Source organism: Brevundimonas sp. NIBR11 (assembly GCF_027912535.1).
Lineage (GTDB): Bacteria > Pseudomonadota > Alphaproteobacteria > Caulobacterales > Caulobacteraceae > Brevundimonas.
On record NZ_CP115465.1, the window covers coordinates 2,940,102 to 3,049,629 of the forward strand.

General features: G+C 68.4%; 112 protein-coding genes (2 of these 112 only partly in view). 56 read left to right on the forward strand and 56 right to left on the reverse strand.

Translation table 11 applies throughout. The features are described 5' to 3' along the window. Window positions 1-742: the 5' portion of a UTP--glucose-1-phosphate uridylyltransferase gene (locus tag O5O43_RS14760; protein WP_271084657.1), read on the reverse strand. 137 nt of this gene lie to the left of the window's left edge; only the first 742 of its 879 coding nucleotides appear in the window; it begins with the start codon at window positions 740-742; its stop codon lies beyond the left edge, outside the window. 136 nt (window positions 743-878) lie between these two features. Here O5O43_RS14760 and O5O43_RS14765 point away from each other — a divergent pair, with 136 nt between their 5' ends. Further along, window positions 879-1,247, forward strand: a complete 369-nt coding sequence (locus O5O43_RS14765) for a hypothetical protein (RefSeq protein ID WP_271084658.1) — start codon at window positions 879-881, stop codon at window positions 1,245-1,247. Window positions 1,248-1,300: 53 nt separating this feature from the next. On the opposite strand, the gene glmS is transcribed toward O5O43_RS14765, so the two are convergent. Beyond that, complete coding sequence (gene glmS / locus O5O43_RS14770; RefSeq protein ID WP_271084659.1) at window positions 1,301-3,118, reverse strand: glutamine--fructose-6-phosphate transaminase (isomerizing); 1,818 nt, start codon at window positions 3,116-3,118, stop codon at window positions 1,301-1,303. A 123-nt stretch (window positions 3,119-3,241) separates the two neighbouring features. On the opposite strand from glmS, the gene glmM reads away from it, so the two are divergent. Then, window positions 3,242-4,591 carry a phosphoglucosamine mutase gene (gene glmM / locus O5O43_RS14775; protein ID WP_271084660.1) on the forward strand — a complete coding sequence of 450 codons (1,350 nt, stop codon included), beginning with the start codon at window positions 3,242-3,244 and terminating at the stop codon, window positions 4,589-4,591. Here glmM and O5O43_RS14780 read toward each other — a convergent pair. Further along, window positions 4,588-5,151: an ATP-dependent Clp protease proteolytic subunit gene (locus tag O5O43_RS14780; RefSeq protein ID WP_271084661.1), complete on the reverse strand. Its 564-nt coding sequence runs from the start codon at window positions 5,149-5,151 to the stop codon at window positions 4,588-4,590. The genes glmM and O5O43_RS14780 overlap by 4 nt on opposite strands. Window positions 5,152-5,283: 132 nt before the next feature. Between O5O43_RS14780 and O5O43_RS14785 the strand changes: the two genes are divergently transcribed. After that, entirely contained in the window at window positions 5,284-5,451 is a 168-nt protein-coding gene (locus tag O5O43_RS14785; RefSeq protein ID WP_271084662.1) for a hypothetical protein, read from the forward strand. Here the strand turns inward: O5O43_RS14785 and O5O43_RS14790 are convergent. Further along, on the reverse strand, window positions 5,448-5,771 hold the full coding sequence (locus O5O43_RS14790) for a metalloregulator ArsR/SmtB family transcription factor (protein WP_271084663.1): 324 nt from the start codon (window positions 5,769-5,771) through the stop codon (window positions 5,448-5,450). The genes O5O43_RS14785 and O5O43_RS14790 overlap by 4 nt on opposite strands. A gap of 50 nt (window positions 5,772-5,821) precedes the next feature. Here O5O43_RS14790 and O5O43_RS14795 point away from each other — a divergent pair, with 50 nt between their 5' ends. Further along, the gene (locus O5O43_RS14795; RefSeq protein ID WP_271084664.1) at window positions 5,822-6,301 is read left to right on the forward strand and encodes an SRPBCC domain-containing protein; all 480 of its coding nucleotides are present in this window, start codon (window positions 5,822-5,824) and stop codon (window positions 6,299-6,301) included. Here the strand turns inward: O5O43_RS14795 and O5O43_RS14800 are convergent. Beyond that, entirely contained in the window at window positions 6,273-7,592 is a 1,320-nt protein-coding gene (locus O5O43_RS14800; RefSeq protein WP_271084665.1) for an FAD/NAD(P)-binding protein, read from the reverse strand. The genes O5O43_RS14795 and O5O43_RS14800 overlap by 29 nt on opposite strands. A 60-nt stretch (window positions 7,593-7,652) precedes the next feature. Next, a complete protein-coding gene (locus tag O5O43_RS14805; RefSeq protein ID WP_271084666.1) occupies window positions 7,653-9,152 on the reverse strand; it encodes a phosphomannomutase/phosphoglucomutase in 1,500 nt (499 codons plus the stop codon). Window positions 9,153-9,279: 127 nt separating this feature from the next. Here O5O43_RS14805 and O5O43_RS14810 point away from each other — a divergent pair, with 127 nt between their 5' ends. The 5 genes from O5O43_RS14810 to O5O43_RS14830 all read left to right on the forward strand — a co-directional run bounded on the left by O5O43_RS14810 (window position 9,280) and on the right by O5O43_RS14830 (window position 14,555). After that, window positions 9,280-10,335: a serine hydrolase domain-containing protein gene (locus tag O5O43_RS14810; protein ID WP_271084667.1), complete on the forward strand. Its 1,056-nt coding sequence runs from the start codon at window positions 9,280-9,282 to the stop codon at window positions 10,333-10,335. 48 nt (window positions 10,336-10,383) lie between these two features. Beyond that, window positions 10,384-11,097: a 2,3-diphosphoglycerate-dependent phosphoglycerate mutase gene (gene gpmA, locus O5O43_RS14815; protein ID WP_271084668.1), complete on the forward strand. Its 714-nt coding sequence runs from the start codon at window positions 10,384-10,386 to the stop codon at window positions 11,095-11,097. Then, entirely contained in the window at window positions 11,094-11,714 is a 621-nt protein-coding gene (locus O5O43_RS14820) for a bifunctional diaminohydroxyphosphoribosylaminopyrimidine deaminase/5-amino-6-(5-phosphoribosylamino)uracil reductase RibD (RefSeq protein WP_271084669.1), read from the forward strand. The genes gpmA and O5O43_RS14820 overlap by 4 nt, the downstream gene beginning before the upstream one ends. A gap of 319 nt (window positions 11,715-12,033) precedes the next feature. Continuing rightward, window positions 12,034-13,305 (forward strand): pentapeptide repeat-containing protein, encoded by a 1,272-nt coding sequence (locus tag O5O43_RS14825; protein ID WP_271084670.1) that lies wholly within the window; start codon window positions 12,034-12,036, stop codon window positions 13,303-13,305. Continuing rightward, entirely contained in the window at window positions 13,302-14,555 is a 1,254-nt protein-coding gene (locus O5O43_RS14830; protein ID WP_271084671.1) for a pentapeptide repeat-containing protein, read from the forward strand. The genes O5O43_RS14825 and O5O43_RS14830 overlap by 4 nt, the downstream gene beginning before the upstream one ends. Window positions 14,556-14,612: 57 nt before the next feature. Here O5O43_RS14830 and O5O43_RS14835 read toward each other — a convergent pair whose 3' ends face one another. Beyond that, the gene (locus O5O43_RS14835) at window positions 14,613-15,074 is read right to left on the reverse strand and encodes an Hsp20 family protein (RefSeq protein ID WP_271084672.1); all 462 of its coding nucleotides are present in this window, start codon (window positions 15,072-15,074) and stop codon (window positions 14,613-14,615) included. Between the two features lie 244 nt (window positions 15,075-15,318). Here O5O43_RS14835 and O5O43_RS14840 point away from each other — a divergent pair, with 244 nt between their 5' ends. From O5O43_RS14840 to O5O43_RS14850, 3 genes are all read left to right on the forward strand, one after another. Beyond that, a complete protein-coding gene (locus O5O43_RS14840; protein ID WP_271084673.1) occupies window positions 15,319-16,149 on the forward strand; it encodes a methyltransferase in 831 nt (276 codons plus the stop codon). 143 nt (window positions 16,150-16,292) lie between these two features. After that, window positions 16,293-17,156 carry a methyltransferase gene (locus O5O43_RS14845; protein WP_271084674.1) on the forward strand — a complete coding sequence of 288 codons (864 nt, stop codon included), beginning with the start codon at window positions 16,293-16,295 and terminating at the stop codon, window positions 17,154-17,156. Continuing rightward, the gene (locus O5O43_RS14850) at window positions 17,153-18,178 is read left to right on the forward strand and encodes an alpha/beta hydrolase (RefSeq protein ID WP_271084675.1); all 1,026 of its coding nucleotides are present in this window, start codon (window positions 17,153-17,155) and stop codon (window positions 18,176-18,178) included. The genes O5O43_RS14845 and O5O43_RS14850 overlap by 4 nt, the downstream gene beginning before the upstream one ends. 21 nt (window positions 18,179-18,199) lie before the next feature. Here the strand turns inward: O5O43_RS14850 and O5O43_RS14855 are convergent, their stop codons facing one another. The 4 genes from O5O43_RS14855 to O5O43_RS14870 all read right to left on the reverse strand — a co-directional run bounded on the left by O5O43_RS14855 (window position 18,200) and on the right by O5O43_RS14870 (window position 20,753). After that, on the reverse strand, window positions 18,200-18,751 hold the full coding sequence (locus tag O5O43_RS14855; protein WP_271084676.1) for a hypothetical protein: 552 nt from the start codon (window positions 18,749-18,751) through the stop codon (window positions 18,200-18,202). Window positions 18,752-18,836: 85 nt separating this feature from the next. Beyond that, entirely contained in the window at window positions 18,837-19,475 is a 639-nt protein-coding gene (locus O5O43_RS14860) for a LysE family translocator (protein ID WP_271084677.1), read from the reverse strand. Then, window positions 19,472-20,302 carry a serine protease gene (locus O5O43_RS14865; RefSeq protein ID WP_271084678.1) on the reverse strand — a complete coding sequence of 277 codons (831 nt, stop codon included), beginning with the start codon at window positions 20,300-20,302 and terminating at the stop codon, window positions 19,472-19,474. Before O5O43_RS14865 ends, O5O43_RS14860 begins: the two co-directional genes overlap by 4 nt. Before the next feature lie 10 nt (window positions 20,303-20,312). Further along, window positions 20,313-20,753, reverse strand: coding sequence for a DUF350 domain-containing protein (locus tag O5O43_RS14870; RefSeq protein WP_271084679.1), 441 nt, complete (start codon window positions 20,751-20,753; stop codon window positions 20,313-20,315). Between the two features lie 135 nt (window positions 20,754-20,888). On the opposite strand from O5O43_RS14870, the gene O5O43_RS14875 reads away from it, so the two are divergent. From O5O43_RS14875 to O5O43_RS14885, 3 genes are read left to right on the forward strand one after another with little or no spacing between them, the layout of a single operon-like run. After that, on the forward strand, window positions 20,889-21,302 hold the full coding sequence (locus tag O5O43_RS14875; protein WP_271084680.1) for a (deoxy)nucleoside triphosphate pyrophosphohydrolase: 414 nt from the start codon (window positions 20,889-20,891) through the stop codon (window positions 21,300-21,302). A gap of 25 nt (window positions 21,303-21,327) precedes the next feature. Then, window positions 21,328-21,504: a Flp family type IVb pilin gene (locus tag O5O43_RS14880; RefSeq protein WP_271084681.1), complete on the forward strand. Its 177-nt coding sequence runs from the start codon at window positions 21,328-21,330 to the stop codon at window positions 21,502-21,504. A 54-nt stretch (window positions 21,505-21,558) separates the two neighbouring features. Further along, complete coding sequence (locus O5O43_RS14885) at window positions 21,559-23,736, forward strand: protein-disulfide reductase DsbD domain-containing protein (protein WP_271084682.1); 2,178 nt, start codon at window positions 21,559-21,561, stop codon at window positions 23,734-23,736. A 116-nt stretch (window positions 23,737-23,852) separates the two neighbouring features. Here O5O43_RS14885 and O5O43_RS14890 read toward each other — a convergent pair whose 3' ends face one another. Continuing rightward, entirely contained in the window at window positions 23,853-24,323 is a 471-nt protein-coding gene (locus O5O43_RS14890; RefSeq protein ID WP_271084683.1) for a hypothetical protein, read from the reverse strand. An 83-nt stretch (window positions 24,324-24,406) separates the two neighbouring features. Here O5O43_RS14890 and pgi point away from each other — a divergent pair, with 83 nt between their 5' ends. After that, the gene (gene pgi, locus O5O43_RS14895) at window positions 24,407-26,002 is read left to right on the forward strand and encodes a glucose-6-phosphate isomerase (RefSeq protein ID WP_271084684.1); all 1,596 of its coding nucleotides are present in this window, start codon (window positions 24,407-24,409) and stop codon (window positions 26,000-26,002) included. Window positions 26,003-26,060: 58 nt separating this feature from the next. On the opposite strand, the gene O5O43_RS14900 is transcribed toward pgi, so the two are convergent. Then, window positions 26,061-26,597, reverse strand: coding sequence for a hypothetical protein (locus O5O43_RS14900; protein ID WP_271084685.1), 537 nt, complete (start codon window positions 26,595-26,597; stop codon window positions 26,061-26,063). A 265-nt stretch (window positions 26,598-26,862) separates the two neighbouring features. On the opposite strand from O5O43_RS14900, the gene groES reads away from it, so the two are divergent. From groES to O5O43_RS14955, 11 genes are all read left to right on the forward strand, one after another. After that, window positions 26,863-27,150 (forward strand): co-chaperone GroES, encoded by a 288-nt coding sequence (groES, locus tag O5O43_RS14905; protein WP_271084686.1) that lies wholly within the window; start codon window positions 26,863-26,865, stop codon window positions 27,148-27,150. A 54-nt stretch (window positions 27,151-27,204) separates the two neighbouring features. Continuing rightward, a complete protein-coding gene (gene groL, locus O5O43_RS14910; protein WP_271084687.1) occupies window positions 27,205-28,854 on the forward strand; it encodes a chaperonin GroEL in 1,650 nt (549 codons plus the stop codon). 314 nt (window positions 28,855-29,168) lie between these two features. After that, window positions 29,169-30,293, forward strand: a complete 1,125-nt coding sequence (locus O5O43_RS14915) for an XRE family transcriptional regulator (RefSeq protein WP_271084688.1) — start codon at window positions 29,169-29,171, stop codon at window positions 30,291-30,293. 5 nt (window positions 30,294-30,298) lie between these two features. Continuing rightward, a complete protein-coding gene (locus O5O43_RS14920) occupies window positions 30,299-31,444 on the forward strand; it encodes a beta family protein (protein WP_271084689.1) in 1,146 nt (381 codons plus the stop codon). A gap of 159 nt (window positions 31,445-31,603) precedes the next feature. Further along, window positions 31,604-32,107, forward strand: coding sequence for a hypothetical protein (locus O5O43_RS14925; protein ID WP_271084690.1), 504 nt, complete (start codon window positions 31,604-31,606; stop codon window positions 32,105-32,107). A gap of 191 nt (window positions 32,108-32,298) precedes the next feature. Continuing rightward, entirely contained in the window at window positions 32,299-33,651 is a 1,353-nt protein-coding gene (locus O5O43_RS14930; protein WP_271084691.1) for a terminase family protein, read from the forward strand. Window positions 33,652-33,763: 112 nt separating this feature from the next. Further along, window positions 33,764-35,545 (forward strand): von Willebrand factor type A domain-containing protein, encoded by a 1,782-nt coding sequence (locus tag O5O43_RS14935; protein ID WP_271084692.1) that lies wholly within the window; start codon window positions 33,764-33,766, stop codon window positions 35,543-35,545. Between the two features lie 130 nt (window positions 35,546-35,675). Next, window positions 35,676-40,784: a DUF4214 domain-containing protein gene (locus O5O43_RS14940; protein ID WP_271084693.1), complete on the forward strand. Its 5,109-nt coding sequence runs from the start codon at window positions 35,676-35,678 to the stop codon at window positions 40,782-40,784. Between the two features lie 104 nt (window positions 40,785-40,888). Next, window positions 40,889-43,741 (forward strand): pitrilysin family protein, encoded by a 2,853-nt coding sequence (locus O5O43_RS14945; protein WP_271084694.1) that lies wholly within the window; start codon window positions 40,889-40,891, stop codon window positions 43,739-43,741. 134 nt (window positions 43,742-43,875) lie between these two features. Further along, window positions 43,876-44,103: a DUF3072 domain-containing protein gene (locus O5O43_RS14950; RefSeq protein ID WP_271084695.1), complete on the forward strand. Its 228-nt coding sequence runs from the start codon at window positions 43,876-43,878 to the stop codon at window positions 44,101-44,103. Window positions 44,104-44,161: 58 nt separating this feature from the next. Next, window positions 44,162-45,025: a Ku protein gene (locus O5O43_RS14955; protein ID WP_271084696.1), complete on the forward strand. Its 864-nt coding sequence runs from the start codon at window positions 44,162-44,164 to the stop codon at window positions 45,023-45,025. Here the strand turns inward: O5O43_RS14955 and O5O43_RS14960 are convergent. Next, window positions 45,022-45,429: a metallopeptidase family protein gene (locus tag O5O43_RS14960; protein ID WP_271084697.1), complete on the reverse strand. Its 408-nt coding sequence runs from the start codon at window positions 45,427-45,429 to the stop codon at window positions 45,022-45,024. The two genes, O5O43_RS14955 and O5O43_RS14960, sit on opposite strands and share 4 nt — an antisense overlap. Before the next feature lie 180 nt (window positions 45,430-45,609). Here O5O43_RS14960 and O5O43_RS14965 point away from each other — a divergent pair, with 180 nt between their 5' ends. Next, complete coding sequence (locus O5O43_RS14965; RefSeq protein ID WP_271084698.1) at window positions 45,610-47,949, forward strand: ATP-binding protein; 2,340 nt, start codon at window positions 45,610-45,612, stop codon at window positions 47,947-47,949. Between the two features lie 112 nt (window positions 47,950-48,061). Further along, window positions 48,062-48,919 carry an HAD family hydrolase gene (locus O5O43_RS14970; protein ID WP_271084699.1) on the forward strand — a complete coding sequence of 286 codons (858 nt, stop codon included), beginning with the start codon at window positions 48,062-48,064 and terminating at the stop codon, window positions 48,917-48,919. 54 nt (window positions 48,920-48,973) lie between these two features. On the opposite strand, the gene O5O43_RS14975 is transcribed toward O5O43_RS14970, so the two are convergent. Genes O5O43_RS14975 through sdhC form a run of 8 tightly spaced genes read right to left on the reverse strand, consistent with a single transcriptional unit; the run spans window position 48,974 to window position 54,301 of the window. Further along, window positions 48,974-49,306, reverse strand: a complete 333-nt coding sequence (locus O5O43_RS14975; protein ID WP_271084700.1) for a PilZ domain-containing protein — start codon at window positions 49,304-49,306, stop codon at window positions 48,974-48,976. Between the two features lie 24 nt (window positions 49,307-49,330). Then, window positions 49,331-50,131: a kinase gene (locus O5O43_RS14980; RefSeq protein ID WP_271084701.1), complete on the reverse strand. Its 801-nt coding sequence runs from the start codon at window positions 50,129-50,131 to the stop codon at window positions 49,331-49,333. Between the two features lie 2 nt (window positions 50,132-50,133). After that, window positions 50,134-50,454, reverse strand: coding sequence for a 2Fe-2S iron-sulfur cluster-binding protein (locus O5O43_RS14985; protein ID WP_271084702.1), 321 nt, complete (start codon window positions 50,452-50,454; stop codon window positions 50,134-50,136). 55 nt (window positions 50,455-50,509) lie between these two features. After that, a complete protein-coding gene (locus tag O5O43_RS14990; protein WP_271084703.1) occupies window positions 50,510-50,848 on the reverse strand; it encodes a gamma-glutamylcyclotransferase family protein in 339 nt (112 codons plus the stop codon). Window positions 50,849-50,858: 10 nt separating this feature from the next. Then, the gene (locus O5O43_RS14995) at window positions 50,859-51,656 is read right to left on the reverse strand and encodes a succinate dehydrogenase iron-sulfur subunit (protein ID WP_271084704.1); all 798 of its coding nucleotides are present in this window, start codon (window positions 51,654-51,656) and stop codon (window positions 50,859-50,861) included. Window positions 51,657-51,658: 2 nt separating this feature from the next. Beyond that, complete coding sequence (gene sdhA, locus O5O43_RS15000; RefSeq protein WP_271084705.1) at window positions 51,659-53,443, reverse strand: succinate dehydrogenase flavoprotein subunit; 1,785 nt, start codon at window positions 53,441-53,443, stop codon at window positions 51,659-51,661. A 1-nt stretch (window position 53,444) separates the two neighbouring features. Next, window positions 53,445-53,849 carry a succinate dehydrogenase gene (locus O5O43_RS15005; protein WP_271084706.1) on the reverse strand — a complete coding sequence of 135 codons (405 nt, stop codon included), beginning with the start codon at window positions 53,847-53,849 and terminating at the stop codon, window positions 53,445-53,447. After that, the gene (gene sdhC, locus O5O43_RS15010; protein ID WP_271084707.1) at window positions 53,846-54,301 is read right to left on the reverse strand and encodes a succinate dehydrogenase, cytochrome b556 subunit; all 456 of its coding nucleotides are present in this window, start codon (window positions 54,299-54,301) and stop codon (window positions 53,846-53,848) included. Before sdhC ends, O5O43_RS15005 begins: the two co-directional genes overlap by 4 nt. Before the next feature lie 211 nt (window positions 54,302-54,512). Between sdhC and O5O43_RS15015 the strand changes: the two genes are divergently transcribed. After that, window positions 54,513-55,091: a hypothetical protein gene (locus O5O43_RS15015; protein WP_271084708.1), complete on the forward strand. Its 579-nt coding sequence runs from the start codon at window positions 54,513-54,515 to the stop codon at window positions 55,089-55,091. On the opposite strand, the gene O5O43_RS15020 is transcribed toward O5O43_RS15015, so the two are convergent. After that, complete coding sequence (locus O5O43_RS15020) at window positions 55,075-55,515, reverse strand: HIT domain-containing protein (RefSeq protein WP_271084709.1); 441 nt, start codon at window positions 55,513-55,515, stop codon at window positions 55,075-55,077. The genes O5O43_RS15015 and O5O43_RS15020 overlap by 17 nt on opposite strands. Next, window positions 55,515-56,417 carry an SIMPL domain-containing protein gene (locus tag O5O43_RS15025; protein WP_271084710.1) on the reverse strand — a complete coding sequence of 301 codons (903 nt, stop codon included), beginning with the start codon at window positions 56,415-56,417 and terminating at the stop codon, window positions 55,515-55,517. Before O5O43_RS15025 ends, O5O43_RS15020 begins: the two co-directional genes overlap by 1 nt. Window positions 56,418-56,535: 118 nt before the next feature. On the opposite strand from O5O43_RS15025, the gene mdh reads away from it, so the two are divergent. Beyond that, complete coding sequence (mdh, locus tag O5O43_RS15030) at window positions 56,536-57,498, forward strand: malate dehydrogenase (protein ID WP_271084711.1); 963 nt, start codon at window positions 56,536-56,538, stop codon at window positions 57,496-57,498. Window positions 57,499-57,579: 81 nt separating this feature from the next. Here mdh and O5O43_RS15035 read toward each other — a convergent pair whose 3' ends face one another. Together O5O43_RS15035 and zapE are read right to left on the reverse strand one after the other, a co-directional pair. Then, window positions 57,580-58,131: a YbjN domain-containing protein gene (locus O5O43_RS15035; protein WP_271084712.1), complete on the reverse strand. Its 552-nt coding sequence runs from the start codon at window positions 58,129-58,131 to the stop codon at window positions 57,580-57,582. Between the two features lie 69 nt (window positions 58,132-58,200). Then, window positions 58,201-59,298, reverse strand: coding sequence for a cell division protein ZapE (gene zapE / locus O5O43_RS15040; protein ID WP_271084713.1), 1,098 nt, complete (start codon window positions 59,296-59,298; stop codon window positions 58,201-58,203). 200 nt (window positions 59,299-59,498) lie between these two features. Between zapE and O5O43_RS15045 the strand changes: the two genes are divergently transcribed. The 3 genes from O5O43_RS15045 (at window position 59,499) to O5O43_RS15055 (ending at window position 63,122) form a co-directional block, all read left to right on the forward strand. After that, window positions 59,499-60,545, forward strand: a complete 1,047-nt coding sequence (locus tag O5O43_RS15045) for an aspartate-semialdehyde dehydrogenase (RefSeq protein WP_271084714.1) — start codon at window positions 59,499-59,501, stop codon at window positions 60,543-60,545. A 185-nt stretch (window positions 60,546-60,730) separates the two neighbouring features. Beyond that, window positions 60,731-61,654, forward strand: coding sequence for an EamA family transporter RarD (gene rarD / locus O5O43_RS15050; protein WP_271084715.1), 924 nt, complete (start codon window positions 60,731-60,733; stop codon window positions 61,652-61,654). Between the two features lie 10 nt (window positions 61,655-61,664). Then, window positions 61,665-63,122 carry an MFS transporter gene (locus tag O5O43_RS15055; protein ID WP_271084716.1) on the forward strand — a complete coding sequence of 486 codons (1,458 nt, stop codon included), beginning with the start codon at window positions 61,665-61,667 and terminating at the stop codon, window positions 63,120-63,122. On the opposite strand, the gene O5O43_RS15060 is transcribed toward O5O43_RS15055, so the two are convergent. Both O5O43_RS15060 and O5O43_RS15065 read right to left on the reverse strand, forming a co-directional pair. Beyond that, complete coding sequence (locus O5O43_RS15060; RefSeq protein WP_271084717.1) at window positions 63,107-64,252, reverse strand: serine hydrolase domain-containing protein; 1,146 nt, start codon at window positions 64,250-64,252, stop codon at window positions 63,107-63,109. The genes O5O43_RS15055 and O5O43_RS15060 overlap by 16 nt on opposite strands. A 6-nt stretch (window positions 64,253-64,258) precedes the next feature. Next, a complete protein-coding gene (locus O5O43_RS15065) occupies window positions 64,259-65,485 on the reverse strand; it encodes a TIGR03862 family flavoprotein (protein ID WP_271084718.1) in 1,227 nt (408 codons plus the stop codon). A 64-nt stretch (window positions 65,486-65,549) separates the two neighbouring features. On the opposite strand from O5O43_RS15065, the gene greA reads away from it, so the two are divergent. The 3 genes from greA (at window position 65,550) to ligD (ending at window position 68,901) form a co-directional block, all read left to right on the forward strand. After that, the gene (greA, locus tag O5O43_RS15070; RefSeq protein WP_271084719.1) at window positions 65,550-66,026 is read left to right on the forward strand and encodes a transcription elongation factor GreA; all 477 of its coding nucleotides are present in this window, start codon (window positions 65,550-65,552) and stop codon (window positions 66,024-66,026) included. 94 nt (window positions 66,027-66,120) lie between these two features. Beyond that, window positions 66,121-66,288: a hypothetical protein gene (locus O5O43_RS15075; RefSeq protein ID WP_271084720.1), complete on the forward strand. Its 168-nt coding sequence runs from the start codon at window positions 66,121-66,123 to the stop codon at window positions 66,286-66,288. A 33-nt stretch (window positions 66,289-66,321) separates the two neighbouring features. Beyond that, the gene (gene ligD, locus O5O43_RS15080; protein WP_271084721.1) at window positions 66,322-68,901 is read left to right on the forward strand and encodes a DNA ligase D; all 2,580 of its coding nucleotides are present in this window, start codon (window positions 66,322-66,324) and stop codon (window positions 68,899-68,901) included. Here the strand turns inward: ligD and prfA are convergent. After that, the gene (prfA, locus tag O5O43_RS15085; protein WP_271086445.1) at window positions 68,898-69,965 is read right to left on the reverse strand and encodes a peptide chain release factor 1; all 1,068 of its coding nucleotides are present in this window, start codon (window positions 69,963-69,965) and stop codon (window positions 68,898-68,900) included. The two genes, ligD and prfA, sit on opposite strands and share 4 nt — an antisense overlap. 189 nt (window positions 69,966-70,154) lie before the next feature. Here prfA and O5O43_RS15090 point away from each other — a divergent pair, with 189 nt between their 5' ends. After that, window positions 70,155-70,799, forward strand: coding sequence for a response regulator (locus O5O43_RS15090; RefSeq protein WP_271084722.1), 645 nt, complete (start codon window positions 70,155-70,157; stop codon window positions 70,797-70,799). 89 nt (window positions 70,800-70,888) lie between these two features. Then, window positions 70,889-71,668 (forward strand): sulfite exporter TauE/SafE family protein, encoded by a 780-nt coding sequence (locus O5O43_RS15095; RefSeq protein WP_271084723.1) that lies wholly within the window; start codon window positions 70,889-70,891, stop codon window positions 71,666-71,668. 99 nt (window positions 71,669-71,767) lie between these two features. On the opposite strand, the gene ispG is transcribed toward O5O43_RS15095, so the two are convergent. From ispG to O5O43_RS15120, 5 genes are all read right to left on the reverse strand, one after another. Continuing rightward, complete coding sequence (gene ispG, locus O5O43_RS15100) at window positions 71,768-72,907, reverse strand: flavodoxin-dependent (E)-4-hydroxy-3-methylbut-2-enyl-diphosphate synthase (protein WP_271084724.1); 1,140 nt, start codon at window positions 72,905-72,907, stop codon at window positions 71,768-71,770. 85 nt (window positions 72,908-72,992) lie between these two features. Further along, window positions 72,993-74,045: a helix-turn-helix transcriptional regulator gene (locus O5O43_RS15105; protein ID WP_271084725.1), complete on the reverse strand. Its 1,053-nt coding sequence runs from the start codon at window positions 74,043-74,045 to the stop codon at window positions 72,993-72,995. 254 nt (window positions 74,046-74,299) lie between these two features. Next, window positions 74,300-76,552, reverse strand: a complete 2,253-nt coding sequence (gene ptsP / locus O5O43_RS15110; protein ID WP_271084726.1) for a phosphoenolpyruvate--protein phosphotransferase — start codon at window positions 76,550-76,552, stop codon at window positions 74,300-74,302. Window positions 76,553-76,683: 131 nt separating this feature from the next. Then, window positions 76,684-77,235 carry a hypothetical protein gene (locus O5O43_RS15115; protein WP_271084727.1) on the reverse strand — a complete coding sequence of 184 codons (552 nt, stop codon included), beginning with the start codon at window positions 77,233-77,235 and terminating at the stop codon, window positions 76,684-76,686. A 44-nt stretch (window positions 77,236-77,279) separates the two neighbouring features. Continuing rightward, window positions 77,280-78,554 (reverse strand): aspartate kinase, encoded by a 1,275-nt coding sequence (locus O5O43_RS15120; RefSeq protein ID WP_271086446.1) that lies wholly within the window; start codon window positions 78,552-78,554, stop codon window positions 77,280-77,282. Window positions 78,555-78,638: 84 nt separating this feature from the next. Between O5O43_RS15120 and ubiG the strand changes: the two genes are divergently transcribed. After that, a complete protein-coding gene (ubiG, locus tag O5O43_RS15125; protein WP_271084728.1) occupies window positions 78,639-79,415 on the forward strand; it encodes a bifunctional 2-polyprenyl-6-hydroxyphenol methylase/3-demethylubiquinol 3-O-methyltransferase UbiG in 777 nt (258 codons plus the stop codon). A 100-nt stretch (window positions 79,416-79,515) separates the two neighbouring features. Beyond that, complete coding sequence (locus O5O43_RS15130; protein ID WP_271084729.1) at window positions 79,516-79,731, forward strand: hypothetical protein; 216 nt, start codon at window positions 79,516-79,518, stop codon at window positions 79,729-79,731. On the opposite strand, the gene O5O43_RS15135 is transcribed toward O5O43_RS15130, so the two are convergent. From O5O43_RS15135 to O5O43_RS15165, 7 genes are all read right to left on the reverse strand, one after another. Continuing rightward, a complete protein-coding gene (locus tag O5O43_RS15135) occupies window positions 79,728-80,234 on the reverse strand; it encodes a GNAT family N-acetyltransferase (RefSeq protein ID WP_271084730.1) in 507 nt (168 codons plus the stop codon). The genes O5O43_RS15130 and O5O43_RS15135 overlap by 4 nt on opposite strands. Continuing rightward, a complete protein-coding gene (locus O5O43_RS15140) occupies window positions 80,219-80,677 on the reverse strand; it encodes a DUF6265 family protein (protein WP_271084731.1) in 459 nt (152 codons plus the stop codon). The genes O5O43_RS15135 and O5O43_RS15140 overlap by 16 nt, the downstream gene beginning before the upstream one ends. Before the next feature lie 42 nt (window positions 80,678-80,719). Next, window positions 80,720-81,538 carry a DUF6597 domain-containing transcriptional factor gene (locus O5O43_RS15145; protein WP_271084732.1) on the reverse strand — a complete coding sequence of 273 codons (819 nt, stop codon included), beginning with the start codon at window positions 81,536-81,538 and terminating at the stop codon, window positions 80,720-80,722. A 3-nt stretch (window positions 81,539-81,541) separates the two neighbouring features. Further along, entirely contained in the window at window positions 81,542-81,973 is a 432-nt protein-coding gene (locus O5O43_RS15150) for a DUF1178 family protein (RefSeq protein ID WP_271084733.1), read from the reverse strand. Continuing rightward, the gene (locus tag O5O43_RS15155; RefSeq protein WP_271084734.1) at window positions 81,970-82,821 is read right to left on the reverse strand and encodes a carbon-nitrogen hydrolase family protein; all 852 of its coding nucleotides are present in this window, start codon (window positions 82,819-82,821) and stop codon (window positions 81,970-81,972) included. The genes O5O43_RS15150 and O5O43_RS15155 overlap by 4 nt, the downstream gene beginning before the upstream one ends. After that, window positions 82,821-83,078, reverse strand: coding sequence for a glutaredoxin 3 (gene grxC / locus O5O43_RS15160; RefSeq protein WP_271084735.1), 258 nt, complete (start codon window positions 83,076-83,078; stop codon window positions 82,821-82,823). The genes O5O43_RS15155 and grxC overlap by 1 nt, the downstream gene beginning before the upstream one ends. A gap of 64 nt (window positions 83,079-83,142) precedes the next feature. Then, window positions 83,143-83,949 carry a ComF family protein gene (locus tag O5O43_RS15165; RefSeq protein WP_271084736.1) on the reverse strand — a complete coding sequence of 269 codons (807 nt, stop codon included), beginning with the start codon at window positions 83,947-83,949 and terminating at the stop codon, window positions 83,143-83,145. Between O5O43_RS15165 and O5O43_RS15170 the strand changes: the two genes are divergently transcribed. Then, complete coding sequence (locus O5O43_RS15170) at window positions 83,948-84,832, forward strand: methyltransferase domain-containing protein (protein WP_271084737.1); 885 nt, start codon at window positions 83,948-83,950, stop codon at window positions 84,830-84,832. The genes O5O43_RS15165 and O5O43_RS15170 overlap by 2 nt on opposite strands. Here O5O43_RS15170 and O5O43_RS15175 read toward each other — a convergent pair. Further along, entirely contained in the window at window positions 84,829-85,281 is a 453-nt protein-coding gene (locus O5O43_RS15175; protein WP_271084738.1) for an OmpA family protein, read from the reverse strand. The genes O5O43_RS15170 and O5O43_RS15175 overlap by 4 nt on opposite strands. 106 nt (window positions 85,282-85,387) lie before the next feature. Beyond that, window positions 85,388-85,738, reverse strand: coding sequence for a YMGG-like glycine zipper-containing protein (locus O5O43_RS15180; protein ID WP_271084739.1), 351 nt, complete (start codon window positions 85,736-85,738; stop codon window positions 85,388-85,390). Window positions 85,739-85,897: 159 nt separating this feature from the next. On the opposite strand from O5O43_RS15180, the gene O5O43_RS15185 reads away from it, so the two are divergent. The 4 genes from O5O43_RS15185 to O5O43_RS15200 are packed head-to-tail and all read left to right on the forward strand — an operon-like array spanning window position 85,898 to window position 88,574. Then, the gene (locus tag O5O43_RS15185) at window positions 85,898-86,254 is read left to right on the forward strand and encodes a hypothetical protein (protein ID WP_271084740.1); all 357 of its coding nucleotides are present in this window, start codon (window positions 85,898-85,900) and stop codon (window positions 86,252-86,254) included. Window positions 86,255-86,299: 45 nt separating this feature from the next. Further along, on the forward strand, window positions 86,300-87,271 hold the full coding sequence (locus O5O43_RS15190; RefSeq protein WP_271084741.1) for a diacylglycerol kinase family protein: 972 nt from the start codon (window positions 86,300-86,302) through the stop codon (window positions 87,269-87,271). Further along, window positions 87,271-88,122, forward strand: coding sequence for a metallophosphoesterase (locus O5O43_RS15195; RefSeq protein ID WP_271084742.1), 852 nt, complete (start codon window positions 87,271-87,273; stop codon window positions 88,120-88,122). The genes O5O43_RS15190 and O5O43_RS15195 overlap by 1 nt, the downstream gene beginning before the upstream one ends. Continuing rightward, on the forward strand, window positions 88,122-88,574 hold the full coding sequence (locus O5O43_RS15200) for a hypothetical protein (protein ID WP_271084743.1): 453 nt from the start codon (window positions 88,122-88,124) through the stop codon (window positions 88,572-88,574). The genes O5O43_RS15195 and O5O43_RS15200 overlap by 1 nt, the downstream gene beginning before the upstream one ends. A 152-nt stretch (window positions 88,575-88,726) precedes the next feature. Here the strand turns inward: O5O43_RS15200 and O5O43_RS15205 are convergent, their stop codons facing one another. The 3 genes from O5O43_RS15205 to O5O43_RS15215 all read right to left on the reverse strand — a co-directional run bounded on the left by O5O43_RS15205 (window position 88,727) and on the right by O5O43_RS15215 (window position 89,779). After that, on the reverse strand, window positions 88,727-88,903 hold the full coding sequence (locus tag O5O43_RS15205; protein WP_271084744.1) for a DUF1328 domain-containing protein: 177 nt from the start codon (window positions 88,901-88,903) through the stop codon (window positions 88,727-88,729). 91 nt (window positions 88,904-88,994) lie between these two features. After that, window positions 88,995-89,402, reverse strand: a complete 408-nt coding sequence (locus O5O43_RS15210; protein WP_271084745.1) for a hypothetical protein — start codon at window positions 89,400-89,402, stop codon at window positions 88,995-88,997. Beyond that, entirely contained in the window at window positions 89,402-89,779 is a 378-nt protein-coding gene (locus O5O43_RS15215; RefSeq protein ID WP_271084746.1) for a DUF883 domain-containing protein, read from the reverse strand. The genes O5O43_RS15210 and O5O43_RS15215 overlap by 1 nt, the downstream gene beginning before the upstream one ends. 196 nt (window positions 89,780-89,975) lie before the next feature. Here O5O43_RS15215 and O5O43_RS15220 point away from each other — a divergent pair, with 196 nt between their 5' ends. The 9 genes from O5O43_RS15220 (at window position 89,976) to O5O43_RS15260 (ending at window position 101,706) form a co-directional block, all read left to right on the forward strand. Beyond that, window positions 89,976-90,629, forward strand: coding sequence for a fumarylacetoacetate hydrolase family protein (locus O5O43_RS15220; protein ID WP_271084747.1), 654 nt, complete (start codon window positions 89,976-89,978; stop codon window positions 90,627-90,629). Continuing rightward, window positions 90,626-91,258 carry a maleylacetoacetate isomerase gene (maiA, locus tag O5O43_RS15225; protein ID WP_271084748.1) on the forward strand — a complete coding sequence of 211 codons (633 nt, stop codon included), beginning with the start codon at window positions 90,626-90,628 and terminating at the stop codon, window positions 91,256-91,258. The genes O5O43_RS15220 and maiA overlap by 4 nt, the downstream gene beginning before the upstream one ends. A 79-nt stretch (window positions 91,259-91,337) precedes the next feature. Next, complete coding sequence (locus tag O5O43_RS15230; RefSeq protein WP_271084749.1) at window positions 91,338-92,228, forward strand: aldo/keto reductase; 891 nt, start codon at window positions 91,338-91,340, stop codon at window positions 92,226-92,228. Between the two features lie 50 nt (window positions 92,229-92,278). Further along, window positions 92,279-94,963 carry a DNA mismatch repair protein MutS gene (gene mutS, locus O5O43_RS15235; RefSeq protein WP_271084750.1) on the forward strand — a complete coding sequence of 895 codons (2,685 nt, stop codon included), beginning with the start codon at window positions 92,279-92,281 and terminating at the stop codon, window positions 94,961-94,963. Continuing rightward, on the forward strand, window positions 94,960-97,635 hold the full coding sequence (glnD, locus tag O5O43_RS15240) for a [protein-PII] uridylyltransferase (RefSeq protein WP_271084751.1): 2,676 nt from the start codon (window positions 94,960-94,962) through the stop codon (window positions 97,633-97,635). Before mutS ends, glnD begins: the two co-directional genes overlap by 4 nt. Window positions 97,636-97,806: 171 nt before the next feature. Continuing rightward, window positions 97,807-99,384, forward strand: a complete 1,578-nt coding sequence (gene murJ, locus O5O43_RS15245) for a murein biosynthesis integral membrane protein MurJ (RefSeq protein WP_271086447.1) — start codon at window positions 97,807-97,809, stop codon at window positions 99,382-99,384. Between the two features lie 47 nt (window positions 99,385-99,431). Beyond that, window positions 99,432-100,472, forward strand: coding sequence for a tryptophan--tRNA ligase (gene trpS / locus O5O43_RS15250; RefSeq protein ID WP_271084752.1), 1,041 nt, complete (start codon window positions 99,432-99,434; stop codon window positions 100,470-100,472). Window positions 100,473-100,541: 69 nt separating this feature from the next. Next, a complete protein-coding gene (locus O5O43_RS15255) occupies window positions 100,542-101,231 on the forward strand; it encodes a GNAT family N-acetyltransferase (protein WP_271084753.1) in 690 nt (229 codons plus the stop codon). Window positions 101,232-101,241: 10 nt separating this feature from the next. Then, complete coding sequence (locus O5O43_RS15260) at window positions 101,242-101,706, forward strand: OsmC family protein (RefSeq protein WP_271084754.1); 465 nt, start codon at window positions 101,242-101,244, stop codon at window positions 101,704-101,706. Here O5O43_RS15260 and O5O43_RS15265 read toward each other — a convergent pair. The 10 genes from O5O43_RS15265 to O5O43_RS15310 all read right to left on the reverse strand — a co-directional run bounded on the left by O5O43_RS15265 (window position 101,703) and on the right by O5O43_RS15310 (window position 108,789). Then, window positions 101,703-102,449: a dienelactone hydrolase family protein gene (locus O5O43_RS15265; RefSeq protein WP_271084755.1), complete on the reverse strand. Its 747-nt coding sequence runs from the start codon at window positions 102,447-102,449 to the stop codon at window positions 101,703-101,705. The genes O5O43_RS15260 and O5O43_RS15265 overlap by 4 nt on opposite strands. Next, window positions 102,449-103,222: a dienelactone hydrolase gene (locus O5O43_RS15270; protein ID WP_271084756.1), complete on the reverse strand. Its 774-nt coding sequence runs from the start codon at window positions 103,220-103,222 to the stop codon at window positions 102,449-102,451. The genes O5O43_RS15265 and O5O43_RS15270 overlap by 1 nt, the downstream gene beginning before the upstream one ends. Window positions 103,223-103,245: 23 nt before the next feature. After that, on the reverse strand, window positions 103,246-104,850 hold the full coding sequence (gene purH / locus O5O43_RS15275; protein WP_271084757.1) for a bifunctional phosphoribosylaminoimidazolecarboxamide formyltransferase/IMP cyclohydrolase: 1,605 nt from the start codon (window positions 104,848-104,850) through the stop codon (window positions 103,246-103,248). A gap of 89 nt (window positions 104,851-104,939) precedes the next feature. Beyond that, entirely contained in the window at window positions 104,940-105,176 is a 237-nt protein-coding gene (locus tag O5O43_RS15280; RefSeq protein WP_271084758.1) for a hypothetical protein, read from the reverse strand. 96 nt (window positions 105,177-105,272) lie between these two features. After that, window positions 105,273-105,872 carry a DsbE family thiol:disulfide interchange protein gene (locus tag O5O43_RS15285; RefSeq protein ID WP_271084759.1) on the reverse strand — a complete coding sequence of 200 codons (600 nt, stop codon included), beginning with the start codon at window positions 105,870-105,872 and terminating at the stop codon, window positions 105,273-105,275. Then, window positions 105,869-106,021 carry a heme exporter protein CcmD gene (gene ccmD / locus O5O43_RS15290; protein ID WP_271084760.1) on the reverse strand — a complete coding sequence of 51 codons (153 nt, stop codon included), beginning with the start codon at window positions 106,019-106,021 and terminating at the stop codon, window positions 105,869-105,871. Before ccmD ends, O5O43_RS15285 begins: the two co-directional genes overlap by 4 nt. A 1-nt stretch (window position 106,022) precedes the next feature. After that, complete coding sequence (locus tag O5O43_RS15295; RefSeq protein ID WP_271084761.1) at window positions 106,023-106,742, reverse strand: heme ABC transporter permease; 720 nt, start codon at window positions 106,740-106,742, stop codon at window positions 106,023-106,025. A 98-nt stretch (window positions 106,743-106,840) separates the two neighbouring features. Then, window positions 106,841-107,053, reverse strand: a complete 213-nt coding sequence (locus tag O5O43_RS15300; protein ID WP_271084762.1) for a cold-shock protein — start codon at window positions 107,051-107,053, stop codon at window positions 106,841-106,843. Window positions 107,054-107,234: 181 nt separating this feature from the next. Continuing rightward, a complete protein-coding gene (locus O5O43_RS15305) occupies window positions 107,235-107,504 on the reverse strand; it encodes a hypothetical protein (protein ID WP_271084763.1) in 270 nt (89 codons plus the stop codon). A 43-nt stretch (window positions 107,505-107,547) separates the two neighbouring features. After that, a complete protein-coding gene (locus O5O43_RS15310) occupies window positions 107,548-108,789 on the reverse strand; it encodes a YihY/virulence factor BrkB family protein (protein WP_271084764.1) in 1,242 nt (413 codons plus the stop codon). Window positions 108,790-108,950: 161 nt separating this feature from the next. Here O5O43_RS15310 and prmC point away from each other — a divergent pair, with 161 nt between their 5' ends. After that, on the forward strand, window positions 108,951-109,528 hold the 5' portion of the coding sequence (gene prmC, locus O5O43_RS15315; RefSeq protein ID WP_271084765.1) for a peptide chain release factor N(5)-glutamine methyltransferase. It continues 307 nt past the right edge of the window; only the first 578 of its 885 coding nucleotides appear in the window; the start codon lies at window positions 108,951-108,953; its stop codon lies off the right edge, out of view.

Below are 109,528 nucleotides of genomic sequence, written 5' to 3' on the forward strand. Positions count from 1 at the left end.
AATCCCGGACCTTCATCAGCCGCGCCATGGCGTCGGTCAGCTGGATCTCTCCGCCCGCCCCCGTCTGCTGGTCGGCCAGCAGGGGGAAGATGTCGGGCGTCAGGACATAACGGCCAGAGATGAACAGGTTCGACGGCTCGGTCCCCAGCGGCGGCTTCTCGACCATGCCGGTCATGCGGTTAAGGCGACCCTCGCGGCCGTCGAGAGCGACGATGCCGTATTTGTGGGTCTCTCCTTCGGGCGCCGGTTCGACGACGACGACATTGCCGCCGGTCTGCTCATGGGCCTCGATGGCCTGTTTCAGGGCGGGGGTGTCCGCCATCATCAGCATGTCGGCCAAGATCACCGCGAACGGTTCGTCGCCGATCAGGTCGCGGGCGCAGAAGACGGCGTGACCGAGGCCCAGCGGCGCCATCTGGCGCACGAAGCTCATCTCGCCCGGCTTCGGCAAATCCATCACCACCGACGTCAGGATGTCGTCCTTGCCCTTGGCCTTCAGGATCGCCTCGACCTCATAGGCGTGGTCGAAATAGTCCTCGATCGAGGTCTGGCCGCGCCCGACCACGAAGATCATGTGTTCGATGCCCGAGGTCCGGGCCTCCTCGACGATGTGCGACAGGATCGGCCGGTCGAACACGTTGAGCATGTTCTTCGGCGTCGTCTTGGCGGCGGGCAGGACGCGGGTGCCCAGACCCGCGACGGGCAGGACGGCCTTGCGAACGCGGCGAGATGCGGTCGTCATGGAAGAACTCTCTCGGGTCTGAACAGCGGCCCCCGTTGTAGGCGGCGTCGATGCGGAACGCCAATGGCCGGATCGGGATGCGGCGGAACTTCGGTCGGTGAGACGCGCTGATCCGTCAGCGGAAAGAGGAAAACCCATGAAGAAGACCCTGATGATCACGGCCTGCGTCGCCGCCGGCCTGGCGCTGGCCGCCTGCGGCAAGCACGAGGAGACGCCCGCCGCCACGGATGCGGCGACCGACGCCTCGGCGACGACGGAGATGAACTCCGGTTCGGTGGCCGCCCCGGCCGACAGCGGAGCCATGGCCGGCGCGAACGGCGCGGCCCCGGCCGCCTCCGACACGATGGGATCCGGCGCCCCGACTTCGGGCGCGATGTCGTCGTCCACCGGGGCTCCCGCCAATCCGACGGGCAACACCCAGGTGCCGGGCGGGGTGGTGAACTCAAGCGACCCGGTCCCCCCGGCGCCGGGCGACTATTCGAGCAACAATCCGCGTCCGAACTGACGCTGGATGAGGTCCTGAAGCCAAACGGCCCGGGATCGATCCCGGGCCGTTTCTCATTCGACGGTGACGGACTTGGCCAGGTTTCGGGGCTGATCGACGTCGGCGCCCTTCACCACGGCCACGTGATAGGCCAAGAGCTGGATCGGCGCCGACATCACAAGCGACGAGATCAGGGGGTCCGAGGCCGGGGCCGTGACCACGACGCGCGCGCCGGCCGGGGCGTGCTTGGCGCCTTCCGGGTCGGTGATGAAGACCACCTGACCCCCGCGCGCCATGACCTCCGACATGTTCGAGGCCGATTTCTCGAACCACGAATCGAAGGGGGCCAGAATGATGATCGGCGTCGCCTCGTCCACCAGGGCGATCGGGCCGTGCTTCAGCTCGCCGGCGGCATAGCCCTCGGCGTGGATATAGCTGATCTCCTTCAGCTTCAGCGCGCCTTCCAGGGCCAGGGCCGACATCGGGCCGCGACCGAGGTAGAGGACGTCCTTGGCCTTGGCGATGTCGGCGGCGATGTCCTTCAACGCGTCTTCCAGACCGATGGCCTCGGCGATCAGGCGCGGCGCCTCCAGAAGGACGCGGACCAGTCGCTGCTCCTCGGCTTCATCGATCCGGCCGCGCGATTTCGCCGCCGCAATGGCGATGGCGATCATGACCGAGACCTGGGCAGTGAAGGCCTTGGTCGAGGCGACGCCGATTTCGGGCCCGCAGTGAATCGGCCAGACGACGTCGGCCTCGCGGGCAATGGTGGATTCCGTGGCGTTGACGACGGCCGCCGTCTTCATCCCGGCCTCGGCGCAGTGGCGGAAGGCGGCCAGGGTGTCGGCGGTCTCGCCAGACTGGGACATGGCGATGGCCAGGGCGTTGGGGCGCAGCGAGGGGTTGCGATAGCGGAACTCCGAGGCGATCTCGACGTCCACGGGCAGGTCGGCCAGATCCTCGATCAGATAGCGACCGATCATCCCGGCGATCCACGACGTGCCGCAGGCGACGATCTGGATCCGGTCGATGGCGGAAAAGTCGATGCCCTGGACCGTCGTCTTGTCCGTCAGGGTGTCGACATAGGCGGCGATGGTGCGCTGGCACCCCTCCGGCTGGTCATGGATCTCCTTTTCCATGAAGTGCCGGTAGGCGCCCTTCTCCATCAGGACGGCCGAGGCGGGCACGGTCTTGACCGGCCGCGCGACCTCGCTGCCCGACCCGTCGAAGACGCGCGCGCCGCCATGGGTGGCGATCACATAGTCGCCGTCTTCCAGATAGGTGATCTTGTTGGTGAACGGCCCCAGCGCCAGACCGTCCGAGCCGATGAACATCTCCCCGTCGCCGTGACCGACGGCCAGGGGCGGGCCGTTGCGGGCGGCGAGGATGACCTCGTCCTCGCCCGAGATCAGGACGCACAGGGCGAAGGCGCCCGACAGCCGGTCCAACGTCGCCTTGAACGCGTCGAGCGGCGACAGGCCCTTCTCGAGGTTGGTGTCGAGCAGGTGGGCCACCACCTCGGTGTCGGTCTGGGACGAGAAGACGCGGCCGGCGGAGATCAGCTCAGCCTTCAGCTCGGCGAAATTCTCGATGATGCCGTTGTGGACCACGGCCACGCGCCCGGCGATATGCGGGTGGGCGTTGGCCTCGGTCGGGGCGCCGTGGGTGGCCCAGCGGGTGTGGCCGATGCCGGTGGTGGCCTCCAGCGGATTGCCGGCCAGAACCTTTTCCAGCTCCTTCAGCTTGCCCGGCGCGCGACGGCGCTCCAGCACGCCGTCCACCTGGGCGGCGATTCCGGCCGAGTCATAGCCGCGGTACTCCAGCCGCTTCAGGCTTTCGATCAGACGGTCCGCGACGGGCTGGGTTCCGACGATGCCGATGATGCCGCACATGGGGGAAGGCTCCTGCCGCAGGGTCACGGCCAAGGATGACGGCCGGGGAAGTCTGCTCTAGGGAATCCGTAAGACCCCGGCACCTAATAAGCGGTTTCGGAAGATTTCGGCGGAGGGCCGTCCATGGGCGAGCGCAAATATTTCGGCACCGACGGCATTCGCGGCAAGGCGAACGTCAGTCCGATGACGGCCGAGATCGCGCTGCGCGTCGGTCTGGCGGCCGGAAAGCTGTTCATGTCGGGCGACGACCGGCGGCATCTGGTGGTCATCGGCAAGGACACCCGCCTGTCCGGCTACATGATCGAGCCGGCGCTGGTGGCCGGTTTCGCCTCGGTCGGGATGGACGTGCGCACCTTCGGTCCCATCCCTACGCCGGGTGTGGCCATGATGACCCGGTCGATGCGCGCCGATCTCGGCGTCATGATCTCGGCCTCGCACAACGACTACGCCGACAACGGCATCAAGCTGTTCGGCCCCGACGGCTACAAGCTGTCGGACGAGATCGAGCTGAAGATCGAGGCCATGATGGACGCCGAGCTGGATGCCGGTCTGGCGCCGTCGAACCAGCTGGGCCGGGTCAAGCGCATCGACGACGCCCCGCCCCGCTATATCGAGATCGCCAAGGCCGCCTTCCCGCGCCATCTGTCGCTGGCGGGCCTGAGGATCGCCGTCGATTGCGCCAACGGGGCAGGCTACCGCGTCGCGCCCACCACCCTGTTCGAGCTGGGCGCCGAGGTCTGCGCCGTCGGCGTCTCCCCGAATGGGACCAACATCAACGCTGAGTGCGGCTCGACCCACCCGGAAACCCTGTCAGCGGCGGTCAAACAGTACCGCGCCGACATCGGCATCGCCCTGGACGGCGACGCCGACCGGCTGATCATCTGCGATGAGAACGGCAAGGTCGTCGATGGCGACCAGATCATGGCCCTGATCGGCCGCGACTGGGCCCGACGCGGCGTGCTGAAGGGCGGCGGCGTGGTCGCCACCGTCATGTCCAACCTCGGGCTCGAACGCGTCTTGACCGGCGACGGCCTGACGCTGGAGCGGACCAGGGTCGGCGACCGGTACGTCATGGAGCGGATGCGCGAGGGCGGCTTCAACCTGGGCGGCGAACAGTCGGGCCACCTGATCCTGCACGATCACGCCACGACGGGCGACGGTCTGATGGCGGCGCTGCAGGTGCTCGCCGTGCTGGTCGAGAGCGGCAAGCCGATGAGCGAACTGGCCCGCCAGTTCGACCCCGTGCCCCAGCTGCTCCAAAACGTCCGCTTCAACGCCGGCAAGCCGCTGGAGGACGCCAAGGTCAAGGCCGCCATGGCCGAGGCCGATGCGGCGCTCGCCGGTCAGGGCCGGCTCCTGGTCCGCCCCTCCGGCACCGAGAAACTGATCCGGGTCATGGCCGAGGGCGACGACGAGGCCCTGGTCAAACGCGTCGTCGCCGACGTCGTCGCGGCGGTGAAGGCGGCGGGTTAGATGACGCCTTGAACGAGGCCGAGCTCAAGCGCCTCGTTCGCCTCGATGTACCAGTTCGACGGCGCACGTTTCAGCAGTTCGTCCATCGTCACCGACGATCCTGCAATCAGGTTCTCGAAGCCTTCGTTCTGGATCAGGATCGAATGCTCGATCTCGTGGAGCAGGGCCTTCACGGGGGCCAGCGTCGAGGTCAGCGGGCCGCTGACGGTCAGGCATTTGTCCATCTTCCGCTCATGGATCATCAGCCGCGTGCCGCGCGTCAGGTAGCGGTTCTCGCGCGCGAAGAAACTCATCAGCGTGGCCCCGGCCGAATAGACCGCCGCCTTGCCCAGGAAGACGAAACGGCGCTCGGGCTCCACCTCGGAGTGGAACACCACATCCTCGCCGATCATCCGCGCCACCTCCGGGTCGCCGCCCAGGGTGGTCAGTTCGACGACGACCAGACCGCTCTTCGGCGCGGCGTCCAGCTTTTCGCGGAACTGGTCGTAGAGACTGTAATCGACGTCTCCACACAGCAGGATGGCCGGGTCCTTGAAGGCGATGGCGGGGAGGGTGCTCATGATCAGTCCGGAATGGGCGCGCGGCCGCAAACAGCGCGGGCGGACCGCACTTTGTTCCGCTTCGTCGGCTATCGGACACCGCAAAGGCCACGCTTGATCTTGCAGCGTGGGCGGCGCTACCCACCGGCTTCCATGATCGATAACGAGCGCAAGAAATCCATCCTCAAGGCCGAACACGAGTTCGAGCGAAAGGAAAATCTGTCACGCGCCCTGGCCGACAAGGGGATCACCCTGATCGGCAAGATCACAAGCCCCGAGCCGCCGGACGCGCCGCCGCCGTCGGACGAAGACCCGTCCTAGCCTTCCAGCCGCGCCGTCAGTTCCGCCAGCTTCGACACCGCGCCCCGCGTATAGGGTGACAGCCAGCGGTCGTGGACGGCCTTGATGGGCTCGGCATTCAGGTGGTTCCAGCGCTCGCGCCCCTCGCGCCGGACGAGGATCAGATCCGCCGCCTCCAGCGCCTTCAGATGCTGCATTACGGTGCAGCGATCCAGCGTCGGCTCGGCCTCGCACAGCTGGCCCGTCGTCTTCGGCCCATCCTTCATCGCATCCAGCAGACGCCTTCGCGCGGGGTTGGCCAAGGCCTTGAACACGGCGTCCAGATCGTCGGCGTTTGACATGTTATAAGAATATAACATAGGGGAGTCTTCAGCAACTCCGGAGCAAGACCATGTCGCTGAAATTCGAGGTGTCGATGCGGCTTTCCCGACCCGTCCACGAGGTGTTCGAGGCGGTGGCCGATCCGACGAAACTGTCCGGCTATTTCACCACCGGCGGCGCGGTCGGGCGGCTGGAGACCGGCCAGACGGTCCAGTGGGATTTCGCCGACTTTCCCGGCGCCTTCCCGGTCGAGGTGGTCGAGGTCGTGCAGGACGAAAAGATCGTCTTGAGGTGGGAGGCGAACGAGGGTCCGCCCGAGAGCGGGGAGGGCGCGGCGGGCGCGAAATACATGACCACGGTGACCATGCGCTTCTCACCGCTGGACGGCGACACCCGCACCCTGGTCTGCATCGCCGAGGAGGGCTGGCGCGACACCCCGATGGGGCTCAAGGCTTCCTACGGCAACTGCATGGGCTGGTCCCAGATGCTTGCGGCCATGAAGGCGTTCGTCGAATACGGCGTCAACCTGCGCGAGGGCGCCTACCGCTGATCGCCTTGACCACGTCCTCGATCCGCTTGCGGACATCCGGCACGGCGATGGTTTCCCAGAAGGCGGCGCGCGCCGGAGGGCCGAGGACGAACAGGCTCAGGTCGGCTTTGCCGTCGGCATGCAGCACGCGGCCGGACCCGTCCAGCTCCAGCCCCAACCGAAGCGAATCCAGCCGCGCCCGACCCGAGGCCAGCAGCGGTCCCGTCACCGGGTCAGCCTCCGGCGCATGGCCCGGTCCCGTGCAGTCGATCAGCCAGGCGCCTGTCAGCGGCGGCTGGGCCTGACCCCGCCGCGTCCAATCGAGCCGCACCCCGGCGTCGTCAACCTCGATCCCCCTGACCCGTCCCGCGACGACGCTCAGCCGCCCCTCGAACAGCAGCCGGTCGATGAAGACCCCGATACGGGGCGCGATCCGGTGGCGGTGCACGTCCCACCACGGCCTCAGGTGCCGCACGATGGCGCGCCGGGTCGGCAGGTCCGCCTTCGCCCAGAGGTCGGCGGTGACGGGCCGCAGACCCTCCATCATCTCGCGCCAGCCCGCCTGACGCGCCACGGCCCGCGCCGCCTTCGTCCGTTCGGACAGCCGACCTTCCAGCATGGCCGGAGTCGGCGTTTCGGGCGGGTCGTGCCGCTCGCCGTGCGCGCGGGGCAAGAGCCCCCGCCGTGACAGGGCCTGGGCCCGACCGCGCCAGCCCTGGCCGTCCAGCGCCTGCAGCATATCGACCATGGTCAGGCCCGTGCCGACGATCAGCACGTCGTCGTCGGCGCCCACCTGTTCCAGCGCGCCGGGCGCCCAGGGGTCGGCCAGCACCCGCGCCGATCCGCCGGAGGCGGTCTTCGGCGCCGGATTGCCGGTGGTCAGGACGACGGCGTCGGCGGTGATTTTTCGCCCATCCGACAGGGCCACGCCGTCCGCGTCGACGCCGACGACCTCGCCGACGACCCGTCGGATCAATCCTCGATGAGCGGCCTCGGCCCCGGCCAGACGCCACTGGACGTAGCGGCCGAACACCTTGCGCGGCGCGAACCCCTCGGGATCGGCCAGTTCGGGCGCATTCGCTTCCAGCCAGCGGACGAAATGATCTGGCTGATCCGCCAGAGCGCTCATCCGCGACGAGCGCACGTTCAGAAGATGCCCCTCGAACGGGGTCGAATAGGCGACGCCCAGGCCGAAATCGGCCGTCCGGTTGATCAGGATGGAGCCAACGTCCGCCTCGGCCAACCGCGCCGCCAGCATGGCGCCGGAGAAGCCGCCGCCGACGACGGCCACGTTTCTGATCGATCCCGTCACGCGGTCTCCCCGTTCGCTGGCCCGGTTCTGAACCGCGTCGGGCGAGGGGTCAAACGCGCCTCAGATTTCCTGATTGTACGCGCCGACCTCGGGGTGGGCGGCCAGACGCGGCTTCACCTCGTCGCGGAACAGGGCGCGCATGTCGTCCTCGGACCGCATCGATTCCACCACCACGACCAGTTCCGGCTTGTTCGAGGAGGCCCGCACCAGGACCCACGACCCGTCCTCCAGATGGACCCGCGCGCCGTTGACCGTGATGACCTCGACGATCTTGCGGCCCAGGATCGAGCCGCCCTCGGCGCCGAGCTTCTCGTACTCGGCGACGATCTTCGCCAGGACCTCGTATTTGATCTCGTCGTCGCAATGGGGCGACATGGTCAAGGATGTCCACGCGTCCGGCAGGGCCGTCTTCAGCTGGCTCAGCGTCTTGCCCGGGTTGCGGTCCAGCATCTGCAGAACCGCCGCCGCGGCAACCAGGCCGTCGTCGTAGCCCCGGCCGATCGGGTTCGCGAGGAAGAAGTGGCCCGACTTCTCGAACCCGGCCAGGGCTCCCAGTTCAGCGGTCTTGCGCTTGATGTAGGAGTGGCCCGTCTTCCAGTAGACGGTCGTCGCGCCGTTGGCCTTCAGCACCTCGTCGGTCTTGTAGAGGCCCGTCGATTTCACATCGACGACGAAGGTCGCGTTCTCGTGCAGGGCCGACAGATCGCGCGCCAGGAGAAGGCCGATCTTGTCGGCGAAGATTTCCTCGCCCGTCTCGTCCACCACGCCGCAGCGATCGCCGTCGCCGTCGAAGCCGAGCGCCAGGTCGGCGCCCGTCTCCTTCACCCGCGCCGCCATCTGCATCAGCATGGCGTGGTCCTCGGGGTTCGGATTGTATTTCGGGAAGGTGTAGTCGAGCTCGGCGTCCATCTCGATAACCTCGCAGCCCATGCGGCGCAGGGCCTCGGGGGCGAAGGCGCCGGCCGTGCCGTTGCCGGTGGCGCAGACGACCTTGAGCTTGCGGCTCAGCCTGATGTCGCCGACCACCTCCTGGAGGTAGGTCTCGCGGAAGTTATCGACCCGCTCCAGACGGCCGCCGGGACGCGCCACGCCGGTTCCCGACAGGACGATCTCCTTCAGTCGGCCGATCTCTTCCGGGCCGAAGGTGACGGGCGGATTGGTGCCCATCTTCACGCCCGTCCAGCCGTTCTCGTTGTGCGAGGCGGTAACCATGGCGACGCAAGGGGCCTCCAGCGCGAACTGGCCGAAATAGGCCATGGGCGACAGGGCCAGACCGACGTCCAGGACCTCCATTCCCCCTTCCATCAGGCCGATGATCAGGGCGTGCTTCACCGTCGAGGAATAGGAGCGGAAGTCGTGGCCCACGACGATGCGCGGCTGGATGCCGTTCTCGTGGACATAGGTGGCGAGCGCCAGACCCAGGGCCTGGATGCCCAAAAGGTTGATCTCCTTCTCCAGGATCCAGCGGGCGTCGTATTCCCGGAAGCCGGTGGGCTTCACCAACGGAATGGTCTCGAATTCGAAAGTGTTCGGGACCAGGTCCTGGCGGGGCTTCAACATGCGATGTCCTTGAAGGAAGTGGGCTTCCGATGGTCGGGCGGTATAGCCGCAGGGTTGCAGGCGGACAACAACGCGCGATCAATGGTATCGCTGCTGCGGGAAGCGGCGATGAAGGCGGGGGTGGATCATGGGTCGAGGGTGGGGTGTCGCCCTGTCGCTGGTGCTGATGATCGGAGGGTCGGCCGTCGCCCACGGGCAGACCGCAGAGGACGGACTTGACGCCATGCGGGCGCGGCTGGCCGAGGCGCCGGGCTACACCGGCGTATTCGGTGTCGCGCGGGCGGGCGAAACGGCTGTCGGGACGACCCAGGGGCGTCGGGTCGGCGACGACCTGCGATGGGCTTCGGTCACCAAGATGGTCACCGCGATTCTGGTCCTGCAACAGGTCGACGCGGGCCGGCTTTCGCTCGACGCGCCCCTGGCGACCTACTGGCCCGAGTTTCCGGTCAACGCCGATCGGATCACCGTCAGACAACTGCTGACCCACACCTCGGGTCTGGCCAACCCCGACGCTCTGCCCGATGCAGATGCGGACGGCATGGCGGACTTCTATCAGCAGGCCGCCGACTGGCGTCCGGTCTGTTCCGCCCCCGCGATCGCCGAGCCGGGCGCCGACTTCGCCTACAACAACTGCGACTATCTGGTCCTCGGCGAGGTGCTCGAGCGCGTGACGGGTCAGGACTACAATGCCCTGGTCCGGAGCCGCCTGGTCGAGCCGCTGGGGCTGGACAGGGTGGCGGTCCCGTCTGGTCCCCGGTCCGAAGCGCAGGCCGAGGGAGGACCTGAACCCAGGATTGATCCGGCCAGCTGGGGTCCGGCGGGCGGGCTGTACGGGTCCGCGTCGGACCTGCTGAAGATCGATCGGGCGCTGATGGAAGGCTCCCTGATCTCCGAAGCGTCGCGCGAAGAGATGTGGAAGGGCGACCCCGCCGCCGGCTTCGCCGCGCTCAGCGTCTGGTCTTATTCGCCAGACCTGGGCGGATGCCTCGGCCAGACGCGTCTGGTGGAGCGCTACGGCGAGATCGGCGGGGTCCAGGTGCGGAACTTCCTGCTGCCGGATGAGGGCGTGGCGCTGACGGTCTACTCAGACGACGGCGAGACGGCCTTTGGAGAGGTCTGGCAAGGCCAGGGACTGTCGGTCGACCTGATCCGGGCGGCGGCGTGCGGCGCCCCTGGCGCTTGACCCCTTCGGCGGGCCGCCCTACCCCCAAGGGCCGACCTAGGAGAGCCCATGCCCCGCCTGATCCTGCTGCGCCACGGCCAGAGCCAGTGGAACCTCGAAAACCGCTTCACCGGCTGGGTCGACGTCGACCTGACGGCAGCGGGCGAGGCCCAGGCCCGGCGCGGCGGCGAGCTGATCGCCGAGGCCGGGTTCAAACCCGCCGTCATGTTCACCTCGGTGCTGACGCGGGCGAAACGGACGGGCGCCCTGGCCCTGGCGTCGGCCGGGCTCAAGGACGTGCCCGTGATCGAGGACTGGCGTCTGAACGAGCGCCACTACGGCGGCCTGACCGGGCTGGACAAGGCCGAGACGGCGCTCAAGCACGGCGACGATCAGGTGAAGATCTGGCGTCGCAGCTACGACATCCCGCCGCCGCCGCTGGAGACGGGCTCGGAATGGGATTTCTCCAAGGACGCCCGCTACGCCGGTCAGGACATCCCGGACACCGAAAGCCTGAAGACCACGCTGGATCGCGTCCTGCCCTACTGGAACGACGCCATCGCCCCGCGTCTGAAGGCGGGCGAGGACGTCCTGATCGCCGCCCACGGCAACTCGCTGCGCGCCATCGTCAAACACCTGTTCGCCGTGCCGGACGACCAGATCGTCGGCGTCGAGATCCCGACCGGCAATCCGCTGGAGATCGACCTCGACGCCGATCTGAAGCCGACGGCCGCTCGCTATCTCGATACGGGTCGGGCCACCGAATTGCCGGTCCTCCCATGAGCGACGACGCGGCGTTCATGCGCCGGGCCATCGATCTGGCCCTGTCGAAGATGGGCGAGACCTGGCCCAACCCGGCGGTGGGCTGCGTCATCGTCAAGGACGGCAAGGTGCTGGCCGAGGCCGCCACGGCCCCCGGGGGACGCCCCCACGCCGAGGAACAGGCCGTCCCGGCCGCTGGCCCTGAGGTCGAGGGCGCGACCGCCTATGTGACGCTGGAGCCCTGCGGCGCCCGGTCCTCGGGCCGGGCCTCTTGCGCCCAGTTCCTGGCCGAGGCGAAGATCGCCCGCGTCGTGGTGGCGGCGCTGGATCCCTCGCCCTTCGCCTCCGGGCGGGGCACCGAACGGCTGCGTCAGGCCGGGCTTCAGGTCGAGACCGGCCTGATGAAGGACGAGGCCGCCGTTCTGTCCGAAGGCTTCCTGCACAGGCTGGAGACGGGCCGGCCGATGGTCCGCATCAGCGCCGACGGCAAGGGGTTCGACGCCCGCTTCGCCGCCTCCGCCCGCGCCGACCTGGTCACCGAGCTGAAGCGCCTGGGCGAGGCCGGCTACACCCGACTGTGGACCTCGCCCGGCGAACTGGCCGACGCGCTGGCGGAGCAGGGCCTGTTGACGGCCTGAAGGAATTTATTCTTTCAAAAGTCTTGTGGAACCCTGCTAGCGAACCCATGTGATCGGCTGGGTCTTTGACAGTCCTGTTTCGGCCGGGCCCGCCCGCCGACCGCTTCGACGCCCGCGTCTTCCCGGCGGGAGCGGTCGCTGCCGTGTGCTCGGGGCCTCGGATTTGTCCGTTCCGTCACCTTTGGTCACGTTTCGTCACCCTATTTCCGGTCATGACCAAACGGACGACCCGGGGATCCGCCGCCCGCCCCGGTGCTCCGTCCCAGAAAAGACGGTTTCCGAAAACCTTCCTTAAGCGACGCCGTTCCATGATCAGATCATGTCAGCGGTCCAGGAAGGCGTCCTTCGACGTCGCATCAGCCAGCAGGAGCTCGACGCGATCTGCGCGCGTCACGACCGCCTGTGGCAGGCGCGCCCCGGCGGCGCCCGGGCCGTCTTCGCCTGGATGGACCTGTCGGGCCTCAGCCTGAAGGGCCGCAACCTCGCCGACGCCGACTTTGCGGCCGCCTCCCTGATCGGTTGCGACCTGTCGGGCTGCAAGCTCGACAACGCATCCTTCTTCGGCGCGGACATGCAGGACGCCATCCTGATCGAGACCTCCCTGCGGCGCGCCGACCTGCGCGGCGCCTGCCTGCGCGGCGCCGACCTCTCGGGGGCCGATCTGTTCGAGGCCGACCTGCGCGAAGGCACGATCGCCTCGGCCGATCGCAAGGTGGGTTTCCGCGTCATGGAGCCCAAGGGCCGCGAGATCACCCAGGCCCAGGGCGCCAGCCTTGTCGGCGCCAATCTTCAGCGGTCGCGCCTGTCGGGCATCGCGGCCCAGTCGGCGGACTTCTCCGACGCCATCATGAAGGACTGCAAGTTGGTCCGGGCCAACCTGAAACAGGCCTGTTTCAAGGGCGCGGATCTGGCCGGAGCCGATATGTCGGGAGCCGACCTGACCGGAGCCGATCTGCGCGACGCCATCCTGGTCGGGGTCAATGCGACCTCCTGGCGGACCGATGGGGCCAACCTCGACGGCGCCCTGACGGATATGGGATCGGTCGGGGAGCCCCTGGCGCAGGTCCCGGCGGCCGACATGCTGCACGAGCACGCCCGCTGGTGCGAAAGCGGCGGGGCCGAGGGCCAGCCGTCGGTGTTCGATCACGTCGACCTGCGCGGCCTCGGCTCGATCACCGGCCTGAACCTGACGGCCCTGTCGGCGCGGGGCGCGGTCTTCTATGGCCTGAACATGGAGGGGGTGCAGCTGCAGGGCGCGCACCTCGAGGGCGCCGATCTCAGGTCGGTCAACCTGCGCCGCGCCGACCTGCGCGGCGCCCGCCTGGTGGGCGCGCGCCTGAACGGCGCCGATCTGCGCGAAGCCCAGCTGGGTCCGCTCATGCTGGGGCCCGAGCGGCTCCTGCCCGCCGACCTGACCGGCGCGGTCCTGCGCTCGGCCGATCTTTCCGGGGCCGATCTGAGGCGCAGCGTCCTCGTCGGCGCGGACCTGACCCGGGCCAGTCTACACGGCGCCCAGACGCGCCTCGCCGATTTCACTGACGCGGTTCTCGCGGGGGTCCGAGGACTCCAGCGGGAGGGGGAACCGATATGACGATGGTACGACGCCGCCTGGGCCAAGGCGATTTCGAGATGTTCGCGGCCGCCCACGAGCGGTTCGTTTCCGGCAAGCCCGGAGGCCGCAAGCTGTCGCTGAAGTTCATCGACCTGACCGGCGTCTCGATGGCGCATCGCATTCTCGACGACGCCGACTTCTCCGGCTCCATCCTGGAGAACTGCAACATGGCCGGCGCCCGCCTGGAGCGCGCCGTCCTGTTCGGCTGCGACCTGCGCGGCGCCGACCTGACCCGCGCCTGCCTGAAGCGCGCCGATATTCGCGGGACCTGCCTGCAGGGCGCCGACCTCTCGGAAGCCGACCTGACCCAGGCCGACTTCCGCGAGGGCGTCATCGCCGTCCCGCATGAGACCAAGGGCCTGGCCTCCGCCCGCCACGAGACCCGGCTGGGTCAGGCCGACGGCGCGCGCTTCTCCGGCGCGACTCTCGACGGCTCGCGCTTCGACGGTGTCAGCGCCTGCAAGGCCGATTTCACCGACTGTTCGATGCGCGGCGCCCGGTTGACCGGGGCGAACCTCAAGGACGCCGACCTGTCGGGCGCCCTGCTCGAAGGCGCCGACGTCGGCGGGGCCAACCTGGCCGGCGCGCGCCTGTGCGGCGCCATCCTGACCGGCGTGGCCATGGACCGGGCCCGCCTGGACAAGACCGACACCACCGGCGCCGTTCGCGAACCCACGGCCGCCGCCATCGCCCGCGCCGAGCAACTGTACGAACTGGCCCTGGACGCCAACGCCTGGGTCGAGAGCGGCGGGGTCCTCGGCGGCCCGGCGATCCTCGACGGCGAGGACCTGCGTCCGCTCGGCGATCGCCTGAAGGGCCTGAAGCTGTCGGCGATGAGCGCCAAGGGCGCCTGCTTGGCCGGGCTGGACCTGCGCGGCGCCCAGCTCCAGGGCGCGAATTTCGAGAAGGCTGACCTGCGCGGCGCCCTTCTCGGCAAGGCCGATCTGCGCGGCGCCCGCTTCGGCGAGGCCTTGATGACCAAGGTCGACCTGACCGCGGCCGACATCAGCCCCCTGCCGCTCGGCCCGTCCCGCAATGTTCCGGCCAGCCTCGGCGGGGCCCGGATGCGCTACGCCGTCCTGCACCGCACGGTCCTGTCGAAGGCCAACATGGCCGGAACGGACCTTCTGGGCGCCGACGTCACCGGGGCGATGATGGATGAGGTGAACCTCGCTGACGCCTGCCTCGACCGGGTCACCGGAATGGCCATCCCGGCGGTCGCCGCCTGACGCGAAAAAGGGCGGCCCAATGGACCGCCCTTTCCCGTTCTGCCGAATTGATGTCGCCTAGGCGGCTTCGCCTTCGATCAAGGCCGAGGTCGACGCGCCCGTCGCGATCTCGATGCGCCGGGGCTTCAGCGCCTCGGGCAGTTCGCGCTTCAGGCTGATGGCCAGCAGGCCGTTGTCGAGCGAGGCCGTGGTGACCACGACATAATCGGCCAGTTGGAAGCGACGCTCGAAGTCGCGTTCGGCCAGACCACGATGCAGATAGGTCTTGGCGGCGTCGTCATTGGCGGTCTTCCTGCCCGTGACGGTCAGCTGGTTCTCCTTGGCCTCGATGGTCAGCTCATCGGGCTTGAAGCCGGCGACGGCGATCTCGATCCGGTACTCGTTCTCACCGGTGGTTTCGATGTTGTAGGGCGGCCAGCCGTTTTCCTGGCTGGTGCGCGCGGCGCTTTCCAGCTGCCGGGCCAGGCGGTCGAAGCCCACGGCGGAACGATAGAGAGGGGTGAAGTCGATGGTACGCATGTCGATCTCCTGATCATCAGCAAGATTGAGCCGCCCCGCGTTTTAGCCCGGGTCGGCGGTGGGGATCAGCCCGAACGGTCCCTTCTGGGCCCCGCCTGGTCTGCAAGAGCCCGGGATCGGCGCTCTCGGAATGCAAGGTGGGAAGCCGATGTGCGGCGTCAAGACCCCCTTCGTTGCGGGATCGTCACTTGCTCGCGCGCAACCGGCGCCTAAGGTGCCGCCACCTTGATTTCCGGAGTTGCCCATGCGCGCGTCAAGACTTGTCCTCGCCACCGCTCTCGGCCTGCTGACCGCCGGCGTCGCCGCCGCCCAGACCGCGCCGACCCTCGGCGAAACCCAGGCCCAGCGCGTCGCCCGCCGCGAGGCCATGCCGCCGCCCGTGCTGCAGGAGGATGAAGCTCTCCAGGCCGCGATCGGCTCTGATACGCGTCCGGCCGCCGATATCGCCCGCGACGTTTATCGCCACCCGTTCGAGACCCTGACATTCTGGGGCCTGATGCCGGGCTCGACGATCGTTGAGATCGAGCCGGGCCGCGGCGGCTGGTGGAGCGCCATCCTGCAACCCTATGCGGCGGCGACGGGCGGGACCTATGTCGCCGTCAACCGCCCGCTCGAAGGCATGGGCGTGGCCGACGGCACGGCCGATATGATCGTGGTGGCTCGCGCCTTCCATAACTGGCACCGCTCCAACCCGCAGCGCACCGGCCTCTATCTGGAGGCCTTCTTCAAGGCCCTGAAACCCGGCGGCATCCTGGCGGTGGAACAGCACCGCGCCAACGAGGGCCTGAACCCCGACCTCACCGCCCCAACCGGCTATGTGTCGGAGAGCTATGTGATCCGCGCCGCCCAGGCCGCCGGCTTCGTGCTTGAGGCCCGCAGCGAGCTGAACGCCAATCCGAAGGACGACCACGACCATCCGTTCGGCGTCTGGACCCTGCCGCCGGTGCGGACCTCGGCCCCGCGTGACGGCGTCGCCACCGACCGCCCCACGCCCCTGACCGACGCCGAACGCGCGGAGTATGACGCCATCGGCGAGAGCGATCGCATGACGCTGCGGTTCCGCAAGCCAGGCTGAGGCTTCAAGGCTTTGACGGCATTGGCGAAGCTCTCTATCCCAGAGCGTCCCGGGGCGGCGTCGCTCCCCGGACCACGGCCGGCTGGGGAGAAATGATGCGGGATCAGGCGCGGATCGGGCGGACGGGACCATCGCGTCGGGCCATGTTGGTCGGCGTCAGCTCCGTGGTGGTCTGCGGTCTCGCCGCCTGTGGGAACAAGAAAGAAAAGCCCGCCGCGCCCGAAGGCCCCGCCGGCCCGCCCGAAGGCTCGCTGGAATGGGCCATCCAGGGACCCTGGCGCGCCGCGGACCGACCTCGAGACATCTACCGCCACCCGCTGGAGACCCTCAGGTTCTTTGGCCTTCAACCTGCGATGCATGTGGTGGAGTTCTGGCCGGGCAGCGGCTGGTACACTGAAATTCTGGCCCCCTATCTGAACAAGGGCGGCGGCGAGTACTATGGCGCGGGTTTCGTGACCGGCGAGGGGGCGAACCCCGCCCAGGCCGCGCTGGTGGCGAATTTCGAACGCCGCTTCGGCGAGGACCGGCGGCTGTACGGCGATGTGAAGTTCAGCGCCTTCGGTCCCACCACGGGGCCCGTCGCGCCGGCGGGCACGGTCGACATGGCGCTGTTCATGCGCAACATCCACGCCTGGATGGCCGCGGGCATCGCCGAGAAGGCTTTCGCAGACGCCTATGCAGCGCTGAAGCCAGGCGGGATCCTGGGCGTCGAACAGCACCGGCTGGCGCCCGACGAGGATCAGGATCCGGCGGCGGCGAACGGGTATGTCCAGGAGGCCTTCGTCAAACAACTGGCGGCCGAGGCGGGCTTCGTCTTCGTCGCGGCCTCCGAGATCAACGCCAATCCCGAGGACACCAAGGATCATCCGTTCGGGGTCGAGACCCTGCCGCCGCGCCTGTTAACCGCCCCGCAAGGCGAGGCGCCCGATCCCACGTTCGACACCGCCAAATATCGCGCGATCGGTGAGAGCGATCGCATGACCCTGAAGTTCAGAAAGCCCGAATGAACCGCGCCGCCGCCTTCGCCGCCAATGCGCCCCTGATGGGGGTTCCCGGCGCCGCCGCGCCTCCGGGAGGCGTCGGCGAATGGTTCCGAGGGGCCGGGGGCCTGCGCCTGCGCGCCGCCTTCTGGACGCCCTCGGCCCTGGTGGCTCCCAAGCCGCGCGGCACCGTGGTCCTGAGCCCCGGCCGGACCGAGCCGATCGAGAAATATTTCGAGGTCATCGGAAACTTCCTCGCGCGCGGCTGGTGCGTCCTCGCCCACGACTGGCGCGGACAGGGGCTGTCGGCCCGCCTGCTGCCGGACCGGCTCAAGGGCCACGCCCGGGCGGTGGAGGAGTTTCAGGACGACTACGCCCGTCTGCTGGACGCGTTCGAGACCCGCGCGCCCAAGCCGTGGATCATGGTCGGCCACTCCATGGGAGCCGTGCTGAATCTCTTGGCCCTCGAGGCCGGAGAGAAGCGGTTCGCGGGCGCGATCCTGACCAGCCCCATGCTGCGCATCAAGACCGGCAAGCGGTCCATGTGGTCGGTCAAGCTGGCGGTGCGCTGGAATGTGCGCCACGGCAAGGCCGGGGACTTCGTGCTGGACGACCCCGACGATCCCTTCGACCACACCTTCGAGAAGGACGCCCTGACGTCCGACGAAACCCGCTACGAGCTGTGGCGTCAGCAGCTCTACGCCTGCCCCCACCTGGCGGTCGGCGGCCCGACCTGGGGCTGGCTGGCCTTCGCACTGGACGCGGGCGAGCGAGCGTTGAAGCCCAAGGCGCTCAAGTCGGTGAACATTCCCTGCACCATCGTGCAGTCGGGCGATGACGAGCGGGTTTGGAAACAGACCAACCGCTGGGCCGCGAAACGGCTGGGCCGGGGGCGCTATGTCGAGATCGACCACGCAAAGCACGAGCCCATCATGGAGACCGACGACCTGCGGGCGGTCTTCCTGAACGAGTTCGACGCGATGGCGGACTATGTCTCGCCCATCCACGACCTGGCGCCGGTGAAGGCGGAGGCCGACGCGGTCGCCTGAGGCGTCGCGTCGACCTGATCCTTACATCGGGCGGGTCACGCTGCCGCCGATGTTGGCGATGACTTCACGCGCGTCGAAGGCGTTGGCGTCGCCGGCGGGCTTGGCCCCGCGACCCATGACGATCTCGGTGGTCGCCTCGTAGCGGTCGATCTGGCGCACGTCGAAGTCGTCGCGGCCCCAGAACGGGTCGTTCCACCGGCTCCAGCCGCGCGGGCCGTAGTAGCGCCACGACGGGCCCCAGAACGGGCTGTAGCGGTTGAAGAACGGATCACCGATGGTTTGGAAGCGGGTGTCCCGGTCGGTCGCGCGGTTGACCGTGGAGAACCAGTCGTAGCCGTTCTCGGTCGTCAGTTCGGCGGCGCGGAGCAGGAGGCCCATCTCGACCTGTTCTCGCGAGGTGACCGAGTTGCCCGAGAAGCTGACGCGGTAGCGGTCGTTCTCGAGCCGCTGTTCGGCATAGCCGCCGCGCTGGCCGTTGAAGCCGGCGGGCGCGTAGGCGGTGGAGGTGGCGCAGGCCGCCAGGGTCAGGGCCGAGGCTGCGACCACCACCAGGGATTTCATGGAGAGTTTCATAGGGAGGCTCCGGATACTCGGCGGAAAATCCGTCATCTCCCCTGAACGGCGCATGAACAGCGACGTTCCACCGCTCCGCAAGTCTCTATAAACGCGACACAATCAGGACTGCGGCAATCAGAAGCAGGGAGCCGACGAAGACGCCGAAGCCGCGCCGGAATCGAGGCTCGCTCATCCGCCGCGCCAGGGCGGCGCCAGCCAGACCGTAGGCGCTCATGGTGATGACGTCCATGCCGATGACGGCCAGGGCGAAAAGGGCCAGTTGGGGCGGCATGGACCGATCCACATCGAGGAAGGGCGGCAGAACGGCGGTGAAGAACAGCACCGCCTTGGGGTTGGCGATCTGGACCAGAAAGCCGTCGACGAAGGCGGGTCGCCGCAGCTGGGTCCGGCCCTCCGTCGAGACCTCGACAGGCGCGGGGGAGAAGGCGCTCCGGATCGACGAGATGCCCAGCCAGGCGACATACACGGCGCCGGCCACCGCGATCACTTTGAACACCTGCGGGAAGGCGGCGACCATGGCGCCGAGGCCCAGGGCGGCGGCGGCGAACCAGACCAGGGTCGCGACATTCATCCCGGCCACAGCGACCAGAACCGCCCGCTTGCCCCGCTCCATGCCCGTGGCGATCGAGAACAGGTTCGCCGGTCCCGGCGTGACGGCCATCACGGCCATCACGCCCAGAAAGACCAGATAGAGGTGCGGATCGACAGGCAGACTGTTCACGTCGACAGGCACACGACCTGAGCGACGCGGAGGTCGCGACGAAGGTCGTCGGCGACCCGGCCGTAGTTGTCGACCGTGATCGGCTCGCTCAGCAGCTGCTCGTCCGGCCGCTGTTCACCCCGAATGGCGGGCCCAAGCGTATCGGGCGCGGTAGTGTACAGCCGACCCCGGCGCGGAGCCTCGGCGATGGTCAGGGCCACGACCCGGCCGCGGCGATCCAGAACCGGAGCGCCGGAAAGCCCCGCCAGCGTGCCTTCCAGGCCGGAGGTGCGGCCGACCTCGGCCCAGGCCAGAACGGGCTCGTCGCGCGCGCCGCGTCCCCGCACCTTCAGCGTTTCGCGACCCAGAAGCCGGGACGTGACCTCGCCCGGATCGCCTTGCGGGAAACCGGGGTGGAAGCCGCGCATGCCGACATTCAGGGGAGTGTTCGTCGCGACCGGCAGGGCGGGCGGTCCGCCGGCCGTGATCAGAAGAGCGATGTCGGCGCGCGGCGACAGGCGGACGTCGGCCGCCACGGCTCGACCGCCGCCGACCACCAGAGCCGGCTTGCGGCAGCCCTCCACGACATGGCGCGCCGTCAGCCAGCGACCGCGACCGGCGATGGAAAAGGCGGTGCCGGCCGAGGGCTGGAAGGGGCTGTCGGGCGCCGTCACCGTCACGGAGGGATCGAAGGGCGTGATCGGACCGAGGAGCGCGCCCTCCATCTCGTCCGGCGGCGGCGGGGCGGGCGGGGCGTCGGCGTTCTCGCGGCGGGCGAGGGAGCCCAGCACCAGGGCGAAGACCACGCTGGAATAGATCAGCCAGTCCGGCGGACGGGGAAGATGCATAGGGCCGGGCTCAGCCCGTCAGGGCGGCGGCAAGGATCAGGGCCGTGGCCAGCTTGGCCGAGACCAGCAGCACGGCCGCCGAGATCTCGCCTTCCTGGATCCGCTGCGGCAGGCCCGTCAGAACCAGATCGACGATGCGGAAGGCCAGAAGCTGGAGCACCAGGGTCGCCAGACCCCAGAGCGCGATGTCCGCCACAGAGGTCGAGACCGACATCGACACCGCCAGCGGAATGGCCAGGCCGATCAGGACACCGCCGAAGGCCACGCTGGCGGCGGCGTTGCCCTCTCGGATCAGGGCGATCTCCTTCCACGGCGTCAGCAGGGCATAGATCACAGACCCCACGGCCAGGAGGCCGAAGGTCACGACGAGGTGTACCACCAGCACCGGGAATCCGCTGGCGAAAGCCTGAACCTCGGGGCTCGACAGGGTGTCTGACAGGGACGGGGCCATGGGGGGCGGTGACGGTCTCAAAGATACGAGGGCGCACCGTGCTTGCCCGATTGTCGCCCCAATCCGCAAGGACGCGGCGGACACACTGGATGACCAATGATTGCAGACCATGGCCCCAGAACGCTAAGGCGGGCCATGTCCGAAGCCGCCCTGCCCACAGTCCTGGTTGTCGCGGTCGCCCTGATCGACGTGGACGGCCGCGTGCTCATCGCCCAGCGACCGGAAGGGAAGGCCCTGGCCGGCCTGTGGGAGTTTCCGGGCGGCAAGGTCGAACCCGGCGAACGGCCCGAACAGGCCCTGATCCGCGAACTGAACGAGGAGCTGGGCATAGACGTCAACGAGGCCTGTCTGGCCCCCTTCGTCTTCGCGAGCCACGCTTACGAATCGTTTCACCTCTTGATGCCATTGTACCTGTGCCGGCGCTGGTCCGGCGTGGTCGTCAAGCGCGAACACGCCGCCCTGGCTTGGGTGAAGCCGAACAAGCTTTCGGACTATCCCATGCCGCCCGCAGACGCTCCGCTGGTCGCCTGGTTGCGCGACCTTCTCTAGATTTCGCCTCGCAGGAGGGCCGCCGATGACGACCCTGATCCGACGGTTCCTGAAGAACGACAGCGGCGCCACCGCCATCGAATACGGGCTGATCGTGGCCATGATCTTCCTAGTCATCGTCGGCGCAGTCACCCTGTTCGCCGGCAAGGCTACGGGCACCTTCGACAAGGTCTCGACCGCCGTCAGCGCAGCTACGGCCTGACCGCGACCCACTGGAACGTGGCGGCGAGGGCTGTCGCCCGCTAAGTCTCCGTCCATGTCGCGCCTCCTCGCCCTTCTCTCCGTCCTGCTGTTCGCCACGACGCCGGTTGCGGCTCAGGCTCCGGGCGTCAGCCTCGCTCCTACGGCCGTTGCAGCCGGTCCCCAGCGCACCGAACGGATCGAGGCCGAACTGGTCTCCATGAGCCAGTGGGCCGCCCCTGGTTCGACCGCCATCGTGGCTATCCGCCAGGAGATCCAGCCCGGTTGGCACACCTACTGGCGCAATCCTGGCGATTCCGGCGGGGCGACGGCCCTGGAATGGACCTTGCCCAGCGAGGTCTCGGCCGGAGACATCGTCTGGCCCCTGCCGGAGCGGCAGCGGCTGCAGACGCTGATGAACTATGGCTATCAGGGTCAGGTCTACTTGCCGGTTCCGATCCAGATCCCCCGCGACGCCCGGCCCGGGACAACGATCCCGCTGGTGGTTACGGCCCTCTTCCTCGTCTGCAGCGACGAGATGTGCGTGCCCGACGAGCTGACGCTGCGGCTCAACCTGCCCATCCGCGACGGGGCCGCCCCGCTGGACGCGACACACGGCGCGGCGATCCAGTCGGTGGTCGAGACCGCGCCGCGTCCGGCCGGGATCGAGGCGCGGGTGGCGCTGGAGGGCGGCGTCCTTCGCCTGACCGCGACGGGCGGGCCACTCGCGGGGCTGGAGCCGGGCCGGGCCTGGTTCTTCCCTTTCGACAGCGGAACCGTCGCACATGCGGCGCCCCAGCCCGGCGAGCGGGGACCGGAGGGAGTGACTCTGGATCTCGCCCCCGGCGGACGGATCACGGCCTCGGGCCTGACAGGGCCGATCGCGGGCGTCCTCGCCACCGATGAGGGGGCCTGGGAAATCGAGGCGACGCCGGGTCCGGCTCTGTCGGGAGCCGGAGGCGGCGCGGCGCTGGATCTTTCCGAGGGCGAGGCTTCCGGGGAGGGCGTGTCCCTGATCGGCTTCCTCCAGGCGGCCCTGTTCGCCCTGTTGGGCGGGCTGATCCTGAACCTGATGCCCTGCGTCTTCCCGATCCTGGCCATGAAGGCGGCGTCTCTGGCCGGGTCGGCGCACGATCCGAAGGAGGCGCGGCGCGACGGTCTGGCCTTCCTCGGCGGTGTGCTGGCGACCTTCTTCGTTCTGGCCGGAGCGCTGCTGGCTCTGCGTGCTGGCGGGCAGGCCATCGGCTGGGGCTTCCAGCTGCAGTCGCCGGGCGTGGTGGCGGCCCTGGCCCTGCTGATGCTGGCCGTGGGGCTGAACCTGTCGAACGTCTTCCACATCGGCGCCGGTTTGCAGGCCGCAGGGTCCAGCCAGCTGTCGCGTTTGCCCGGCGGGGTGGGCGCCTTCTCCACCGGGGTGCTGGCGGTGGTGGTGGCCGCGCCCTGCACGGCGCCCTTCATGGCCTTCGCCCTGGGAGCGGCGCTGGTGATGCCCTGGCCGATGGCGCTGGTGGTGTTCCTGATGCTGGGCCTGGGTCTGGCCCTGCCCTATGTCGTCGTCAGCCTGTCGCCGCGTCTGCTCGGCCTGCTGCCGCGCCCGGGCGCGTGGATGGAACGGCTGAAGGGCGTCCTCGCCTTCCCCATGTACGGGGCGGGCCTCTGGCTGATCTGGGTCTTCGCGCGACAGGCGGGAGAGGATGCCTTGGGCGTCCTGTTCGTCGCCGCGCTGCTTCTGACGCTCGGCCTCTGGCTGGTGGGGATCAATCAGGCGCGTCGGGCCGAGGGCGGGACCGCCGTCGTCAGCGCGGTCGCGGCGGCCCTCGCCATCGTCTCGGCCATCGGCGTGAGCGGGGCGGCGGTCAGTCTGGCCCGGTCGGAGTCCAATGCGGGATCCGCCCCGGCGGGTGCGCTCGCTTCCCAGCCCTGGTCGGAGCAGGCCGTCCGCGCCGCGCAGGCGGAGGGGCGGCCGGTGCTGGTCAACTTCACGGCCGACTGGTGCGTCACCTGCAAGATCAATGAGCGCACCTCGCTGGGCTCCGCACGGGTGGCCGAGAGCCTGGCGGCGACCAATGCTGTCTATCTGATCGGAGACTGGACGCGACGGGATGACGCGATCACCGGCGAGCTGGAGCGGCGCCGTCGGTCCGGCGTTCCGCTCTATCTGGTCTACGCGCCGGGCTCGCCCGAGCCGCGCATCCTGCCCCAGCTACTGACCGAAGGGGTCGTGATCGAAGCCCTGGAGGCCGCCCGACCCTGAGTTCATCGAAGGAAGGGGCCGGCGTCAAACCGGCGAAACGCGGTCGCCCCCTCCGTCTGCTCGCGAAGGGCTCGCATCCACCTTCCCATGCTTCGCGTAGGCAGGAGAGCGTTCTGTCAGTCCGCAGCCACGCCGGACTGGGCGTCGGGGTGCGGCGGGGTCGTGATGACCTCGACGTTGTCGTTCAGCAGATAGGACAGTTCCGACAGGGCGGTGGCGCGCGAGGCGTCGTTGTCAGCGGCTTCGACGGCGGTCAGCTTGGTCGAAATGTCCTCGGAGATGCCCCGCAGGATGCATTTCAGGTCGCCGTCGGTGCCGCGCTCCTTGAGGATCAGGTGACCCTGCATGTCCAGGGCGGCCAGTTCCTCGGCGCGGGTGCGGAAGGCGGCGAAGTCGGGCGGCAGGGCGCCGTTCCAGCTGTCGACGACGGTCTTGAGGGCGCCGGCGCGGCTGACGATGTCGGCGAACAGGGGCTCGGCGGCGATGGAGATCGGGGCGCCGGCCACGGCGGCCGGTTCGGCGGCGGCAAGCGCCACGTTCGGGTCCGACAGCAGCAGGGCGGCGGCGAGGACGATGCCACAGGACATGGAAGACGACCTTTCGCGAATCGACGATTGATCCGGTCTACGCCCGACCCGTAAACGAGACCTTGCTTAACGGGATATATATGATGACCGACTGGACCGCTTTCGACGCCGCCGCCGCGCGGGACGCCGACGCCCGCATCGTGGATCAGTTCGCGGGCGACCCCGATCGGGTTGCGAGGATGTCGGTCGAGGCGGCGGGCCTGTATCTCGACCTATCGAAACAGAGCTGGACGAAGGCGGGTTTCGAGACCTGTCTGGACTTAGCCCGTTCCGCAGGGGTCGAGGCGGCCCGCGCCCGCCTGTTCGGCGGGGAGGCGATCAACTCCACCGAGGGACGGGCGGTGCTGCATCCGGCCCTGCGTGCGTTGGCAGGCGCCGCTTTCCGCGCGCTGGGGGAGCCTGTTTCCGCAGAGGTCGCCGCCGTGCGCGCCGACATGGCGGCCTACGCCGCCGCCGTCCGATCGGGCGCAGAGACCGGCGCGACCGGGAAGCCGTTCAAGGCCATCGTCCACGTCGGTATCGGCGGGTCGGACCTCGGTCCCCGCGTCGTCTGGGACGCGCTGCGCCCGCTCGACCCCGCTATCGACCTGCGCTTCGTCGCCAACATCGATCCGCGCGACATGGCCGAGGCCCTTACCGGGCTGGATCCCGAAACCACCCTGGTCGTCGTCGTGTCCAAGACCTTCACCACCCAGGAGACCCTGGCCAATGCCGAGGCGGCCAAGGCCTGGCTGGCGGCGGGCCTGCCTGAGGCCGGTCGCGACAAGCATTTCATCGGCGTCACCGCCGCACCCGACAAGGCCAAGGCCTTCGGCTGCGCGCGCACCTTTGCGTTCAGAGACTGGGTCGGCGGCCGCTATTCCCTGTGGTCGGCGGTCAGCCTGTCGTGCGTCATCGCGCTCGGACCAGACGTGTTCGACGGCCTGCTGGCGGGCGCCGCCGCTATGGACGACCATTTCGTCGCCGCCCCGTTGGAGAAGAACGCCCCCGTCCTGATGGCCCTGGCCCAGGTATGGAACGTCGATGCCCTGAACCGCCCGGCCCGCACCGTCGCGCCCTATGCGCATGCCCTGCGTCGCCTGCCCTCCTTCCTGCAGCAGCTGGAGATGGAGTCGAACGGCAAGAGGGTGCATCGCGACGGCTCGCCCGTGACGCGCCAGACCTGTCCCGTGGTCTTCGGTGAGCCCGGCACCAATGGCCAGCACGCCTTCTTCCAGCAGATCCATCAGGGGCCGCAGGTCGTTCCGGCCGAATTCGTGATCGTGGCGAAGACGCATGCCGACGCCCCAGAAAGCCCGCTGTGGTCCAACGCCCTGGCCCAAGGCCAGGCCCTGATGATGGGCAAGACGACGAAGGAGGCCCGGGCCGAACTGATCGCGTCCGGCGCCGACGCGAGCGAGGCTGACCGGCTGGCGACGCATAAGACCTTCCCCGGCAACCGGCCTTCGACCTCCATTGTCATGGAGCGTCTGACGCCCGAAACGCTGGGCGCGCTTCTGGCCCTCTACGAGCACAAGACCTTCGTCGAGGGCGTGATCTGGGACATCAACTCCTTCGACCAGTGGGGCGTGGAGCTGGGCAAGGTGCTGGCCAAGGCGATCCTAAAGGACGTCGCGGCCGGCGGGCCTTCGGAGGGCCTTGATCCATCGACCGCCTCATTGCTGACCCGCCTGATGTAACGAGGCTCGAAGGCTCCGTTCTGAACTCAGGAAACGGGCGCCGGAGCGCCCGTCTCGATCAGTAGTTGCGCCAGTGGCGGTCGTCGTCCCGGCGGTCGCGACGATCGTCACGACGGTCGCGGCGCTCGTCGCGCCGATAATCACGGTAGTCGCGGCGCTGCTCCCAGCGCGGATCACGGCTGTTGATGCCGTGCTCCCGCTCCCAGTGGCCGCGATTGCGCCAGCAGCGACCGTCGCGCCAGTAGTCGCAGTCGGAACGGTAGCCGCCGCCGTAGCCGCTGTAGGAATAGGACGGGGCGTAGGAATAGCCGTAGCTGCCGTAGGACCGATAGCCGCGGTAGTCGTCGTCGCTGGCGGCCGCCGCCCCCAGGGCGGCCCCTGCGAGCGCGCCACCGGCCACATAGCGATCGTCTCCATCGCCAATGACCGCGCCCGCGATCCCGCCGACTACGGCGCCGATCACAAGACCCGCGACAGCGTCGCCGTCGTCATCGCCGCGGTGACGGTCGTAGCGATGCTGGGCGGCGGCGGGCATGGCCAGGGCGCTCAGGGTCAGGGCGACGGCGCCCACGGCGATCATGCGAGACATCTTCATTGGTTCACCCTCCAAGGCGTTCAGCCGATCGTGCGCCGGAAACGGCGAACGGCGACCGACCAAATCTATTGCTGCGCTTGTGAAGCTGAACGGTTGAGCGAAAATCTCGTTCATCCGCCATTCATCGAGCCGGCCGCGCTTGACGATGGACAAGGTCGGCCCTACTTCCGCAGCGCGTTAGCACTCGCGGGGTCCGGCTGCTAAAACTAGCCGCCCACGGGTTGCCGACGACGAACTTTCGAAGTCTCAACCGGAGAACACACAGATGGCGTTTCGTCCTCTCGGCGATCGCGTGCTGGTCAAGCGCGTGGAAGAAGAATCCAAGACCAAGGGCGGGATCATCATCCCCGACACCGCCAAGGAAAAGCCCCAGGAAGGCGAAGTCGTCGCCGTGGGCCCCGGCGTCCGTGACGAAAGCGGCAAGATCAACGCCCTGGAGCTGAAGGCCGGCGACCGCATCCTGTTCGGCAAATGGTCCGGCACCGAGGTCAAGCTGGAAGGCGAGGACCTGATCATCATGAAAGAGTCGGACGTGCTGGGCGTGCTTTCTTAAGCACCCGCGCCGAATACTCTAACCCACGAAATATCTAGATAGGAGCAGCCCTACATGGCCGCCAAGATCGTACAGTTCAACACCGATGCGCGCGACAAGATGCTGCGCGGCGTCAACGTTCTCGCCAACGCCGTCAAGGTGACGCTCGGCCCGAAAGGCCGCAACGTCGTCATCCAGAAGTCGTTCGGCGCCCCGCGCTCGACCAAGGACGGCGTCTCGGTCGCCAAGGAAATCGAGCTGGAAGACGCCTTCGAGAACATGGGCGCCCAGATGATCCGCGAAGTCGCTTCGAAGACGAACGACAAGGCGGGTGACGGCACCACCACCGCGACGGTCCTGGCCCAGTCGATCGTGCAGGAAGGCCTCAAGGCCGTCGCCGCCGGCATGAACCCGATGGACCTGAAGCGCGGCATCGACAAGGCCGTCACCGCCGTCCTCGCCGACATCAAGGCCTCGGCCAAGAAGGTCTCAAACAACTCCGAGATCGCCCAGGTCGGCACCATCTCGGCCAACGGCGACAGCGAAGTCGGCCAAATGATCGCCCAAGCCATGGAAAAGGTTGGGAATGAGGGGGTCATTACCGTCGAGGAGGCCAAGACCGCGGAGACGGAATTGGACGTCGTCGAAGGCATGCAGTTCGACCGCGGCTACCTGTCGCCCTACTTCATCACCAACGCCGACAAGATGGAGGTTCAGCTTGAAGAGCCTCTGATCCTGCTGTTCGAGAAGAAGCTGTCCAGCCTCCAGGCCATGCTGCCGATCCTGGAAGCCGTCGTGCAGTCGGGTCGCCCGCTGGTCATCATCGCCGAGGACATCGAGGGCGAGGCCCTGGCCACGCTCGTGGTCAACAAGCTGCGCGGCGGCCTGCGCGTCGCCGCCGTCAAGGCCCCGGGCTTCGGCGACCGCCGCAAGGCCATGCTGGAGGACATCGCCGTCCTGACGGGCGGCCAGGTCATCTCCGAAGACCTGGGCATCAAGCTCGAGAACGTCACCCTGGACATGCTCGGCAAGGCCAAGAAGGTCACGATCACCAAGGACGACACCACCATCGTGGACGGCGTCGGCGGCAAGGACGAGATCGAGGCCCGCATCGGCCAGATCAAGAAGCAGATCGAGGACACCTCCTCGGACTACGACAAGGAAAAGCTGCAGGAACGTCTGGCCAAGCTGGCCGGCGGCGTCGCGGTCATCCGCGTCGGCGGCTCGACCGAAGTCGAGGTGAAGGAAAAGAAGGACCGCGTCGACGACGCCCTGAACGCCACGCGTGCAGCGGTTGAAGAAGGCATCGTCCCCGGCGGCGGCATCGCCCTGCTGAAGGCGACCAAGGCGCTGGAAGGCCTGCAAGGCGACAACGCCGACCAGACCGCCGGCATCGCCATTATCCGTCGCGCCATCCAGGCCCCGATCCGCCAGATCGTGGAAAACGCCGGCGTCGAAGGCTCGATCGTCGTGGGCAAGGTTCTGGAAAACAGCTCCGCCACCTACGGCTTCAACGCCCAGACGGAAGAGTACGGCGACCTGGTCGCCATGGGCGTGATCGACCCGGCCAAGGTGGTCCGCACCGCCCTGACCGACGCCGCCTCGGTGGCCTCGATCCTGATCACGACCGAAGCGGCCGTGGCCGACGCGCCAAAGAAGGCCTCGGCCGGCGCCGGCGGCATGCCGGGCGGCGGCATGGGCGGCATGGGTGATATGGACTTCTAACCCTTTCGAGGCGCGCACAGCGCGCCTCGGGACGTCCAGAGACAGAGAAGGCGGGTCCGGAAACGGGCCCGCCTTTTTTCTAATCTCGCGGTTCAACTTCGGCCCCATCGCCGATGAGACTCGACCCAACATATTTGTTGTGTTACAAGACGGGGATGGTTAGCGCTGTTATCTTGAACGAGCGAGATGCTCGAAGGGCGAGAGGCACTCTTGATCGGGTTAGACAGGCGCTGTCTTCGTCCGCAACGATTGAAGCCGCTCGTCTCGGCGTGTCGCCTGCCGTAGTCGAACGACACCAGAAGGCAGTTTCTGGGATGGCTGATGATTTGGTCGCGGCTTTAGCGAGCTACGAGAATGCGAAGGCTGGCGACTACAGCTCACTAGTAGAAGAATGGCGCGGTGAGCCAGGTATGACTCTTGTCATCGCACGCATTGCCCGAGGAATGTCCCAAGCTGCGCTCGCTGAGCGTTTGGGGCTTAGGGAGCAGCAAGTTCAGAGGTACGAGGCGGATCGCTATCGTTCGATCAGCCTATCCAACTATCGGAAGATTGCTGGGGCGCTTGGGGTAGAGATTCGCGCGGCGATTCGAACTGATGCCGCTGCATCGTTTCGAATGAGCGTTGGCGATCTTCCGGATTATGACGCCGCTAGCCTGCGGCGCGTCGTCAAGCACGCATTGGCTCAGGGTTGGATTAGGGCTCCCGCGTCGGATGAGTCCGCAGAAGCCCTGCTTCTGGACTACGTGCGGGACAGCGTGGGTCGTCTAGGTAGTCCGACACTCCTGAGGACAGGGCTGAAGCCGCTCTCTTTGGACGACGACCTAGCACTCTCGGTTTGGCGAGCTAGGGTAATCGAGAAGTTCGATGCGCTCGAGATTTCGGGCCAGTTCGACCCGATGGATATCTCTTGGCTACCCAGCCTTGTCGCGTTGAGCCGCCTGGATGACGGGATTACCCGCGTCCCTAGAATGCTGTCAGATCACGGCATCGCCTTTGTGTACGAAGCCCATTTTACCGGCTTACGAGTAGATGGTGCGGCTCTTCAGATCGACGGAAAGCCGATCGTGGCTCTTTCTCTCCGGCATGACAGAATCGACAATTTCTGGTTCACTTTGATGCACGAGCTTGCGCACGTGTATTTGCATCAAAGGATGGGAATTGAGACGGGATTCTACGACGATCTCGACGAACCAGGTGAGGATCAAGTTGAAGATGAGGCAGATCAGTTTGCATCATCCACACTTATCCCCGACGAAGTTTGGATTCGCTCTCCCGCTCGAATATCCAAAGATCATATTGCGATTGAACGATTCGCCGAGAATCTAAGAATCAGCCCGGCCATCGTATTCGGTAGAGTTAGAAAAGAACGTAACAACTACAAAATTTTTCACGACCGCGTTGGGTTGGGTTGTGTTCGAAAGCAGCTAGTTCAGGACTAAGGTCGATGCACTTTCTGGGCCACCAATCCTACTTTCCAAAGCTTCGCTTGAAGCAGGGCGAGTATTTGGCTTTAAGAGACCTCGCCAACGATGTGGCGCAGCATGTTGCTCCACATATCGTGGCCCCGCCGCCGAAGGAGCGGGATCCCGAAAAAGGTCGCCCCCTCACCAATGACGAGATGGTTTATGAAACCGGACGTCGAGTTGGGCAGTATTGGCCAATGCGCCCGTGCCTCCTCGACGCTGGCTTCCTCGTCGATGCGCTCGGTGAAGCTGAAGCTGGCGAGTGGCTCCCGAGATTGTTTCGTGTGGCTGTCGACAGCGCCGCTCTTCCCACGCCTGTGTTTGGTTTGGGTGATATCGAAGGTGCGCTCGGCCCCGCAGTCCAACGGACCTTAGCGGTAACTCAAGACGGTATCGCTATAAGGGTGACGCTGACTGACCTGCTTGATCCTGATTTGACCACCCGTCTGCACCGAGCGCTGCTTAAGCTGGTGCTGAAGCCCCACGAGTGCGTTCTAATACTGGATTTTTCCCAAGCAGATTTGACGCTTTTTGGGGTCCACGAAACCGTCATTGGCTCGTTCCGGCAGATTTCAGAAATCGGCTTGTGGAATGCGGTGGTGTTTCAGGCGACCAACTACCCAGAGGCTAATCCGGCGGCGGCGGGCGGACAGGCCCGCATAACCCGCTTGGAATGGGAAACGTGGAAAAGGGCTACGGCGATCGACGAGGTTGTTCGTCGAGGGCTGTCATACGGCGATTTTGCTGCCGATAGCGCTAAGTTCAAGTTCGGTGGCAAGCGGGCCAAAATCATTCCGCATTATCGTTATGCCACGATGGGCGATTGGCGTGTCGATAGAGGTGGCAAAGACGAAAGTATGGCAGCCGCCATGGCTCGAATCGCACGACAGATTGTTGAAAGCAAAGACTTCGCTGGCCGTGACTTCTGCCGAGCGGACGAGATGATGCATGATCTAAGTCTGGGCCTGTCGGGTCCGGGCAACGCCACGACGTGGCGGCGCATCAATATCGGTCACCACATAACCCGAGTGGTCGTTGACCTCGGAGGTCTTCGAGGTTTCCAGATCGCGCGGAGGGCCAGCGAGGTGCCAGCGGCTCAACTCAGTCTATTCGGCTTCAACAGCTAGCGGCTGACGTGTTTGGATTGGCGGCGCTCTGGCCCTGTGAGAACAGAAGTGGCCGACACCCATCAACGGATCGGCCCAGAACCCCTTTGAAATCAAGGCCCGGCTTTATTTAAAGCCATTATCCGCGCCCCCTGATTCCGTGCCCCCATACTGCGAGGCATGACCCAGACACCGCTGAACCGACGTCCGTACACCCGCCACAACCCCGATGAGTGGGCCGAGATGGAGGCCCTGTATCGGGCCGGGGCGACGGCGAAGAGCATCGCCGCCGACTATGGCGGCAGCGAGCGGAAGATCTATGCGCGGGCGGCCAAGGAGGGCTGGCTGAGGCGGGACCTCAAGGCGGACAAGCCGCCGATGACGCCGAAGGCGGCGGACAGGAAGGCGCGGGCGATCTCTGGCGTGAAGGCGGATGCGCCCGTGCGGGCGCTGGGGCCCGATGCGGACCTGTCGGCGGCGACGCGGGCGGCGGTGCGGACCACCGTCGGGATGCTGAGGGATGGGGAGACGGCGCGGGCCTATGCCTATGGGCGGCTCGCGGCGCTGATGCTGAGGCTGGATCGGGCGCTGGGGGATGTGGAGGCGGTCTCGCCGAGCGGGCGGTCGCCCCAGCATGAGGCGGCGCTGGCGGTGATCCTGGAACGGCTGGGGGTGGAGGGGTGAAGGTGCGGGGGAAGGGCCCCCTCCGTCACGGCGCGAAGGGGCGCCGCGCCACCTCCCCCATAGAGGGGGAGGAGAAAGGGGTGTCCGGGTCGCCTTGCCGCCCCCACCCGACCTCGCTGCGCTCGGCCTCGCAGGCCGCTCGTATACGAGCGGACCAGCACCCCCGTGGGGGGAGGGAGAGTGTCGAGGCAATGCACCCTGACGATCAGGCGGCCTTGGCGTGGAAAAGCGTGCTGCACGAGGGTCAGGGGGCGCCCGACGGCGCGTGGCGGACCTGGGTGTTTCTGGGCGGGCGCGGGGCGGGGAAGACGCGGGCGGGGGCGGAGTGGGTCTCGGAGGTCGCCGCAAGGCTGGGGGCCGGGGGGCGGATCGCCCTGGTGGGGGCGACGATGCACGATGTGCGCGCCGTCATGGTCGAGGGGCCCTCGGGGCTGATGAACCTGCCGTACCGGACGCCGCCCCGGATGGAGAGCTCGCTCCGGCGGGTGGTGTTTCCGGGCGGGGCCGTGGGGGTGATGCTGTCGGCGGCCGAGCCCGAACGGCTCAGAGGGCCGCAGTTCCACGCCGCCTGGGGGGATGAGTTCTGCGCGTGGGAACGGCCGGAGGAGGTGCTGGCGATGTTGAGGTTAGGGGTGCGGCTGTCCTGGCCCGCGAGAGTGCGGGCTCAAGTCGCGAGCCTCCGCGAGGCGAGCGATAGCCCGCGGCTGCTTCTGACGACCACCCCCAAGCCAATACCTGCGCTCAGGCGGGTCTTGGCGGAAGACGGAACCGTCCGCTCGCACGCTCCCACCGACGCGAATGCTGACAATCTGGCGGACGGGTTCCTGGAGGCGATGCAGGATCTCTACGGCGGGACGCGGCGGGCGGCGCAGGAGCTGGACGGCGCACTGCTGGAGGCCGAGGGGGCGCTGTTCACCCATGCAGAGATGGCGCGGGCGCGGGCCCTGGGGCGGTCGTGGGGTTTGGGGGGGAACATTGTTTCGTTGGGCTATCGCCCTTCGGGCGACTTGAGCCCGCGCGGCGGCTATGAAAGGGCCGTGGTGGCGGTGGATCCGCCGGTCGGGACCCTGTCGGGCGAGGGCGGGGACGCCTGCGGGATCGTGGTCGTGGCGCGGGCGGCGGGGACGGCCTGGGTGCTGGACGACCGCTCGGTGCGGGGGCTGACGCCGGCCGGCTGGGCGGCGCGGGTGGCGAGGGCGACGAAGGACTGGGGCGAGGCGCTGGGCTGTCCGATCCGCGTCGTGGCCGAGGGCAACCAGGGCGGGGACATGGTCGAGGCGGTGCTGAAGGGGGCGGGCGTGGCCTGTCCCGTGCGGCGGGTGCAGGCCCGTGTGGGAAAACGCGCGCGGGCCGAGCCGGTGGCGGCCCTCTACGAACAGGGGCGGGTGGGGCATGTGGGAGAGCTGACGATGCTGGATGAGGAGCTGCTGGGGCTGGGGGAGGCGGGGGGCGCCAGCCCGGACCGGGCGGACGCGCTGGTCTGGGCGGTGACGGATCTGCTGATCGACGGGGGCGGGCAGGGGCCAAGGGCGCGGGCGCTCTGAGGGGCGCGAAAGCCACACTCGATGCGCGCCCTATTTCGCGCCGATACACGCCACAGTTCCGCCGAACGCCAGTCGGTCTCATGGGCTCAACGATAAGACCCAGGAGGGAACGATGCCGGCGACCATGCTGAAACAGGGGGTGGCGGCCGTGCTCGGCCTGACCCTGGCGGCCCCGACCAGCGGGGCGGGCCTCGCCCAGACGCGGCCGGCCTACGAAGCGGGCGACGGGGCGGTCACCCCGGCGGCCTGCGCGGCGGCGGGCGTTCCGCTGAGGGACGACACCCAGGTCGATGAGCTGGTGGTCAGCGCGATGCCGCTCCAGACCTATGCGGCGCCGCCGCCGATCACCCTGCCGATCGAACCGACGCGGAAGGAGGACCGGGTGGAGTATGGCGCGCCGCCTCCACCCCCGCCGCCGCCAGCTCCGCCCGCGCCGATGGGAATGATCGCCGCCCAGCCTCGGCCGGGGAACACCGAACGCTATCCGGACGCCACGCCCAATCCGGTGCGGCGGGTGGCGGACGAGCCGGTCTCGACCTTCTCCATCGACGTGGACACGGCGGCCTATTCGAACGTGCGCCGCTTCATCTCGGACGGAGAGGCGCCGCCGAAGGATGCGGTGCGCGTCGAGGAGATGATCAACTATTTCGACTATGGCTACGCCCGGCCCACGAGTGCGGCCGAGCCTTTCGCGGTGTCGACGGTGGTGACGCCGTCGCCCTGGTCGCAGGGTCGCCAGATCGTGCACATCGGGCTGCAGGGCTATGAGCTGCCGGCCGGAGAGCGGCGGCCGCTGAACCTGACCTTCATGGTCGATGTGTCGGGCTCGATGATAACGCCCGACAAATTGGGGCTGGCGCAGCAGACGATGAACCTGATCATCGACCGGCTGCGGCCCGAGGATCGGGTGGCGGTGACCTACTACGCGGGGTCGGTCGGGACGGCGGTGGGGCCGACGCCGGGGACCGAGAAACTAAAGCTGCGCTGCGCCGTGGCCTCGCTGAGTTCGGGCGGCGGGACGGCGGGGGCTGCGGGCCTGGTCAACGCCTACGAACAGGCCGAGGCCGCCTTCGGGCGCGACAAGGTCAACCGGATCCTGATGTTCACCGACGGCGATTTCAACGTCGGGGTGACCGATAACAAGTCGCTGGAGGACTATGTCGCCGAGAAGCGCGGCACGGGCATCTATCTGTCGGTCTATGGGTTCGGGCGGGGGAACTACCAGGACGAGCGGATGCAGACGATCGCCCAGGCGGGCAACGGCGTCGCCGCCTATGTCGACGACCTGAACGAGGCGCGCCGCCTGTTCGGACCCGCCTTCGACCGAGGCGCCTTCCCCATCGCCGACGACGTCAAGATCCAGGTCGAGTTCAACCCGGCGAGGGTCTCGGAATACCGGCTGATCGGCTATGAAACGCGGCTGCTGAACGAGGAAGACTTCTCGAACGACGCCATCGATGCGGGCGAGGTGGGGTCCGGCGCCTCGGTGACCGCGCTTTACGAAATCACCCCGGTCGGCGGGCCGAGCCAGATCCCCGAGCGCCGCTATGAGGCGAACCGTCCGTCGCCGCGTCCGGAAGGCCATCAGACGGGCGAGATCGGTTTCGTGCAGGTCCGCTACAAGGCGCCGGGAGGAGCCGTCTCGCGTCTGATCCAGCGGCCGATCAGCCAGGTGACCTCAGGCCCGACGCCGGAAGCGACCCGCTGGGCCATGGCGGTGGCGGGCTTCGGTCAAAGGTTGAGAGGCGATCCCTGGGTGACGACGACGTTCGACAATGACGCTGTCCTGCGCCTGGCTCAGGGGGCGCGGGGCGAAGACCCGTATGGCGAGCGCGCGGCCTTCGTGCAGATGGTGCGGGCAGCGGGAAACCTGCGAGCGCGGCGGGCGCCGTAAGGGCGTGGCCGGACTGTCCCAAAAAGGCCGTCCGGCGGTTCCCCCGCGCAAGGCCCCGGCCAAGCTTTGTCTCGCGCGGCGCTTGTAATACTGATTTCAGATCGAGCCCCGTTCGCTGGAGTTGACCCTCATGCCCACCATCACCGGCAGCAGCGGCGACGACACCCTGACAGGCACCGATGAGGACGACATCATCCGCGGCGGGGATGGAAACGATGTCATCAACAGCCTGCTTGGCGCCGACCAGATGTATGGCGAAGGCGGCGACGACACCTTCGTCTTCACCACGCAGCGACCCTATAGCCTGACCCTCCCGCTGGGGCGGATCGACGGCGGCGAAGGGTTCGACACCCTCGATCTCAGAGGGATCAGCGAAGTCTGGGTCATCCGCGACGACCACCGCCTGCAGATCACCAGCCAGTATTATCAGCTGAGCGGTATCGAACAGATTTTGATGGGAGATAGAGGGTATGGCGTCGTCCTCACCAACCAGACCACGGGGTTCACCGTCCGGGGAGGGGCCGGGAACGATCAGATGCGCGGCGGCAGCGGCATCGACCGGTTCTACGGCGCGGGCGGAAACGACGTGCTAACCGGCGGATCGGGGGACTTTCTCTATGGGGAGGATGGCGCCGACACCCTGGTCGGAGGCCGCGCGTCCTTGCTGAGCGGCGGCGTCGGCAACGACGACCTGACCTTCGAGGAGTCCTCGACCGTCGACGGCGGCGACGGGGACGACGTGTTTCACATCGTGCCGTCGACCTATGTCTACACCCAGGGCAATCCGGGTCGCCCCGCAGGCACGATCAACGGCGGCGCGGGCGTGGATACGGTCTTCGCGGCCGGCGGCGGCAACGTGAGCATCGGCCTGATGCCCGGAAACAGCGGCTTCGGGGCGACACAATCCTTTTACAGCGGCAGCACGATCGCCTTCGTCGCGACCAGCTACTCGCTCACCAGCATCGAGAATGTCACCCTGGATGTGGCGGCCGCGAGCACGGCGTCGGTCGTGGGATCGGACGAGGCGAACGTCCTGCGGCTGACGGCGGGCTTCTCTCCCGATGGCCCGCTGCTGACCAGCGCAGTCCTGGACGGGCGGGGCGGCAACGACACCCTGATCGGCGGCGCTTATGCGACGCGTCTGCTCGGCGGCGACGGGGACGACGTCATGTCCGGGTCGGCGACGGCCTATTACGACGGCGGCGCGGGCGTCGACACGGTCTCGTTCGCAGCCCTGACCACGGGCGTGACCGTCTCGCTGCGCGATGAGACGATCACCACCGTGCGCGACGGCGTGCTGGAGACCCGCCGCGCGTTCCTGTCGATCGAGAACGTCACCGGCACGGGGCAGGACGACACCGTGACGAACAGCAATGCGAACAACATCATCGACGGCGGGGCGGGCCTGGATACCGTCGTCTTCGCCAGTCGCTGGGATCAGGTGACCCTCACCTATGAGGACGGTGCGGTCGTCGTCACGGGCCCCGAGGGCCGCGACGTGCTGCGCAACGTCGAGCGATTGCGCTTCGCGGACGGCCTTTCATCCATCGGCCCCGACGGCCGCTTCTCGGCCCCCGGCCTGACCTTCATCGGCACCGCCGGCAATGACACCCTGACCGGGACCGACGGCGACGACACCATCCTGGGCGGCGACGGAAACGACATCATCGACGGCCGGCTCGGCGCCGACCGGCTGTTCGGCGAGGGCGGCGACGACCTGTTCGTCTTCAGCGCGATCCAGCTGAGCAACCAGCCCTTCGCCCTGGGCCTGTTCGATGGGGGCGCCGGGTTCGACACGATCGACCTCAGGGCCGTGACGCCGATCGCCTTCGTGACCAGCCGGACGACACCGGAGGCCTTCCGGATGACCCTGGGTACCCAGGTGTTCGACGTGGTCGGGATCGAGCGGATCCTCACGGGCGACCGTCGCGACATCCTGGACTTCAGGGACTACACGCTCGACCTGACCCTGGAGCTGGGCGGGGGTGATGACATCGTCCAGGGCGGGGCGCGGAGCATCCTCAACGGCGGCGCCGGAAACGACACCCTGACCGGCGGACTGGAGCTGCACGGCGGCGACGGCGACGACATTCTGACCGGCGGAATCCGACAGTTCGGCGGCGCCGGCAACGACGACATGAGAGGGAGCGCCCTCACGCAGATGGATGGCGGAGACGGCGACGACGTGTTCCGCATCGGCTACTCGCTTGGGGCCAACGGAACCGGCTCCGTCGTTGGCGGCGCCGGTCACAACGCCCTGTTCATCGCCCTGCAGACCCCGTTCAGGGGGGGCATCACCTCCTTCTCGGTCGACCTCGAGCTCGGTATGTTCACGACCTCCAACACGACCAGGGACTCGACCGGAACGCTCTTCTACACCGCCCGGACGGCCATCAGCGGCATCCAGGATGTCCAGATGGAGCAGGGGAGCCTGTTCGGGAACGGCGAGGCCAATATCCTGCGCGGGGCGGTCGAGATCGACGGCCGGGGCGGGGACGACTGGATCGTCGGGAGCGCGGCTGACAACATCCTGCGCGGCGGGGCGGGCGACGACCTGATCGAGACCGGGACCGGGCTCGACACCGTCGACGGCGGCGAGGGCAACGACACGGTCAGCTATGCGGGCCTGCCGGTCGGCATCACCGTGTCGTTGGCGGCGGGGACGGCGTCGGTCGCGCCGCAGGGCTTCCTGGAGCTGAAGGACCGTCTGACGGGAATCGAGAACGTGGTCGGCTCCGGCTTCGCGGACTTCATCACCGGCGACGCGGGCGCGAACCGCCTGGACGGGGGCGCCGGGAACGACAGCCTGTCGGGCGGCGACGGCGACGACTTCCTGATCGGCGGGTCGGGCGACGACACGATTGACGGCGGCGCTGGCAGCGATACCGCCGTCTTCACCGGCGTCCGCTCGGCTTACCAGTTCTCGGTCGACAACGGGGTCGTCACCGTGACTGGACCCGACGGGCGAGACGTCCTGAGGAACGTCGAGTTCCTCCAGTTCTCCGACAGCCGGCTCGCGGTCACGCCGAACGGAGTGCAGCTGCTCGGCGGCGCAGGCGACGACCTGTTCACATGGACGTCCAGTTCCCCGTTCAGTTCGGTCGACGGCGGCGCCGGTCGGGACACGCTGGACTTCCGCGGTTACGTCAACAGTGGCGGACCGCAGGAGGTTTCCTTCTCTCGGATCGTCGTCGGCGCTGCGAGCGATACCCTCCAGGGCGAGCGCATCGCGTCCACGCCGAGCGGCCCGAGACCGCCTTCCACCCTCTTCAGCGCGGTCAACATCGAGCGGCTGGTCGTCGGCCAGACCACGGTCGATCTGACGGGCTATGTCCGTGATATCGAGGTGGAGACAGTCTCCGGACTCGCCGTCACGACCGGGGCCGGCAACGACCGTCTGATCGGCAGCCAGAACAACGATACCCTGAACGGCGGCGCGGGCACGAACTTCCTGTATGGCGGCGGGGGCATGGATCTCGCGGTCTTCTCCTACGCCTCGTCGGCCGCCAGCTTCATGATCGAGAGCGGCCTCCTAGTTGTCGTCGGGGCGCAGAGCCGCGACTACCTGACCAGTATCGAGACGCTTCAGTTCACCGACCTGACGATTTCTGTGTCGGGCGTCCGGGTCGGGACGGGCGGGGCCGATGCGCTCGCCGGAGACGCCGGCGTCGACTTCCTGTGGGGCGGCGCAGGCGACGACGTGCTGACCGGCGGGGCCGGAGACGACATCCTCGACGGGGGCGCGGGCCGGGACATCGCAGTGTTCGGGGTCGCCTCCACGGCCGTGACCTTCACCTATGAGAACGGGGCGATCGTGGTCACGGGGACCGAGGGGCGCGATGTCCTCAGGGGGGTGGAGACCCTGCGCTTCTCGGACCGCATCCTGGATGTCGGCTCAGACGGCCGCGTCGTCACGACCCTGAACACCGTGACGGGAACCGCGGGGCCGGACGTCCTGGTCGGGACGGCCGGATCGGACGCGATCGCCGGCGGAGCGGGCGACGACGTCCTGACCGGACGGGACGGGTCCGACATCCTGAATGGCGGCGACGGGATCGATCTCGCCACCTATTCGGGCGTGCGGCGCCAGTACCAGGTCTCGTCGACCCAGGTCAGCGGCGGCATCGAGACCGGGATCGACACCCTGATGTCCATCGAGGGGGCCCGGTTCGTCGACGGGACCCTGACGTTCGACGCCAACTCCCAGGCGGCGCAGCTGATGCGACTGTACGACGCCGCCCTGGATCGGGTCGCCGATCCGGGCGGGTTCGACGGCCTGCTGGACCGGCTGGAGCGGGGCGAGACCCTGCTGTCCCTGGCCCAGTCCTTCCTCGCGTCGCCGGAGTTCCAGCAGCGTTACGGCGGGCTGACCAATCAGCAGTTCATCGAACAGATGTACCGCTTCTGCCTCGATCGCGAGGGCGACCCGCAGGGGATCGCCGACTGGACCGCGCGCCTGAACGCCGGGACCAGCCGGGGCGAGATGCTGGTGATCTTCTCCGAGAGCCAGGAGCATCGCGGCCTGACGGCAGGGACGCTCAACCAGGGACTATGGGTGGCGGACGACGAGGCCCTGCAGATCGCGCGTCTGTACGACGCCTCGTTCAACCGGCTTCCGGATGTCGGCGGCCTGCGGACCTGGGTCGAGCGGCTGGACGGGGGGATGAGCCTGCTCGACATCGCCTCGGCCTTCGCCGGGTCGGCCGAGTTCCAGCAGAGCTTCGGGACCCTGACCAACCGGCAGTTCGTCGAGAAGATGTATCTGCAGTCGCTGGACCGGCTGGGCGATCCGCTCGGCATTCAGGGTTGGGTCAATGCGCTGGACAGCGGCATGAGCCGGGGGCAGCTGCTGCTGATCTTCTCCGAGAGCGCCGAACACATCGCCCTGACCGCGCCCCTGTGGTGGGGCGGTGTGCAGACCCAGCCCTATGTGTCGGGTGCGCCGACCGAGAACGGATACGTCAAGGGGCTGGACGACGTTCAGATACTGCCGGGGCTGGTCGACGGCCTGTCGGACGACGGCTTCCTGCATCACGGCGGACCGTTGGCCCTGATGCTGGACGATCGGTCGCTCGACCTGGCGCAGGGGAACGGTCCCGACTGGTCCGACGGGTTCCACGACCTGATCCCGGCGGTCCGGTCGGATCCGTTCGTTCCCAACGAGGGAACGGCCGCCGAGACGCCTATCGCCATCCTGGACGACACCCCGTTCGACCCGGCGCACGACTGGATTCACTAGGTCACAGGCCATTGTGACTCTTTGTCCATGTTTCGGACGCGGCGATTGCAGACCCGTCTGTGGTCGTTAATGTCCGGCGCTTCAGGAAAAGGACTGTTTCTTACATGCGTCTTCACTCCGTCTCCCTCGCCGCTCTTCTGGTCGCCATGACACCCGCCGCCGTTCTGGCGCAGACCTCCGTTGCTTCGGGCGCCGCCCCCGCTTCCGCCGTGACCCCGCAGGCCGCGGAACTGGCCGCCGCGCCGGTGTCGGAACTGGTGTCCCAGGTGAACATCCCGTGGAAACGGTTCACGCTGGACAACGGCCTGACGGTCATCGTGCACGAGGATCGCAAGGCGCCCGTCGTGGCCGTGTCGGTCTGGTACAACGTCGGTTCCAAGGACGAACCGGCCGGTTCGACCGGCTTCGCCCACCTGTTCGAACACCTGATGTTCGGCGGATCGGAGAACGCGCCGGGCTCCTACCTGGGCCGGATGCGCAACCTCGGGCCCTCGAACCTGAACGGCACGACCTGGTTCGACCGCACCAATTATTTCGAGACCGTCCCGACGCCGGCGCTGGAACAGGCGCTGTTCCTGGAGAGCGACCGCATGGGCTATCTGCTCGGCGAGGTCGGTCAGGACGTCCTCGATCTGCAGCGCGGCGTGGTCCAGAACGAGAAGCGCCAGGGCGACAACCAGCCCTATGGCCTGTTCGAGTACGCCCAGCTGGAAGCCCTCTTCCCCGAAGGGCATCCGTACCGGCACTCGACCATCGGCTCGATGGCCGATCTGGACGCGGCGAGCCTGGAGACCGTCCGCAACTGGTTCCGCGAGAACTACGGCCCGAACAACGCCATCGTGGTCCTGTCGGGCGACATCGACGAGGCGACCGCCCGTCCGCTGATGGAAAAGTATTTCGGCGCCATCCCGCGCGGCCCGGTGAACACGCCGGCGGAGGCCGACGTCCCGACCCTGGCCGCCCCGATCGTGGCCACCATGCATGACCGGGTGGCCAACACCCGCCTGACGCGCAGCTGGGCCGTGCCCGGTCTGCTGAGCGACGACGCCGTGCCCCTCTCGGTCGGCGCCTCGGTGCTGGGCGGCCTGGCCTCCTCGCGCCTCGACAATCTGCTGGTGCGGGACGAGCAGTCGGCCGTGTCGGTGTCGTCGTCGCTGTCGGACTTCCACCGCATCGGCATCTTCGACATCTCGGTCGACGTGAAGCCGGGCGAGGACGCCGCCGAGGTGGGCGCCCGTCTGGACGCCATCGTCGCCGACTTCATCGCCAATGGCCCGACCGAGGAAGAGGTGGCCCGCGTCGCCACCCGCTACGTCTCCCAGCGCATCCAGAGCCTGGAACAGGTCAACGGCAAGGCGAATGTGCTTGCCGAGGGTCAGCTCTATGCCGGCGATCCGGACCACTACAAGAAGGAGCTGCAGCAGTACGCCACGGTCACGCCGGCCGAGGTGACCGCCGCCATGCAGCGCTGGCTGACCCGGCCGGTCTTCAACATGACGATCGCTCCGGGCGAACGCGAAGCCTACGAAGAGGCCGCCGCCAGCCCTTCGGGCGCCGCCCCGGCGCCCGCCGCAGAGATCCAGCGCGTGGCCCGCGATCCGATGCCGGCCATCGGCCAGGTGCCGGACCTGGAGTTCCCCGCCGTCGAGCGCGCGACCCTGTCGAACGGCATTGAGGTGGTCTATGCCCAGGTCGACACCGTGCCGGTGACCCGCGTGGGCATCGACTTCGACGCCGGCTTCGCCGCCGATCCCGCCAACCGCCTGGGCGCCCAGGCCATGATGCTGGACCTGCTGGACGAGGGCACCACGACCCGCGACGCCAACCAGCTGGCCGAGGAAGAAGAGCGGCTCGGCGCGTCGATCAACGTGGGCGCCTCGATGGACCGGACCTCGGCCGACCTGTCGACCGTGACGGCCAACCTGACGCCCGGCCTGACCCTGCTGGCCGATGTGGTGCGCAACCCGGCCTTCGCGCCGTCGGAGATCGAACGCATCCGCGCCGCCCGCCTGTCGGGTCTGGCCAGCGAGAAGACCAACCCGGGCTCCATCGCCGCCCGCGCCCTGCCGCCGCTGATCTATGGCGAGAACAGCCCCTATGGCCGTTCGTTCACGGGGACCGGCGACGAGGCGACGATCGGCGCCCTGACCCGCGCCGACCTGGTGGCCACCCACGACGCCTGGATCCGCCCGGACAATGCGACCATCTTCGTCGTGTCCGACCTGCCGCTGTCGCAGGTGACGCCGCAGCTGGAAGCCGCCTTCGGCGACTGGCGCGCGCCCTCGATGGCCAAGGGGACGAAGGACTTCGCCGACGCCGCCGTGCCGACGCCGACGAACCGCATCGTCCTGATCGACCGTCCGCAGTCGCCGCAGTCGCTGATCTACGGCGGCGCGGTCCTGCCGGTGTCCGGCACCGACGATCTGCTGGCGCTGAACGCGGCGAACGTGACGCTGGGTTCGGACTTCCTGTCGCGGATCAACTCGGACCTGCGCGAGACCAAGGGCTGGTCCTACGGCGTTCGCGGAGGGATCAACGCCCTGCAGCACCGCGTCCCCTACATCGTCAACGCGCCGGTGCAGGCCAACCGGACAGGTGAATCGATCGCGGCGCTGATCGCCCAGTACGATCGCTTCCTGGAGACGGAGGGCGTGCAGCCTAACGAGCTGGAGCGGACGATCAACGGCAACACCCGGTCGCTGGCCGGCGGGTTCGAGACCTCGGGCCAGATCCTGGGCGCCCTGCGCTCCAACGCCCTGTACGGCCGTCCCGACGACTATCAGGCGACGCTGGCCAGCCGTACCCGCGCGCTGACGGCCGCCCAGATGGACGAGGCCGCCCGGCAGGTGATCAAGCCCGACCAGTTCGTCTGGGTCGTGGTCGGCGACGCCTCGGTGGTCCGCCCGCAGCTAGAGGCCCTGGGCCTGCCGGTGGAGGTGCGCTCGGCCGCCCAGTAAGACCCGGTGTCGCAGCGGATGAGAGGGGGCGGCGAGGATCGCCGTCCCCTTTTTGCTGTGCGACCTCGCCGACGACCGGCGGGAACCGGGGGGTGTCTCGGAACATTACGGGAACGAAGTTCAAGGAGTTCGCCATGTCCGACATCAATCCCAAACTTGACCCCAATCCGCCGACCAACACGCAGAAAGACCCCGACGACTGGGTCTCGGGCGATGATCCGATGACCGGGGCGCAGGCCTCCTATCTGAAGACCCTGTCGGAGGAGGTGCAGCAGCCGGAGGCCTTCGAAGAGGGGCTGTCGAAGTCCGAGGCCTCCAAGCGGATCGACGACCTCAAGGGGCGGCTCAGCGCGCCCGGTTGAGCGAAGCTGAACCAAACGGGCGCGCCGGGTGTTGGACTCCGTCTCGAGGAGTCATCCCATGCCCGCGCGTCCGACCTGGCAAGGCCATCTCAAGCTCTCGCTCGTCACCTGTCCGGTGGCGCTCTACACGGCGACGACGAAGACGAACGACGTCTCCTTCCACCTGATCAATCCCAAGACCAACAACCGCATTCGCATGGTGGCGACCGATCCGGACACGGGGCCGGTCGAGCGGTCGGATCTGGTCAAGGGCTATGAGGTGTCCAAGGACGAGTATGTCCTGTTCGACAACGCCGACTTCGACAAGGTGAAGCTGGAATCGACGCGGACCATCGACATCGACCAGTTCGTCGACGCCGACGACATCGATCGGCTGTACTGGGCCGATCCCCTCTATGTCGTGCCGGACAAGGGGGTGGGGGCCGAGGCCTTCGCCGTCATCCGCGAGGCGATGGCGAAACAGAACAAGATCGCCATCGGGTCGCTGGTGCTGCGGAACCGCGAACGGCGCATCGCCCTGGAGGTCCGGGGTCGGGGGCTGGTCGCCTATACGTTGCGGTCGCATGACGAGGTGCGCGACGCCGACGACTATTTCGACGGCATCCCGGCGGCCAAGGCCGACAAGGACATGGTGGACATCGCCGCGCGGATCATCGGCCAGAAGGACGCGGACTTCGATCCATCCAAATTCAAGGACCGCTACGACGAGGCCCTGAAGGCCATGATCAAGGCGAAACAGAAGGGCGAAGGCGTGGTCGAGGCGCCCGAGCCCGACGACACCAATGTCATCGACCTGATGGCGGCGTTGAGGAACAGTCTGAAGGGCTCGGCCGGGTCGGCGAAGAAGCCGGCCGCGAAAAAGGCGGCGCCGTCCAAGAAGGCCGCTGCCAAAAAGCCTGCGGCGAAGAAGAAGGCGGCTTAGTCCTCCGCCTCGATCTCGTCGATGTCGTCGTCGTCCAGGCCCAAGTGGTGGCCGATCTCGTGGATCAGGACGTGGGAGATGATCTCGTAGAGGCCCACGTCGCCGCGCTCGCACCATTCGTCGAGGATGGGACGGCGATAGAGGAAGACGCGGCTGGGCTCTGCGGCAGGGCCGAAGCCGTCGCGCGCTCCGACATGGAAGCCGTGGTAGAGGCCGGTCAGGTCGAACGGGTCCTCCAGATCGACCGAGGCCAGGGTCTCGGCGTCGGCGAAGTCGTCGACGCGGATGACTACGTCGCCGGCCGCCGACCTGAACGGCTCCGGCAGGGCGTCGAAGGCCTGACGCGCCAGACGGGCGAAGTCGTCGAGGGAAGGGGCGAGTTGGTTTGTCCAGGCAATAGGCATCAGGCAACAGGCAATAGGGTTTCAGAGGCGTCCAGACCAGCGACGGCGGAGTCACATCTACGCGTGGCGATCCGGCTGGCGCCTATTGCCTGATGTCTGTTGCCTCCGACCGTTAACCGTCCGTTCGCGCACGCCCCGACTTCCGCTATGGTCGCGATTCGATCCAGCGGGTGAACGGGTATGGCGGAGGCCGATATCGCCTTTGCGGCGGCGGCGGGAGCGGCGGGGCTGGCCCTGTCGATCAGCGTCTGGGCGTGGCGTCTGCGCCAGGCTGTGGCTCTGCGCGAATCCATGGTTGATCAGGAGCGGGTCTCGACGGCGCTGAGCCGGGCCCAACACGACGGGGCGCTGGCCGCCTTCGACGACGTGCGCATCGGCCTGACGCCCGGCGAGCCGCCGATCCTTCTGGGGCGGGACGAGGCTCTGGAGGCGGCGCGGGTCGCCTTCGCCCGCGATGTCCAGGGACCGCCGGGATCGGCCCTGGCCGAGGCCCTGCACGCACGTCACTCCGAGGCGATCAACGCCCTGATGAACGAGGGGACGCCGTTCGAGGCGCGCGACGGCGAGGCCTGGAAGCTGGAAGGGGCGCCGGTCAACGGCACGGCCTGGCTGAGGCTGTCGCCGATGACGCGGTCGGTCTCGCACGCCGGGGGTGGGGGCGCGGGCGAGGGCGAGCACGCCTTCGGGGCCGGGGTGATCGCCGACGCCTCGCCGTCGCCGACCTGGGTGGTGGATCACGACGGCCGTCTGGTCTGGGCCAATCGGGCCTGGCTGGCCGAGGTCAACTGCGGCTCGCTGGAGGCCGCCAAGGAGGCGCACGCCAGTTTCGACCGGGGCGCCGACCAGCTGGCGGCCGAGGCTGGACGGGTCGGGACGCGTCAGGAAGGCTTCCGCTGGACCGCGGGGGACGGCCGTCGCCGGGCGTGGAAGATCATGGCCGAGCCTCTGGGCGGGGCCGGCGGGCCGGTACTCGTTTTCGCCATCGACATGACCGAGGCCGAGGAGACGCGCGACACCCTGCGCCGTCACGTCGAGGCTCATGACGAGACGCTGAACCATCTGGCCGATGCGGTGGCGATCTTCGGGCCGTCGCGCAGACTGGCCTTCCACAACACGGCCTTCCAGACCCTATTCAACCTCGATCCGGCCTGGCTGGACGAACGGCCGACGCATGCCGAGCTGCTGGACCGGCTGCGCCAGCGTCGCATGCTGCCTGAGGTGATCGACTATGCGGGCTGGAAGGCGCGCGAGCTGGAGTTCTACGAGGCGACGGAGGCGGCGGCCGACGACAGCTGGTCCCTGCCCGACGGGCGGACGCTGCGGGTCGTGCGCCAGCCGCATCCGCTGGGCGGGATCCTGCTGCTATTCTCGGACATCACGGGCGAGCTGAGCCTGCGGAGCCGGTTCAACGCCCAGCTTCAGGTGCAGACGGCGACGCTGGATAAGCTGAACGACGCGGTGGCCGTGTTCGGGTCGGACGGGCGGCTGCGGCTGCACAACGAGGCGTTCGAGCACTTCTGGAGCCTGTCGGCCGAGCGGCTGGAAGAGGCGGGGGATTTCGACGCCATCGCCGAGCTGTGCAAGGCGGCCCTGCCCGACGCGGCCCTGTGGCTAGGGCTGAAGGCGCGGGTGGCCGATCCCGACCCCGAAAGCCGCGTGCCGATCTCGGGCGAAGGACGGACCGCCGACGGCCGGATCGCGGCCTGGCAGACGCGACCCCTGCCGGACGGGGCGACGCTGGTGGCCTTCTCGGACGTGACGGCGCGGCGCGAGCTGGAGCAGGCCCTGGCCCAGCGCGAGGCGGCCCTGAAGGAGAGCCAGGCGCTGAAGCGGGAGTTCGTGGGCTCGGTCAGCTATGAGCTCCGGACGCCGCTGACGACCATCGTCGGCTATTCCGAACTGCTGGAGACGATGGGCGACCTGCCCGAGCGCAGCCGCCAGCATGCGGGGGCGATTCGGGTGGCGGCGGCCCAGCTGACGGGTTCGATCGACGATGTGCTGGACATGGCTCAGATCGATGCGGGCGAGATGGAGCTGTCGCTGGGCGACGTGCGCATCCGCGACCTGTTCGCTTCGGCCGTCGAAAAGCACCGGCCGAGGATCGAAGGGCGGGGCGCGACCCTGAAGGCTGTGGCGGCCGCGAACCTGCCGGCGATCCGGGCCGATGCGCGGCGTCTGGCCCAGGCGGTCGACCATCTGCTGGACAATGCCGGGCGGTCTGTCTCCGAGGGCGGGTCGGTGTCGCTGCGGGCCGAGGCGAACGGGTCGGAACTGCGTATCCGGGTCGAGGATACGGGACGCGGCATCCCCTATCACCTGCAGGCGCACGTCTTCGACCGGTTCGTGAAGCGCGAGCGCGGCGGGCCGGGCGTGGGCCTGGCGCTGGTCAAGGCCCTGGTCGAACTGCACGGCGGGTGGGCCGAGGTCGAAAGCGAGCCCGGCAAGGGCGCGGCCTTCATCCTGCATCTGCCGTTGGAGGCGGACAGCGGCGCGGCGGCGCCCGAGCTGGCCTTAGGCTAGGGCTTAATGAGTAGCGCTTAGGGCTTAGAAGAAGGGCGATGGCTTGAGCGTCGTCCCCGGACTCCCTAAGCCCTAAGCTCTAAGACCTAAGTCCTACTCCCAGGAGGCCAGCATGGCCGACACACTCCTCAAGACCGCCCTGATCTACGACTTCGACGGAACCCTGGCGCGGGGGAACATGCAGGAGGTGACCTTCATCCCCTCCGTCGGCATGGACATCGGCGACTTCTGGGGCGAGGCGGACAAGCTGACCAAATCGTCCGACGGCGATAACATCCTGATGTACATGCAGCTGATGCTGCAGCGGGCGCGGCACAGCGACCAACCGATCACCAAGGCGCTGCTGGCCGAGCACGGGCAGGACGTGAAGCTGTTCGACGGGCTGAAGTCGGACCTGACCGGAAAGGGCTGGTTCGAGCGGATCGACGCCATCGGCGCCAAGTACGGGTTGGAGATCGAGCACTACATCATCTCGGCGGGGCTGGAGGAGATGATCGACGGCTGTCCGATCCGCGACGCCTTCCACCACGTCTTCGCGTCGAAATTCGCCTATGACGAACACGGGGTGGCGATCTGGCCGGCGGTGGGCGTCAACTACACGACCAAGACCCAGTACCTATTCCGCATCAACAAGGGTGTGCTGAACCACTGGGATCACGAGCGGATCAACCGGTTCACCGCCGACGAGGACCGCCGCATCCCGTTCGAGCGGATGATCTTCCTGGGCGATGGCGACACCGACGTGCCGACCATGAAGATGATGCATACGAAAGGCGGCTTCTCGATCGCCGTCTACGATCCGCGCAACTCCGAGAAGGATCAGAAGAAGATCTATTCGCTGATCTCCGAGGACCGGGTGAATTTCGTCGCCGCCGCCGACTATCGCGAGGGCCAGCCGCTGGACCTGATCGTCAAGGGGTTGATCGGGCGGATCGCGATCAACGCCGGGACGATGCCGGCGATCGAGTAGGGGCTTTCCCAGCGCCACCACTGGCCGCGCGGCGCCTCGCTGTCTGAGCGTGGGCTAACGCCCTCCGGCCCTGACCCAGGCCTCGCGGGCGGGGAGGAGGCGGGAGGGGACGAGGCCGCGCAGGGCGCTCTGGCCCTTGAGCTTGAGGCCGGCTTCGGCGCCCTTGCGCCAGGCGACCTCGGCTTCGAAGGCCAGACCCGCGGCGATGTCGACGACGGTGACCGTCGGCGGCAGGGCCAGCTGGCGGTCGGTGCGGACCCTAAGCCCGCCGGACGAGGTGTCGAGGATCACGCAGGCCATCTCGATGCCGGGCGCGACCAGGACGGCGCGCGTGTTGGCGGTCGAGCGGGGCTGAAGGCGACGGTCGATGGGTTGGGTCAAGGCCACGATACTCAACGCACGGCGAAGACTTCAGGGGCCGTCCGATCCGAGGATGCGCACCACGCCGCGTCCCTCGTCCAGTTCAACCACGACGTCCGCCGCGACGCCGCCCGCCAGCATATGCCGGGAAATCCGTTCGAAATGCTGAACGAAGCGGGCCAGTTCGGCGCGCCGTGCGGCGGAGACGGGGGCGCCGGTCAGGCCCGCTTCCTGCTCTGTGCGCCAGTCGAGAACGACGTCGAAGCTCGGAGCCTTGAGGAAGATGAGGGCGTCGAAGCGGGCAAACAGGGCTCCGTAGGGGCCCGAAAGTCCATCATTGATCGTACGCCGCCAGAGGCCGTCGGGGTCTTCCTCAAGCTCCAGGGCGTTGATCGGCGTGGCGAGAGCGTCGGGATCCTGCGGAGTCACGCCCAGACACCATCCTTCAAGCAGGACGGCGCGGGGGCGGCCGGTGAAAACGGGCCATTGCGGCTCGGGGCGGCGATCGTCGACGAGCTTGTCGAAGGCGGGCAGCGACGTGCGCGCTTCGGGTCTGGTGGCGCGGAGCCGGGTCAGGGTCCGGTCCAGCAGGGCGAGGTCATGGGTCCCGGGCGGGCCGCGCACGGCGAAGAGGGGGTGGACGCGGGCGGCGAGGTCAACGCGCTCGGCCTTCGTCAGATAGACGTCGTCGAGGGACAGGGTCGCGCAGGAGAGCCGGCAGGCCGCTTCGGCCGCGAGCGTGCTCTTGCCGGAGCCCTGTGCGCCCGCGATGGCGATCAGGGGAACGTGGCCCAGCCGTTCGTGGCGGCGGATCAGATCGTCCACGGCCTCGATCAGCCGTGGCTCAATCATGGTCAGTGCTGGTTGGCCGGCAGGCGGACGATCAGGCCGTCCAGAGCGTCGGAGACGCGGATCTGACACGACAGGCGGGAGTTCGGCTCCACCTGCTCGGCGAAGTCGAGCATGGATTCCTCCATGGCGCTGGGCTTGCCGGTTGCGTCGCGCCAGGCCTCGTCGACATAGACATGGCAAGTGGCGCAGGCGCAGGCGCCGCCGCAGTCGGCGTCGATGCCCGGCACATTGTTACGGATCGCCCCCTCCATGACGGAAAGGCCGGTCTTGACCTCCACCGCATGCTCGCGGCCGTCGTGCTCGATGTAGGTGATCTTGGGCATGGACCGGGATTAGGGGCTTGTTTCGACGCGGGCAAGATGGGCGGGCGCGAGGGTTTCAGGCCGCTATGTAGACCCAGGCTTCCAGGCCCGAGATCAGGGGGACCAGAACCCGCTTGTAGTCCTCCGCCTCATAGACGTCGGCGGCGGCCAGTTCCTCGTCGGAGAGGCGGAAGACCGTGCCCGGAATGGTCGCGGTCGGCCCGTCCGAGGGATGCAGGATCAGGTGGTGGGTCAGGCCGCTTTCGACGATGACCTCGGGGTCGGTGATCTCGACCTGGCCGATGACGAAGCCGGTCAGGCCGTCGGGAGTCCCGGTCAGGAGACGCCCGAAATTGGCCTGCTGGACAGCCGGATCCTGAAGCGTGCCGTAGGAGAAGACGAGGACCTCGGCCACGGCGTGCGTCTTAGGCCGCCTGCTTCTTGCGGCCGGGGGCGATCATCAGCTTCTTGGTCTCGGCGATGGCCTTGGCCGGGTTCAGACCCTTGGGGCAGACTTGGGCGCAGTTCATGATCGTGTGGCAGCGATAGAGTTTGAACGGGTCCTCGAGATCGTCGAGCCGCTCCTGGGTCTTGTCGTCGCGGCTGTCCGAGATCCAGCGATAGGATTGAAGCAACGCCGCTGGGCCGAGATATTCTTCCTGGTTCCACCAGTAGGAGGGGCAGGAGGTCGAGCAGCAGGCGCACAGGATGCACTCGTACAGGCCGTCCAGCTTGGCGCGGTCCTCCGGCGACTGCAGCCGCTCGGTGGTCGGGTCCGGATCGTCGGACTGGAGGTAGGGCTTGATCGAGTCGTACTGGGCGTAGAACAGGGTGAGGTCCGTCACCAGGTCCTTGACCACCGGCTGGTGCGGCAGGGGGCCGATGGCGATGGTCGAGGACGAGCATTCCTCCCAGCCCTTGGTGCAGGCCAGGGTGTTGCGGCCGTCGATGTTCATCGAGCAGGAGCCGCAGATGCCCTCGCGGCACGAGCGACGGAAGGACAGGGTCGGGTCGATCTCGTTCTTGATGTAGATCAGGGCGTCCAGGAGCATCGGGCCGTGCTCGTCGGCCGAGACCTCGTACTCGTCCCACGACGGGTTGGCGTCGACGTTGGGGTCGTAGCGATAGACCTTGTAGGTCTTGACGTTCTTGGCGCCGGCCGGAGCCTTGTGGACCTTGCCCTTGGTCGGGGCGGAGCCGCGGGGGAGGGTGAGCTGGACCATGTTTAGTACACCCGAGCCTTGGGTTTGATGTACTCGATGTCGTCGGACATCGTGTAGGTGTGGACCGGACGGTAGTCGATGGTCACGCCCTCGCCCGGCTTCAGCCAGGTCAGGGTGTGCTTCATCCACTCCTCGTCATGACGATCGGGGAAGTCCTCGCGGGCGTGGGCGCCCCGGCTTTCCTGACGGTTCGCTGCGCCCTCGATGGTGACCAGGGCGTTTTCGATCAGGTTGTCGTATTCCAGAGCCTCGACCAGGTCGGTGTTCCAGATCAGGCCGCGATCGGTGGTCTTGATGTCGGCCGAGCGGGCGTGGATGTCGCGCAGCTTCTGGACGCCTTCGTTCAGCGAGGAACCGGTGCGGAAGACCGCCGCGTCGGACTGCATGGCGTGCTGCATCTCGTTGCGCAGCTTGGCTGTCGGGTTCGAGCCGTTGGCGTAGCGGAACTTGTCGAAGCGTGCGAGGTGGGCGGCCGTGACCGAGGCCGGAGCGGCCGGGACCGGCGCGGCCCTGTCGACAATCTCGCCGGCGCGGAGGCCCGCGGCGCGGCCGAAGACGACGAGGTCGGTCAGGGAGTTCGACCCCAGGCGGTTGGCGCCGTGGACCGAGACGCAGGCCGCCTCGCCGACGGCCATCAGGCCGGGGACCACGGTGTCAGCGTTGTCGCCGACCTTGGTCAGGACCTCGCCGTGATAGTTCGTGGGGATGCCGCCCATGTTGTAGTGGACGGTCGGGATGACCGGGATCGGCTCCTTGGTCACGTCGACGCCGGCGAAGATCTTGGCTGATTCCGAGATGCCGGGCAGGCGCTCATGCAGGATCTTCGGGTCGAGGTGGTCGAGGTGGAGGAAGATGTGGTCCTTCTTCGGCCCGACGCCACGACCCTCGCGGATCTCCATGGTCATGGAGCGGGAGACGACGTCGCGGCTCGCCAGATCCTTGGCCGAGGGAGCGTAGCGTTCCATGAACCGCTCGCCTTCGGAGTTGGTCAGATAGCCGCCCTCGCCGCGCGCGCCCTCGGTGATCAGACAGCCCGAGCCGTAGATGCCGGTCGGGTGGAACTGCACGAACTCCATGTCCTGCAGCGGCAGGCCGGCGCGCAGCACCATGGCGTTGCCGTCACCCGTGCAGGTGTGGGCCGAGGTGGCGCTGAAGTAGGCGCGGCCGTAGCCGCCGGTGGCCAGGATGACGAGCTTGGCGCGGAACTGGTGCAGGGTGCCGTCGTCCAGCTTCCAGGCGGTGACGCCGGTGCAGGCGCCGTCCTGCATGATCAGGTCGAGCGCGAAGTACTCGATGAAAAACTCGACCTCGCGACGGACCGACTGGCCGTAGAGGGTATGCAGGATGGCGTGGCCAGTGCGGTCAGCGGCGGCGCAGGTGCGCTGGACCGGGCCCTCGCCGTAGTTGCGGGTCATGCCGCCGAAGGCGCGCTGATAGATCTTGCCTTCATCGGTACGAGAGAAGGGCACGCCCCAGTGTTCCAGTTCGTAGACAGCCTTGGGGGCCTCGCGGACCAGGTATTCGATGGCGTCCTGGTCCCCCAGCCAGTCCGACCCCTTGACGGTGTCGTACATATGCCATTTCCACGAATCCTCGCCCATGTTGCCAAGCGAAGCGGAGATGCCGCCTTGCGCCGCGACCGTGTGCGAGCGGGTCGGGAAGACCTTGGTGACGCAGGCGACTTTCAGTCCCTGCTGGGCGGCGCCGAGAGCGGCGCGGAGGCCCGAGCCGCCGGCGCCGACGACGACGACGTCGTATTCGTGATCGATGAGTGTGTAGTCAGCCATCTCAGATCCCGAAGCCGGCCGGAAGCGGCGCGGAACCCAGCGCCAGCCGTACGATGAAGAAGACGCTGGCGGCGGCCAGCGCGAGGAAGATCAGGTTCGCCAGGCTGATCAGCAGGGCCTTGTTTCCCGGTCGGTGAATGTAGTCCTCGATGATCACCTTCCAAGCCAGGGCGACGTAGCCGAAGAAGACGAGGGCCGTGGCCACCAGGAGGGCCGCATTCAGCCGGCTGGCGAACCAGGCCAGGACCGTGTCGTACTCGGCGCCGGCCAGGGTGAAGGCGGTCGAAGCCAGCCAGATCCCGAGCGGGATGAACAGGGCGAGCAGGATCTTTTCCAGCGTCCATTCCCCGGCGCCGTGGCGCTCGGAGACCTTGACCCTGTTCTTGAACTGGACCTTGCCGCTCACAGCGAAACTCTCCCGGTAGCGAACAGGGCGACCCAGAACAGGATGGCCAGGGGAATCGGGCCATAGACCGCGATGGCTGACAGCGTGTTGGCGGACTTCACGGTCAGGCCATTGCCGGTGTCGTTGTAGAGGTGCCGGGCGCCGTTCAGCAGGAAGGACATCAGGACGACCGTCAGGCCGAAGCCGACCAGCAGGCCCAGAGGCGAGGCTGCGAGATCGAGGAAGTCCGAGTAGGCGTCCGGCCCGAAGGCGGCGGCGGCCATCCAGGCGACCACGAAGATCGCGCCGACGCTGGCCGCACCGATGGTGACGCGGAACAAGATCGAGGCCGTCATGGTGATGTGCCAGCGCCAGGTCTGCAGGTGCGGGGACAGGGGACGGGGGCGACCGTTGGGCTGGGCGACGAAACGACCGGTCTGGTCATCGGCCGCGTCGCCGGGAGAGTTCGACATGCGAATGGTTCTCAAAAAAGCCAAGCGGGATCAGGCTTCAAGCGCGATTGAGGTTGGCTTTAAGGACCGTGGGAGGGGGGTGTCAACGCGAGGGTGCAGTGCAAAAACCGGTCTTCGCCCAGCCGTTCACGCAAGGTGCGGAACCGATCACGATTTCGCGTGTTGTCGGTAAGCGCTAGCCATGTCCGCCTCGAGACGACACTCTCGCGGTATGGTCGTTGTCGCACTGATTTCGCTCGCCGTTTCCGCATCGCCCGCCATGGGGCAGTCGGCGCCCGCGCCCTATTCGGCGCAGCTTTATCAGGCGCCGGTCGTCCGGCCGTTCGAACCGCCGTCGAATTTCGGCCGCGTCGTCGAAGAGGGCGACGGGGGTGGGGACCGGACGCTGCGGGTCATCCGCGCGCCGGTCGCGGTCGAGAATTACAGCCGCAGCTACGAGCACGCACCGTCGCGGGCGGACAACGCCTATGACGCAGGCGTCGACAACGCCGAGCGCAACATGGACGCCCGCATGGGGCCGCTGGACGGGCGCTGGCGGCTCAAGGACGGCGAGGGCCGGACCTTGATGACCGTGTCGCTGATGGACCAGGGGACCAGCCGGCCGCTGGAAGGCGCCTATCGCACCGGGGACTCGGCCGCCGAGGTCGGGCCTCTGACGGCGGATCGGTCGTCCGGAGCGCTGGTATTGGAGATGGACAGCGGACGGGTCGCCCTGACGCCGTCGGGCGAAGGCTGGACCGGGACGTTGGATCAGGGTGGTCGCCAACGGGCGGTTATACTGGTCCGCTAGGGCCGGGCATGTCTTCGGCGATGATCTTCAGCATGCGTTCGAGCATGTGCGGCGCGTAGGGCTTCGCGCCCGGTCGGCCCCAGATCGGGTCCGGCCACAGGCCGTCGTCGCGGCGGCGACCGACCACATGCACATGCAACTGGGCCGTGACGTTGCCCAAGGCTGCGACATTGAGCTTTTCGACATCGCGCTCGCTTTCACGCCCCAGCCAGCGCACAAGATCCCCCGCCGCGACGATCTCCTGCATCAGCCGCGCCTGTTCGACCGGGGCGAGATCGGCCAGCTCGACCGCGCCCGTGACCCGGGGAATCAGGATCAGCCAGGGGAAACGGACGTCGTCTTGAAGACGAACCTGACACAAACGGCCGTCTGCGGCGCGATGAGATCCGGCCTCGAAGGCCGGATCGACGGTGAATTCCGACACTAGTTGAGGCCGTAGACCACGCAGGCCTGATCGGTCAGGACCTGAAGCGGCGGCTGGAGCGCCAGACGCGCCGCCTCGATCTGGGCCTCCGAGGGGGCCTGGCCGGGCGCGGGCGGCGGCGGCGGAGGCGGCGGGGCCATGGCCATTTCCCCACGGCGCATGCGGCTGCCGGTCACGACGACCTCATCGACCGTCGTCGCCTGAGAAGCGCCCGAGCCGTAGGAGGGCCAGCCGGCGAGCACGTCGGTCTGGCAGGCGCGGCCGGTCGGGTCGATCACGCGGACCGCGCCGAGGGTGCCGCCGGCGGCCTCGACAGCAGAGCGAGCGCGGTTGGCGGCGTCGCGCACGGCCTCGCGGGCGAGGTTGGACTTGGCCTCGTTGTCGGGCTCGAGGCTGAAATAGACCTGGCCGATGGAGTTGGGCTGGGAGGCGACGACGGTGGCGTAGATCCGCTCCAGCTGACGCACGTCGCGGACGGTCAGGCTGACGGTGGCCTGAGCCTGATAGCGTTCGATACGGTCGGCGCGGGTGTTGTCGCGCAGGATGCCGTTCTCGTCTCGGTACTGGTCGTACAGAGGCTGGGTCGTCAGGCTGGTCTCGACGCGGACGGTCTCGACTCCGTAGGCGGCGAGGGTCTGGCTGAGGGCGCGCACCTGGTCGGCGGCCTTTCGCGAGGCCTCTGCGACCGAGCGGTCCACGGTCTGGAAGGTGGCGGAAAAGCCGGCGCGGTTGGCCTGAAGTTCGACCCGGACATAGCCGATGGAGGCGATCACGGGATCGCGCATCCACCAGGGGGCGGGGACATATTGCTGGCCGATGGTGGCGGGCGGCGTCTGGGCCTGGGCCAGGGCAGGGCTTGCAAGGGCGGTGGAAAGCAGGAGGGCGGCGAGGACGGGACGCATCGGGGAAACTCCGTTTTGTTGCCAGACCGGAAGCCTTGCAGCCCCGCCGCGCCGGGTCTAGACCGCCCGCCGACGATTTCTCTCATCGCACTGCAATATAGCCCTCACGGAGACTCCCATGGCTCGCGCGAAGATCGCCCTTATCGGCGCCGGTATGATCGGCGGCACCCTGGCCCACGTGGCCGCGCGCGAAGCCCTGGGCGACGTGATCCTGTTCGACATCGCCGAAGGCACGCCGCAGGGCAAGGCGCTGGACATCGCCGAGGCCACCGCCGTGTTCGGCGCCGACGTCGCCCTGAAGGGCGCCAACGACTATGCCGACATCGCAGGCGCCGACGTCTGCATCGTCACCGCCGGCGTGCCGCGCAAGCCCGGCATGAGCCGCGACGACCTGATTGGCATCAACCTGAAGGTCATGAAGGCCGTCGGCGAAGGCATCAAGGCCCATGCTCCGAACGCCTTCGTCATCTGCATCACCAACCCGCTCGACGCCATGGTCTGGGCCCTGCAGAAATTCTCGGGCCTGCCCAAGGAGAAGGTCGTCGGCATGGCCGGCGTGCTCGATAGCGCCCGCTTCGCCTACTTCCTCGCCGAGAAGACCGGCGTGTCGGTGCAGGACATCCACGCCTGGACCCTAGGCGGTCACGGCGACGACATGGTGCCGATGGTGCGCCACTCGACCGTCGGCGGCCTGCCGCTGCCGGACGCGGTCGCGGCCGGCTTCATGACGCAGGACGAGCTGGACGCCATCGTCAAGCGCACGCGCGGCGGCGGCGGCGAGATCGTCGCCCTGCTCAAGACTGGCTCGGCCTTCTACGCCCCGGCCGAGAGCGCCATCGCCATGGCCAAGTCCTATCTGCTGGACCAGAAGCGCGTCCTGCCGTGCGCCGTTTGGCTGTCGGGCGAATACGGTCTGTCGGACCTTTATGTCGGCGTGCCCGCCCTGATCGGCGCCGGCGGCGTGGAGAAGATCATCGAGTTCACCACCAACGACGACGAGAAGGCCATGCTGGCCACCTCGGTCGCCTCGGTTCAGGGCCTGATCGAGGCCTGCAAGGCGGCGGATCCTTCGCTCGCCTAAGGGCGCTAACGCGCGCGACGCGGTCGTGCGCTGCTCGCGCGCAAGACTGAATGGGCCCCGGAGTGATCCGGGGCCTTTATCTTATCGGGCCGGTGGCGTCGCCGAAGCCGCCGCGCCCGCCGGCGTGGTGACCGTGCGGCCGAGGTCGGTGACGAGGCTGCGCCAGACCTGGATGGGGTCGTCGAGCTGCTCGGGACCGGCGCCCTGGTTCAGCAGGATGTCGTACTGGGCCACGGCCTGACCCTCGCCGCCTTCCTCTTCCGGCGCGGCGTAGAAGGCCTTCACGAAGCGACGGTCGCCGTTCCAGCGGGCCACGATCTCCGGAGTCGCATTGACCCCGGAGAAGGCGGCCGTGAATTGCAAATCCGGGCAGGCGCCGTTCGTGCAGGAGAACAGGGTCACGACCCAGCGCAGCGGGCCGTCGTCCACGCGCAGATAGACCCGGTCGTTGTTGGTCTGCGGCGCCGCTACGGTCAGGCCGGCGGCGGTGAATCGGCCGGTGATCTCGGCCACCGTCAGTCCGCTCCAGCGGGCGGAGGCCGCCTGTGCCGCCGGGGCGATCGCGGGTGCGGTCTGGGCGAAAGCGGGCGCGGCGAGAGTCAGGAGGCCGGCGGCGAGGACGAGAGATTTCATGGGCGTGTTCCGTGTGACTTCGCCACCCTAGAGGGCTTTGCGGCGAACCGAAGGCCTCAGTCCTCCGAGCTATTCAGCGTGCTCGGCGTGGTCCAGCCAGTCCTGCGACGACATCTCGTTCAGGCGCGAGACCGTGCGTTCGAACTCGAAGGCGCCGTCGCCGGTCGGATAGAGGGCCTCGGGCGCGCCGGCGGCCAGGGCGACCAGCCGGGTCTTGGCCTCGTAGAGGGCGTCGATCAGGGTCACGAGCCGGCGTGCGGAGTGGCGGTTGTGCGGTCCCAGCAGCGGGATGTCGTCCAGAAACAGGGTGTGGAACCGCTCGGCGATGGCGAGATAGTCCTGGGGCCCCAGCGGCTGTTCGCAGAGCTCGGCGAAGGTGGCGCGGGCGAGGCCCCCGGCGGTCCGTTCGATCACCACGTCGCGGCCGAGCACCGCGAGATGGGCCGGGCATTCGGGCATCTCGCCCCGGAGGTCGTCCCACAGACGGTCGGAGTCGGCGCGGCCGTTGGGACCGAACCAGACCCGCGACGCCTTGATCCGGTCCACACGCCAGTCGCGCGCGCCCCTCAGCTCCAGCACCTGACACCGCTCCTTCAGGCGGGCGATGAAGGGCAGGAAGAGCTGACGGTTGATGCCGTCCTTGTAGAGGGCGTCCGGGGCGCGGTTGGAGGTGATGCAGACCACCACCTTGCGCTCGAACAGGGCGTCGAACAGCCGCCCCAGGATCATGGCGTCGGCGATGTCGGTGACCTGAAGCTCGTCGAAGCAAAGCAGGCGAGCCTCCGACGCGATCAGGGCCGCGACCGGATCGATCGGGTCGTCGCCCTTGTGCGTGCCGAACACGGACTGGCGGGTCTTCCTGTCGCCCTCGCGCCACTGGCGGATCAGGTCGTGGACCCGGGCCATGAAGGCGTGGAAATGGGCGCGGGTTTTTCGCGGTTCCGGCGCGTGGGCGAAGAACAGGTCCATCAGAAGCGACTTGCCCCGCCCCGGCGGGCCCCAGAGGTAGAGGCCCTTCACCTCCCCGACGGAGCCGAACAGGCCGCGCTTGCCGAGGTCCTTCTCCAGCCGCGCCAGGGCGTCGACGGCGTCTTTCTGGGCGGGATCGGCGGTCAACTGGCCCGACTTCAGGCGGTCGGCATAAGCGCGGGCGATGTGTGACGGCATGGACCTGGGGCTTAACGGGCCTGTGGGCGGGTGAAAAGCAGTTGCTTCACAGGCGCGAACCCCTAATTGCGAAGCTGCCGAAGTTCCCCTTCGGCCTCCCCCATACCGCGCTCAAACAGCGAGGCATCTTTCGTCCACCGGCTGACTAGAAGTCAGCCTCGGGCGAGCCGAGCGCTAGCGCGTCCGAAGGACTGACAAGAATGGGCTATTCCGTCGCTATCGTGGGCGCCACCGGCAATGTCGGGCGCGAAATGCTGACTATCCTCGAGGAACTGGAGTTCCCCGTCGACGAACTGCACGCGGTGGCTTCGCGAAAATCCAAGGGCGTCGAGGTCGCCTGGAAAGACGGCGTCGTGAAGTGCGAGGTCATCGACAGCTTCGACTGGTCCAAGGTGGACATCGTCCTGATGTCGGCCGGCGGCGATGTTTCGCGCGAATGGTCCGAGAAGATCGGCAAGGCCGGCCCCGTCGTGATCGACAACTCCTCCGCCTTCCGCAAGGACCCGGACGTGCCCCTGATCGTGCCCGAGGTGAACCCGGACGCGGTCAAGGACGCGCGCAAGAAGAACATCATCGCCAACCCCAACTGCTCGACGGCCCAGCTGGTCGTGGCGCTGAAGCCGCTGCACGACGCGGCCAAGGCCAAGCGCGTCGTCGTCTCGACCTATCAATCGGTCTCGGGCGCCGGCAAGGAAGGCATGGACGAACTGTGGAACCAGACCAAGGCCATCTACGGCCTGGGCGACGCCACGCCGAAGAAGTTCCCCAAGCAGATCGCCTTCAACGTCATCCCCTTCATCGGGTCCTTCAACGAGGACGGCTATACCGACGAAGAGGCCAAGATGTGGGCCGAAACGCACAAGATGCTGGACCCGTCGATCAAGCTGACGGTCACCTGCGTCCGCGTGCCGGTCTTCGTGGGCCACTCCGAGGCCGTGACGGTCGAGTTCGATCGTCCGATCAGCCCGGACGAGGCGCGCGCCATCCTGCGCGAGGCGCCGGGCGTGCTGGTGATCGATAAGCAGGAGCACGACGGCTACATCACCCCGGTCGACGCGGCCGGAGAGCACGCCGTCTATGTGTCGCGCATCAGGAAGGACCACACGGTCGAGAACGGCCTGGTGTTCTGGGTGGTGTCGGACAACCTGCGCAAGGGCGCGGCCCTGAACGCCGTCCAGATCGCCCAGCTGTTGGACGAAACGGGTACGATCAAACCGAAGAGCGGCTATCGCAGCCTGACCGTCTGATCACTTCCCTCTCCCCTCGGGAGAGGGCTTGAGGTTCGGAGAGCGGAGCGATCCGCCAGCCGAAAGGGTGAGGGGCAACCCTCACCGGTTCGCACCAGCCCCTCACCCTTTTAGGCGAGCCTGATCAGCCTGCCGGGCTCTCAGGCGCTCAAGCCCTCTCCCGCCGGGGGAGGGAAGGACATGAGATGACCACGCCTCCCACCCCCGCCCGCGCCGCCTTCCTGTCGGCCGTTGGCTGCTATGTCCTGTGGGGCTTCATGCCCCTGCTCTTCATGGGCCAGGCGGCGATCGGGTTCTCCGCGCCCGAGATCCTGTCCCACCGCGCGCTGTGGTCAGTGCTGATCGCGGGGGCGTTGGTTCTGGTCGCGGGCCAGCCGAAACAGGTGCGGGCCGTCTTCGCGCAGCCGAAGATTCTCGCCTGGCTGGCGCTGGCGACAGTGCTGATCGCGGTCAACTGGGGCATCTACGTTTGGGCCACGACCCACCACGCCACGCTCGAGGCCAGCCTCGGCTACTACATCAACCCGCTGCTCAACATGATCGTGGGGCTGTGGCTGTTCCGCGAGCGGATCGACAGATGGGGATGGGTCGCCATCGGTCTGGCGGCGGTCGGTGTCTTGTTCCAGGCGCTGGCGCTGGGACGACCGCCGTGGATCTCCATCGCCCTCGCTCTGAGTTTCGGCGCCTATGGCGTCATCAAGAAGCGCATCCCCGTGGACGCCCAGGCCGGGCTGTTCATCGAATGCCTGCTGCTGCTGCCGTTCGGCCTGTTCTTCGTAATCTGGCTGCAGACGCACGGGCTGGGCCACGGGTTTGCCAGCTGGGAGGGCTTCGGCTGGGCCCTGCTGAACGGGCCTATGACGGTCTTCCCGTTGGCCCTGTTCGCCTGGGCCGCGCGGCGTATGCCCTTGTCGACCATGGGCTTCGTCCAGTTCTTGGCGCCCACCATCCAGTTTATCATCGGGGTTGCAACCGGCGAGGCGTTCACGGTGCTGAGGGGCGTGTCCTTCGCCTTCATCTGGCTGGGCGCGGGCGTATTCGCGGCGGCGGCCCTGGTCCGGGCTCGGGCCGCGCGGCGGGCGATGGCGGAGGTCGCTGAACCAGTCTAGCCTCCCGGGCATGGCCGAGCTGTCGAAGAGCCGCAAACGCTGGATCCTGGTCGCCACGGTGTTGGGGTCGTCGCTGACCTTCATCGACGGATCGGCGCTGGGCGTGGCCCTTCCGGCCATCCAGCGCGATCTCGGCGCAGGCCCGGCGGCGGCTCAATGGATATCGAACGCCTATCTGCTGACGCTGGGAGCGCTCGTCCTGATCGGCGGGGCCGCCGGGGACCGGTTCGGACGGCGGCGTGTGTTCCTGGTCGGGGTGGTGCTGTTCGCCCTGTCATCCGTCGCCTGCGGCCTCGCGCCCACCGCTCACCTGTTGATCGCCGGTCGTGCGGTGCAAGGCATCGGCGCGGCCCTGCTGACGCCGGGAGCCCTGGCCCTGATCGGGGCCACCTTTCCGGAGAAGGATCGCGGGGCGGCTTTTGGCGCCTGGGCGGGGGCGGGAGCCCTGTTCGGCATGGTCGGGCCTCTGATCGGGGGCTGGCTGGCGGACCACGCGGACTGGCGGGCCATCTTCTGGATCAATGCGCCGCTGGCGGCGCTGACGGTGGTCGTGACCCTGAGGGCCGTGCCGGAGAGCCGCGATGAAAGCGCCAAGGGGCTGGACTGGCTGGGCGCCGTATTGGCCGTGGCCGGACTGACGGCCCTGACTTGGGCGCTGACGGCGGCGCCCGATCTGGGCTGGGCCGATCCCACGGTGATCACCGGACTGGTGGGAGGCGCGGTGCTGCTGATCGGCTTCCTGTGGGCGGAGGCGAAGGAAGCGCACCCGATGATGCCGCTGGGCCTGTTCGGGTCGCGGGTCTTCTCGGGGATGAATCTTCTGACCCTGCTGCTCTATTTCGCGTTGGGCGGGGCGATGTTCTTCCTGCCGTTCGAGTTGATCCGGGTGCACGGCTGGTCGGCGACGGGGGCGGGGTCGGCCATGCTGCCCTTCGCGGCAGTGATGGGGCTGTTCTCGGGCGCGGCGGGGAAGCTGGCCGACCGGTTCGGGGCGAAGCTGTCGCTGGGCGTCGGGCCGATGCTGGCGGGGGTCGGGCTGGGGCTGCTGGCCCTGATGCCGCCGGACGCCGGCTACGTCGCCGGGCCTCTGGCGGGGATGACGGTGATCGCCATCGGCATGACGCTGGCCGTCGGGCCTCTGACGGCGGCAGTCATGGGGGCGGTGAAGGAAGGCCACACGGGCGTGGCCTCCGGCGTCAACAACGCGGTGGCGCGGATCGCGGGCCTACTGGCCATCGCCCTGCTGGGCGTCCTGCTGTCGGCGGTGTTCGTCGCGGGCGTCGAGGCGCCGGATGCGCGCGAGCAGTTGGGCGCCGTCATGGCGGGTCAGGGCGACTTTTCCGAGGGGGCGGTGACGGCCTTCCACCGGGCTTTTCAGGCGGTTATGGCCGCCTGTGCGGTCTGCGCCATCCTCGCCGGGGTCGTGGGTGTTTTGACCGCGCCGGGCAGACCTCAGAAGACGGTGTAGAGGGCGTCAATCAATCGTTGCGCGCGGGGGTCGCCGATCAGATACGGCGACTGGCGCGTCATGGCGTAGGCGGCCGAGAGCTTCACGTCCGGATCGGCCATGACGCAGCTGCCGCCCCAGCCGCAGTGGCCGAGCGCATCCGGGTTCGGCCCGAAGATGTTCAGCCCCGCGTTTCGCATCAGACCCGCCGCCCAGGTGATGTCGTAGGGCAGGACCTTGTCGGGACCGGAAATGCGGGCCTTGGTCGCCTCCGCCAGCACGGCGGGGGACAGGACGGTCCGGCCGTCCAGCTTTCCTTCGTCGGCGAAGACGGCCATCGCGCGGGCCAGGGACAAGGCCGTGCCGTGCAGGTTGGCGGACGGGATTTCGACGGAGCGCCACTCGGCCGAGCCGCGCCCGCCGGGAGCCGAGCCCTTGTCGAGGAAGGCGGCGGTCTTGATGGCGTCGATGGGGCCGAGATCTGGGGCTTTCGACGGTTTGCGCAGGGCGGCGACCCGGCCGTGCTCGCTTTCGGGCAGGCCGATCCAGAGATCGAGGCCGAAGGGGTCGGCGAAGTCGTGGCGGAGGGCCTGTCCCATGGTGCGGCCGTCGGCGAGGCGATGGACCTCGTTGGCGAGAAAGCCGACGGTGACCGGGTGGTAGCCCGAGGCGGTTCCGGGCGGCCACATCGGCGCCTGGGCGGCCAGTCTGTCCAGCACGGCGCGCTGGTCGAACCAGATGGCCGGATCGACGGGCTCGGAGAAGCCGGGCAGGCCGTCCTGGTGCGACAGCAGCTGGGCGACGGTGACGTCCGCCTTTCCGGCGGCGCCATAGGCGGGCCAGAGGTGGGCGACCTTCTCTTCGTAAGCCAGTTTGCCGCGCTGGACGGCCGAAGCCATCAACAGGGCCATGATCGCCTTGCCCGAGGAGAAGACGGGGACCAGCGTGTCATCGGTGAAGGGCGTCTGGTCGCGCGGCTCGGCCACGCCCGCCCACAGGTCCAGCACCGTCTCTCCGGCGATGACGACCGAGAACCGCGCGCCCTGTTCGTTCAGCCCGTCGGGGGCGTCGGTGAAGTTGGCGGCGAAGGCGTCCTTCACCGCGCCGAAGCGCGGCGGGCAGAGGCCGGAAATCTCGGGGGCGGTGGTCATGCGGGGCTAGATAGCGGCCGATTGCGACGCCCGCCACCGCAGGACGCCGTTCGCGGCGACGACACCGGAGGCAAGGCTGGCCTGAAGCAGATAGCCGCCGGTGGGGGCCTCCCAGTCGATCATCTCCCCGGCGACGAAGACGCCCGGGCGTGCGGTCAGCATCAACGATGGATCGAGGGCGTCGAAGCGGACGCCGCCGGCCGTGGAGATGGCGCGTTCGAGACCCTGGATGCCGGTCAGCTTCAGGCGCACCGCCTTGATGCGCTTGGCGAGCCTGGGCGCGCCCGGCGGGATTTCGCCGATCTCACGCAGGATGGCGACGGCGACGGGGGAGAGGCCGCCGGCCTTTCGCAGATGGTTGGTCATGGAGTCCTTGCCGCGCGGCCGGGCGAGGCGTTCGGCCAAGGCCGCTTCGGCCAGGTCGGGGCGCAGATCGACGACCAGGGTGGCGGACCCCTCGGCGGCGATGGCGGATCGCAGAGCGGACGACAAGGCATAGATGGCTCCTCCCTCGACGCCGTATCGGGTGACGACGACTTCGCCGCGCACCGTCTGGTCGCCAAACGTTAGCGTGACGGGCTTCAGCACCTGACCGGCGAACCGCTCGACCAGGATGTCGGACCAGGCGACGTCGAAGCCGGCGTTGGCGGGAACGAGGGGAGCGACGGCGACGCCTTCCTGCTCCAGCGCCGGGACCCAGGCGCCGTCCGAGCCGAGCCGGGGCCAGCTCGCGCCGCCCAGGGCGAGGACGGTCGCGGCCGGCTCTTCGATGCATTCGCCCTCGGGCGTGTCGAAGACGAGGCCGCCATCCCGCCAGCCGGTCCAGCGCGAACGGGTGCGGACCTCGACGCCCAGATCGTTCAGACGGGCCAGCCAGGCGCGGAGCAGAGGGGAGGCCTTCATGGCCTTCGGGAAGACCCGGCCGCTGGAGCCGACGAAGGTGGGCTGGCCGAGGCCGTGCGCCCATTCGGTCAGGTCGTCTGGCGAGAAGGCGTCGAGCCAGTCGGAGATCGGCTCTTCCGCCTCGGCGTAGCGGGCGAGAAAGGCGGCCTGATCCTCGGTGTGGGTCAGGTTCAGCCCGCCCCGTCCGGCCATCAGAAGCTTCCGTCCCACCGACGGCATTCGGTCGTGGACGACGACGGGCGCGCCGGCCTTCGCCAAGGTCTCGGCGGCCATCAGGCCGGAGGGTCCGGCCCCGATGATGTGGACGGCGGTGTCGGCGGGAGAGGTCATCGGGGCTCTCTAACGCGCGAACGCTTGCGGAGGAACGTCCGAACCCCGCATACGCTAGCTCATCATGAGCGTCGCCTTCACGCGCGAGGAGGATCTGGAGGCCACGGCCGCCGATCTGCCGGACCGCCCCATCTCTGCGCATCCCAATCTGGTGACGGCCTCGGGCCTCGCCGCGATCGAGGCCGCCCTGGCCGAGGCGCGGGCCGCCTATGCGGGGGCGCAGGCGCAGGGCTCCATTGAGGCGGACCGGACGGCGATGGCGCGAGCGACGCGGGACCTGCGTTACTGGTCCGCGCGGCGGGCCAACGCCCAGCTGGTCGAAACGGAGGCGAACGGCCGCGTGCGCTTCGGCGGCTCGGTCACCATCGAACGCGACGACGGCCGGACCCAGACCTGGCGCATCGTCGGGGAGGACGAAGCGGACCCCGCGAGCGGCTCGGTCAGCCACGTTTCGCCCCTGACCCGCGCCCTGATCGGCAAGCGCGTCGGCGACGAGGCGGTGGTGGCTGGACAGGCTGTGGAAATCATCGCGGTGGACTGACGGGCCGGTCCACCTCACATTGGGTGAGACGAGCGCGATCGCGCTCAAGCAGCGAGCGACCGCGTCGCGAGCAATAGCGCCCTAAGGAGTCTCCATGGCCAGAAAGCCCAACTACGCCTTCGAACGCCAGGAAAGGGAAAAGGCCGAAGCCCAGAAGGCCGCTAAGAAGGCGGCGCTCAAACAGGCCCGCAAGGACGCCAAGGCGCGCGGTGAGGACGTCGACCACCCCGACTGGCAACCGCCGGAAGACGAAGCCGTTTGAGACTCCGGCCCCGCTTGAGGGCCGGAGGATCTCATGGCGGCCAAGGGCGAGCTTAAGACCTATCAGGCCAAGCGTCGGTTCGACGAGACGCCCGAGCCGAAAGGCAAGAAGGGTGCGGCCAATTCCAAGGCGCGCCGGTACCTTATCCAGCGCCATGCGGCGACGCGGCTACACTATGATTTCCGCATAGAGATCGACGGCGTCCTGAAATCCTGGGCGGTGACCAAGGCGCCGTCGCGCGATGTCTCGGTCAAGCGTCTGGCGGTCGAGGTCGAGGACCATCCGCTGGACTACGGCGGCTTCGAAGGGACGATCCCGGCCGGCAACTACGGCGCCGGCACGGTGCAGATGTGGGACGAGGGGACCTGGGAGCCGCAGGAGCCGGACCTCGACGAGGCGTTCCGCAAGGGCCAGATCAAGATGGTCCTGCACGGCGAGCGGCTGACCGGGAAATGGGCGCTGATCCGGCTGAGGACCGATCGGGGCAAGCCGTCGAAACGGAACAACTGGCTGCTCATCAAGGAGAAGGACGAGTTCGCCGTGGCCGGCGAGGGCGACGCCCTGATGGAAATCGACGCCTCGATCACTACTGGCCGGTCGTTGGCGGAGATCGCGGACGGCAAGACGCAGTGGACCTCATCGAAGAAGACCAGTCAGAAGGCGCCGCCGAAGCCGAAGGCGTCGAAGGCCCTGGCCAGTCCCTCGAAGCGGCCGCCCGCCTTCGCCCCGATCCAGCTGTGCAAGGTGGTCGATCACCCGCCGTCGGGCGCTGGCTGGGCGCACGAGATCAAGTTCGATGGCTACCGGATGCAGGTCGGCATCGGCGGAGGCAAGGCGCTGTGGCGCACCCGCTCGGGGCTCGACTGGACGAAAAAGTTTTCCGAACACGCGGCCGAGGCTGCGCAATGGCCGGACGCGGTGCTCGACGGCGAGCTTTGCGCCCTGGCCGAGGACCACATGCCGGACTTCTCGGCGTTGCAGGCGGCGATCTCGGACGGAGCGACGGGTGAACTGATCTATTTTGCCTTCGACCTGCTGTTCGAGGGGGCGGAGGATCTGAGAACGCTGCCGCTGTCGCACCGGAAGGCGCGGCTGAAGGCTTATCTGGACCGGATCCCCAAGGCGGCGAGGTCGCGTGTCCGCTTCGTCGAGCATTTCGCCTCGACCGGTCAGGCGGTGCTGGAGAGCGCCTGCCGAATGGACCTCGAGGGCGTGATCTCCAAGAAGCTGGACGCCCCCTATTCGGCCGGGCGGTCGACGACCTGGGTCAAGTCCAAATGCCGGGGTCGGGACGAGGTGGTGATCGGCGGCTGGACCTCGGAGGGGCCGCGCTTCCGCTCGCTGATCGTGGGCGTGCAGGACGGGAACAACGGGCTGCGTCATCTGGGCCGGGTCGGGACCGGCTATGCTCAACCGTTGATCAAGACGCTTCTGCCGGCACTGAAGGAGGCGGCGGCGGAGAAAAATCCGTTCGTCGGCAAGGGAGCGCCGAGGGGCGGACCGGGCGTGCATTGGGTGAAGCCGGTGCTGGTCGCCGAGATCGAGCACGGCGGCTACACGGACAGCGGGTCGTTGCGTCAGGCGGCGTTCAAGGGGCTGCGCGAGGACAAGGCGGCCGCCGAGGTCGATACGGCGCCGCAGGAGGCCGCCAAGCCCGCGAAGGGCAAAGCCGCCGCCCCGCCCCAGCTGAACATTGGCCTGACGGGCAAGGCGAAAGCGGTGGTCGCGGGCCTGACGATCTCCAGCCCGGACAAGGTGCTGTGGCCCGCCGCCGACGGTCATCCCGCGATCACCAAGCTAGAGCTGGTTCAGTTCTACGAGGCGGCGGCCGAGCGAATACTGCCCCATGTCGCCGACCGGCCGGTGTCGATCATCCGTGCGCCGGAGGGGATCGGCGGCGAAATCTTCTTCCAGCGCCACGCTATGCCGGGGTCGAACCCTCGGCTGAAGCTGATCGATGTGAAGGAGCGGAAACCCTATGTCGGCGTCGTCGACGTCGGCGGTCTGGTCGCGATCGGCCAGTCGGGCGGGTTGGAACTGCACCCTTGGGGCTGCGCTCCCGGCGATCCTGAGACGCCGGACCAGATTACCTTCGACCTCGACCCCGACGAGGGACTGGATTTCGCCGATGTGATCGCGGCGGCCAAGGCCATGAAGGCCCGGCTGGAGAAGATGGGCTTGCACCCCTTCTGCAAGACGACGGGCGGCAAGGGGCTGCATGTCGTCGTGCCGATCAAGGCGGATGCGCGCAGTCGGATCGAATGGGATCAGTGCAAGGCGTTCGCGAAGGCCGTGTCGGAACAGGTTCGGCTGGAAGCGCCCGACCGGTTCACGACCACGCTGGCCAAGAAAGCTCGCGGGGGAAAGATCTTCCTCGACTATCTGAGGAACGGCCGGATGGCGACGGCCGTCGCGCCCTGGTCGCCACGCGCCCGACCGGGGGCGGGGATCGCCAATCCGCTGAGCTGGGGTCAGGTGAAGTCGGGGCTCGACCCGAAAGCGTTCAACCTGACGACCTATCCGGCCCTGCTGAAGAAGCCGGATCCCTGGGCCGAGTTCAGGGCGGGGGCGGTGAGTTTGAGGCCGCTGTTGAAGAAGGTGGGCGTCGCCTAGGCGAACTCCGCCTCCAGATCGGCCAGCCTCGCCGCCTGATCCTCGGCGATCAGGGCGTTCAGCAAGGGGTCCAGGTCGCCTTCCATGATCTGGGGCAGGCTGTGCAGGGTCAGGTTGATGCGATGATCGCTGACCCGTCCCTGGGGGTAGTTGTAGGTGCGGATGCGTTCGGAGCGGTCGCCCGAGCCGACCTGGGACTTCCGGGCATCCGACCGCGCCTGGTCCTTCTGCTGGCGTTGCAGGTCATATAGACGCACGCGCAGGTTCCGCATCGCCTTGTCGCGGTTGACGTGCTGGGACTTCTCCGACGACGTCACCACGATCCCGGTCGGGAAGTGGGTGATGCGCACGGCCGAGTCGGTCTTGTTGACGTGTTGGCCGCCCGAGCCGGAGGCGCGGAAGGTGTCGATGCGGATGTCCTTGTCCTGGATGTCGATCTCGACGTCCTCGACCTCGGGCAGGACGGCGACGGTGGCGGCCGACGTGTGGATGCGCCCCTGGGTCTCCGTGGCCGGAACGCGCTGGACGCGGTGGACGCCGCTTTCGAACTTCAGCCGGCCGAAGACGCCGTCGCCGGTGACGGTGGCGATGATCTCCTTGTAGCCGCCGGCGTCGCCCTCCGTGGCGCTGTCCAGCTCGACCCGCCAGCCGCGCGAGGAGGCGTAGCGGGAATACATGCGGAACAGGTCGCCGGCGAAGATGGCGGCCTCGTCCCCGCCCGTGCCGGCGCGGACTTCCAGTACGGCCGAGGCGTTTTCGTCGGCGTCACGCGGGGCCAGCAACAGAGCGACGTCCCGCTCCATCTCGGGCAGGCGTGCTGAGAGTGTCTCCAGTTCGTCGGCGGCCATGGCGGCCATCTCGGGGTCCTCGGCCATGGCCTTCAGGTCTTCGATCTCCGCCCGGGCCTTGCCGAGCGCCAGGACGGCGTCGGCGACCGGCTTCATCTCGGCGTGCTCCTTAGACAGGCGCACGATCTCCTGACCGTCGGTGGCCGCCCCCATGCGGGCCTCCACTTGATGGAAGCGGTCCAGGACCTGGTCGAGCTTGATCTGGGGCAGGTGCAAGGCGGTATCCGGCGAGAGAAGCGAGGCGCGGTCATACTCCGGACAGGCTCGCGATGTCGATGCGAAGGGCCAGGGCGGGCCGGTCACGCGCCGGTGTCATGTCCGTGAGCCGCGATGACGTTGGCGTCAGGCCGGTTACGTTGGGCTCATTGGCGCACTAGGTCCCGGTCTCAGTACTGGGAGGCATTCATGTTCGACGGATCCATCAACCACCCCGCCGCGGACGCCGAGACAATCCACAGGGATCAGGAGAACCTCGACGCCATCCTGTCGCGCTACGACAGCCTCGTGGCGACCCCGGAGGCCATGACGGCGGAGCAAGCGACCGATCTGGCGGCCCTGGCCGGCATCTTCGACCTCGACACGACGCAGGCGCCCGCCGACCTGTGGCCAGAGGTGCGCGCCGTCCTGACGGTCCAGGCGCCGAGGGTCTTAGACAGTCCTGCGTTCGCTGAGGCGAGCGAGTCCCTGACGCTTCTGGTGGTGGAAGACGATCCGGAAATGGCGCTGGACCTCACCGGTCTGCTGGTCGAAGCCGGCCACGACGTCGTCGGCCCCTTCCACAGCGCCGAGGCCGCCGAGGTGGCGGCGGGTCTGCATGTCATCGACATCGCCCTGCTGGACATCAATCTCTCCGGCGCTGTCGATGGCGGTACGCTGGCGCGCAGTCTGAAATCGCGCTGGGGGCTCAAGGTCGTGTTTCTGTCCGGTGATGTGACGGCGGCGGCCAGCCACGCCGAGGTCGCCGAGGCCATGGTCATCAAGCCCTATCGCGGCGCCGATGTGCTGGCGGCCCTGCAGCGGCTGTCGGCGAAACCGACGGCGGCAAGCTGAGCCATATGGCGCCCATAGGGACAAGGTCGGTTATGCGTGTGACGGCGGCGCTGGGTCGTGCGCACGATGATGGTGTCTCCGGGGGCTGAATGGAAACCTTTCTGTTGTTCGCCACGGTGGGCTTCGTCGCCCAGGCGGTCGATGGCGCCCTCGGCATGGCCTATGGGGTGATCTCGTCGTCGGTGCTGTTGGCCTTCGGGGTCCCACCCGCGACGGCCTCGGCCAGCGTGCACGGAGCGGAGGTCTTCACCACGGCCGCTTCCGCCAGCTCGCATATCTGGCACAGGAATGTGGAGTGGCGGCTGCTTGTGCCGTTGGCCATCGCCGGGGTCATCGGCGGGGTGCTGGGCGCCTATGTGCTGGCCGGGATCGACGGCGATGTCATCAAGCCCTTCGTGGTCGGTTATCTGGCGGTCATGGGGGTCTACATCCTGTGGCGGGCGACGCGGGACATCCAGCCGAAACGTATCCGCCCGGCCTGGGCCGTGGCGCCGCTGGGGGTGGTCGGCGGCTTCTTCGACGCCATCGGCGGCGGGGGCTGGGGGCCGACGGTGTCCTCGACGCTGGTCGGAGCGGGCGCCGAGCCGCGCCGGGCCATCGGGACGGTCAACACGGCCGAGTTCTTCCTCACGGTGGCCATTTCGGCGACCTTCGTCTGGGCGCTGGTGACCGGCCATTGGAAGGATGCCGACGCCCTGACCAACCACGCCGCGGCCGTGGGCGGGCTGGTGGCGGGTGGACTGCTGGCCGCGCCGTTCGCCGGCTATATCACCAAGGTCGTGCCACAACGGGCGCTGACCTATGCTGTCGGCGGGCTATTGCTGGTGCTGGCGGCCTTGCAGGGCCTGCAGCTGGCGGACGTGATCTAGCGCCGCCTTATCTTCAGGCCGGGCGCCTCTGATATTGCGGCAAGTCGGGCGGCCTCCGCGTCCCTCAGGGCGTGGGCGGCCACACGCATGAAGACGTCTCTATTCGCCGGCTTCGAGCGCCGCCTCGCGGGCTGCGTTGAGCTCGGCCGCCTTGGCTTCGACCAGTTCGACGATCTCGTCGACCATCTTTGCGTTGTCGAGTTTGCGGGCGATCTTGCCGTTCAGGTAGACCATGCCCGCGCCCTTGCCGCCGCCGGTGAAGCCGACGTCCGTGTAGAGCGCTTCGCCTGGTCCGTTGACGACGCAGCCGATGATCGACAGCGACATCGGGGTGGCGATGTGGGCCAGCTTCTCCTCCAGGGTGGCCACCGTCTCGATGACGTTGAATCCCTGACGGGCGCAGGAGGGGCAGGCGATGATGTTGACGCCCCTGTGGCGCAGGCCCAGCGACTTCAGGATATCGAAGCCGACCTTGATCTCCTCGACCGGGTCAGCGGCCAGCGAGACGCGGATGGTGTCGCCGATCCCGGCCCACAACAGGTTGCCCATGGCGATGGACGACTTGATCGTGCCGGTGCGAAGCGGACCCGCCTCGGTCACGCCGACATGCAGCGGACAGTCGATGGCTTCGGCCAGCTGGTGATAGGCGGCGACGGTCAGGAAGGGGTCAGACGCCTTTACCGAGATCTTGAACTCGTGGAAGTCGTGGTCCTGGAGGATGCGGGCATGGTTCAGCGCGCTCTCGACCATGGCGTCGGGGCAGGGCTCGCCGTATTTTTCCAGCAGCTCCTTTTCCAGCGAGCCGGCGTTGACGCCTATGCGCATGGAGCAGCCATGATCCTTGGCGGCCTGGATGACTTCCCTGACCCGGTCGGCGTTGCCGATATTGCCCGGATTGATGCGCAGGCACGCGGCGCCGGCTTGGGCGGCCTCGATGCCGCGGCGGTAGTGGAAATGGATGTCGGCGACGAGCGGGACCTTGGCCTCGCGCGCGATGGTCCTGAAGGCGGCGGTGGAGTCCTCGTCGGGGCAGGAGACGCGGACGATGTCGGCCCCCGCCTCTTCCAGCTCGCGGATCTGGTTGATCGTGGCGTTGGCGTCCGAAGTCGGAGTGTTGGTCATCGACTGGACGGTAATGGGCGCATCGCCACCGACCGGCACTTTTCCCACCATGATCTGGCGGGACTTGCGGCGCTCGATATGACGCCAGGGACGGATGTGGGAGTGGTCAGCGCTCATGACGGCTCAATATAGGGCCGGTGCGGAGACAAGGCCATGACGCGTTAGGTTGACCTCTCCCTGCCCCCAGGAGAGGAGATATCTATCAGCGGACCAGCGTCTGTTGTCCCGTCGAGACCGTCTGGACCACGGCGGCCTGTGTCTGCTGGGCGGCCTGGGCGGCGGCGCGGGCGGCGGCGGCCTGGGCGGCCTGGGTCTCGGCCTCGATCCGGGCGGCGGTCTGACGCGCCATGCCGGCGGCGCGGGTGTTCAGCTGGTTCAGCGGGGTCAGGACGCCGGTCAGGCCGCCGCCGTGCTCGCCGTTCAGATAGACGTCGAAGGCGGTCGGGTCCGACACGTCGATGGTGGCGGCCACGCCGATGGGTGCGCGCCAGGCCTCGCCGGCGGCCAGCTGGCGGGCGAACAGAACCTGTCCATCGCCCAGGCGCACGACCAGGGCGCCGGCCTTCCTGGCCTGGAGCACGACCTGGGAGGCGGTGGCCGATGCGCCGTAGATGGCGCCGCGCGGGTTGAAGGCGGCCTGAACCGGGGCGGTCGGGGCGGCCGTGGCGGCGGCGATCGCGGCGGTGTCGGCCGGGTCGATGCCGGTCAGCTGGGCTTCGAGGCCGGGCGTGATGTAGAGGGCCGGGGTGGTCTGGTCGGCGGGCGCCGGATGCGGGGCGCCGACACGCAGGTGCTCTTGGCCCGGCACGTCGCCCAGGCTCCAGCTTTCCGGGACCTCGGCGATGTCCGAGGGCTGGGGCGCACGGATCAGGCTGACGCGCTGAAACACGTTCCAGCCGATGACGGCCACGGCCAGGATGACGACCACGCCGATGATGCGCGGCGAATAGCGACGGACTTCCTCGAAGGCGACGCCGGTCGGAGCCTGAAGCGGCACCGAGCCGTCCGGCGTCTCGCGCTTGTAGCGCTCGACGGCCAGCTGTTCGTCCAGCCCGAGCGCGTGGGCGTAGGCGCGCACGTAACCGATGGCGAAGACGCGCGACGGCAGGGCCGACTGGTTGTTCTCTTCCAGGGCCTGGAGATAGCGTTCGTGCACTCGCGTATCCGCGGCCAGTTCGGCCATGGACTTGCCCGACAGTTCCCGCGCCTTGCGCAGGCCGTCGCCCAGAGTCGCTGCCTCTGTGATGGAGGGCACGGGGTCCTTCCAATCCGGGTGAGCCCGAAACTCGTCGGGGATGTTCCCCGTATCCAGCGCCATGACGCCCAACCCCATACTCGTCGCGAAAGCTGGAGCCTCCCGCGCCGTACTCGACCAGGGACCGTCTACCACGTTGGTGTGACGGGCCCCGCCTCCCCCCGGAGGCGCACGCATATCGTCTTGTGGATAACCCATTTTCGCCGCCGCTTCAACGTCGTGTTAACGGTGAACCGATCCCGATGCGGGACCCTTCAAAGACCGACGTTCAACTTCCGGGCCAGACTTTCGATTTCGCTCCGGATCGATCCGGCCGAGGATCCGAGCAGGTTGTTCATCCCGCGCCTCGCAGCCGTCAGGTCGGTCGACAGGATCATCCGCTTGACCGGACCGACGCCGCCGGCCGGAGCCGACAGGCGGGTGAAGCCGAGACAGAGCAGGGCGAAGGCCTCCAGAGGACGGCCGGCCAGCTCGCCGCAGACCGAGACGGGCGTCCCCGTTTCGAGACAGGCCTTCTGGATGGCCTGCAGCGCCCGGAGCGCAGGCGGCGACAGGGGATCGAACCGGTCAGAGACCAGCGGGTTGGTCCGGTCGGCGGCGTACATGTACTGGAACAGGTCGTTGGACCCGACCGAGACGAAGTCGGTCAGGGGCAGAAGCGCATCGAGGTGCCAGAGCAGGCTCGGGCATTCGATCATCGCCCCGACCCGCAGGGTGGCCGGCAGGGGGCGTCCGCGACGCCGGGCCCAGTCGCACTCGACATCGACCAGCTCCCGCGCGGCGCGGAATTCGTCCACCGTGGCGATCATCGGGAACATGACCCGGAGTTCGCGACCGGCGCCGGCGGCGAGAAGGGCGCGGAGCTGAAGACGCAGCAGGGAGGGACGGTCGAGACCCAGGCGGATGGCGCGCCGTCCCAGGGCGGGATTCTCCTCCCGCTCCGTTGTCTCCATGTACGGCAGGACCTTGTCGCCGCCGATGTCGAGGGTGCGGAAGGTGACGGGCCGGTCCCGGGCCGCGTCCAGCACGAGCTTGTACAGGGCCGTCTGGGAGTTCAGACGCGGCAGCTCTTCCGAGACCATGAACTGGAACTCGGTGCGGAACAGGCCGATGCCCTCGGCGCCCGTCTCGTCCAGGTTCTCCAGATCGACGGCGAGGCCGGCGTTGGTCAGGAGGGTGATGCGCGTTCCGTCGGCCGTGACGGCCGGGACGTCGCGCAGCTTGGCGAACTCGGCCTGCCGTTGTTCACGCACGGCCATGCGCGACTGGACCGATTCCAGCATGTCCGGCCGGGGACGCAGATGGGCCTCGCCCGTCTCGCCGTCGACGATGACGAGATCGTTCTCGCTGAGACGGTCGCGTACACCTTGAAGGCGGCCGACGCAGGGGATCTGCAGCGCGCGGGCGACGATGGCGGCATGGCTGGCGGCCGAGCCCTCCTCGATCAGCAGGCCCTTCAGCTTGTGGCGCGGATATTCCAGCAGGTCGGCGGGACCGAGATTGCGGGCCACCAGGATGGCGTCGTCGGGCAACTCCCGCTGACCGGGGTTCTCGCCGCCCAGCACCCGCAAGAGCCGGTTGGCCAGGTCCTCGAAGTCGTGAAGCCGCTCCTTGATGTAGGGATCGCGGGCCTGGGCGAAGCGGGCGCGGTGCTCGTTGCGCACGCGGTCGACGGCGGCTTCTGCGGTCAGGCCGCCTCGCACGGCCTCCTCCAGCGACCGGTTCCAGCCCCGGTCGTCAGCGAACATTCGATAGGTTTCCAAGACCTCGAAGGACTGGCCCGACAGCTTGCCCTGACCGCCGTCCAGAAGGGCGTCGATGGAGGCCTTCAGCGTCCGCAGACCTTCGCGCAGCCGGATTTCCTCGACCTGCTGGTTCTCGGCCAGCAGCCGTTCCGGGGCCAGGGGCGCCTCGTGCAGGACGACGTGACCGAAAGCCAACCCTTCCGCGAACCTCTGTCCCTTGATGCGTTCGGGGCGGTGGGGCGCGACCTCGACGTCGCGCAGCTCCTCCAGCGCCATCAGCTCGCCCGAGGCGACAGTCTCGGCCAGGACCATGGCGATGGTCTGGATGTCCTCGACCTCGTCCTCGTCATAGCGACGCTCGGCCCGGTTCTGGACGACGAGCACCCCGATGGCCCGACCGCCGCGCAGCAGGGGGGCGCCGAGGAAGGCGTGATACGGATCCTCGCCCGTTTCCGGCCGGTAGGAGAAGCTGGGGTGAGACGGTGCGTCTGACAGGCTGATCGGCTGGGCCAGGCGCGCGACCTCGCCCACCAGACCCTCGCCGGGCTTCAGCCGGGTGTTGTGAACCGCGTCGGGGTTCAGGCCCTGGGTGGCGAACAGCTCGAGCTCGCCCGACGCGCGCCGCAGATAGATGGAGCAGACTTCGGCCACCATCGACTGGGCGATGGTGCGCACGACGACGTCGAGGCGACCCTGCGCCGGGCCGCCGTCGGCCATCGCCTCACGGATCTGGCGCAGGAGGACGCGGGGTCCCCTGGTCATCGATCCGCCCGCTATGGCCATCCCGTCTCCCTGTCAGCGCCCTAGATGGGACGCGCCTCCTGCTTCGCCATAGCCCATCGCGGGCGCGGGTCGAACCCGGTATCCGTGAATATCGTTATCGTCGCTTATGCTTACAGGAATATTCGCCAGATCGTGTGCGCGCAGAGGATCGTGAGGCCGAGCGCATGCAGGCCAGGTGATCGAATGAAGGCCAGAGCGGCCGGGATTACGACGCGCGGCAGGACCAGAACCCCGATCCAGTAGGCGGTCTCGCCGAGCGGTTCGAACCCGCTCCTGGCGAGGTTGTAAGCCATGCTCAGCAGGGGCGGGATCACGAGCACCGCCATAAGCGTCTTGCGATGGGTGATGTAGTAGTCTTCGAACGAGGCGCTGCCTTCGCGGGCGGGCGTCATGCCGTGACTGACGAAGATGTAAGGCGCCGCCATGCCGATGCACATCATCAGGGTCACGGGCTCCATGGTTAGGCTGTCATGGACGGCCCAGAAGGACGTCCAGCCCTGTGCAGCCGACAAGAGAATGAAGAGGCACAGGAGCGGCGGGGGCAGACCGACCTTCACCTCCGGGCTCGAACGCCACATCTCGGCGACGTTGTTGGTCGCATTGGCGACGGCCAGACCCAGCAGCAGGCCATAGAAGGTGAAGATGTATTCGAAGCCGCTCATGACCTGACGCTCACGCCCCGGCCAAGCGCCGACCAGGTCGTCACCTAGACCGCTTCCAGCCCATAGGCCGAGTGAAGCGCTCGCACGGCCAGTTCGGCATAGGCGGCGTCGATCAGGACGCTGATCTTGATCTCCGAGGTCGAGATGGCCTGGAATTTGATCCCCTTGTCCGCCAGGGCCTTGAACATGGTCTGGGCGACGCCGGCGTGACTGCGCATGCCGACGCCGACGACCGAGACCTTGGCCACGTCCTCGTCGACGCGCAGTTCCTCGAAGCCGATCTCGGCCTTGGCGGCGCTCATGAGGTCGGCGGCGCGGGTCGCGTCGCGGCGGCCGGTGGTGAAGGTCAGGTTGACTGCGCCTTCCGTGCGGGCCTGGGACTGGACGATCATGTCCACGTTGACGCTGGCCTCAGCCAGGCGGGTGAAGACGTCGGCGGGAGCGTCGACCCGGTCAGCCAGGCCCAACAGGGTGATACGGGCCTCGTCACGGCTCATGGTCACGCCGGACACGATGCGTTTTTCCACGATTTCCTCCTCGTCGCAGATCAGGGTGCCGGCCTTGGCGGGCAGATGGCCGTTCTCATCGGCCTCGATGAAGCTGGACAGGACCCGCACCGGGACCTGCATCCCCATGGCCAGTTCGACCGACCGGGTCTGAAGCACCTTGGCGCCCAGCGACGCCATTTCCAGCATCTCCTCGTAGGAGACCTTCTCCAGCCGCCGGGCCTTGGCCACGATGCGTGGATCGGTCGTGTAGACCCCGTCCACGTCGGTATAGATGTCGCAGGCGCAGCCCAGAGCGGCGGCCACCGCGACCGCAGACGTGTCCGACCCGCCCCGACCCAGGGTCGTGATGCGGTTGGTCGGGGACACCCCCTGGAAGCCGGGAATGATGGCGATCTCGCCGGCGTCGAGCGCGGCGCCCAGCACATCGCCCGGAACATCGACGATGCGGGCGCGAGCGTGGTCCTCGTCCGTCAGGATCGGCACCTGCCAGCCCATCCAGCTGCGGGCGTTGAACCCCATGTTGCGCAGCGTCAGGGCCAGAAGACCCGAGGTCACCTGTTCGCCCGAGGCCACGACGACGTCGTACTCATCGTCCGACAGCGGCAGGCCGGGGGCGGCCGCGCCGGCGCCGTCGGTCCAGGCGACCAGTTCGTTGGTCTTGCCGGCCATGGCCGAGACGACGACAGCCACCGAATGGCCGGCCTTGACCTCTGCGGCGACGATGCGGGCGGCGCGGCGGATACGCTCCAGGTCGCCCATGGAGGTGCCGCCGAACTTCATCACCAGTCGCGTGTTGGTCGGCCGCGTCATCGTGGCGAACATCCCCGTCTTGCCAGAGGGCCGCAAAAGAGGTTCACCCTTGCGCCCATGGCCGCTTCTACCGACCCGTCGCCGATGCGCAAACCCCAAACGCAGCAAGGTTTTTCCGATGTGGCCGAAGGCGCCTCGATCGACCCCGCCGATGTGGCCCGCTTCTCGGCCCAGGCGGCGGAGTGGTGGGACGCCAAGGGACCCTTCGCGCCCCTGCACAAGTTCAATCCGGCGCGGCTGACCTTCATCCGCCGGAGCCTGGCTGAACACTTCGGCCGCCACACGAAAGCGCGGGCCGCGTTCGAGGGGTTGAGCCTGATCGACATCGGCTGCGGCGGAGGCCTGATCGCCGAGCCGATGCGGCGGATGGGGTTTCAGGTCACCGCCGTCGACGCCTCGTCGGAGAATATCGGCACCGCCCGCGCCCATGCGGCCGAGCAGGGACTGGACATCGCCTATCGAGCCGCGACGGTCGAACAGGTTGAGGCGGAAGCTGCGGGGCCTTTCGATGTTGTCCTGGTGCTGGAGATCATCGAGCATGTGGCCGATCCGGAGGCCTTCCTGCGCGCCTGTTCGCGGCTGGTGGCTCCGGGTGGGATCATGATCGTCGCCACCCTGAACCGCACCCTGAAGTCGCTGGCCCTAGGCAAGTTCGCGGCCGAATACGTGCTGCGCTGGGTGCCGGCCGGGACTCACGACTGGCGTCAGTTCCTGAAGCCCCAGGAGATCCGCGACATGCTGGAGGGCGAACCCTTCACGATCACCGGTCCGTTCGGCCTGAAGTACAATCCGCTGTCCGGCCGCTGGAGCGAGGGCGCCGAGGCGGAGATCAACTACATGATGCTGGCCGCGCGGGACTGACCGCCAAGCTTACGGCGATTTCATCTAGCTGTCGGACTTGTAACGGGATTATGGCCGGCCAAGCTGGCATCCAGGCTCCATCGCAATGGAGACCTCCCCGATGAAACGCCTTCTGATCCTCGCCGCCGCCGCGTCCGCCGCCGTCCTGACCTCGGGCTGCATCATGGTCAACGGCGCCGACGTCTCGGACGACACGGCCTGGCACGGCAACAACGCCCAGCCGTTCGACGGCGCGCGCGACGACTGCCACCGCACGACCGACAGCGACCACGCTTTCCGCGCCTGCATGGCCGACAAGGGTTGGACCCGCAGCTAGACCGGTCGCGTCATGTAGCGGGCGTCGGAGCCGTAGCTGGTCAGTTTGGCCGCCATCTCCGGCGTCTCTCGCACCTCGAAGCCGTGTCCGCGCCAGAAGTCGACGGCGTCGTTGACGGCGACCAGCGCGATCGTCGCCCAGTCGCCGGTCTTCGCCAGATCGACCACCGCCTGCACGGCCGGCTTCGACCAGCCCTGACCTCGCACAGCCGGGGTCAGGGCGAGGTCGTGCAGATACATCACGCCCGCGCCCGCCGGGATCGTCTCGATCAGGGTGTTCAGCGTCGGTGCTGCCTCGGCCCGCCAGGGATAGGCGACGATATAGCCCTCCAGCCCTGCCCCGCTCTCCAGCACGAAACAGCCCTGAGGGTTCAGCGCCAGCCGGTTGGCGAACATCGGCCGCCCCTCGAAATGGTTCGGAAAGCCGATGACCGCGATTTCGGCCACCCGATCGAGATCCGCCTCGGTCATCGGCCGCCAGCCAGCATTCAGGGGTTCGGGCATCTCGTATTCAACTCGGCCTTGTCGAAGCGCCAGTCCATCGACTGTTCGCGGTCGCCCATATGGCCCTCGATCCGGGCCGTCAGGACGTCTCCGGTCCGCTGATAGATGACCCGCTGGGGAAAGTCGTTGTCCAGGTTCTGGAACACCGCGCGACCTTCCGTCGCCTCGATCAGGCCAAAGGCTGTCGGCGGCGCCCCGCCGGGCTGGGCGACATAAGACACTACGCCGTCCACCGGCGCGATCCGGGCGAACTCGAACGAGGCTCGCCCCCGCGAAACCGTCGTCGCGGCTCCAACTAGGATTCCTCCGCGCGGGTCGGTCCAGGTCTCCGACGCCTCGCCCCCATTGGAGCAATCCAGCCAGTAGCCGGCCATCCATGACAGGTCGGGGGTGGCAGGCGCGGCTTGCAACAGGCCGGCGGCGATCAGGGCGGCAAGGGTCATGGTCTCATCCTCCAGGCCGCTCCGGGCGGCGGCGGATCGAAGCTAGGCCGAGTGCGGCGGACCCGGCTTGTAGGTTTGCGACGCGATGGCGCGGGCCAGTTCGACCTGTTCACGAGCCCATTCGGTCGCGGTGCAGCCGAGGAAGCGGCGGAAGTCCCGCGCCATCTGCGGCTGATCGAAATAGCCGGCGCCCAACCCTGCCTCCAGCCAGCCGGAGGCCTCCTCACCCGGCTGGACGTGGTCGAACACCCGGCGGAAGCGGATGACCGAGCGCAGCATCCGGGGTGAAATCCCGACGCGGTCGAGGAAGCGGCGCTGCAAGGCGCGCTGCTCGGCGGGAGAGCGGTCGGGCGTGGGCTGGTCGTCCATCATGGACCCGACCTCGGCGCGCACCGCCGGGTCGATCGTCCAGCCCTGTTCGAGACGCAGGGCGTCCAGCCGGTCCGTCATGGCTCTCGCCTGAGCCTTGGGGTCGCCGGGGGGCGGGGCGACGCCCTTCAGCCGGGCGACCATGTCGAGACGCGCATCGGTGGCCGTGCTGACAGCCGCGCCCAGCCAGTCGCGGGCTCCGTCGGGATGGAAGCGGACCGCGACCAGTTCGACCGGGCCGACCGGACGAATGGCTATGGGCCGGGTCATCTGGCCGGCGAACAGGGCGGGCGGCTGGAGGCGCCAGCCGCCGTCCGGCCCCTGCTCCTCATAGGGCGAGCCGATGTCGAGGATCAGTTCGGCGCAGCCGTCCGGGGCGATGCGTTGGACCGTGTCGGAGGGGGCGGGGTTGGCGTAGGTCCAGATCACCTTGACCCACGCGGCCAGGGATGGAGGCGGCGGAAACTCGTCGTAGCGCTCCCCCTCGCCCAAGCGTCAGTTTGCCTTCGACGGATCGACCGGGGCCGGCGGCAGGGGCGAACAGGGAACGCCGTCTTCCTTCAGCTTCTTCACCTCGGCGGGTGTCGCCTCACCGTAGATCTCGCGGTGTTCGGACCGGCCCTCGTGGATGTCGCGGGCCTCGCGGGCGAAGGCGTCGCCGACATAGTCGAAATTCTGCTCGACGTGGCTGCGGACCTCGCGGGCGGCCTCCATCATCATCGCCTGCATCTTGCCAAGGTCGGGCGCGGGAGCGGACTTCTTCGTGCCCGCCACGGCCGGGGCCATGATCTGTTTCGACACGGCGCGCGAAGCACAGAAGGGGCATTCGACGAGGCCGCGCGCCGCTTGATCGTCGTAGTCCGAAGACGAGCCGAACCAGGCCTCGAACGGGTGGTTGTGGTCGCAGGCGAGGGCGTAGCGGATCACAGCGGGCCTGCGAAATCACGGTCGTGACGGAGGGCCGGGACCGAAGATCGGGCCTTCTCAACGGCGGCGAAGTCGAGCCGGGCGTGCAGCACGCCGGGCTCGTCGTGATCCAGCTTTGCGATCACCTCGCCCCAGGGACCCACGACGGTCGAACGACCCCAGGTCTTCCGCCCATCCTCGTGCGTCCCGCCTTGTGCGGGGGCCAAGACAAAGGCGCCGGTCTCGATGGCGCGGGCGCGCAGCAGGGTCTCCCAGTGGGCCTCGCCCGTTGGGACGGTGAAGGCGGCGGGGACCGAAACCATCGACGCCCCAGCCTTGGCCAGCCGGCGGAACAGGTGAGGGAAGCGGATGTCGTAGCAGACCGCCAGACCTAGACGACCCCAGGGCGTATCGGCCACGACCGCGCCGTCGCCGGGCCGAATGGTCGAGCTTTCGCGATAGGTCTCGCCATTCGGCAGGTCGACGTCGAAGACGTGCAGCTTGTCATACCGGGCCACGATGCCGCCGTTGGCGTCGATCAGCAGGGAACGGTTGGCTGCCCGGTCGTCGCCCTCCTGCTCCGACTTGACGATGGCCGATCCGATCAGGATCCAGACGCCCAACTCCGCCGCCAGATGGCGCACGGCCACGACCACCGCGTCCTGTCGCTCGCTGACGATGGCGAGGCCACGTCGGTCCTTGCGTTGTTCCAGAAGGTTCGAACCCTCGGGCGTCAGGATGAATTTCGCCCCCTCGGCCGCGGCCTGACGGATCAGGGGCTCAATGCGGGCCAGCGCCTCGGCCTGCGTCGTCGGGGTGCGGGTCTGGATCAGGGCGACGGGCAAACCTGGAGTGGCGCCTTCGGACATCAGGCCGCCAGGAGCTCGTCGAGCTCGCCGCGCCGGTCGAGGGCGTGCATGTCGTCGGAGCCGCCGATGTGTTTTCCGTCGATGAAGATCTGGGGGAAGGTGGCCTTGCCGCCCGATTTCTCGATCATCTCGGCCTTCTTCTCTGGGTCGTTGGAGGCGACGATCTCGGTGAAGTCGACGCCCTTGCGCGCGAGCAGGCCCATGGCCGCCATGCAATAGGGGCAACCGGGTTTGGTGTAGAGGACAACGTCGGCCAAGGCAGAATCTCCGCAATTCAAAATCGACCGTGCACGGCGCAGGCCTGACGATCGAACCGTTGGCCTATCTAGGCAGTTCCCGCGCGGTGCGCACCCTCGCGATGACGGCCAGATCCACGGCGCGGGCTCCGGCGTCGATCAGAGCCTTGGCGCAGGCCTCGGCCGTGGCCCCGGTGGTCAGGACGTCGTCGATCAGCAGGATGCGGCGGCCGCGCACCGATCGCGCCCCAAACTCGGAGACGGCGAAGGCCGATTTCACATTGAGTTTCCTGCCCCTCAGGCTGCGGCCGCCTTGCGTTTCCGTGGCGCGGGCGCGGACCAGGGCGTCGGGCAGGTAGTCGCGCTTCGCGGTCCGGGCCAGCGGCCTGGCGATCTCAGCGGCCTGGTTGAACCGCCGGGCGAGAAGGCGAGACGGGTGAAGGGGCACCGGGACCACGGCGTCGCAGTCCTCGACCAGCGGCGCGGCGGCGCGGCTGAGCCAGCGAGCAAAGAGCGACGCGAACTGCTGCTGGTCGCCATGTTTGAACTTCAGGATCAGGCCCCGCGAGGCGATGTCGTAGACGCAGGCGGCGCGGCACCGAGCGAAGGCATACGGCTGGGCCAGACAGGCCGCGCACCGGTCCGAGGCGAAATCGCCGCCGTCGTATTCGAACGCCGCGCCGCAGCCGTCGCAGACGGGGTCCTCCAGAAAGATCACCCGGCTCCAGGCGTTCGCCGTCAGGCCCGCGGCGGCCGTGGCCTCGCGGCTGTCGTGGGCGAGCGGCGGCAGGATCAGGTCGGCCAGACCTCGCCCAAGCGACGTCAAGCCGCGACGGATCCGCGACCGTCCGTCTTCCCAACGCTCGCTCCAGCCCCCATCCTGAAAACCCATGACCGAAACCGGCCCTCCCCTGATCTTCGACGCCGCACGACGGGCGGCCCGGCTGGCGCGGTCGGAGCGACGATTTAGCGACGCCGACTTCCTGCACGCCCGCGCCGCCGAGAACGCCGTGCTCAGCCTGGAGGCGACCTTGCGGGAGTTTCCGGCCGCCGTCGACCTGTCCGCGCATCCGGGACCTTTCGCCGAAGCGCTCGCAGCCAGCGACGCGGCCGGGCGGGTCGGCGCTCCGCGCGCGGTCAGGGATCGGTCGGAACGGGCCGCGCCGGGCGCGCGAACGCTGGAAATCGAGGCAGGATCGGTGGATCTGATCGTGTCGCTGATGACGCTGCACTGGGCCAACGATCTGCCCGGCGCGCTGAGCCAGATTCGGCGGGCGCTGAAGCCGGATGGGCTTTTCCTGGGCACGCTTCTCGGAGCGGGAACGCTGAAGGAGCTGCGCGGCGTGCTGACGGAGGCCGAGCTGGCCGAGCGCGGCGGGGCGCAGGCGCGGGTATCGCCCTTCGCCGACGGGTTCGATGGGGCAGGTCTCTTGCAGCGGGCGGGGTTTGCTTTGCCGGTGGCGGACGTGGACCGGCTGACCGTGCGCTATCCGGACCTGTTCGCCCTGATCCGCGACCTCAGGGCCATGGGGGAGACCAATGTGCTGGCGGGGACGATCCGCCCGCTGACGCGGCCGATCATCGCGCGAGCCGCGGTCCTCTACTCGGAGCGATATGGCGAGGCGGACGGCCGCATTCCGGCGACGTTCGAAATCGTCAACCTGGCCGGCTGGGCTCCGCACGAGAGCCAGCCCAAACCCCTGCCGCGCGGCTCGGCCAAGACCCGGCTCGCCGACGCTCTTGGCGTCGTCGAGCACGGGCGCACTCGAACCTAGAGCGGGGCGGCGTCGACGAGGACTTCGGTGCGACGACGCAGGGGTTCGGCCACGCCCGACGGGGTCGTCGCGCCTTGGTCGCCCGCAGCGGCCAGTTCGAAGGCCGGCGTGGGCCAGCCTGCGGCCACGAGCGCCTCGGCCACGGCGATGGCGCGCTGTTCGGACAGAGCCTGATTCGCGTCGGCGGTGCCGGTCGCGGAGGAGAGGCCCAGCACGCGAACCGTCCTGATCTGACAGCCCTGCAACTGGCTGGCGGTCAGGCCGATCGCGGTTCGCGCCGCATCCGTCAGCTGCGCCTGGTCCTCCGCGAAATAAATGTCGAACCGCTTTGCCGCACAGGTCGAGGGTTCCGCCACCAGCGCCTCCCGGCTCGGCGTCCCCATGGTGGAACAGCCTGCCAGCGTCACGGACGCCAGACCCGCCGCCCAAATCATCGATCGCATCGTCATTCGCCGCCTCCTGAATTCTTCGAAGTCGTCATGGCCGGACCCGGCAGACCAAGGGCGGCCCGTTATCAAACGAGCCGCCCCCGAAAAAACCTTTCGGTTCAGCGTCTTAGTAGCGACGTTGGCCGTTTTCCCAGTAGCACTCGGTCTGGCGGTTGTCGTAGCAGTAGTAGTAGTTTCCGCGGTTATCGCGGTAGCGTTGCTGGTTGTTGCGGTCGGCTTGCGAGCCGCGGACGGCGCCGACGGCGCCGCCGGCGAGGCCGCCGATCAGAGCGCCGGTGGCGGCGTTGCCCGAGCCGACGTTGTTGCCGATGATGGCGCCGGCGACAGCGCCGAGGCCGGCGCCGATGGCGCCTTGGCGGACAGTTTCGTTAGAGCCGTTGTTGTAGCCGTAGGGATCGCTGGCGCAGGCCGTGGCCATGAGGCCGGCGGCCCCGATCGCGATAATCGCCTTCTTCATAGGATGGTCCTTCATTCCTGATGTTCGCCCCGGGAGCGAGAACGCTGGATTACGGCACAGGTTCCGCGCCTATGCTGTGGGCTAACGATGACATATGACTGCAGGGCGGACGCGCGAGGGGCGTGGCTCGCATCACGCCAGTCGCTGGGGAGTTTCGATATGCGTTTTCCTGAACCGGTCCGGAATGCTGACGACCACGCCAGCCCCGTCTGGGCCCGCACCAAGCGCCGGTCGGGCGGCGGAGGCGGCGGCTTCGTCGGCTTCATCGTCACCCTGCTGGCCCTGTTCGGCGTTCTGACGGCGGTCCTCGGGATCAAGGAGCAGTCGCTCGCCGAGGGCGGGGCGATCATGGACGGCTGGATCACCGCCGGCGTCAATCAGGGCAGGACGCTGATCGGCCAGGCTCCGGAAGCCGCCGAGGTCGCCGCCGACAAGGCCGGGAACGCTGCCGAGAAGACGGGCGACGCCCTCGAAGCCGGCGCCGCGACCACAGCGGACGCTCTAAAGGCGCAATAGCGAAGCTTGTCCGGAACGCCCCGGTAAGCGGAGCGTTCGGGCGGCATGACTGAAACCATCCAGCCCCACGTCGACCCCTCGACGTCCGAGACCGTGGCCTCCGAGGTTCAGGGTGAGGGCGCGCGCGCCCTGACCAGCCACGTCGAGATCAAGCGGGTGGTCGTTCTGGTCAACCCCCTGTCGGGATCCGTCGGACCGCGTGCGGCCGCCGAGGTCGAGCGCATCATGGCCGACTATCCCTGCGAGGCGGAGGTGGTCGAGCTGGTCGGCGACACGATGAACGCCCAGATCGACGCCGCCCTGGCGTCCGAGCCCGACGTGCTGTTCGTCCTGGCAGGGGACGGCACGGCGAGGGCGGCGGCGTCCAAGGCCGGGCCCAAGGGTCCTCTGGTCGCGCCGCTGCCGGGCGGCACGATGAACATGCTGCCCAAGGCTCTCTACGGCACGACCGACTGGAAGGCCGCCCTGCGCGACGCCCTCGAGAACGGCGCCCCACATTGCGTCTCGGGCGGCAAGGTGGAGGGCGAGGCCTTCTACTGCGCCGGCATATTCGGCTCGCCCGCACTGTGGGCCCCGGCGCGCGAGGCGGTGCGCGAGGGCAAGCTGAACCTGGCCTGGACCTACGGCCGCCGAGCGCTCCGCCGCGCCTTCTCGGGCAAGATCCGCGTCGAACTGGATCTGGGCAAGGCGCGCCGCAGCGAGGCCCTGGCCCTGATCAGCCCGATGATCTCGCGCGCCCTGGACGAACCGGTCGGGCTGGAGGCGGCGGCCATGAATCCCGCCGACGCGGCCGAGGCTTTCCGCTTGGCGGCCAATGCGGTGTTCAGCGACTGGCGTCAGGACCCTTCGGTGGTGACCCAAGCCGCGCGGCTGATCCGCATCCGGGGCCGGTCGCGCATTCCGGCCGTGCTGGACGGGGAGCCGACCCTCCTGCCCAACGACGTCACCGTGGTCTTCATCGCCAAGGCTTTCCAGGCCCTGGTCCCCGAGCCGCCCGCGGCCGAGGACAGCGTTTGATGGGGCGCGTCCTCCAGTTCTCGGACATCCATTTCGGGGTCGAGCATCGGCGTGCGTGCGCCGCCGCCCTCGAGTGGGCGCACGAGAGCCCCTCCGACCTCATCCTGATCACCGGAGACATCACCCAGAAGGGCTATCCGGACGAGTTCGCCGCCGCCGGCGCCTGGATCAAGGCCATGCCGACACCACGCTTCGTCATCGTCGGCAATCACGACGTGCCCTACTGGGACGTGGCGGCGCGGCTGTTTCATCCCTGGCGGGCCTTCGAGGCGGCGACAGGCCATCCGGCCCACGACGGGGAGTTCATCTCCGATACGGTCATGGTGCGGGGCGTGGTCACCGCGCGCGGATGGCAGGCCCGGCCCAACTGGTCCAAGGGCGTCATCGACCTGGATCAGACTCGCCGAGCGGCCGAGGCCTTGAGGCAGGCGCCGGTGGGCGCGCTGAGAATCCTCGCCTGCCATCACCCGCTGATCGAGATGATCGGCACGCCGATGACCGGCGACGTGAAGCGCGGCGACGCTGCGGCCCAAATCTTCGCCGAGGCCGGGGTCGACCTGATCACCACGGGCCATGTCCATGTGCCCTTCGCCCTGCCGATCGACCTGTCGGACCGCTGCTCCTACGCCATCGGCTGCGGGACCCTGTCGCACCGGGAGCGGGGCACGCCGCCCAGTTTCAACGAGATCGTCTGGGACAAGCACCAGATCACCATCAACGCCATCGCCTGGACCGGCTCGCAGTTCGAATGCAGCCAGTCCTGGAAGATGCCGCGTCGTCAGGACACCCGACACCCCGAGACCGCGCCCGACCCAGCGGCGCCCGGTGAGAAAGAGGCGGCGGCGGTCTGATGCGGGCGACGGTGATCTGTCTGGCGACGGTCATCGGCCTGGTCGGAGCGAGCGCGCCGGCGAGGGGTCAGACCGCTCCTCCGACCGAAGCTCGCGAACCTCATCTGCAGGGGCTGACCGCCGAAGAGGCTGCGGTCCTGATCGGCAAGTTGCAGGACGCGCAGGAGAAGCTCCGGCGCGGCGAAGCGATGTATTTCGAACTAATGTCCGGCGCTCCGGCCTCCTACCCCCAGACGACGATGTCGCCGCGCGAGGCGTTCCTCGCCGCCGACTTCAGCCATCCGTTTCAGATCACTCGACCGCGGATCGACAATCCCCTCTGGAAACCGCACCAGCTCATTCTCGCGCCCGACGGGCCGGGCAACCTCCTTGCCGATGTCGAGGTGGTGCTGGGCTTCTATGGCGACCTCGATCGGGTGAAGATCTACTATCGGCCGCCCCACCCGTTCTGACCGCCGGCCAGCGCCCGCAACGCGACCGTGACGGCGGAAACGGCTTTGGATCGGAATGGGAGGTCACGTCGCGTCGGTCGGCAGGGAGACCTCTGACAAAAAACCGCGACCCGAGGGCCGCGGCTGTTGTCTTCGTCAGCCGGACTGGCCGGCTATATTCGCGTTCCACGACCCCGCAGTCCGCCCGCGACCAACGAGATGACGAACAGGATGATGGCGATGACCGCCACGAACTTGGCGATTTCGAACGAGAAGTTGGCGATCCCGCCGAAGCCGAGAACCGCGGCGACCAGGGCGACAACCAGGAAGATGATGGCCCAGCGAAGCATGTCGCTCCTCCGTGCTAGGGGTTGATGACAGGCGCCGCCCAGCTTCGACGCCGCCTGTCCGATCAACGCCTTGCGGGTGTCGCCGTTCCGCTTATCGGCGATATCCCCGGCGGTGCGGCTTCTCGGTGAAGGCTGCCGCGACCATGGTGGCCAGCGCCGGGTTGCGCAGGAAGATCCAGCCGCCGGCGAGCGCCGCCACCGTGCCGAGGATCGGACGCGACCGGAACAGGGCGAAGGCGCGCTGCCCCAAGCCCAGGTCTTCGTCGGCGTAGTCGTCCTCGTCGTCGTGATGTCCGCCCGAGGCGTTCAGGAAGACAACGGCCACGATCACGGCCGCCAGGGCGAAGACGCCGGCCGTGATGGCGGCGGCGCCCAAAGGCGGCAGGACGAGCGCCAGAGAAAAGTATAGGGTCGCGCCGAGGGCGACGACGACGACGAAGGATGAGGCGGCGACCACGAAGGCCGCCGTCAGCTTCTTGACCAGCCCCTTGCCGATCATCAGCGGCGACGGCCCGCGAGCAGCAGGCCGAGGACCACGCCGACGCCGAGCGCGATGGCGGTCGACTGGACAGGGCGCTCCTGAACGCGTTCCGTGATGTAGCGCTGGGCTTCATCGAAACGCTCCGAGGCGTCGTCGTAATATTCGCGACCACGCACGCGGGCCTGGTCGTAGTAGCCGCGGGCCTGTTCGCGCAGTTCGTCGGCTCGCTCGCGGACGCGGGCGTCGGCCTCGGCGGCCTTTTCGCGCAGCCGGGCCTCGGTCTCGGTCGCCTTGGCCTTCAGGCGCGCGGTTTCCTCGCGCGCACCGACCTTGAGGTCCTCCTTGAGGGTCTTGAGGTCGTTCTTGATGTCTTCACGAGCCTTCGAGGTCGCCATGATGCCGCGCTCCGTTTTTTTTCAGCTTGGCCGTTGATACAGGCCTCGTGCGGTCAACGCCAGATTACGGCGCCGGTTCCTTCGCTGATGCAGCAAGGTAGGGCTTAGGTCGTTAGGGCTTAGGGCTTAGACGTTGGAGCGCATGGATCGCTTCTAAGCCCTACTCACTAAGCCCTAAGCCCTCTAAACCTCACCCATGACTTCCTACCTCTTCGCCCCCGCCCCGACCCCGTCCCTGCCGATCGTCGGCGATGCGCGCCGGTTTCCCGTCCGGCGCATCCTGTGCGTGGGCCAGAATTATGCGGCCCATGCGCGCGAGATGGGCAACGACCCGGCGCGGCAGGAGCCCTTTTTCTTCTCCAAGCCCGCCGATGCGGTGGTCGTGGACGGGGCGAACCCGGCCTATCCGTCTGCGACCGAAAACCTGCATTTCGAAGTCGAGCTGGTCGCCGCGATCGGAGAGGGCGGGGCGGTGGCGGGCTGGGCCGTCGGCGTCGATCTGACGCGGCGTGATTTGCAGGCCAAGGCCAAGGAGAAGGGCCGGCCGTGGGATGCGGCCAAGGGATTCGATCAGTCCGCCCCCTGCGGCGCCCTGACCCTGGGCGCCTTGCCGGACCCGGCGGCGGCCATCGCCCTGACCGTCAACGGCGAGACGAAACAGTCGTCCACGCTGGCGGAGATGATCTGGAACCCGGTCGAGATCGTGGAGAAGGCCGGGACCCTGTGGGCGCTGCAGCCCGGCGACCTGATCTTCACCGGCACGCCGGAAGGCGTCGGGCCGCTGATGAGGGGTGACGCGGTGGAGGCACGCATCGAGGGCCTGGAGACGCTGAGGTTCACCGTCAAATGATCCTGCACGGCTATTTCCGCTCCAGCGCCGCCTATCGCACCCGCATCGCCCTGAACCTGAAGGGCGTCGACTACGACCAGCATGACATCGACCTGCGCACCGGGGCGCAGCGGTCGGAGGCCTTCCTCAAGCTGAACCCGCAGGGCTTGGTGCCGGCGCTGGAGGTCGATGGGACGGTCATCACCCAATCGACGGCCATCCTCGAATGGCTGGATGAGACCTACCCCGAGCCGGCCCTGATGCCGGCCGACGCCATCGGTCGGGCGCAGGTTCGGGGGATGATCGGGCTGATCGCTTCGGACATCCATCCGCTGAACAATCTGCGTGTGCTGAACGCCCTGCGCGGGACCTTCGGCGCGGATCAGGATCAGATCGACGCCTGGGCCGGGGGCTGGATGACGCCGGGGTTCGAGGCCCTGACGGCGCTGACGGCGAAGCAGGGCAAGGGCTGGCTGCATGGCGCTGCGCCGACCCTGGCGGACTGTTACCTGATCCCGCAGCTCTATTCGGCGCGGCGGTTCAATGTGGACCTCAGGCCCTTCCCGGAACTGACGGCGATCGAGGACAAGGCCCTGGCCCATCCCGCCTTCGCCAACGCCCATCCGGACCGGCAGCCGGGCGCCGACTGACCGAGCCGCGTTCCGTCGGTAAGGAACCAGCAGGGTTTCCCTCAGCATCGCTTAAGCATTGCCGGTGCAGAGTGCCGGGGTGAACCCAGGCGTTTCCCCTTCTCCGGCCGCGAAGCTGGCCCTCGCGGTCGTGACCGAGCCTGAGCGCGCGCTTCCCGCGCCGGTCGGCGCCCGCGAAGAGGCGATGCGCACCCTGTTGCAGACGGCCGGAGACGCCGGCGTCGGCCTGATCGCCACTCGCCCGACCGGCGACGGCGAACGCATCCTGGGTCAATCCTGGCCCTTCCCCTCGCCCTTCAGCGTTTCGGTGCGGACCGTGGCCCTCGCCGAAGGTCTGGACCGGGTCGAGGCCCGCGCCCGGCGGTCTCTGGAGCGGATGGGTCTGCCGCGCGGCGATGTCCTCCTGTGCTCGGGCGCGAGCGACCTCGCCGGGGCCGAGGGTCGCGCGCTGTGGGACCGGATGTCGGCGCTGAAGGACAAGGGCCTCTACAAGCGCATCGGCTTCATGGCCACGATGGAGGACGGGCCCGTGCTGCTGGCGCGCCGGTTCCAGCCGGACGTCGTTCAGATGCCCTGCAACATCCTGGACCAGCGGCCGGTGACGGAAGGCGTGCTGTCGGAACTGGCCGGGATGGGCGTCGACGTCCACGTCTCGTCGGTGTTCGCGCGGGGTCTGTTGTTCACCAATCAGGAGAACCTGCCGGCCTATCTGGCCGAGCACGGGGTCGCCCTGTCGCGCACGCGCCGCCGTCTGGCCGAGGCGCGGATCGATCCGATGCAGGCGGCGCTGGCCTTCTGCCTCGGCCTGCCGCCGGCGGCTGCGGTCGTGGCCAGCGTCGCTTCGGCCGCCGAACTGCGCGCTGTCCTGGCCGCCGCCCACGCGCCGCGTCCCAATCTGGACTGGGACGCCTTGGCCTTCCAGGAGCCGGCCGTGCTGAGCGCGGGCTACCGCCAGCAGGTCGCGGCCTAGACATCTTCGCTTGAGCCTGAGCGGGCGATCCGTCACCTTGCGGCGCTCCCATGAACGCCCCCCTCTCCCATCCGCCGAAGACCGACGTCCCTGACGGCGTCACGCCGTTCATGGCGCAATATCTGGCGGCCAAGGCGTCGCAGCCGGATGCGATCCTGTTCTTCCGCATGGGCGATTTCTACGAGCTGTTCTTCAAGGACGCCGAGGTGGTCGCGGGCGCCATCGGCCTGACCCTGACCAAGCGGGGCAAGCATCTGGGCGAGGACATCGCCATGTGCGGCATGCCCCACCATGCGGCCGAGGGCTATATCGCCCGACTGATCCGCCAGGGGTTCAAGGTCGCCATCTGCGAGCAGATGGAGGATCCAGCCGAGGCCAAGAAGCGCGGATCGAAAGCCATCGTCCGGCGCGACATCGTGCGCGTGGTGACGCCGGGCACCCTGACCGAGGATTCGCTGCTGGATGCGCGGGGCGCGAACCGGCTGGCGGCGGTGACGATCCGCAAGGGCCGTGCGGCCGTGGCGGTGGTCGAGCTGTCGGCGGGGGCGGTGGATTGCGTCGCCTGCGAGATCGGCGATCTGGCCGCGACGCTGGCGGCGTTCCGGCCGAGCGAGGTTCTGGTCACCGACAAACTGTTCTCCGACCCGGAGCTGAAGGGCGCACTGGACGGGTCGGGAGGCGTGGTTCAGGCGCTCGCCTCGGCCATCGCGGAGCCGGCGGCGGCGGGGACGCGGGTCGCAAGGCTCTACGGCGTCGCCTCTCTGGACGGGTTCGGCGCGTTCGAGGAGGCGGAAGTCTCCGCGCTGGGCCTCATCGCCGCCTATCTGGAGACGACCCAGGCCGGCAAGATCCCGGCTCTGTCGCCGCCGAGGCGGTCGGGCGACGCGGGCTTCCTCGCCATCGACCCGGCGACGCGGTTGTCGCTCGAAATCGACCGGACGCAGAGGGGGGAGCGGGAGGGCTCTCTGCTCGCCTGCATCGACCGGACGGTGACCTCGGGCGGGGCGCGGGCCCTGGCCGAACGGATCGCCCGGCCGCTGAGGAATCCGGTCGAAATCAATCATGGACTGGATGCGGTCGAGTGGCTGCTGGAGCGGCGCTCGCTGCGCCGGGATATACGCGATGGGCTAAAGGCGTCGGCCGATGTGGCGCGGGCCGTGTCGCGGCTGGCTCTGGGACGCGGCGGACCGCGCGATCTGGCGGGCATCCGCTCAGGTCTGACGATCGCGGAAGGGATCGCCGGACTGTTCACGGTTTCGCCCGACCCGCTGACAGGACCGCCCGCTCGGATCGTGGGATGTCTCGACCGTCTGACCCTGTCGCCCGAGGTGGCGCGGCTGATGCTGGATCTGGCCGAGGGGCTGATCGTGGAGCCGCCGCATCTGGCGCGCGACGGCGGCTTCGTGCGGCCGGGCTTCCGGCCGGAGCTGGATGCGTCCCGGGCCCTGCGCGACGACAGCCGCCGGGTCGTGGCCGATCTGGAAGCGCGTGCCGTGGCGGAGAGCGGCGTGCCATTCAAGATCAGGCACAACGCGGTTCTGGGCTATTTCCTCGAGACCACGGCTAAGCACGCCGAACCCCTGTTCCGGGCGGGACCGGAGAGCCCGTTCATCCACCGCCAGACCCTGGCGGCCCAGGTGCGGTTCACCACCGTCGAACTGTCGGAGCTGGACGCCAAGATCAGCCAGGCCGGGCATCGGGCGCTCGCCATGGAGGGCGAGACCTTCGAGGGCTGGCGGCAGACCGTGCAGGCGCTCGCCATGCCGTTGCAGGCCGTGGCCGACGCGCTGGCTGAACTGGACGCCACGGCGGCCCTCGCCGAGTGGGCGGAAGAAGTCGGGGCGGTGCGGCCGCTGGTGGACGATTCGAAAGTCTTCGCCGTCGAGGCCGGTCGCCACCCCGTCGTCGAGGCGGCGGTGAAACGGGCGGGCGACCCCTTCACGCCAAATAACTGTCGACTGGACGGCGACGGGATCGGCTGCGCGCGCCTCAGCATCGTCACCGGGCCGAACATGGCCGGCAAGTCGACCTTCCTGCGCCAGAACGCCCTGCTGGTGGTCCTGGCGCAAGGCGGATGTTTCGTGCCGGCGAAGTCGATGCGGCTGGGCGTCGTCGATCGGCTGTTCAGTCGCGTCGGCGCCGGGGACGATCTGGCGCGCGGACGGTCCACCTTCATGATGGAGATGGTCGAGACCGCCGCCATCCTGACCCAGGCGACGGATCGCAGCTTCGTCGTGCTGGACGAGATCGGGCGCGGCACGGCGACCTACGACGGTCTGGCCATCGCCTGGGCCTGCGCCGAGGCCCTGCACGATGTGAACAAGGCCCGGACCCTGTTCGCGACCCACTATCACGAGCTGGCGCGGCTGGAGGAGCGGCTGGACCACGTGTGCAACCTCTCCATGAAGGCGAAGGAGTGGAACGGGGAGCTCGTCTTCCTGCACGAGGCGGCGCCCGGGGCGGCCGACCGCTCCTATGGCGTGCAGGTGGCGAAACTGGCGGGCGTGCCTCCGGCCGTGGTGGCGCGCGCCCGGTCTGTGCTCGACCGGCTGGAGACCGAGAAGGCGGCGCAGGGGCGGCTGGACGACCTGCCGCTGTTCGCCTTGGCGGAGCCTGCGCCCCTGCTGATGAAGTCGGCCATCGACGAGGCGGTGGCGGCGCTGGATCCAGACACACTCAGCCCCCGTGAGGCGCTGGAGGCGCTGTACCGGTTGAAGGGACTGGCGAAGTCGTGACCTCGCCGCTCGACGTCCGTCTCGACGCCCTCGTCGGCGCCTCGGGCGTGCGTCCCGCCGTCGCCGCGATTTTGAAGGACCACTACGACGCCGCCCGCGAAAAGATCGCGACGAAGCTGGCCAATGGTTTGCCGGGCGTCGAGGTCGCCCGCCTCTACGCCGCCGCCGCCGACGAACTGCTGATCGCTCTGTGGCGGTTCACCACCGAGACCCTCTATCCGTCGCACAATCCGACCGAGGCCGAGAAGCTGAGCCTGATCGCCGTCGGCGGCTATGGGCGGGGGGTGCTGGCGCCGTTCTCGGACCTCGACCTCGTCTTCCTGCGTCCGTGGAAGACGACCGCCCGCACCGAGACGGTGGCTGAGTTCATGCTCTACGTCCTGTGGGATCTGGGGCTGAAGGTCGGGTCGTCGGCCCGGTCGGTGGAGGAGGCGCTGTCTCTCGCCCGCACCGACATGACCATCCGCACGGCGCTTCTGGAGGCGCGCTCCCTGGCGGGGGACGCCCATCTGACCGAGGATTTCCTCTGGCGCTTCCGAGGCATGGTGACCAACGCCGACCCTCGCCCCTTCATCGCCGCCAAGATGGAGGAGCGCGACAATCGGCACTCCAAATCCGGCGCCGTCCGCTATCGCGTCGAGCCCAACATCAAGGACGGCAAGGGGGGGCTTCGCGACCTCAACACCCTTTTCTGGATCGCCCGGTCCCTGGCGCCGGAAAGCCCGCTCGGCGCCAAGGTGCTGGACGACCTGCTGACGCCCCGCGAACGCCGCACCTTCGAGGAGGCCTTCGACTTCCTGTGGCGGGTGCGGGCCCATCTGCATCTGGCGGCCGGGCGGGCCGAGGAGAAGCTGACCTTCGACCTCCAGCCCGAGGTGGCGCGGCGGATGGGGTGGCGAGGCCGAGGCGACGAGCCGGCGGTCGAGCGCTTCATGCGCCGCTACTTCCTCGTCGCCCGCGACGTCGGCGCCCTGACCCGGGCCATGAGCGCGACCCTGGAGGCCCGCCAGCAGAAGAAGACGCTGAGCCTGTCGCGTCTGATCCCCGGCCGGAAGAAGACCCTCGGCGTGCCGGGCTTCATCCTCGACGGCGGCCGTCTGTCGGTCACGGGGACGGAGGTCTTCGCCGAGGACCCGGTCAAGCTCCTCACCCTGTTCGTGACGGCGGATCAGCACGATCTGGACGTCCATCCCCACGCCTTCTCCGCCGTGACCCGGTCGCTGGCCCTGGTGACGCCGAAGCTGAGGCGCGATCCGCGCGCGACGGCGGCCTTGCTGCACGTCCTGGCCCACGGACAAAGGCCCTATCGCGTCCTGACCATCATGAACGAGGCGGGATTGCTGGGCCGGTTCCTGCCGGAGTGGGGCCGGATCGTCGGCCAGACCCAGTTCAACATGTACCACGCCTATACGGTCGACGAGCATACGCTGCAGGCCATCGGCATCATCAACGACATCCAGCGCGGCAAGCTGAAGGACGACCATCCGCTGGCCACGGAGGTGGTCCACCTCATCGCCGATTTCGAGGCGCTGATGCTGGCCATGTTCCTGCACGACGTCGGCAAGGGCGGGGAGCGGGGGCAGCTGGAGGATGGAGCCATCTCCGCCCGGCGGGCCTGCGAACGGCTGGGCGTCGATCCCCGGCGGATCGAGATCGTCGTCTGGCTGGTGCGGAACCACCTCGCCCTGTCGGACTATGCCCAGAAGCGGGACGTGTCGGATCCGGCGACGGTGCGCGCCTTCGCCGAGCAGGTGGGCGATCCCGAGCGGTTGCGCATGCTGCTCGTCCTGACCGTGGCCGATATTCGCGCCGTGGGGCCGGGGGTGTGGAACAGCTGGAAAGGCCAGTTGATGCGCAGCCTCTACGCCGCCGTGGAGGCCCTTTTCCGGGGGGAGGACCTTCAGACCGCGGATCCCCTGGCCGAACACGCCGATCTGGTCGCGCGCGCCCATGCCGGAGGCGCGGCGGTCGAGGCGCGGACCTGCGCCGCCGGGCAGATCGAGGAGACGACGGAGATCGCGCTGGCGACACGCGACCGGCCCGGTCTGTTCGCCGACCTCGCCGCCGTGCTGGCCGCCGCGGGGGCCGACGTGACGGGGGCGCGGGTGGCCACCGCCGCCGACGGCACGGTGCTGGACGTGTTTCAGGTCCAGGACGGCGCCGACCAGCCCTATGGCCAGGCCGAGCCGCGCCGACTGAAATCCCTGATCGTGGCCCTTGAGGCGGCGGCCAAGGGGGAGGCGCCGGTCGCCCCGCCGGCCATGCCCCGGCCGTCGCCTCGCCGGGCCGTGTTCGATGTCCGGCCGGTGGTGATGATCGACAATGCGGCCTCGGCCGACGCCACCGTCATCGAGGTCTCGGGCGCCGACCGGCCGGGCCTGCTGGCCGAACTGTCGCGCACCCTGTCCGACCACGACCTGTCGATCCGCTCGGCGCACGTCGCCGGCTTCGGAGAACGGGCGGTGGACAGCTTCTACGTCACCGACCGCAAGGGCCGGAAACTGAAGTCCGACGGCCTGCTGGACGAGGTTCACGCCGCGCTGGAGACCGTTCTCGACCGCGCCCCGGCCGCGCCGGAAGGCCGTCGCATCACCGCCGCCCGCGCCAGCGCGCGCGACGTCTCCGAACTGCGCCCCAGGAAGCCCGTTTCCCCCGCCTCGGAAGCGGGCTAAGCGACATTTCGCCGCGCGTGTTGAGGGTCGTCCGTGTCCAAGCCTGATCTGCCCGAACCGATCGAGCCCGCCGCCCCCATCGCCGGCGCGACCGCGACCGTCGAGCCCCTGGTCCAGCCGCCCGCCTCCGCCACGACGGCCCAACCTCGTGGAGAAAAGAAGGGCGGCGGCATGCTGCGGTCCTCGGCCATCTTCAGCGGCCTGACGCTGGTCAGCCGGGTCGTCGGCTTCATGCGCGACCTGGCCATCAGCTACGCCATGGGCGCCTCGGCGAGCCCTGCGGCGGACGCCTACAACACCGCGCTCAGCTTCCCGAACCTGTTCCGCCGCATCTTCGCCGAGGGCGCCTTCGCCGCCGCCTTCGTGCCCGCCTACGCCAAGACGCTGGAGACCGAAGGCCCCGAGGCCGCCGACAAGGTCGCAACCGATGCGTTGGCCGCCGTCGCCCTGGTCACCGTGGCCCTGACCCTCGTGGCCCAGCTGGCGATGCCGTGGATCATGACGGTGATCAACATCGGCTTCCTGGACGATCCGGCCCGGTTCAAGCTGGCCGTGGTCCTGACCCAGATCACCATGCCCTACCTGCCCTGTATGGCCATCGCCGCCCTGCTGTCGGGGGCGCTGAACGCGCGGGGCCGGTTCATCGTCTCGGGCGCCTATCCGATCCTGCTGAACCTCATCATGCTGGCCTGCGTCCTGCCGGCGGCGGGGGATCAGGTCCAGGCCGCCTACGCCGCCTCCTGGGGCGTGCTGGTCGCCGGCATCGCCCAGGCGGGCCTTTGCTGGTGGGCGGTGCGCAAGGCGGGCGCCAATATCGGGCTCGGCCTGCCCAAGCTGACCCCGGCGGTGAAGGCGATCATCATCACCGCCGTGCCCGCCGCCATCGGCAACTCGGCGACGCAGATCAACGTCTTCATCTCGGGCAATCTGGCCAGCTTCCAGGCCGGCGGGCGGACCTGGCTGGCGACGGCGGATCGGCTGTACCAACTGCCGCTCGGCCTCGTCGGGGTGGCGATCGGCATCGCCCTGTTGCCCCGTCTGTCCGCAGCGGTGGCGTCGCAGAACCACGAACAGCAGCAGTCCTCGATGGACGAGGCCCTAGCCCTGTCCATGGCCCTGACCCTTCCGGCGGCGGCGGCCCTGATGGCCATGCCCTATTTCCTGATCGACGCCCTGTTCACGCGCGGCGCCTTCCTGCAGTTCGACGCCCAGCAGACGGCGGCGGCCCTGTTCCACTTCGGCTGGGGCGTGCCGGCCTTCGTCCTGATCCGCATCCTGGCCCCGGCCTATTTCGCGCGCCGGGACACCAAGTCCCCCATGATCTTCGCCCTGATCAACGTCGCGGTCGGGTCGGCGGGGATGCTGGCGCTGTACAACCTCGGCCTCGGCGTTCCGGGGATCGCGGCGGGGACCAGCATCGGCGCCTGGGCCAATGCGCTCCTGCTCGGCGGCTTCCTGTTCAAGCGCGGCCACTATCGCCCCAGTCTGGCGGCGACGTCGCGCCTGACCCGGATCGCGCTCGCCAGCGCCGGTCTGGCCGCCGTCGTGGCGGCCGCCTCCTGGGCCCGGCCGTGGCTGCAGGGCGGGGTCGAGACGGCGCTGGCCGCGCTGGGATCGACCCACGGCGCCAAGGAGATCACCGTCACGGTCGTCGCCGCGGCCGGGGGCCTGACCTATGTCGCCCTGGCCTTCGCCACCCGCGCCATCACCCTGGCCGAGGTCAAGGGTCTGGTCCGGCGTTCGCGCTGATGCCGGACCGCTTGCCCTTCGCCCGCCGCTAGGGCATTTCCCGCGCCATGTCCGACGCCTCCCCGACCGTTCCCGCTTACGCCGGACCCCGCCGCATCCTCAGCGGCATCCAGGCCTCCGGCGCCTTGCACCTGGGCAACTATCTGGGCGCGCTGAAGCGGTTCACCGCGCTTCAGGATCAGGCTCCGACCTTCGTCTTCGTCGCCGACATGCACGCCATCACCGTCTGGCAGGACCCGGCCCTGCTGACCGCCCAGACGCGCGAGATCGCCGCCGCCTATCTGGCCTCGGGTCTGGATCCGAAGAAGACCGTCATCTTCCCGCAGTCGGCCGTGCGCGCCCACGCCGACCTGGCCTGGGTGTTCAACTGCGTCGCCCGACTGGGCTGGCTCGACCGGATGACCCAGTTCAAGGAGAAGTCCGGCAAGCACAAGGAACGGGCCTCGGTCGGTCTCTACACCTACCCCGTGCTCCAGGCCGCCGACATCCTGCTCTACAAGGCGACCGAGGTGCCGGTGGGCGAGGACCAGAAACAGCACCTGGAACTGACCCGCGACATCGCCGGCAAGTTCAACAACGACTTCGGCGTCCCCGGCTACTTCCCCCTGCCCGAACCGGTGATCCAGGGGCCAGGCACGCGCGTCATGTCGCTCCGGGACGGCTCGGCCAAGATGTCGAAGTCCGATCCGTCGGATCAGTCGCGCATCAACCTGACCGACGACGCCGACACGATCGCGGCCAAGATCCGGAAGTCCAAGACCGACATGGGCGTGATGCCGCAGGTCGGAGAGAGCCTGGACGACCGGCCCGAGATTCGGAATCTGATCGCCATCTACGCCGCCCTGTCGGAGCAGACGAAGGATCAGGTCACGGCACAGTTCGCCGGTCAGGGCTTTGGCGCCTTCAAGCCCGCGCTGGCCGATCTGGCGGTGGAGGCCCTGGCCCCCGTGACCGCCGAGATGCGCCGCCTGATGGCCGATCCATCCGAGATCGACCGCGTGCTCAAGGATGGCGCCGAACGCGCGGCCGAGGTCGCCGACCCTGTGGTGGCCGAGGTCAAGAAGATCGTCGGCTTCTGGCAGGCCTGATCCGCGGTTTTCGGCTCCGGCATCGTGCTCCGGGCTGACGCGAAAGCCAGCGCAGGCTAAAGCCTCGCCATGAGCCATCCGCTGGACCGCGCCGTCTGGAACGCCCTGACCACCCGGCTGTCGGGCTTCGTGACAGGCGACAGCGACGCCCGCGCCGTGCGGATCGATCCGGAGGTCGGGGTCTTCGTGTCGGGGGCCGACAGCTCGCCGGAGACGCTCGCCGCCATGGCCGATCTGGCCCGGCGTCATCCGGGCGCGGGCATGGTCGAACACGCCGACGGGCCGCTGGGCGAGGCCGAACTGCCGGGCGTGGCGATCGTCAACCGCGTGCCTCTGGTCCAGATGGCCTGCACGGCCCTGACGCCGGGCGGATCGGATCTGGCCTACGAGACCCTGACCGAGGCCGATGCGCCCGAGATGCTGGCCCTGGCGATCCTGACCAAGCCCGGGCCGTTCCGGTCGCGGACGCGGGAGCTGGGGCCGTTCATCGGCGTCAGGCGTGACGGCCGGTTGGTCGCCATGGCCGGTCGGCGGATGCGGGTCGACGGCTTCACCGAGTTGAGCGGCGTCTGCACCCACCCGGACCATCGCGGCAAGGGCTATGCGGCGGGCCTGTCCCGCGCAGTGGTCGGCGAGATCCACGCGAGCGGCGAGGGGGCGTTCCTGCACGCCTTCGCCGAGCACGACGCGACGATCGCCTTCTACCGTTCGCTGGGCTTCGAGGTCCGGGCGCCGATGACCTACACGATCTTCCGATAGGAGCGCGCCGATGAGCGAGCATGTCGCCACCATCGCCTGGACCCGGGGCGACCAGCCGTTCGCCGACAAACACTATTCCCGCGCCCACGACTGGACCTTCGACGGCGGGGCGGTGGTGCGGGGATCCTCGGCGCCGTCCAGCGTGCGCGTCCCCTTCTCCGATCCGGCGGCGGTCGATCCCGAGGAGGCGATGGTGGCCTCCCTGTCGAGCTGCCACATGCTGTGGTTCCTCGACTTCGCGGCGCGGGCGGGGCTGGTGGTGGATCGCTACGAGGATCAGGCGTCGGGCACGCTGGGCCGGAACGAGGCCGGGCGCAGCTACATGAGCGCGGTGACCCTGCGGCCCACCACGACATTCAGCGGCCGCCAGCCGGATCAGGCCGAACTCGATCACCTGCACCACGAGGCGCACCAGAGCTGCGACATGGCCAACTCCGTGCGGGCGACGATCACGGTTCTGGCGACCCTGGATTAGGTTCGCGCCTTCAGGAAACCGACGAAGCGCTGGATCGCCTCGACCGTCGCCTCAGGGTCGTAGCGGATTTTGGGATGGGTCAGGCCGGGCTCGTCGAAGGCATGTGTGGCGTCGACGACCCATTCCTCGATGTCGGACCCGGCGGCGCGGGCGTGGTCGAGCGCAAGCTCGTAGTCCTTGCGTTTGGCCAGATGATCCCGCGTCGGGATGATCACCAGGGCGTCCAGGGCGCGGCGCCAGCGGAACCAGCGGCTGCGGGCCGGGAAGGCGACATAGGGATAGGGCATGAAGGCCCCGACGACGCCCGACAGGTCGGCGTTCTGCGGGTCCGCGATAAAGGCCGCGCCGCGCTTTTCGAGCTTCTCCGTCATCAGGTCCATGATGGCCCAGGCGCCGTGGCTCCAGCCGGCGAGGACGATGCGGCTCGGCTCGGCGTCGGGCAGGTCTTTCGCGAAGGTCGCGGCCGCCATGACGTCCCCGGCCCGCGTGCCGCCGCGCAGCAGGAGGCCGGTGCAGACGAAGGTGCGGACGAAGGCGTCGGACCAGCCGCGCGCGATGAAGCTCTCGACCGTCACCGCCATCCAGCCGGCCTCGGCCGCCGCCTCGGCATAGCGGTGCAGATGCTCGCGCACCCCGCCGCAGCCGGGGAAGATCAGGACGACCGGGAAGGGGCCGGGGCCCTCGGGGCGGCGGATGATGAGCGAGGCTTTGAGCTTCGCCCATCGCTCCGCCAGCGTCTCCATCAGGCGGCGGCGTGAACCGGACGCGGCGCGACCGCCACGTCTTCCAGCAGGGCCTTGAACCGGCGGATCGCCTCGCCGGTCAGTTCGGCGTCGTACTTCATCGGCAGGGCGGTCATCGGCTCGTCGAAGCTGTGGGTGCCGGGCGCAACCCAGGTCTCGACCTCGGCGCCGCAGTTGCGGACCATGTCATGGACGCGCTCGGCATTGCGGACCGTGGTCAGGTGATCCTTCTGCGAGATCACCGCCAGCGTCTTCGGACAATGCCGCCACGGCCGCATCCGGTTCAGAGCCGCGATCCCGACGTAGGGGTAGGCCAGATAGGTCGCCTTGACGCCCGACAGGTCGGCGCTTTCCGCGTCCTTCACGCCCAGCGCCGTCGGCGGATTGGGGTCGCAGCTCATGGCCTCCATGATGCCCCAGCCGCCGTGGCTCCAGCCGGCCAGGGCGATGCGGGTCTGGTCCACGTCGGGCCGGGCCGAGACGCCCTGGATCGCGGCCACGACATCGCCGCCCCGTTCCCAGCCGCGCAGCATCAGGCCGGTGCAGACGGTAGCCATGGCGAACTGCCGCGACCAGCCGCGTGGGGCGTAGCTGTCGACGATCGCGGCGCGCCAGCCGGCCTGCTTGGCCGCCTGGGCGTACATCGGCAGGTGGCCGCGCAGGCCGCCGCAGCCGTGGAACAGGAGGGCCGTCGGCCGAGGCCGGTCGTCGTCGGGACCGACCATGGTGGTGAAGGGTTCGAGCTTCGCCCAACGGTCGGAGAGGGTGTCCATGGGTGCAGCCTATCCCGATCGATCTAGTGCCGGAAGACGCGAACCCCGGTGAAGGCCATGGCGATGCCCTTCTCGTCCGCGGCGGCGATGACTTCGGCGTCGCGCATGGAGCCGCCCGGCTGGATCACCGAGGTGGCGCCCGCCGCGACGGCTTCCAGAAGACCGTCGGCGAAGGGGAAGAAGGCTTCCGAGGCGCAGGCCGACCCTTCGGCGAGGGAGTGGGCCAGGCCCTTGGCCTCGCCGGCCTCGCGGGCGCGGATGGCCGCGATACGGGCCGAGTCGCGGCGGTTCATCTGGCCGGCGCCGATGCCGGCCGTCTGGCCGTCCTTGGCGTAGACGATGGCGTTGGACTTGACGTGTTTGGCGACCGTGAAGGCGAACAGCATGTCCTGGATCTCGGTCGGCGTCGGCTGGCGGCGCGTGACGATCTTGAGGTCCGCAGGCGCGATCAGCGAGCGGTCGCGCGACTGGACCAGGAAGCCGCCGGCGACCGAACGGAAGACCTCGCCCGCGCCGTGCGGGTCGGGCAGGCCTTCGGTGATCAAAAGACGCAGGTTCTTCTTCGAGGCGAAGACCGCCTTGGCTTCATCGTCGGCGCCGGGGGCGATGACGACCTCGGTGAAGATCTCGGTGATACGCTGGGCGTCTGCGCCGTTCAGCGGGCGGTTGACGGCGATGACGCCTCCGAAGGCCGAGACGGCGTCGCACTCCAGGGCGCGGGCGTAGGCTTCGGACAGGTCCTTGCCGACGGCGACGCCGCAGGGATTGGCGTGTTTGACGATGACGCAGGCCGGGGCCTCGAACTCGGCGACCAGCTCATAGGCGGCATCGGCGTCGGCGATGTTGTTGTAGCCCAACTCCTTGCCCTGGATCTGCTGGGCGTAGGCGACGCCGGGGCGCGCCTCTCCGGTGCGGTAGAAGGCGCCCGTCTGGTGCGGGTTCTCGCCGTAGCGCAGGGTCTGCGCGAGGCTTCCGGCAATCGATTTGCGAGCCGGGGCGGCGTCTTCGAGTTGGCTGGCGAACCAGCCCGAGACGGCGGCGTCATAGGCCGCCGTGCGGGCGAAGGCGCGGGCGGCCAGTTGCTTGCGCAGGGCCAGAGAGGTCGAACCGGAGGCCTTCAGGGCCTCGACGATCAGGCCGATGGATTCGCCGTCGACGGCGACGGCGACGTAGCCGTGGTTCTTGGAGCCCGAACGGATCATGGCCGGGCCGCCGATGTCGATGTTCTCGATCACGGCGTCGAAACCACCGCCCGAGGCCACGGTGGACTCGAACGGATAGAGGTCGATCCAGACGATATCGATGGCGCCGATGCCGTGTTCGTCCATGGCCGCCTTGTGCGGGGCGGCGTCGCGAACGCTCAGGAGGCCGCCGTGGACCACGGGGTGAAGCGTCTTGACCCGGCCGTCCATCATCTCGGGGAAGCCGGTCAGGTCGGCGACGTCCTTCACCGGCAGTCCGAATCCGGCGATGGCGGCGCGCGTGCCGCCGGTCGAGACCAGCTCGACGCCCGCCTCATGCATCGCGCGCGCCGCCGTCTCCAAACCCGTCTTGTCCGACAGGGAGATCAGGGCGCGGACGGGCTTCACCGCGTCGGGCGCGGGCGGGAAATCGGGAGCGGCGGGCATGGCGAGTCCTTGGGGCGATCCTGGGGGAGGTGAGGATGCGCGCGCGTCTAGCACCCGGGGGCGCCGGGGTCACCTTCGGTCGCGGGAAATCAGACCCGGATGTCGAGAAGCTGGCCGAGGCGGGGCAGGCGCTGGGTTTCGGGCTCGGACGCCGACGTCGCTTGGGCAGTCTGGCTCGTCGGCGCCTGTGGCTGCGGCGCGGTCGCCTGTACGCCGTTCAGCGCCGCGCGGAAGAAGGCGGCCTGCGCGGCCTTCGCTTGGGCCGACGGACCGACAGGGTTGGCGGCGGGCAGGGAGGACGGGACGTCGGGCCGGATCGTGCTCATGCCGACAGGGTTAACGATTCCTGTCGAAAAAGGGTTAACGGGCTTCTTTGGTGGCTACCGCTCGACGCGCGGCGTCTCGCTGCTCGAGCCCGGCGGCTACTGCGCGGCGTCCCGGCGCGCCTTGGCTTCGTCCAGCGTGGTCGCCGTCGGCAACGGCCGCAGCGGGGCGTCGAGGGCGGTTGTCAGGCGCTCGACGTCGGCGTCGGTAAGCAGAGGTCCCGACGATTTGGCGACGATCCGGCCCATGGCGTCGACGGCGAAGCTCTCGGGCACGCCCGAGACGCCGAGATCGAGACCGGCCCGACCTTCGCGATCCACCAGAACCATGGCGAAGGGATCGCCCAGTTCGTCGAGGAAGGCCTGGGTCGCCTCGGGCTCGTCCTTGTAGGCGACGCCGACGACGGCGATGCCCTGCGCTTTCAGCGCCAGCAGCCTCGGATGCTCGATTCGGCACGGCGCGCACCAACTGGCGAAGACGTTGACGATCATCGGCCTGCCGACCCCCGCGGTGCGGATGTCGACGTTCTGGGGACCGGCGACACCGTTCTGGAGGATGGGCAGGACGGTCTCGGGCACAGACTGGCCGACGAGAGCGTCCGGCTTGAACTCGGGATCGCGCTTCAGCGACCAGCCGATGAAGAGGGCGGCGAGGGCCGCGAGCACCACCAGCGGGATGACGGCCAACCAGCGCTTCACGACGCGTCGTCCTCGAGACGCTTCAGCTCCGCCTTCCATTTGCGCGAGGCGGAGAGCGCGCGGGCGACCACGGCGCCGAGCACCAGCACGCTGACGCCCCAGGCGGGCCAGACGAAGGCGGCGTAGGGGCTCATGTCGAGATCGAGCATTCTACGCCTCCAGCGCCTGACGGGCGCGCAGGGTCTGGACGCGACGGCGCGTGATCTCCGTTCGGATCGACGTCAGCCAGACGGCCAGGAACAGGGCGCCATAGGCGGCCATCATGGTCAGCAACGGGGCGAGGAAGACCGGGTCGAGGCTGGAGCCCCCGGCGCGCAGCAGGGAGGCCGGCTGATGCAGGGTGTTCCACCAATCTACCGAGAACTTCACGATCGGCAGGTTGATCAGACCGACCAGACCCAGGACGGCGGCGGCGCGGGCGGCCTTTGTCTCATCGTCGATCGACGCGCGCAGGGCCATATAGCCGAGATAGAAGAGGAACAAAACCAGCACCGAGGTCAGCCGGGCGTCCCAGACCCACCAGGTCCCCCACATCGGCTGGCCCCACAGAGAGCCGGTGATCAGGGCCAGGGCCGTGAAGGCGGCGCCGGGCAGGGCGGCGGCGCGGGCGGCGGCGTCGGCCAGCGGGTGGCGGAAGACGAGGGCGAAGAAGCTGGAGACGCCCAATGCGGCATAGGCCGAGAGGCCCAGGGTCGAGGCGGGCACATGGACGAACATGATCCTGACCGTGTCGCCCTGCTGATAGTCGCCGGGCGCGGCGAAGCTCAGCCAGATCCCGACGGCCAGCAGCACGACCGCCACGGCCCACAGCACCGGCGTCAGCGGCCGGGTGAAACTCATGAAACGGGCGGGATTGGCGAGGCCGAACATCGTCCGCGCGATTACGCGTGGAGCGGGGCCGGTTCAAACGAAAACGGGGCCGAGGCTTGCGCCCCGACCCCGCGATCGTTCGAAAAATCCCTGAAGGACTATTCGGCGGCCTTCAGCTGACCAGCGGATTCCTTGCCCGAGCGACGGTCGCGCTCGACTTCGTAGGAAACCTTCTGGCCTTCGTTCAGGCCGTTCATGCCTGCGCCTTCAACGGCCGAGACGTGGACGAAGACGTCCTTGCCGCCGTCCGAAGGCTCGATGAAGCCGTAGCCTTTAGTGGAGTTGTACCATTTGACAGTGCCGGTAGCCATTTCATGACCTCCATAAGCAGTTCGCATCAGACAAGAGCGCCTGAAGCCTGTCGGGTCTGAATGGGATCGGCCAGAAACTCGGTGCGGACGCAAAGAGAGAGGGCGTTACGCAGAGAGATCGACGGGCTCCATATACGCCGCTTATCGCCTGGGCACAACCTTGCTCCGGATTTCGCGCGCCTCAGGCGGGGACCGGACCGTCCTCGTCCTCGTCTTCCAGGTCGACGGCAGCCGATTTCACGACCTCTTCCACGCCTTCCGGGGCGACGTAGTGTTCGACACAGAGTTTGCGCAGGGCCGACGTCAGGGAGCCGCCGTACAGGCGATCCTGGACCCGCTCGTGACCCTCCTGCTGCAGCTTCGACTTGATGTCGCCGACGGTGCGGCACTGTCCGCTGCGGGCAAGCTCGTAGGCGCGTTCTAGGGTCGTGGGACGGAAGTTGTTACTCATGGACAGAGAGATAGGCGCTCCGACCCGATTTTGCGACTCCGGCTCAGCTTTGCGCCCGGTTGCGGCGTCGCGACAGCCGGTCCGCCAGAGCTTCGGCGTGTTTGAGGGTGAAGGTCAGGGCGGCGGGGTTGCCGCGCCGCGGACCGACACTGTCGGCCATGACCGCCCCGCGTTCGCCGATAGCCTCTGGGCTTCCGGTGGTGGTGTCGACGGCGGTCTGGTGCTCGATCTCGGCGTTCACCTCCGCGCCCATGAGGATGATCTGCACCGAAATCCACGTCCACAGCAGGAAGCCCATGGCGGTCGCCAGCGGGCCGTAGGAGTCCAGCCGCACGAAGGTGGTCAGGTACCAGCTGAAGATGAACGACACGAAGACGCTGAGCGAGGCGGCGAAGAGGGCGCCCGGCGTCAGCCACCGCCAGCGGGCGCGCTGGCGGCAGGGGCCGAAGCGATAGATGATCGTCAGGGCGCCGACATAGCCCAGGAACAGCAGGGGCCAGCGCAGGGGCGCCAGTCGCTCCCAGTCGTCCGCCAGCCCGAAGACGCCCAACACGACGGGCACGCCGACGACGAGCACGGCGCTCATCAGCACCGCCGCCAACCCCGTCAGGGTGAAGGCGAAGCAGAGTAGATTGTAGTTGACGATATTGCGCTTCTCGACCTCGTGATAGGCGACGTTCAGCCCGTAGAAGAGGGTCTTGATCCCGTTGTTGGCCGTCCATAGCGACAGGGCGAGGGTCCAGAACAGGGTAAAGGTCAACTGGCCCGTCGAGCCGGCCGCCAGTCGGGTCAGCTCCACATTGATGAACTGAGCTACGTTCGACGGCAGGACCGAATAGAGAAAGGCGATGCGCCCGGCCGCATCGGTCGGATCCGCGAACAGGCCGTAAATGGTGATGAAGGCCGCCAGGGCGGGAAACAGAGACAGCAGGATGAAGAAGGTCACGCCACCCGACACGAAGCCGACCCGGTCTCCGAAATAGGCTCCGCCGACCCGCCAGAAGATGTCGATCCAGCCCTTGTGCGGGATCTGGTGCGGGCGCTGGGCCATCCGCCCCCGGCCGGGCTCCTTGGCCTCATAGTCCTCGGGCGTCGGCGGCTTCGGCGGGGTCGGCTGCGGGCGTTCGGGTCTGAGTTCGACCCCGTATTTATGACCCTGGGTGTAGAGCAGATGCGCCGCGCCCGCCCCCGCACCCAGGCCGCCGACGACCGCGACGACGAAGGCCCAAGGACGGGACAGCAGGTTTCGACGGCGGGTCGGGCGGATCGGCAGGGGCGACTTCATCGGCGGGTGAACGGCTCGGCTGCGGCCGATGTTCCGGCCAAGCTGACCTTGCCTGAAAGTCGTGCTTGAGGCACTCAGCGCCGCCACGAGCGGGAACGCAGGCGACGCGCAGGCTTTCCGCCCTCCATGACGCCCTCCGCCGAGACGACCCCGACCGAACAATGACCCAACCCACGACACTCGTCGCCGCCTGGAAGGCCGCGCAAGGCGAGCTCAAGGCCGCCCGCATCGACAGCCCGGCCATCGACGCCCGCCTCCTGCTGGAGGCTGCGACGGGCGCAAGCCGTCTGGAAATCCTGACCGACCCGCACCGGCCTCTGACGCCGGAGCAGTCCGCGACGCTGGCCGGCTATCTGGAGCGCCGGCTGAAACGCGAACCGGTGTCGCGCATCCTCGGCCGCAAGGGCTTCTGGAAGATCATGCTGAACGTCACGCCCGACGTGCTCAGCCCCCGCCCGGACACCGAGACCATCCTCGACATCGCCATGCTGGCCTTCGAACCCGCCCAGGCCTTCAGCGTCATCGATCTGGGCACCGGGTCGGGCGCCATACTTCTGGCCGTGCTCGGCGACCGGCCGGGCGCGCACGGGGTCGGCACGGACATTTCGTCCGAGGCTCTGGCCGTGGCCAAGGAGAACGCGGCCAACCTGGGTCTGGACAATCGCGCGACCTTCCTGCGCACCGAGTGGGCGGCCGGGTTCGGCGACGCGAGCTTCGATCTGGTGGTGTCCAACCCGCC

Excerpts from the sequence above, each read along its gene's own strand:
- O5O43_RS14765 (WP_271084658.1), top strand. The coding sequence starts at position 879 with ATGAAGAAGACCCTGATGATCACGGCCTGCGTCGCCGCCGGCCTGGCG.
- glmS (WP_271084659.1), bottom strand. The coding sequence starts at position 3,118 with ATGTGCGGCATCATCGGCATCGTCGGAACCCAGCCCGTCGCGGACCGT.
- glmM (WP_271084660.1), top strand. The coding sequence starts at position 3,242 with ATGGGCGAGCGCAAATATTTCGGCACCGACGGCATTCGCGGCAAGGCG.
- O5O43_RS14780 (WP_271084661.1), bottom strand. The coding sequence starts at position 5,151 with ATGAGCACCCTCCCCGCCATCGCCTTCAAGGACCCGGCCATCCTGCTG.
- O5O43_RS14785 (WP_271084662.1), top strand. The coding sequence starts at position 5,284 with ATGATCGATAACGAGCGCAAGAAATCCATCCTCAAGGCCGAACACGAG.
- O5O43_RS14790 (WP_271084663.1), bottom strand. The coding sequence starts at position 5,771 with ATGTCAAACGCCGACGATCTGGACGCCGTGTTCAAGGCCTTGGCCAAC.
- O5O43_RS14795 (WP_271084664.1), top strand. The coding sequence starts at position 5,822 with ATGTCGCTGAAATTCGAGGTGTCGATGCGGCTTTCCCGACCCGTCCAC.
- O5O43_RS14805 (WP_271084666.1), bottom strand. The coding sequence starts at position 9,152 with ATGTTGAAGCCCCGCCAGGACCTGGTCCCGAACACTTTCGAATTCGAG.
- O5O43_RS14810 (WP_271084667.1), top strand. The coding sequence starts at position 9,280 with ATGGGTCGAGGGTGGGGTGTCGCCCTGTCGCTGGTGCTGATGATCGGA.
- gpmA (WP_271084668.1), top strand. The coding sequence starts at position 10,384 with ATGCCCCGCCTGATCCTGCTGCGCCACGGCCAGAGCCAGTGGAACCTC.
- O5O43_RS14820 (WP_271084669.1), top strand. The coding sequence starts at position 11,094 with ATGAGCGACGACGCGGCGTTCATGCGCCGGGCCATCGATCTGGCCCTG.
- O5O43_RS14825 (WP_271084670.1), top strand. The coding sequence starts at position 12,034 with ATGTCAGCGGTCCAGGAAGGCGTCCTTCGACGTCGCATCAGCCAGCAG.
- O5O43_RS14830 (WP_271084671.1), top strand. The coding sequence starts at position 13,302 with ATGACGATGGTACGACGCCGCCTGGGCCAAGGCGATTTCGAGATGTTC.
- O5O43_RS14835 (WP_271084672.1), bottom strand. The coding sequence starts at position 15,074 with ATGCGTACCATCGACTTCACCCCTCTCTATCGTTCCGCCGTGGGCTTC.
- O5O43_RS14840 (WP_271084673.1), top strand. The coding sequence starts at position 15,319 with ATGCGCGCGTCAAGACTTGTCCTCGCCACCGCTCTCGGCCTGCTGACC.
- O5O43_RS14845 (WP_271084674.1), top strand. The coding sequence starts at position 16,293 with ATGTTGGTCGGCGTCAGCTCCGTGGTGGTCTGCGGTCTCGCCGCCTGT.
- O5O43_RS14850 (WP_271084675.1), top strand. The coding sequence starts at position 17,153 with ATGAACCGCGCCGCCGCCTTCGCCGCCAATGCGCCCCTGATGGGGGTT.
- O5O43_RS14855 (WP_271084676.1), bottom strand. The coding sequence starts at position 18,751 with ATGAAACTCTCCATGAAATCCCTGGTGGTGGTCGCAGCCTCGGCCCTG.
- O5O43_RS14865 (WP_271084678.1), bottom strand. The coding sequence starts at position 20,302 with ATGCATCTTCCCCGTCCGCCGGACTGGCTGATCTATTCCAGCGTGGTC.
- O5O43_RS14870 (WP_271084679.1), bottom strand. The coding sequence starts at position 20,753 with ATGGCCCCGTCCCTGTCAGACACCCTGTCGAGCCCCGAGGTTCAGGCT.
- O5O43_RS14875 (WP_271084680.1), top strand. The coding sequence starts at position 20,889 with ATGTCCGAAGCCGCCCTGCCCACAGTCCTGGTTGTCGCGGTCGCCCTG.
- O5O43_RS14880 (WP_271084681.1), top strand. The coding sequence starts at position 21,328 with ATGACGACCCTGATCCGACGGTTCCTGAAGAACGACAGCGGCGCCACC.
- O5O43_RS14885 (WP_271084682.1), top strand. The coding sequence starts at position 21,559 with ATGTCGCGCCTCCTCGCCCTTCTCTCCGTCCTGCTGTTCGCCACGACG.
- O5O43_RS14890 (WP_271084683.1), bottom strand. The coding sequence starts at position 24,323 with ATGTCCTGTGGCATCGTCCTCGCCGCCGCCCTGCTGCTGTCGGACCCG.
- pgi (WP_271084684.1), top strand. The coding sequence starts at position 24,407 with ATGACCGACTGGACCGCTTTCGACGCCGCCGCCGCGCGGGACGCCGAC.
- O5O43_RS14900 (WP_271084685.1), bottom strand. The coding sequence starts at position 26,597 with ATGAAGATGTCTCGCATGATCGCCGTGGGCGCCGTCGCCCTGACCCTG.
- groES (WP_271084686.1), top strand. The coding sequence starts at position 26,863 with ATGGCGTTTCGTCCTCTCGGCGATCGCGTGCTGGTCAAGCGCGTGGAA.
- groL (WP_271084687.1), top strand. The coding sequence starts at position 27,205 with ATGGCCGCCAAGATCGTACAGTTCAACACCGATGCGCGCGACAAGATG.
- O5O43_RS14915 (WP_271084688.1), top strand. The coding sequence starts at position 29,169 with ATGGCTGATGATTTGGTCGCGGCTTTAGCGAGCTACGAGAATGCGAAG.
- O5O43_RS14920 (WP_271084689.1), top strand. The coding sequence starts at position 30,299 with ATGCACTTTCTGGGCCACCAATCCTACTTTCCAAAGCTTCGCTTGAAG.
- O5O43_RS14925 (WP_271084690.1), top strand. The coding sequence starts at position 31,604 with ATGACCCAGACACCGCTGAACCGACGTCCGTACACCCGCCACAACCCC.
- O5O43_RS14930 (WP_271084691.1), top strand. The coding sequence starts at position 32,299 with ATGCACCCTGACGATCAGGCGGCCTTGGCGTGGAAAAGCGTGCTGCAC.
- O5O43_RS14935 (WP_271084692.1), top strand. The coding sequence starts at position 33,764 with ATGCCGGCGACCATGCTGAAACAGGGGGTGGCGGCCGTGCTCGGCCTG.
- O5O43_RS14940 (WP_271084693.1), top strand. The coding sequence starts at position 35,676 with ATGCCCACCATCACCGGCAGCAGCGGCGACGACACCCTGACAGGCACC.
- O5O43_RS14945 (WP_271084694.1), top strand. The coding sequence starts at position 40,889 with ATGCGTCTTCACTCCGTCTCCCTCGCCGCTCTTCTGGTCGCCATGACA.
- O5O43_RS14950 (WP_271084695.1), top strand. The coding sequence starts at position 43,876 with ATGTCCGACATCAATCCCAAACTTGACCCCAATCCGCCGACCAACACG.
- O5O43_RS14955 (WP_271084696.1), top strand. The coding sequence starts at position 44,162 with ATGCCCGCGCGTCCGACCTGGCAAGGCCATCTCAAGCTCTCGCTCGTC.
- O5O43_RS14960 (WP_271084697.1), bottom strand. The coding sequence starts at position 45,429 with ATGCCTATTGCCTGGACAAACCAACTCGCCCCTTCCCTCGACGACTTC.
- O5O43_RS14965 (WP_271084698.1), top strand. The coding sequence starts at position 45,610 with ATGGCGGAGGCCGATATCGCCTTTGCGGCGGCGGCGGGAGCGGCGGGG.
- O5O43_RS14970 (WP_271084699.1), top strand. The coding sequence starts at position 48,062 with ATGGCCGACACACTCCTCAAGACCGCCCTGATCTACGACTTCGACGGA.
- O5O43_RS14980 (WP_271084701.1), bottom strand. The coding sequence starts at position 50,131 with ATGATTGAGCCACGGCTGATCGAGGCCGTGGACGATCTGATCCGCCGC.
- O5O43_RS14985 (WP_271084702.1), bottom strand. The coding sequence starts at position 50,454 with ATGCCCAAGATCACCTACATCGAGCACGACGGCCGCGAGCATGCGGTG.
- O5O43_RS14995 (WP_271084704.1), bottom strand. The coding sequence starts at position 51,656 with ATGGTCCAGCTCACCCTCCCCCGCGGCTCCGCCCCGACCAAGGGCAAG.
- sdhA (WP_271084705.1), bottom strand. The coding sequence starts at position 53,443 with ATGGCTGACTACACACTCATCGATCACGAATACGACGTCGTCGTCGTC.
- sdhC (WP_271084707.1), bottom strand. The coding sequence starts at position 54,301 with ATGTCGAACTCTCCCGGCGACGCGGCCGATGACCAGACCGGTCGTTTC.
- O5O43_RS15015 (WP_271084708.1), top strand. The coding sequence starts at position 54,513 with ATGGTCGTTGTCGCACTGATTTCGCTCGCCGTTTCCGCATCGCCCGCC.
- O5O43_RS15025 (WP_271084710.1), bottom strand. The coding sequence starts at position 56,417 with ATGCGTCCCGTCCTCGCCGCCCTCCTGCTTTCCACCGCCCTTGCAAGC.
- mdh (WP_271084711.1), top strand. The coding sequence starts at position 56,536 with ATGGCTCGCGCGAAGATCGCCCTTATCGGCGCCGGTATGATCGGCGGC.
- O5O43_RS15035 (WP_271084712.1), bottom strand. The coding sequence starts at position 58,131 with ATGAAATCTCTCGTCCTCGCCGCCGGCCTCCTGACTCTCGCCGCGCCC.
- zapE (WP_271084713.1), bottom strand. The coding sequence starts at position 59,298 with ATGCCGTCACACATCGCCCGCGCTTATGCCGACCGCCTGAAGTCGGGC.
- O5O43_RS15045 (WP_271084714.1), top strand. The coding sequence starts at position 59,499 with ATGGGCTATTCCGTCGCTATCGTGGGCGCCACCGGCAATGTCGGGCGC.
- rarD (WP_271084715.1), top strand. The coding sequence starts at position 60,731 with ATGACCACGCCTCCCACCCCCGCCCGCGCCGCCTTCCTGTCGGCCGTT.
- O5O43_RS15055 (WP_271084716.1), top strand. The coding sequence starts at position 61,665 with ATGGCCGAGCTGTCGAAGAGCCGCAAACGCTGGATCCTGGTCGCCACG.
- O5O43_RS15060 (WP_271084717.1), bottom strand. The coding sequence starts at position 64,252 with ATGACCACCGCCCCCGAGATTTCCGGCCTCTGCCCGCCGCGCTTCGGC.
- O5O43_RS15065 (WP_271084718.1), bottom strand. The coding sequence starts at position 65,485 with ATGACCTCTCCCGCCGACACCGCCGTCCACATCATCGGGGCCGGACCC.
- greA (WP_271084719.1), top strand. The coding sequence starts at position 65,550 with ATGAGCGTCGCCTTCACGCGCGAGGAGGATCTGGAGGCCACGGCCGCC.
- O5O43_RS15075 (WP_271084720.1), top strand. The coding sequence starts at position 66,121 with ATGGCCAGAAAGCCCAACTACGCCTTCGAACGCCAGGAAAGGGAAAAG.
- ligD (WP_271084721.1), top strand. The coding sequence starts at position 66,322 with ATGGCGGCCAAGGGCGAGCTTAAGACCTATCAGGCCAAGCGTCGGTTC.
- O5O43_RS15090 (WP_271084722.1), top strand. The coding sequence starts at position 70,155 with ATGTTCGACGGATCCATCAACCACCCCGCCGCGGACGCCGAGACAATC.
- O5O43_RS15095 (WP_271084723.1), top strand. The coding sequence starts at position 70,889 with ATGGAAACCTTTCTGTTGTTCGCCACGGTGGGCTTCGTCGCCCAGGCG.
- ispG (WP_271084724.1), bottom strand. The coding sequence starts at position 72,907 with ATGAGCGCTGACCACTCCCACATCCGTCCCTGGCGTCATATCGAGCGC.
- ptsP (WP_271084726.1), bottom strand. The coding sequence starts at position 76,552 with ATGACCAGGGGACCCCGCGTCCTCCTGCGCCAGATCCGTGAGGCGATG.
- O5O43_RS15115 (WP_271084727.1), bottom strand. The coding sequence starts at position 77,235 with ATGAGCGGCTTCGAATACATCTTCACCTTCTATGGCCTGCTGCTGGGT.
- O5O43_RS15120 (WP_271086446.1), bottom strand. The coding sequence starts at position 78,554 with ATGACGCGGCCGACCAACACGCGACTGGTGATGAAGTTCGGCGGCACC.
- ubiG (WP_271084728.1), top strand. The coding sequence starts at position 78,639 with ATGCGCAAACCCCAAACGCAGCAAGGTTTTTCCGATGTGGCCGAAGGC.
- O5O43_RS15130 (WP_271084729.1), top strand. The coding sequence starts at position 79,516 with ATGAAACGCCTTCTGATCCTCGCCGCCGCCGCGTCCGCCGCCGTCCTG.
- O5O43_RS15135 (WP_271084730.1), bottom strand. The coding sequence starts at position 80,234 with ATGCCCGAACCCCTGAATGCTGGCTGGCGGCCGATGACCGAGGCGGAT.
- O5O43_RS15140 (WP_271084731.1), bottom strand. The coding sequence starts at position 80,677 with ATGACCCTTGCCGCCCTGATCGCCGCCGGCCTGTTGCAAGCCGCGCCT.
- O5O43_RS15155 (WP_271084734.1), bottom strand. The coding sequence starts at position 82,821 with ATGTCCGAAGGCGCCACTCCAGGTTTGCCCGTCGCCCTGATCCAGACC.
- O5O43_RS15170 (WP_271084737.1), top strand. The coding sequence starts at position 83,948 with ATGACCGAAACCGGCCCTCCCCTGATCTTCGACGCCGCACGACGGGCG.
- O5O43_RS15165 (WP_271084736.1), bottom strand. The coding sequence starts at position 83,949 with ATGGGTTTTCAGGATGGGGGCTGGAGCGAGCGTTGGGAAGACGGACGG.
- O5O43_RS15175 (WP_271084738.1), bottom strand. The coding sequence starts at position 85,281 with ATGACGATGCGATCGATGATTTGGGCGGCGGGTCTGGCGTCCGTGACG.
- O5O43_RS15180 (WP_271084739.1), bottom strand. The coding sequence starts at position 85,738 with ATGAAGAAGGCGATTATCGCGATCGGGGCCGCCGGCCTCATGGCCACG.
- O5O43_RS15185 (WP_271084740.1), top strand. The coding sequence starts at position 85,898 with ATGCGTTTTCCTGAACCGGTCCGGAATGCTGACGACCACGCCAGCCCC.
- O5O43_RS15190 (WP_271084741.1), top strand. The coding sequence starts at position 86,300 with ATGACTGAAACCATCCAGCCCCACGTCGACCCCTCGACGTCCGAGACC.
- O5O43_RS15195 (WP_271084742.1), top strand. The coding sequence starts at position 87,271 with ATGGGGCGCGTCCTCCAGTTCTCGGACATCCATTTCGGGGTCGAGCAT.
- O5O43_RS15200 (WP_271084743.1), top strand. The coding sequence starts at position 88,122 with ATGCGGGCGACGGTGATCTGTCTGGCGACGGTCATCGGCCTGGTCGGA.
- O5O43_RS15205 (WP_271084744.1), bottom strand. The coding sequence starts at position 88,903 with ATGCTTCGCTGGGCCATCATCTTCCTGGTTGTCGCCCTGGTCGCCGCG.
- O5O43_RS15210 (WP_271084745.1), bottom strand. The coding sequence starts at position 89,402 with ATGATCGGCAAGGGGCTGGTCAAGAAGCTGACGGCGGCCTTCGTGGTC.
- O5O43_RS15215 (WP_271084746.1), bottom strand. The coding sequence starts at position 89,779 with ATGGCGACCTCGAAGGCTCGTGAAGACATCAAGAACGACCTCAAGACC.
- O5O43_RS15220 (WP_271084747.1), top strand. The coding sequence starts at position 89,976 with ATGACTTCCTACCTCTTCGCCCCCGCCCCGACCCCGTCCCTGCCGATC.
- maiA (WP_271084748.1), top strand. The coding sequence starts at position 90,626 with ATGATCCTGCACGGCTATTTCCGCTCCAGCGCCGCCTATCGCACCCGC.
- mutS (WP_271084750.1), top strand. The coding sequence starts at position 92,279 with ATGAACGCCCCCCTCTCCCATCCGCCGAAGACCGACGTCCCTGACGGC.
- murJ (WP_271086447.1), top strand. The coding sequence starts at position 97,807 with ATGCTGCGGTCCTCGGCCATCTTCAGCGGCCTGACGCTGGTCAGCCGG.
- trpS (WP_271084752.1), top strand. The coding sequence starts at position 99,432 with ATGTCCGACGCCTCCCCGACCGTTCCCGCTTACGCCGGACCCCGCCGC.
- O5O43_RS15255 (WP_271084753.1), top strand. The coding sequence starts at position 100,542 with ATGAGCCATCCGCTGGACCGCGCCGTCTGGAACGCCCTGACCACCCGG.
- O5O43_RS15260 (WP_271084754.1), top strand. The coding sequence starts at position 101,242 with ATGAGCGAGCATGTCGCCACCATCGCCTGGACCCGGGGCGACCAGCCG.
- O5O43_RS15265 (WP_271084755.1), bottom strand. The coding sequence starts at position 102,449 with ATGGAGACGCTGGCGGAGCGATGGGCGAAGCTCAAAGCCTCGCTCATC.
- O5O43_RS15270 (WP_271084756.1), bottom strand. The coding sequence starts at position 103,222 with ATGGACACCCTCTCCGACCGTTGGGCGAAGCTCGAACCCTTCACCACC.
- purH (WP_271084757.1), bottom strand. The coding sequence starts at position 104,850 with ATGCCCGCCGCTCCCGATTTCCCGCCCGCGCCCGACGCGGTGAAGCCC.
- O5O43_RS15280 (WP_271084758.1), bottom strand. The coding sequence starts at position 105,176 with ATGAGCACGATCCGGCCCGACGTCCCGTCCTCCCTGCCCGCCGCCAAC.
- ccmD (WP_271084760.1), bottom strand. The coding sequence starts at position 106,021 with ATGCTCGATCTCGACATGAGCCCCTACGCCGCCTTCGTCTGGCCCGCC.
- O5O43_RS15295 (WP_271084761.1), bottom strand. The coding sequence starts at position 106,742 with ATGTTCGGCCTCGCCAATCCCGCCCGTTTCATGAGTTTCACCCGGCCG.
- O5O43_RS15300 (WP_271084762.1), bottom strand. The coding sequence starts at position 107,053 with ATGGCTACCGGCACTGTCAAATGGTACAACTCCACTAAAGGCTACGGC.
- O5O43_RS15305 (WP_271084763.1), bottom strand. The coding sequence starts at position 107,504 with ATGAGTAACAACTTCCGTCCCACGACCCTAGAACGCGCCTACGAGCTT.
- O5O43_RS15310 (WP_271084764.1), bottom strand. The coding sequence starts at position 108,789 with ATGAAGTCGCCCCTGCCGATCCGCCCGACCCGCCGTCGAAACCTGCTG.